We start from the raw sequence: 109,145 nt of genomic DNA, 5'->3' as shown, positions 1-109,145 counted from the left end.
ACGCGGCCCTGACCGAACGCACCGCCGTCGTCTTCAAGGCCGCCTTCGGCAAGGACGCGGTCGCCGTGCCGTCGCCCGGCTCGGCCAGCGAGGACTATTCGGAGTTCATCATCGCCGGCGTGCCCTCGGTCTACTTCTCGATCGGCGGCTTCGATCCCAAGGCGATGGCGGAAGCCAAGGCGAACGGCAAGCCGCTGCCCGTCAACCACTCGCCCTTCTTCGCCCCGGTTCCCGAGCCGAGCATCCGCACGGGGGTGGAGGCGATGACGCTGGCGGTGATGAACGTGATGAGCCGCTAGGCCCCCTCATTCGCTCCGCGACAGCTCCCCCAGAGGGGGAGCATCTTTCTTGGCGGGGTGTCGGCCAAGATCCTCCCCCTCTGGGGGGGGGGGCCCGGAGGGCCGGAGGGGGGACGTTTTCAGCTGCCTCGGAGGCGGCGTTTCTCCCCCCACCGATCGCTGCGCGATCACCTCCCCCACGGGGGGAGGTTCCTTCACCTCACGCCTTCCGCAGATACCCCTCCAGCACGTCCAGCGCATGCTGGAGCCGCGCCCGGCGCCACTCGGGCGTGGTCATGTCGGTGTCCAGCGTGGCCGACAGCGACCAGCCGTTGGCCAGGTGGAAGCGGCTCATGGCGGCGATGGTGACGTAGATCTGGATCGGGTCGAGGTTGTCGCGGAACAGGCCCTGGGCCTGGCCGCTCTCGATCAGCCGCTCGATGGTGCGGCGCAGGGGGAAGGCGGTCTCTGTGACCTTACGCGATTGCGCCACGAACCGCCCTTGCAGCAGGTTCTCGTTGCGCAGTAGGCCCTCGAACTTCGGATTCTTCTCGAAGTATTCGAAGGTGAAGCGCTGCAATTCGAGGAAGCCCGCCATCGGCTTGTCGAAGTCGATCTTCAGCTCGGCTTCGCGGTTGCGCAGGTCCTCGTAGGCGCTTTCCAGCACGGCGACATAGAGGCCCTTCTTGTCGCCGAAGTAGTGGTAGAGCATGCGGATGTTGCACTTGGCGGCCTTGACGATCCGCTCGATGCGCGCGCCCGCGAACCCGGCCTGAGAAAACTCCTTCAGCGCCGCCGACATGATCGCCTTGCGGGTCCGCTCGGCGTTGCGCTTGCGCGGGGCCGGGGCGTCGGGGGCGACCTCGTGATCGGCGTCGGACAAGGGGGCGGTCTCCAGCGTCGCCAGGGGGGAGGGCGTCAGGGCAGTTTGGCCCCGGATTCGATCCAGGCGCCAAGCTTGGCGCGCTCCTCATCGGTCATATGGGTCTCGTTGCCAAGCGGCATGCTCGTGCTGAGCACAGCGCGTTCCTTGATCTTCGGCGCATAGCGGACGATGTGCTCGGCGCTGTCGAAGGTCGCGCCGTTGGGCGGGGCCGAGAAGCCGCGATGGGTGGGCGCGGCGCTGTGGCAGGTCACGCAGTGCTTCTGCACGATCGCCTGGGCCTCGAAGAAGCTGACCGGCCCCAGCACGGCGGGGGTCTTGGGCTTCTGGCTGACGATCACGCTGACGGCGAACATCAGCATGGCCCCGTAAAACAGGAAGTCGTGCCGGATGATCCCGTGGTGGCGCAGGTTGAAGAAGTGGCGGATCGAGATCCCCGCCACGCCGATCAGCGCCAGCAGCAGCCAGGCCTTCGGGTGGCCGGTGATCGCCGGATAGTGGTTGCTGATCATGATGAACAGGATCGGCAGGGTCATGTAGTTGTTGTGCACCGAGCGCTGCTTGCCGGCCGCGCCCAGGCGCGGATCGACTTCGCGTCCCGCCAGCATGTCGGCGACGATCTTCCGCTGGTTGGGGATGATCGTGAGAAAGACGTTGGCCGCCATGGCCGTGCCGATGATGGCGCCGACATGGATAAAGGCCCCGCGATCGGTGAAGAGGTGCTGCAAGGCGTAGGCCGCGCCGATCAGGGCTGCGAACCAGATGATGCCGAACAGGCGAGGGCGCTCCACCAGCGGCGAGCGGCACAGGCCCTCATAGACGGCCAGGCCGCCGAAGATGAAGGCCAGGCCCACGCCCACGGCCTGCCAGTGGGTGAAGGCGTGCTTGGTCGGGTCGATCAGATAGACCGGCGCGCCCCAGTAGTAGAGCACGAACAGCAAAGCAAAGCCCGACAGCCAGGTGGTGTAGGCCTCCCACTTGAACCAGTGCAGGTGGCCCGGCATGTGCGCCGGGGCGACCATGTACTTCTGCGAATGGTAGAAGCCGCCGCCATGCACGGCCCACAGCTCGCCCTTCACCCCGTCTTTCGGCGGCTCGGGCGCGCGCAGATTGTTGTCGAGCCAGACGAAGTAGAACGAGGCCCCGATCCAGGCGACGCCCGCGATCACGTGCAGCCAGCGGAGCGCCAGGTTCAGCCAGGCGGCGAGATCGTAGTCCATCTATTGCGTCACGGCGTCTTGGATGCGGAGCTTGGAGATGAGGCCGATCTGCTGGATCGCCTCGGCGATCTCGGCCTCGCGGTCGTTGGACAGGCGCGCCTGCATGGCCCGCAGGATCGAGCTCTTGTCGTTCAGCCGCACGCAGATGATGAACGGAAAGCCGAAGGCCTTGCCGTAGGCGGCGTTGAGGTCGTGGAAGCGGGCGAACTCCTCGGGCGTCAACCGGTCCAGGCCCGCGCCGGCCTGTTCAGCCGTGCTCTCCGCGGTCAGCGCCTTGGCGATCGCCGCCTTGCCGGCCAGTTCGGGGTGGGCGCGGATCAGGGCCAGCTTGTCGTCGACGGAGGCGGCGTTCAGCACGTTCATCATCGCGCCGTGCAGGGCCTCGATGCTGGCGAACGGGCGGGCGTCCCAGGCGCGTTCGACGACCCAGGGCGACAGCTCGAAAGCGAAGCCCAGGGCGGTGACGAAGCCCGTCTGGTTCATGCTGTTGAGGCGAGCCAGGGTGAGGGGCGGGGCGCTCATGCCTTGGCTCCATACGGATGCGTTGCGATCCAGTGGCGGGCGATGTCGATGCGCCTGGCCACCCAGACCTTGTCGTGGCGGGTCACGTGCTCGAGGAACCGCCGCAGGGCCATGATCCGCGCCGGCCTGCCGACGATGCGGCAGTGCAGGCCGATGCTCATCATCTTCGGCGCCGTCTCGCCCTCCAGCCAGAGGGCGTCGAAGGCGTCGCGCAGATAGGCGAAGAACTGGTCGCCGCTGTTGAAGCCCTGGGGGGCGGCGAAGCGCATGTCGTTGGTGTCGAGCGTATAGGGCACGATCAGCTGGGCGCGGCCGTGCTGGTCGTCCCAATAGGGCAGGTCGTCGCTGTAGCTGTCGGCGTCGTAGACGAAGCCGCCTTCTTCAGCGACCAGCCGTGCGGTGTTTGGGCTGGTGCGGCCCTGGTACCAGCCCAGCGGGCGCTCGCCGGTCAGCCGCTTGTGCACCTCGATGGCCTTGCCGATGTGCTCGCGTTCGAGGTCTTCGGGGAAGTGCTGGTAGTCGATCCAGCGATAGCCGTGGCTGGCGATCTCCCAGCCCGACTTCATCATCGCCTCGACCACGTCCGGATGGCGCTCCATGGCCTGGGCGACGCCGTAGACGGTCAGCGGCAGGCCGAACTCCTCGAAGAGGCGCCGGATGCGCCAGAAGCCGGCGCGCGAGCCGTATTCATAGAGGCTCTCCATCGACATGTGCCGCGCGCCCTCGATGGGCCGGGCGCCGACCATCTCCGACAGGAAGTATTCGCTGACGGGGTCGCCATGCAGCACGCTGCGCTCGGCGCCTTCCTCGTAGTTCAGCACGAACTGCACGGCCACGCGGGCGCCATTGGGCCATTGGGCGTGCGGCGGGTGTTCGCCGTAGCCGACGAGGTCTCTTGGGTAAGCCGTCATGCGCCGCAGACCCCCTCAGTCGCTCCGCGACAGCTCCCCCAGAGGGGGAGCATCTTGAAGGACGCCGCGCCGGCCGAGATCCTCCCCCTCTGGGGGAGGTGGCCCGGAGGGCCGGAGGGGGTCTTCACCACCATCATCCAAACACCCCCGCCGCCGCATCCACGCCCGCTCCCGCCGGCGCGCCGAAACCCTCCCAGCGCAGCACCGCCTCCAGCGCCGCCAGGGTCTGAAGCACCGCATGCTTGCGGGCGTTCACGCCCATGGTCCCGATCCGCCAGATCTTGCCCGCAAGAGGCCCGAAGGCCGCGCCGATCTCGATCTCGAACTCGGTGCGCATGCGGGCTTTCACCCGGTCGTAGTCGACGCCCGCCGGCGCGATCACGCCGGTGACGTTGGCCATCTTGTGGGCCTGGTCGCCGTAGACGGTCAGGCCCAAGGCCTCGATCCCGGCGGTCATGGCGGCGCCGGCCTGGGCGTGGCGGGCGAAGCGGGCCTCGAGCCCTTCCTCCAGCACGATCCGCGCGCATTCGCGGGCGGCGAACAGCATGCTGGCGGCTTCGGTGTGGTGGTTCAGGCGCTTGTCGGACCAGTAGTCCATGATCATCGCCAGATCGAAATAGTTGGAGGCGATGCGGCGGCCGCTGCCGATATTGCCTGGGCCCGCGAGACCCTTCTCCACATGGCGGCGGGAAAAGATGTGGTCGGCGGCCTTGTCGCTGATGGTGATCGGGGCCGAGCCGGAGGGGCCGCCCAGGCACTTCTGCAGGCCGGCGGTGACGATGTCGGCCTTCCAGGCGTCGACCGGCACGCTCATGCCGCCCAGGGTGGCGGTGGCGTCGACATACAGAAGCGCGTCGTGCCGGGCGCAGATCTCGCCGATGGCCTCGATCGGCTGGGCGATGGTGGTCGAGGTGTCGCCGTGTACGCAGGCGACCAGGCGGGGCTTCACCCGCGCGACCGCGTCCTCGACGGCCTGGGGGTCGACGACCTTGCCCCACTCGCCCTCGACGAAGGTGACATGTGCGTCGCAGCGCTCGGCGATCTCGGCCAGCAGCAGGCCGAAGCGTCCGGCGTTGACCACCACGATGTCGTCGCCCGGAACCAGGGTCGAGACCAGGGCCGCCTCGATCCCAGCCCGCGAAGTGCCGTCGACCAGGAAGGTCCACTGGTTCTGGGTCTGGAAGACGCCGCGATAGAGCGCCATCGTCTCGTTCATGTAGCCGGTGAACTCGGGATCGAACTGGCCCAGCAGCTGCACCGACATGGCCCGCAGCACGCGCGGGTGCACGTTGATCGGGCCGGGCCCCATCAGCAGGCGGGCGGGGTGGTCGAGGTCTTTGAAGGTATCCATACGCCTATCCATCAAGTCGTCATCCCGGACGCCCCGCAGGGGCGATCCGGGACCCAGGGGCGGTGCGCACGGCCCCTGGGTCCCGGCTCTCCGCGCTGGCGCGCTCCGGCCGGGATGACGATGTAAATTCAGTGGAAAGCCGCTCCACGAACCCCACCATCGCCCGCGCGGCCAGGGCGCAGTCGGCGTCGGTGACGGCTTCGGCGGGGTTGTGGCTGATCCCGCCCTCGCAGCGGATGAACAGCATGGCGGTGGGGCAGAGGTCGGCGATGACCATGGCGTCGTGGCCGGCGCCGCTGGGCAGGCGGCGCGCCGGTCCGCCGAGGTCGGCCACGGCGGCCGACAGCAGGTCGGTCAGGCCCGCGTCGCAGGGGCTCTCGGCCAGGGCCTGCATCAGGGTGACCGACACCGTCAGGCCGCGCCGGGCTGCGATGGCCTCGATCTCGGCGCTCACGGCCTCAACGGCGGCGTCGCGGGTGGCCGAGGTCTCGGCGCGGATGTCCATCGAGAACTCGACGGCCCCGGGAATGACGTTGAAGGCGCCGGGCAGGGCGGTCAGCCGGCCGACCGTGCCGACCAGGCCGTCGGTCCCGGCCAGCGGGCCGTCGCGGCAGATGCGCTCCAGGGCCAGCACCGCCTCGGCGGCGGCCGGGCCGGGATCCTTGCGCAGGCCCATCGGCGTGGTGCCGGCGTGACCCGCCTGACCCTTGAACCGCACCATCAGCCGCTTCTGGGCGGCGATGGCGCTGACGACGCCCAGGGACAGGCCCTCGGCCTCCAGCACCGGGCCCTGCTCGATATGGGCTTCGAGGAAGGCGAAGATCTCGCCCGGCTTGCGGGCCGCTTCGGTCAGGCGCGTAGGATCCAGGCCGAAGGCGGCGAAGGCCTCGGCCAGGCTCGTCCCTTCCGCGTCGGTCATCTCCATGACCTTGGGATCGACCGTGCCGGCCACGGCGCGGCTGCAGGCCATGGAGGCGGGAAAGCGCGAGCCTTCCTCGTCGCCGAACGCGACAGCCTCGATGGCGAAGGGCAGGCGGCGGCCCTGGCGGTGGAAGGCCTCGATCACGTCGATCGCCAGCATCACCCCCAGCGCGCCGTCATAACGTCCGCCGTTGCGCACGCTGTCGATGTGCGAGCCGATCAGCAGGGCCGGGGCGCCCGGCGTCGCGCCCTCGTAGCGGCCCACCAGATTGCCGGCGGCGTCGAGGCGGGCGGCCATGCCGGCCTCTTCCATCCAGAACTTCAGGGTGTCGAGGGCGGCCTTGTGGGCGCTGGTCAGGAACCGCCGCACCAGCATGTCGTCGGCCTCGCTGAAAGGCGCCGCGCCCATCAGGTCGCAGCGGGCCTTGGCCCTGACGCCGATCTCGAATTCCCGCGTCACCACGCTCCCCGCATTTCGTCGCCCCCATGGGTAGCAGGCTGCGCCCGCCCGTCCCCCTGGGCAAGCGGCTCGACGGCCAAGTTGCCGTCCGTTTGCCCGCGCAAGCGCCAGCCGACGAGGCGGGCGCCTGTTCGTAAGTCATAAATCACTTACTTGATGGGGTGGCTAGGGGAGGGCGTGCGTCCTTCGAGGCCCGCTTCGCGGGCGCCTCAGGATGAGGAGTTCAGAGCAACCAGCGTCCTCATCCTGAGGTGTGAGCCGAAGGCGAGCCTCGAAGGACGCACGGCCTGTCAATTCTCCGCCGCCAGCGTCAGCCGGCGCTTCGGGAACGCCTCGGGCAGTTCGTCGCGCAGGAAGGCCATCATCTTCTCGCGGACCTCGCAGCGCAGGTCGAAGGTCACGGGGGCGTTGCGGGCGCTGACCAGGCAGCGGACTTCCATGACCTCGGGCGTGATGTCGGTGACCTGCAGGTTCACCACCTTGCCGTCCCACAGTTTCGAGGCCCGGGCGATCTCCTCCAGCTTGGCGCGCAGGCGGTCCACCGGGGCGGCGGGATCGACATAGAGCATGGCCGTGCCGATCAGGGCGGCGTTCTCGCGGGTCCAGTTCTGGAACGGGGTCTGGATGAAGTAGCTGAGCGGCAGCACCATCCGCCGCCAGTCCCACAGGCGCACCACCACGTAGGTGGCGTTGATCTCTTCGATATTGCCCCACTCCTTCTCGACGATGACGGCGTCGTCGATGCGGATCGGCTGGGTGACGGCGATCTGGATGCCGGCGATCAGGTTGGTCAGCAGCGGCTGCAAGGCGAGACCCACGATCACCGAGGCCGCGCCGCCGGCGGCCAGCAGGCTCACCCCCCATTGGCGCACGCCGGGGATGGTCATCAAGGCCAGGGCCAGGGTGAAGATGCCGACCAGTATGGCCATCGCCCGCCGCAGGATGCGGATCTGGGTGATGTGCTTGCGGGCCAGCAGGTTGTCTTCGACGTCGACCTTGAAGCCCCGCAGGTAGAGGGCCGAGCCGATGTCGAGGGCGGTCATCGCCATCCAGCCCAGCAGCAGGATGAACAGCACCAGCAGCACGTGCTTGGCGGTCTGCGCTTGGGCGGCGTCGAGCGGCGCGACCGAGGCCGCCGCGCCCAGGGCGGCGACCACGAAGGCCATGCGGGTGGGCCGACGGGTGCGGGCGATCAGCGCCTGCCAGAAGGCGTCGCGCTTCGACAGCGAGTGGCGCACGACCCCCACGGCCACGGCGTGGACCGTCCAGGCCAGCACGACGGCGAGGGCGATCACCACGAGGCTGATGATCCAGGGGGGCGCCCAGGCGATCAGCCAGACGGAGTCGTTCAGCCAGTCAGGCAGCCGGTCTGCGATGGTGCTCATGACCGGGGCGAACGCGTGCGGCCGGGGAAGGCTCCCGGTTTACCCTCTCAGGAACTTGCCCGCCGCGCGAACCGAGCCCGTGGCGACGCCCGTCGGCGAGCCGCCGATCGGCTCGTCGGTGACGGCCAGCAGGGCGGTGTAGGTTCCCGCGCCGCGCAGGCCTTCGGGCATCGGGATGCGCTTGGGCGCGTCGGTCGGAATCACGCCCAGCGAGATCGCCTTCTGGCCCTCGGGGATGATCCACAGCTCGGCGTCGCGACCTTCGGGCATCTTCATGCCCATCGGCGTCAGCATCACCTGGTCGGTGGCGTGGTCGAGGGTGGCGACCACCATCGGCTTGTTGCTGGTCGGATCGGCGATCAGCGCCACCTCGGCCGCCTGCGGCTTGGCCGGAGCCGGCGCGACGATCGGCGGCGCGGCCGGGCGCGGCAGCACGGCGATGACGACGCTGGCGGCCGCCAGGGCCAGGGCGCCGGCGGCCACGCCGCGCCACAGGCCCACGCTGTTCCAGGCCGAGGGCTTCAGCGGCTCGACGATCAGGTTCTGGATGCGCGGCCACAGGCCCTCGGAGGGCGTCGCCGAGGGAATGTCGGCGGCCAGCAGCGTCAGGCGCTCCTCCCACCAGGCCACGGAGCGGGCGAAGGCCGGTTCGGCGACGATGCGGCGCTCGGCCTCTACGCGTTCGTCCGCGTCCAGCACGCCCAGCACGTACTCCCCGGCCAGGGGACGCTCTTCGCCATCGGGCGGGATGTCGGTCGCGTCGGTCATGCTTCGAGACAGGCCCGCAGGCTGATCAGGCTGCGCCGGATCCAGCTTTTCATCGTGCCCAGCGGCACGCCCACCGCCTGGGCCAGGGCGTCATAGGTCAGGCCCTCGAAGAACGCCTTGCGCACGGCGCCCGAATGCTTGGGGTCGAGCTGGTCCAGGCAGCCGTCGAGGCGGCGGCGGTCCTCGTCGGCCTCGACCCGGACCGAGGCCAGCGGCGCGGCGTCGGGCAGGGCCTCGGCTTCCTCGACGCCGGTCATCACCCGGGTCCCCCGCGCGCGCAGCTTGTCGATGGCGCGGTTGCGGGCCAGGCTGACCAGCCAGGTGATGGGGCTGGCTTTCTCCGGATCGAACCGGTCGGCCTTGTTCCACACCGTCAGATACACGTCCTGCAACACGTCCTCGGACTCCTCGCGATCGTTCAAGATACGGAGGACGACGCCCAGCAGTTTCGCCGAGGTGTGCCGATAGACGTATTTAAGGGCGTCATGGTCGCGATTGGCGACACGCGCGAGGGCCCGCGAAAGCAAGGCGCGGCTTGTGTCTGCGTCCAACCGAGGGTCCCCTGGCGCCTGAATCTGCGACGGACGGTCGCACGGGTCCGCGAGACTGGCAACGGCTAGCGTCCGCCAAGCCGACTGGCGACGAAATAGCCCGCGCAGGCCGCCGCGGTGGTCACGAACGCCCCCCAGGCCATGTCGGCCAAGGTGACGACCGTCGACCAGGTCTTCAGCGTCGCCTGGTTGGTCAGGTCGTAGGTGGCGTAGGCGGCGAAACCGAACAGGGCCGCGCTTGTCAGCAGCCGCGTCCAGCCGCCGCCTGGCCGCAGGGCCGGGATGATCGCCAGGCCCAGCACGGCGGCTATGTAGATCAGGTAGAAGGCGACGGCCGGTGCGAGGCTGGGCTTGTCGGCCATCAGGGCGCCGATGTGCGGGCGGTAGAGGCGCTCGGCCATCTGGGTCAGCCAGATGGCGTCGAGGGCCAGAAAGACGACGGCGGTCGCCAGGTATCCGGCGGCGTAGCGAAGCATGGTGTTTCCTCGGATTGGGGATCGGGCCAAGCAGTCAGGCGACAGGTCGCAGGCGATAGTGGCTGACGCCCCAGTCGCGGCCGCCGCGGTGGCCGAACAGGCCGGCCGTGGCCAGGAAGAACAGCCGCCAGCGCCGCCGCCAGACGGCGGCCCGGTCGCCATAGACCTCGACCAGGATCGGATCGATCGTCGCGCGGGCGGCGTCGAACCGTTCCAGCCATTGCCGGGCGGTGCGGGCGTAGTGCTCGCCGCTCCAGCGCCAGTCCATGGCCACCTCGAACAGGTCGGGGAACTGCCTCGCCAGGTCGTGGCTGGGCATGATCCCGCCGCTGAAGAAGTAGCGGGCGATCCAGTCGTCCGGGTCGTCGGTCTCGAACCGGTAGGGCGTCGCGACGTGGGTGAAGACGTGCAGGAACAGCAGGCCGTCGGGCGCGAGCCAGGTCCGCACCCGGGTCAGCAGCGCCCGCCAGTTGCTCATGTGCTCGAACATCTCGACCGAGACGACGCGGTCGAACCGCCGCCCGGCCTCGAAGGCGTTCATGTCGGCGGTGACGACGGTCAGGTTCGAGAGGCCTCGGGCGGCGGCGCGGCGGTCGATGAAGGCCTTCTGCGAAGCCGAGTTCGACACCGCCGTGATCGTCGAGTTGGGAAAGCGCTCGGCCATCCACAGCGACAGCGAGCCCCAGCCGCAGCCCAGCTCCAGCACCGACTGGCCGTCGCGCAGGTCGGCGTGGATCTCGGTTTCGCGCAGGGCGGCGACCTCGCCCTCGGCCAGCTCGCGGGCGCCGGGCGGGTAGAAGCCGCTGGAGTATTTCAGGTGCGGGCCTAGCACCGCCTCGAAGAAGGCGGCGGGCAGTTCGTAGTGCTGGGCGTTGGCGTCTTCCACGTGGGTGGCGATCGGGCGGTCGGCCATGGTCTCGGCGAAGCGCCGGCCGGCGTCGGGTTCGGCGCCCTCCAGCGAGCGCCGGGCGCCGGCCACCAGCCGCTCGATCGCCAGCCGCGCCACGAAATCGGGAACCGGCGCATCCTGGGCCAGGCGCACCAGGGCCGAGACCAGGCCGCCGCCGGCCCGCCCGCGCTCTGCTTCGGCGTCAGGCGCGGCCAGGGCGGGGTCGCTCGTCGTGGCGTCGGTCATGGGATCTCCGTCCGATCGGCCGCCGCCGGCGACCTTCGGTCGGAGCTACGGCGGCGATCGATGTTCGGATGCATGCGTCCGGGATCGTCCTTGCTCCGTAGCTGCAAGCAGAGCCTTGCCAGGAGCACCCCAGGAGCACCGATGTCCAGTTCGTCCTCTCGCCAGCACATCGCCGTCGTCGGCTCCGGGATTTCGGGCCTCTCGGCGGCCTGGCTGCTGTCGAAGCGCCACGAGGTGACGCTGTACGAGGCCGACGAGCGGCTGGGCGGCCACGCCAACACCGTGCGGGTTGGCGAGGCGGCGGTCGACACCGGCTTCATCGTCTACAACGAGCCGAACTATCCCAACCTGACGGCCCTGTTCGCGCACCTGGGCGTCGAGACGGTCGATAGCGACATGTCGTTCGGCGTCTCGCTCGACGACGGGGCGCTGGAATATTCCTCCAGCAACCTGCTGGCCCAGAAACGCAACCTGGTGAACCCGCGCTTCCTGCGCATGCTGCTCGACGTCATGCGCTTCTACCGGGCCGGGGCGCGCGACGCCCGGGCCCTGCGCGACGACGGCTTCTGCCGGCTGGTGGACTATCTCGACGCGCAGGGGTTCGGGCGGGCGTTCCAGGAGGACCACCTGCTGCCGCAGGCCGCCGCGATCTGGTCGACCTCGCTGGCCGACATCCGCGAGTTCCCCGCCGGTGCCTTCCTGCGGTTCTTCGACAATCACGGCCTGATGCTGCCGATCGACAAGCGGCCGATCTGGCGCACCGTGGCCGGCGGCAGCGCCCGCTACGTCGCAGCCATCGCGGCCGACACCGACGGCGAGATCCTGCTGTCGCGGCCGGTGCGGCGGATCGACCGCCAGCCCGACCACGTGACCATCGAGGACGCCGCCGGCGAGACCCGGCGCTTCGACCAGGTGGTGATCGCCGCCCATGCCGACCAGGCCCTGGCCATGCTGGCCAAACCGACCTCGGAGGAGGCGGCCCTGCTGGGCGCCTTCCGCTACAGCCGCAACCGCGCGGTGCTGCACCGCGACCGGGCCCTGATGCCGCGCCGAGCGAAGGCTTGGGCCAGTTGGAACCACGTTGGGCGTCGCAGAGCAGAGGGGAGGGACGGCGAGGGCGTGGGCGGCGTCACCTACTGGATGAACCGCCTCCAGCCGCTGCCGGGCCAGGATCCCTTCTTCCTGTCGCTCAATCCCGACCGCGCGCCGGGCCAGGTGCTGCACGACCAGGTCTACGAGCATCCGCTGTTCGACGGCCCGGCGATGGCGGCGCAGGCGAGCCTGTGGTCGCTGCAGGGCGCGCGGCGGACCTGGTTCGCCGGGGCCTATTTCGGTTCGGGCTTCCACGAGGACGGGCTCCAAGCCGGTTTGGCCGTGGCCGAGCAGCTGGGCGGCGTGCGCCGGCCCTGGACCGTCGCCGACCCGTCCGGGCGCATCGTCCTGGGCGCGACGACGCCAGCGCAGCCGGAGCTGGCCGCATGACCCTGCGCTCGGCCCTCTATTCCGGCCTCGTCGTCCACGACCGCGCCCGACCGCGCCGGCATCGGCTGAGCTATCGGATCTTCATGCTGCTGCTCGATCTCGACGAGCTCGACGCGGCCGGGGCGCGCCTGCGCCTCTTCTCGCACAACGCCCTCAATCTGCTCAGCTATCACGATCGCGACCACGCCGAGCGGCGGCGCGCGCCGGTCAAGCCGCAGATCGAGGCGCTGCTGGCCCGGCACGGCCTGCATCATCCCGGCGGCCGCATCGCGGCCCTATGCATGCCCCGCGTGCTGGGCCACGGCTTCAACCCGCTGACGGTCTATTTCCACCACGACGCCGACGAGCGGCTGGCGGCGGTGGTCTATGCGGTCAGCAACACCTTCGGCGAGCGCAGCGACTACGTGCTGCCGGCCACCGCCCGCGAGGACGGGGTGGTGGTGCAGGGCTGCGACAAGACCTTCTACGTCTCGCCCTTCATGCCGATGGACCTGCGCTACGCCTTCACCCTGGCCCCGCCGCGCGAGGCGGTGCGGGTGGGAATCGACGTCCATGACGACCAGGGCCGGGTGCTGGCGGCCAGCTTCACCGGCCGGCGCGAGCCGCTGACCGACCGGGCGCTGCTGGGCGCCATGCTGGGCCATCCCTGGCAGGTGGTCGGCGTGCTGGCGGCGATCCACTGGGAGGCGCTGCGGATCCTGCTCAAGGGCTTCCGCTTCTTTCCCAATCCCCGCCTCCAAAAGAAAAAGGCGGCGCGGGAAAATCCCGCGCCGCCCAGGGTCGCACTTTCGGGGAAGAAGAGCGCTTAGAAGACGTACCGGAAGCCCATGAAGAACTGGCGGCCCGGCGCGGAGTACTGCGTGACCACCGGATCGTCGGCGTAGCCGAAGCGGTTGCTGGTCTCGTTGGTCAGGTTCAGGGCTTCCAGGCTCAGCGACATGTTCTTGCTGAACTTGTAGCTGAACGAGGCGTCGACGTTGGTGGTCGCCTCGCTGCCCAGGAAGTCGTTGACCAGCGGGGAGTCGCAGTAGCCGGGGTTACAGCTGCCCGAGGCGATCGGGTACTGGGTGTAGTACTTGGCGCGATAGGCCGTGGAGACGCGCGCCGACCACTTGTCGGTCTCGTAATAGACGGTGACGTTGAACGAGTCCGGCGAGGCCCCGGTGAACGGACCCGGCGCCACCACCTGCGGACGGCCGGCGGTGGTCACCACGCCCGAGGCGTTGCGGATCTCCAGCGCGCCCGGATCGATGATGTATTCCAGCTCCGATTCCAGGTGGGTGTAGTTGGCCTGGACGCCCAGCTTGTCGAGGAACCACGGCAGGAAGGTCAGGTTCTGCTGGTAGCCGATCTCGAAGCCGCGGATGTAGCCGCCCGGGGCGTCGCGATACTGGCGCACGTCGAAGGTCTGGGTGTTGATGTAGGCGATCTGGGCGTCCTTCTGCACCTGGGTGCCGGTGCCCGCGTTGACGCCGGCGATCAGGTCGGCGATCGCCTGGGCCGGCAGCACGTCGGCCAGGGTCGAGGAGCTGACGACGGTCTGCGGGAAGCTGCGGACGTCCTTGTCGAAGACCGCGATCGAGATCAGCGAGCCCTGGCCGAAGTACCATTCGAAGCTCAGGTCGAGATTGATGGCGCGGAACGGCGCCAGCTCGGGATTGCCGACCGTCATCGTGCCGCCGGTCGTGGCGCCCGAGCTGTTCGGGGCGCTGAAGGCGGTGATGCTGGGCGCCAGGTTGGCCAGCAGCGGGCGGGCCATGACCTTGGCCGCGCCGAAGCGCAGCAGCATGTTGTCGGCGACCTCGTAGGCGGCGTTCAGCGACGGCAGGACGTCGGAGTACTTGTTCTCGCCGTAGATCGGACGATTGAGGTTGGTGAAGCCGTAGGAGTCCACCTCGGTCAGGGCGTAGCGGGTGCCCACGTTGCCGCGAAGTTCGCGGTCGAAGACCAGGGTGCGGTAGTCGAACTGCACGTAGGCGCCGGTGTCGGTCTCGTCGACGCCGTAGGTGTTGGCCGGGTTCGACAGGGTCGAGGTCCGCCAGTCGCCCCACTTGTTGATGCACTCGCAGTTGAAGTCGAACAGCTGCGTGAACTTGTCGAGGTCGGGCGCGAGGAAGGCGGTGGTGGTGCCGGCCGGCACGTCCAGGCCGTGGCCCCAGTTGATCAGGCGGCTGGTGGCGGCCACCGAGCTGCCGGCTTCCTTGAACGACGGGTTCAGGGTCTCGCCCGCCGAGCCGCCGGCGCGGCCGGTGCGCGAGGTGAAGAACCCGTACTTGCGGCGGGTGGCGCCGAACTTGACGGTCAGGTTGTCGTCGGCGTCGTAGGTGAAGTCGAAGCGCGTGCCGTCATAGCGGTTGTCGGTCAGCGAGCGGTAGATCCGCAGCGACGAATAGCCCTTCACGAAGTCCCAGTTGGCGGGGTTCGTGGCGTCGAAGCCGAAGTTGACCAGCGGCATCGAGCCGCCGACCCGCTCGTCATAGACGAAGTAGTCGTTGCCGGCCGTGCCGTTGCCCGAGTCGAGCTTGAGGTAGTCGGCCAGCAGGCCGGTGCCCTTGTTGTACGAGCGCGACTTGCCCCACAGCGCGGTCATCCGGAGCTTGTCGGTGAACTCGTGCTCCAGGGTCAGCGAGCCCTGCTGGAAGAAGGTCGTGTAGTACTGCTGGTCGGCGGCCGAGCGCATGTCGACGCTGCCCAGCTTCAGGTAGCTGGCGTTGGCGCCGGTCTCGCTGAGGGCGGCGTCGATCAGCTTGACGCTGGGGCGGCCGATGAACAGGTCGCGCATGGCCAGGCCGTCGGCGCTGGCGATGTAACCCGGCGACAGCGGGTTGTTGTAGTACTCGTACGGGTCGCGGTTGTTGGGGTTGTAGCTGTAGCTGTAGCCCGTCAGCGGCGTCGCGCCGTTCAGCGACTGGCCGCAGTCCAGCGGCTGCGACACCAGGGTGCCGTTGCTGCCGTCGCTGCCGGCGTTGAAGTTGCAGCCGTTGTAGAGGCCGCGCTTGGTGGCGACCGCGGTGGACGCGCCGGCCGCGTTGTAGTTGGCCGTGGTGTTGTTGCGGTTCAGGCCGACGGCGCTGATCTGGTAGTTGGTCGAGCTGTTGTAGAACCGCGAATAGACACCGTCGAAGGTGATCTTGGTGCGGTCGGTCGGCTGCCATTGCAGGGCGCCGGTGATGCCCAGGCGCTCCTGCTCCAGCTCCTGCTGGTTGATGGTCGGCAGGGCCGGGATGCGGACCAGCGAGCCCGGGGCGGTCGTGGTGGTGACGCCGCCGGCGCGGGTCAGCTGGGCGCCGATCGGGCTGTTGATCAGGGCGTAGGCCGTCGGGTCCGAACCGCGCAGGGCGTTGCACAGCGCGGCGTTGGTGACGTTGACGCCGGGCACGACGCCGTTGTTGCAGGCCGTGCCGGTCGGGGCCGCGAAGCCCTGGCGCTGCAGGATCGAGGTGCCGTTGGTGGTCAGGGCGGTGCCGGCGAAGGTGGCGCCGCGATAGGTGTAGTCCGACTGGCCGGCCTGGCGGCCGTAGCTGTCGATGGTGCTGTTGCGCTCGTTGTAGGCCAGCGAGAACAGGGCGCCGAACTGGCCCCAGTTGGTGTCCCAGCGGTCGGAGACCAGGCCCGCGATGCGCGGATTGTGGTGCTTGCCGGCTTCGTAATAGGCGTCCTGCAGCGACAGGGCCAGGCGGCGGCCCTTGAAGTCGAGCGGACGGCCGGTCTGCAGGTCGACCGTGGCGCCCAGCGAGCCTTCGTCGGTCTCGGCCGAGGCGGTCTTCTGGACCTTCAGCGAGTTGAACAGTTCCGAGGCGAAGACGCTGAAGTCGAAGCCGCGGGTGCGGTTGCCGCTGGTGCCCGAGTCGTTCGAGCCGGCGGTCGACAGGGCTTCCAGGCCGTTCAGGCGGACGCGGGTGAAGTCGGGGCCCAGGCCGCGCACGGTGATGGTGCGGCCTTCGCCGTTGTCGCGGTCGATCGACACGCCCGGCAGGCGTTGCAGCGACTCGGCGAGGTTGGCGTCGGGGAAGTCGGCGATGTCCTCGGCGTTGATCGCGTCGACCATCACGTTGGAGTTGCGCTTGACGCTGAGGGCGCTCTGCAGGGCGGCGCGGTAGCCGGTGACGACCACTTCCTCGACGGCGGTCTCTTCGCCCTGGGGCGCGGCCGGTGCGTTTTGGGCGAAGGCGGCGCCGGTGATCAGCAGGCTGCCGGCGATGGTCAGAGCGCCGAGCGACGCGCGGTCGCACAGCACGCGGGCGCGGCTCCGCCGCGAGGTGACTTGCAACATATTCCCTCCCAGTTCTTCCCGACGGGCAGGCTCATTGAGCGGCCTGGCCCGTGACACGTTTCTTGTTGGTAACGCTAACCGCTACCGGTGTCATTAAAATAGCTACCGGTGTCATTAAGGCGAAACATGGCGTCGGGATCAAATCGAAATCGACCTGCCGATGTCGATCCTGGCAAATATGCGGCGAGGCGTAGCTTCCGGGCAACAAAACCGTCGATATCCGAACCGGCGCGAAGCGCCGCGCCCGGGCGGAAAGAGGCTCTGTTTTCCGGTGTTCGGGCGCGCGATCGGCGCCAGGCGGGGAGGTCGCCCGGCGCCTTGGTCCCGGCTCCGCGACGAGGTCAGCGGCCGATGCGGCCCGGCAGGCTGAGGTCGCCCGACGCCACGTCGAAGATGTCGGAGATGCACAGCAGCGGCGCGTGCAGGTTGGCGTTGACCTTCAGGGCCGAGGTCACGCCGTCGAACTTCACGCCCTCGACCGCGCCGATGACGCCGGCCGGGACCTTCACCTCGACCGTGTCGGTGGCCAGGGTGGTCGGATAGCTCGGGCTGTCGATCAGCAGCGGCACGCCGGGCCAGGTGGCCGGCACCTTGGGCTTGGCGCCCTCGGGAATGTCGCGGACCTTCAGCGCGCCCTTGCCGCAGGCGTCGTCGGGAACCAGCACCACCCAGTGCGGATGCCAGACGTGGCGGTTCACGCCGCCATAGGCCGCGTCGTCGAAGTCGGGATGGAAGGTCACCGCCAGGGCCAGGATCCCCTGGCCGCCGTCGAAGCCGACGCCGCCGCTGTCCAGCGAGGTCGGCCAGACGTAGCTCCAGACGGCGCTGCCGGCGAACTGGCCGGTGGCCTTGGGCTTCAGCTCGCCGGCCTTGCCCCGCACCTGCACGCGGAAGACCACGTCCGGGCCGACGCTTTCGACATGGGTGCGCACGATGTCGAAGGGCGCGAGGATCGTCTCCTTGGCCGGTGAGACGACGTCCTGTGCCAAAGCTGGGGCCAGGGCGGGGGCGGTGAGGAGAGCCGTGGTCGCGACGGCGGCGATGAGCGTGCGGTGCATGGGGCGGTCTCGCGGAGAGGCGCCGCGACGAGGCGCGGCCGGGAACGCCAAGGTCACACGGCCGCGCGCGTCCGCCTTGGACGGGGCGGACGCCGTTTTATTCAAGTCGGGGGCGGCGCTAGCCCGCCGTCAGCCAGGCCTCCAGGTCCTTCAGCGCCCGCAGGCTCATCAGCCGCTTCTTGGCGCGGCCGCGTTCCTTCAGCGGGATCTTCTTGCCGTCCTCGTCGACCTTGGGCGTGTCGAGCGGCGGCAGCAGGCCGTAGTTGATGTTCATCGGCTGGAACGAGCCGCCGCGGGAGCCTTCCTGGCCGCCTTCCAGGTGGCCGCCGGTGATGTGCTCGACCAGGGCGCCCAGCGCCGTCGTCGACGGCGGGGCCTCGAGGGTCCGGCCCTGGCGCTCGGCGGCGGCGAAGCGGCCGGCCAGCAGGCCGATGGCGGCGCTCTCGACATAGCCCTCGACGCCGGTGACCTGGCCGGCGAAGCGCAGGCGCGGCTGCACCTTCAGGCGCAGGCCCTTGTCCAGCAGCTTGGGCGAATTGATGAAGGTGTTGCGGTGCAGGCCGCCCAGGCGGGCGAACTGGGCGTTCTCCAGGCCCGGGATCATGCGGAAGGTCTCGGCCTGGACGCCGTGCTTCAGCTTGGTCTGGAAGCCGACCATGTTCCACAGCGTGCCAAGGGCGTTGTCCTGGCGCAGCTGGACGATGGCGTAGGACTTCACGGTCGGGTCGCGCGGGTTGGTCAGGCCGACCGGCTTCATCGGGCCGTGGCGCAGGGTCTCGCGGCCGCGCTCGGCCATCACCTCGATCGGCAGGCAGCCGTCGAAATAGGGGACGTGCTCCCACTCCTTGAACTCGGCCTTGGGGCCTTCGAGCAGGGCGTCGATGAAGGCTTCGTACTGCTCCTTGTTCATGGGGCAGTTGATGTAGGCGGCCGCGTCGCCGCCGGGGCCTTCCTTGTCGTAGCGCGACTGGCGCCAGGCCTTGTCCATGTCGATGGATTCGAGGTGGATGATCGGCGCGATGGCGTCGAAGAACGACAGTTGGCCTTCGCCCGACAGGTCGAGCACCGCCTGGGCCAGGGCCGGCGAGGTCAGCGGGCCGGTGGCGACGATGACGCTGTCCCAGGCTTCCGGCGGCAGGCCGGCGATCTCCTCGCGGACGATGGTGACCAGCGGATGGGCTTCCAGGCGGCGGGTGACTTCTTCCGAGAAGCCGTCGCGATCGACCGCCAGGGCGCCGCCGGCCGGCACCTGGTGCTGGTCGGCCGCCGACATGATGATGGAATCGCAGCGCCGCATCTCGGCGTGCAGCAGGCCCACGGCATTGAACTGCCAGTCGTCCGAGCGGAACGAGTTGGAGCACACCATCTCGGCCAGACCGTCTGTCTGGTGGGCGTCGGTGGTGACTTTGCCGGTGGAGTCGTCACGGCGCATCTCGTGCAGGACGACAGGAACGCCGGCCTGGGCGATCTGCCAGGCGGCCTCGGAACCGGCGAGGCCGCCGCCGATCACGTGAATGGGGGAGGTGGTCATGGCCGCCCTCATACCTCCGCCCTCGCCAAGACGGAACCGCCGTGTAAGCTCCACCTCCGAGCGTGTCTTTCGATTTGGGGGATTTGGGGTGGCGAAGAGGTTTTCCGCGACGACGGCGGCCATATCCGGCTGGAACCTGCTGGGGCGCGAACCCGCGTCGGTGGCGGTATGGGGCGTGGCGCTGCTGGTGCTGATGATCGCGCCGCTGATCGGGCTCTATATCCCGCTGATCGGCGACATCGTGAACATGAGCAAGCTGAACGAGAACGTCGCCGCCCAGGACCCCGACGCCTTCGCGCAGGTCATGGCCGTGCAGGCGCGCATGATGCTGGCCAACTTCGGCACCTTCATCCTGCAGGTCCTCGCCCAGACCCTGGTGGCGGCCGCCATCTTCCGGGCGGTGCTGGAGCCGCAGGCCCGGCGCTGCTTCTACCTGCGGGTCGGGGCCGGCGAGGGCTGGATGCTGCTGCTGACGGTGATCGCCCTCATCGGCTGGTACATCGCCTACTTCGTCGCGGTGATCGTGGGCGTGCTCGTCGGCTTCCTGACCTATTTCGCGGCCGGCAAGGTCGCCGGCGTCGCGCTCGGAATCCTGACGGTGATCGGCGGGCTGGTCGTCATCCTCTGGGCGCTGCTGCGCCTGTCCATGGCCTGGCCGATGACCTTCGCCGGCCGGCGCCTGGTGCTGTTCGAGTCCTGGTCCCTGACCAAGGGCTCGTCGTTGCGCCTGCTGGGCATGGGGCTGCTGGCCACGCTGCTGGTCATGGCCCTGGAGATCGTCGTGGGCCTGGTCGTGTTCATCGGCCTCGCCCTGGCCCTCGCCGGGTCCTGGGGCGAGTTGGCCAAGATCGCCGGACCGGATGAGTTCCTGCACCGGTTCTGGCCGTTGCTGGTCGTGGCCGCGCCGATCCTGGCGCTCGCCCAGTCGGTGGTGCTGACCATCTATATCGCGCCGTGGGCCAGCGCCTATCAGCAGCTGACCGCGACGGCCGCCGCACAGGCCGCGCCGCCCGCTCCCCCAGAGCCGCCGGTCGACAGCGACCCCCAGGCCACGCCGGCGTAAAATCCGCGCCACGTCCGCGCCGACTCGTCGTCTGATGAGGCGGCGCGGGCTAGACTGCCCGCGGCTGAAGGGCTTGGGAGCGAAATGGGCGAGGCATCGATCGCGATCGGCGCGACGGCGCGGGCCGGGGTCACCGGCGTGACCCGCCTGACGCCGCGCACCTGGGCCGCCCTGGCCCTGGCCTGCCTGATCGGGCTGGCCGGCCGCTATGCCGGCGGGGGCTGGGTGCTGCTGGCCGACTTCCTCGCCGCCGCCCTGGCCTATGGCGCGCTCTATCGCGCCGCCTTCGACCGTCCCGCGGGCCTGGCCGGTCTGCGCTGGGGTCGCGAAGAGGCGCTGATGGCCGGCGTGCAGCTGCTGCTCGCCCTGTTCTTCCTGGTGGTGACCGCCGTGCTGCTGGTGGTGGTCGGGGCCGTGGCCCTGGGCGTCGCCCGCGCCGCCGCGCCGGGCTTCGACGCCACCTCGTCCGAGGCCTGGCGCGCGGCCCTGTCCGGACCCCTGGCCGCCTTCGCCGCCAGCCTGGCGCCGCTGGCCAGCCTGGCGGTCCTGGCCTGGCTGGCCGCGCGGCTGTCGCTGGCCCCGGCCGCCAGCATCGCCGCCGGACGCCTGCAGGTGCTCAGCGCCTTCGACCTGACCAAGGGCCGCGCCGGCCTGCTGGTGGCGCTCGGCCTCGTCTTCTACCTGCCCAGCGTGCTGATCGCCGTCGGCGGGCGCACCACCCTCGACGGTCCCGCGGCCCTGGCGTTGCAGGCCGCGGCCGTGGGTCTCTACTATTTCTGCGTCGCGCCGGCCTGGACGGCGGCGTGCGTCCACGTCTACAGACACGGCCCGAACTTGGCCGTCGCCGAGCGGCCGGAAGCCTGACCATGATCGCCCTGTCGCCCATCGCCGCTGCTCTCGAAGGGCCGCGCACCATGCGCCGCCACCCCGCCTCGCTGCTGGCCTGGGGCGGTTTCTACTGGGCCGCCCTGATCCTGCTGTGGGTGCTGCTGGCCGTCGCCTTCGGCGAGGAGGTGCGGCGCGACCTGGCCCAGACCCACTTCACCGCCGACCCCAAGGAAGTGCTCGACCTGATCGCGCACCTGGGCGGGGCCATGGCCCTGCTGATCCTGCTGGCGGCCGCCATCTGCGCGGTGCTGGCCAGCGCCATCCTGCGCTCGGTGCTGCATCCCGAGCAGCACCGCGGCGCCTATCTGCGCCTGGGCGCCGACGAGGTCCGGCTGTTCGTGGTGGCCCTGATCACCTGGGCCGCGGCCCTGTTCGTCACTGCCATTCCCAGCGGCCTGGTGACCCTGCTGACCGCCACCGTGGCCGGGGCCGGCGCGCGGAGCATCGCCGCCTGGATCGCCTTCCTCGGCGGCCTGGGCGTCATCGGCCTGTCGATGTGGGTGGGCGTGCGCCTGTCGCTGCTGTCGCCCCAGACCTTCGCCGAGGGCAGGATCAACCTGCGCGAGGCCTGGGTGCTGACCCACGGCCACTTCTGGGGCCTGCTGGGCATGTTCGTGCTGAACCTGTTCATGGCCTTCGTGCTGACGCCGATCGTCTTCTCGCTGGTCGGCGGGCTGCTGACCGGCGTCATCGCCCTGGTCGGCGGCGGGTCCAAGCTGTTCGTGCTGCTGGGCCTGCTGACCAACGTGCTGATCGCGCCGCTGATGTTCACTGTCCAGACAGTGATCCTGACCGCCGGCCCGGCCCGCGCCTATCGCCAGCTGCACCCGGATATTTGAAGCCCGGGCTCTGTCCCTGGCCGACGAAGCTTGTTACGCGTTCCTGCCTGCGACACATCGCACAGGACGAGCAAGACCAAGATGAAGACCTTTTCGGCGACGGACGCGGCTATCTCGGGCTTCGTCCTGGTGCGGGAGCACCTCAAGACCGTCGGGGTCTGGGTCCTGATCGCGACCGTCGTCTCGGCGATCGTGTCGGTGACCATCATCGGCCTGTTCGGTCCCCAGCTCGAAGCGTTCACCACGCTCAGCCAGAACAATTCCACCGACCCGACCGAAGCCCTGCAGGCCATGGCCAAGCTGGGTCCGTTCGCTCTGTTCTCGCTGGTCTACAGCATCGCCTTCTATTCCGTGCTGCTGGCGGCGATCTATCGCGCGGTGCTGCGCCCGGCCGACGCCCAGCGCGCCTATCTGCGGTTCGGCGCCGACGAGCTGCGCCAGGCCGGCGTCTCCATCCTGCTGGGCCTGGTGCTGTTCGCGGCCTATCTGGTCCTGCTGGTGGCGGTGACGATCATCCTGGTCATCCTGGGCGCGCTCGCGCCGCCGGTGGCCGCGCTGGTCGGCCTGCTGATCGTGCCGGCCTCGATCGCCCTGCTGATCTTCCTCGGCGTGCGCCTGTCGCTGGCCAACGTGCTGACCTTCACCCAGGGCAAGATCAACGTCTTCGGCTCGTTCGCCCTGACCAAGGGACGCTTCTGGCCGATGTTCGGGGCCTATTTCGTGGCCACCATCCTGGCGGTCGTCGTCTATCTGCTGCTGTTCCTGATCATCACCCTGCTGGGCGGGGCGCTCAGCGGTTTCAACCTCGAAACCCTCAACGACCTGATGCAGTCGCAGAAGCTGACGCTCGAGACCCTGCTCACCCCGACCGGCGTGCTCAGCCTGGCCGTCGGCGGCCTGATCACGGTGCTGACCAGCGTGACGATCTACGCCCCGTCGGCGTTCATCTACCGCGAGATCGCCGAACCGGCGGCCAGGCCGGCGCCGACCGCGCCCACCGGGCCGTTCGACGTCTGATCCCGCCAGGGACACCGGCATGAAAAAGGGCGGCGGGGAAACCCGCCGCCCTTTCTTGTTGCAAGCGATCGCCCCGATCAGGCGCGCTTGGTCTTCTTCAGCTCGCCCACCCGCGCCAGGCGGCGCTCCTCGTGGCGGTCGAGCAGCTCCTTGAGGTACTTGCCGGTCCAGCTGGCCTCGACCTTGGCCACGTCCTGGGGCGAGCCCACGGCGACGATCTGGCCGCCGCCGTCGCCGCCTTCGGGACCAAAGTCCAGCAGCCAGTCGGCGGTCTTCACCACGTCGAGGTTATGCTCGATGACGACCACCGTGTTGCCCTGGTCGACCAGCTCGTGCAGCACCTCGAGCAGCTTCTTGGTGTCCTCGAAGTGCAGGCCGGTGGTCGGCTCGTCGAGGATGTAGAGCGTGCGGCCGGTGGCGCGCTTGGACAGCTCCTTGGACAGCTTCACGCGTTGCGCCTCGCCGCCCGACAGGGTCGTCGCCTGCTGGCCCACCTTGATGTAGCTGAGGCCCACCCGTTTGAGGGTCTCCATCTTGTCGCGGATCGGCGGCACGGCCTTGAAGAAGTCGGCGGCCTCCTCGACCGTCATGTCCAGCACGTCGGCGATGGTCTTGCCCTTGAACAGCACGTCCAGGGTCTCGCGGTTGTAGCGCTTGCCCTTGCAGATATCGCAGGTGACGTAGACGTCGGGCAGGAAGTGCATCTCGATCTTGATGACGCCGTCGCCCTGGCAGGCCTCGCAGCGGCCGCCCTTGACGTTGAAGCTGAAGCGCCCCGGGCCATAGCCGCGCGCCTTGCTCTCCGGCAGCTGGGCGAACCAGTCGCGGATCGGGCCGAAGGCGCCGGTATAGGTCGCCGGGTTCGAGCGCGGGGTGCGGCCGATGGGCGATTGATCGATGTCGATGACCTTGTCGAAGTTCTCCAGGCCCTCGATCCGCTCGTGCGTCGCCGGGGCGTCGCTGGCGTTGTTCAGCCGGCGCGCGGCGGCCTTGTAGAGGGTCTCGATCGTGAAGGTCGACTTGCCGCCGCCCGAAACGCCGGTGATGCAGGTGAAGGTGCCGACCGGGATTTCGCCCGTGACGTCCTTCAGATTGTTGCCCTTGGCGCCGATGACCTTGAGCATCTTCTTCTTGTTGATCGGGCGACGCTCTTCCGGCACGGCGATCTCGCGGGCGCCGGTCAGGTACTGGCCGGTGACGCTGGCCGGGTTGGCCATGATCTCGGCCGGCTTGCCCTCGGCGACGATCTCGCCGCCGTGGACGCCGGCGGCCGGACCCATGTCGATCACGTAGTCGGCGGTGAGGATGGCCTCCTCGTCGTGCTCGACGACCAGCACCGAGTTGCCCAGGTCGCGCAGGCCCTGCAGCGATTGCAGCAGGCGGGTGTTGTCGCGCTGGTGCAGGCCGATCGACGGCTCGTCGAGCACGTAGAGCACGCCCGTCAGGCCGCTGCCGATCTGGCTGGCCAGGCGGATGCGCTGGCTCTCGCCGCCCGACAGCGTGCCCGAGCCGCGCGACAGGTTGAGATAGTCGAGGCCGACGTCGACCAGGAACCGCAGGCGATCGTTGATCTCCTTCAGGATCCGGCGGGCGATCTCCAGCTGCTTGTCGGAGAGGTGGCCTTCCAGGGCCGTGAACCAGTCGCGGGCCGGACGGATGGCCAGGTTCGAGACGGCGGCGATGTCGAGGCCGTGCACCTTGACGGCCAGGGCCTCGGGCTTCAGGCGCTTGCCGCCGCAGGCCTCGCAGGGGGTGTCGGACTGGTAGCGGCCCAGTTCCTCACGCACCCAGCTGCTGTCGGTCTCGCGCCAGCGGCGCTCCAGGTTCGGCAGCACGCCCTCGAAGGGCTTGTCGACCTCGTACTTGCGGGCGTTGTCGTCGTAGGTGAACTTGATCTTCTCGCCCTTGGAGCCGTTCAGCACCACGGTCCGGGCCTTTTCCGGCAGCTTGTACCAGGGCTCGTCCATCGAGAAGCCGTAGTGGCGCGCCAGGGCCTGCAGGGTCTGGGTATAGAGCGGCGAGGGACCCTTGGCCCAGGGCGCGACCGCGCCCTTGTGCAGGGTCTTGTCCTTGTCCGGGATGATCAGGTCGGCGTCGAAGGCCAGCTTCGCGCCCAGGCCGTCGCAGGTGGGGCAGGCGCCGGCCGGGTTGTTGAACGAGAACAGCCGCGGCTCGATCTCGGCGATGGTGAAGCCGCTGACCGGGCAGGCGAAGCGCTCGGAGAACAGGATGCGCTTGGGCTCCTTCTCGCCTTCGTCGATCGTCGCCCATTCGGCCACGGCCAGGCCGTCGGCCAGGCGCAGGGCCTGTTCGAGGGAGTCGGCCAGGCGCTGCTCCATGCCGGCCTTGGTCACCACGCGGTCCACGACCACGTCGATGTCGTGCTTGAACTTCTTGTCGAGGACCGGGGCGTCCTCGATCGGATAGTACTCGCCGTCGATCTTCAGCCGCTGGAAGCCGGCCTTCTGCCACTCGGCGATTTCCTTGCGGTACTCGCCCTTGCGGTCGCGCACGACGGGGGCCAGCAGATAGAGGCGCGTGCCTTCGGGCAGGACGGTGATCTTGTCGACCATCTGGCTGATGGTCTGGCTCTCGATCGGCAGGCCGGTGGCCGGCGAATAGGGCACCCCGACCCGCGCCCACAGCAGGCGCATGTAGTCGTGGATCTCGGTCACCGTGCCGACGGTCGAGCGCGGGTTCCTGGACGTCGTCTTCTGCTCGATCGAGATGGCCGGGGACAGGCCCTCGATCAGGTCGACGTCCGGCTTGCTCATCAGCTCCAGGAACTGGCGGGCATAGGCCGACAACGACTCCACATACCGCCGCTGACCCTCGGCGTAGATGGTGTCGAAGGCCAGCGAGCTCTTGCCCGAGCCCGACAGGCCGGTCAGCACGACCAGCTCGCCGCGCGGAATGTCGACGCTGACGTCCTTGAGATTGTGCTCGCGGGCGCCGCGGACGCGGATGAAGTTCAGTTGCTCGGCCATGGTGTCCGGAACGCTCGAGGTCGGATTGGGAGCCACGCGCGAGGCGCGGCGCAGCGGCTATATGTAGGGCGCTGGCGCGGCATTAACACAAGAACAACATGCGAACAAACGCCGCAGCCATCCTGCTGCCAGTCCTGCTGACATCAGATGTCAGCAGGAGGCGTGTCGGAGGGCGCAAAGCGGGCGCCGCGCGGTCGAATTTCGGACGCCATCGAAGCGCGAGCATTCGCCGTCAGAGCAATCTTCGGTGGCGGGCGATGGGGCGGGGGCGACGCGCGGTCGGACGATGGGCGGTCGCGGCCCCGGCGGGCCTGGCGGCCAACCTGCTGCTGATCGGCCTGCTGTCGCTGGTCGAGCGCACGCCGACGCCGGTGGAGCCGCCGGCCATGCTAGTCGAGCTCGACCGCACGGAAGAGGAAGAGCCGCCGCCGGCGCCGAAGCGGGCGGCCAGGGCCTCGTCCTCTTCAGCCGCCAGGGCTTCCGAACCTCGGGCCAATCCAGACGGTGTCGCGTCCACCGCCCCGGAAGGAGAGGGCGCGCCGTCGGCCGGTCCACCCGGACCCGCCGCGCCCGCGATCGATCCCGCCTGGCGCCTCGACCGCAAGGACATCGATCGCTGGAAGCTGACGGAAGGCAATCCGGATTTCCGCTGGGGCCGCTACCACCGGGCCTGCAAGGGCCTGAGCAGCGAGCACCTGACCGACGAGGAGAAGGACCGCTGCTGGGGTAGCCTGGCCGCCAAGGCGCCGTCGCCGCGGATGGGACCCGTGGGCCGTCCCGCCCTGCCGCCAGCCAGGTTCGTGCCCCGCGGCCTGCCGCCGCCCCCGCCGCCCTTCGCCGAGGAGGCCCGCAGGCAAGCCCGTTGCGGCGCCTATCGCGCCGGCCGCGCCGCGCAGCCGCGCCTGCGCGACGGGATCTGCTGACGGGAAGCTCCCATTCGGGGCCCTGCTTGCCGAACCCGGTTGGCGGGCGTAGAAGCCCGGCTCCACCCCTGATGGAGGCCGCCATGATCAGCCCGACGGAAGACCGCTTCGTCCTTCCCGTTTCCCTGTTCGTGGTTTCCCATGCCCGCCTTCATCACACTGGACTCCGTTTCCGCCGCCACGCCTGACGGCCGCGTTCTCTTCGAAAACCTGAACCTGTCGGTCGGCGCCGAGCGCGTCGGCCTGGTCGGTCGCAACGGCGCGGGCAAGTCGAGCCTGCTGGCGCTGGTCGCCGGCGCGCGTGCGCCCCTGGCCGGGACCATCGCCCGCGCCGGAACCCTCGGCGTGCTCGACCAGACGCCGGACCTTGCGCCGGACGCGATCCTGGCTGACCGCCTGGGCGTCGGCGAGGCCTGGCGGCGGCTGTCGCGCATCGAGGCCGGCCAGGGCGACGACGCCGACTTCGCCGAGGCCAACTGGACCCTGCCGGCGCGGCTGGACGAGGCCCTGGCGGAGGTGGGGCTGATCGGCCTCGACCCCGACCGGCCCGCCGGCGCGCTCAGCGGCGGCCAGCAGACCCGCGCGGGCCTTGCCGCCCTGTTGCTGGCCGCGCCCGACCTGATCCTGCTGGACGAGCCGACCAACCATCTCGACGTCGAGGCCCGGGAGCTTGTGGCGCAGGTGCTCGACCGCTGGAAGGGCGGGGCGATCGTCGCCAGCCACGACCGCGCCTTGCTGCGCGGCATGGACCGCATCGTCGAGATCTCCAGCCTGGGCGCTGCCAGCTACGGCGGCGGCTACGACCTCTATGCCGAGCGCAAGGCGGCCGAGGTGGAGGCCGCCGGCCGGGCGCTGGACAGCGCCGAGCGCGACGAGCGCCGCGCCGCCCGCGAAGCCCAGGCCGCGCTGGAGCGCAAGGCCCGCCGCGACGCCGCCGGCAAGCGCTTCGCCGCCAAGGGCAGCGAGCCCAAGATCCTGCTCGGCGCCCGGGCCGAGCGGGCGGAGAACACCGGCGGCAAGGAACGCCGCTTGGCCGAGCGGTTGCAGTCCGGCGCCCGCGCGGCTGTGGAGACGGCCGAAAAGCGGGTCGAGCGCGCGCGGACGCTCGGCTTTGATTTGCCGCCGACCGGCCTGCCGGCGGGACGGCTGGTGCTGTCGATGGAGGACGTCGCCTTCGCCTGGCCCGGCCGGCCGCCGGTGCTGGAAGGGGTGAACCTGCGACTGGCCGGTCCCGAGCGTGTGGCGGTGCGCGGCCCCAATGGCGCGGGCAAGTCGACCCTGCTGAACCTGGCGGCCGGGGTGCTGGCGCCGACGGCCGGGACGGTGACGCGCGGCGTCCCGGCGGTGATGCTCGACCAGTCGCTGGCCATCCTGCGTCCGGACGAGACCCTGCGCGAAGCCTTCCAGCGCCTGCACCCGTCCGCCGACCGCAACGCCGCCCAGGCCGCGCTCGCCCGCTTCCTGTTCCGCAACAGCGCCGCCGACCGTCTGGCCGGATCTTTAAGCGGCGGCGAGCGCCTGCGCGCGGCGCTGGCGTGCGTGCTGGCGGGGCCGACGCCGCCGCAACTGCTGATCCTCGACGAGCCGACCAACCACCTGGACCTCGACTCGGTGGCTGCCGTCGAGGCGGCGCTGGCGGGCTATGACGGGGCGCTGCTGGTGGTGAGCCACGACCCGGATTTTCTCGACGGGATCGGGGTGGAGCGGGCGATATGCCTCTGATCCCTCTCCCCTTGCGGGAGAGGGTGGCCTCCGAAGGAGGTCGGGTGAGGGGTCTCTCAGAACTTTCGGATAGGGCTTTCGACCCCTCATCCGTCGGCTTCGCCGCCACCTTCTCCCGCAAGGGGAGAAGGGTTTATTTGCCCACCCGCGCCTTCACCTCGGCGATCAGGGCCTCCAGGCTCTCCATGGATCGCCGGATATGGGGAAGTTGAGGAAATGATCAATTTTAAGTTGCGTCGCAAATTGCGGCGCCCCAACATTTCGCCATGGCTTGGGGGGAGCTGTGATGAAGACGTGGTCTTTGGGCCTGCGGGATGCGGACGCGAATGAGGTCCTTGGCGTCGGGTTTTTGTTCAACAGGATCGTGGCCGTTCTCGTTTCGGCTTGCCTCGTCCTAAGCCTGTCGGCGCCGCCGGCGCTGGCCAGGCAGGGCTGCATGGGATGCAATGTCGTCGATGACGGATTGCTGACGCCGGCCCTGATCGGCCGCCAGCTCCACTATCGAGCCGACGGCAAGAAGATCCTGGTGACTGTCATCAACGTGGACACCAACGCCAGGCAGCTGGAATGGAGAACCTCCGACTATCGGACCGGATGGTCGTATGCGTCGAATTTCTATACGCTTTCCCGATCGCAGGAGCGTGACACCGCCATCGTCGGCGGGACCGCGGTGGGGGCGCTCTTGTTTGCCTGCATGCTAGGCCTGTGCTCGGACAACAAGGGGGCGACCCAATCGTCTCCGAGCCGCTACGAGCAGCGGGAAGACTGCAGGCGGCAGTGCCGGCGCAACACCGACTACAACGACAACCGCAGTCTCGCGGCCGGAGAGGACTGTCTGAAGCGCTGCGACCGCTAGCGGCGCGGCCTGCCTGCGGGGGCTTGGATTTTCACCGTGCATCCCCGCGAAGGCGGGTTTGACAGCCCTGGACTATGCGAAACCCGAACGATCGCCGTCCAGCCGGGCGCGCGGTCGTCTTGCTTTGGGCGTTTCAGGAGAAAGTAGTGGCGGTGAGAGAGTCCGCCAAATCAGTATTCCCATACCGCATCACAGCATCCCATAGAGACCCACTATTGCGTTGATTCTAATAGATTAATTTTCGCTCCCGTGTCACTCTGTCCGTCAGCTACCCACCCGATCCTGAGTACAAAATGGGACCGAAAGTGGGACCCGAAGTGGGGCCGAAAATGAGAGTCGGCGAATTTCGCCGGAAGGACAGGCCGGGGTCGCCGGAAGTGGGACCGAGCGGCTTTTGAAAAGTGGGCCAAACTAAGCTGGAGGCTTGGCATGGGACGTTCACTTCACAAACTGACCGCGATTCAAGCCGCAAAGCTCAGCAAGCCAGGCCGCCACTCCGACGGCGGCGGCCTCTATTTGTCGATCGATGAAAGCGGTCGTCGGCGGTGGGTCTTCATGTACACGCGAGCCGGTAAGCGCGTGGAACTAGGCCTTGGAGGCCGCCGCGATCTTTCCCTGGCAGACGCTCGCACTGAAGCGGCAACTTTACGCGCGATGCTGGCGGCAGGCGCCGATCCCAAGGCCGAGCGCGCCAGGGATGACAAGGTCCAGACCTTTGGCGCCTGCGCCGACGCGTATGTGGAAGCCATGCAGCCTTCGTGGCGCAACGCCAAACACGCCGCACAATGGAAGATGACGCTCACCAAGTACGCTGCGCCGATCCGCGAGCGCCCGGTCAACGACATCACCACCCAGGACGTCCTGGACGTTCTTCAACCGCTGTGGACACGCACGCCCGAGACGGCCGAGCGCCTACGGGGGCGGATAGAAAATGTCTTGGATGCGGCGAAGGCCAAAGGATTGCGCACTGGTGAGAACCCGGCGCGGTGGCGGGGCCATTTGAACCAGCTCCTACCCAAACGGCAGCGCTTGAGGCGCGGGCACCATGCGGCATTGCCCTACGACCTCATGCCCGAGTTTATGGCCAATCTCCGCACGCGCAGTGCGGTAGCAGCCCGTGCCTTGGAGTTCTTGATTCTAACTGGCGCGAGATCGGGTGAAGTGCTGGGCGCGACTTGGGATGAGATCGATCTCCAAAAGGAGATCTGGACGGTACCAGCCGATCGCATGAAGGCCGGCCGCGAACATCGCGTTCCACTCTCAGGCCGCGCGATGGAAATCATCGCTGAGCGACTTGAGGCTGGGGCGGTCGGTCATGTTTTCCCAGGCGCGACGTCGGCGTCAGCGTTGTCCTCCATGGCCATGGCGATGCTGCTGCGGAGAATGAAAAGCGACATCACCGTGCATGGCTTCCGGTCCACGTTCCGCGATTGGGCGTCGGAAACGACGGGCTTTTCGCACGAGGTTTGCGAGATGGCCCTAGCTCACACAATCGCCAACAAGGCGGAGGCCGCCTACCGGCGCGGCGACCTGTTCGAAAAGCGCCGTAAGCTGATGGAAGCGTGGGCTGGTTACTGCTCTACTCCAAAGAGCGGGAAGGTCGTGGCCTTGCGCCAGGGCTAGCCGATGTCGGGCCGGTAATTCGCCGGATCGGCGATCCAGCGATTGATCGCGGACTCGTGCCATCCCGCACCGTGAACACTGATCGGGACCTGGCGAGGAAAGGTGCCCTCGCCGATCTTCCGATAAAGTGTCGATCGGCTAAGCCCCGTGCGCGCCAGCACGGTCTTCAGACGGACGATGCGGTCGAGGTCGGCCATCGTTAAAGCTCCACAGACTGGGATCTGAAGGCATTCGATGGGCCAGAATTGGATTGCTCGCCGCTGGCGGCAAGGCCTCGCGGGGCCAGATCGTACTCTGGGAAAGAAAGACAGGCTCTAGGCGCCTCTAGCGAAGGTGAGACCGTACCTCCATGACGCTGGCTGCGCTTGGGCGCCGCCATTTTCGTTCTGAACCCCGGACTAGCTGGGCTATTTTTTCAGGCGAACGCCCGGACCCGCACCGTCGTCCTCCGGAATGAATATAACTCCGGCCTCGTCCAAAGCCTTTCTCACCGCTTCCACATTGCCAGCCGATCGCTGGCCGGGGCCGGATGGCCCCTCCATACGGCGGATGCTCATCATCGACAGCCCAGCAGCTTCAGCTAGTTGAGGCTGGGACCATTCCAGAAGGGCTCGGGCGGCCCTGACCTGCGAAGCGGTGATCAGCATATTTGAACACTTTTAGTTCCGAAGAGAACATTTTATGTTGCTTCGGCGTTTCGATGCGTGGTACGACAGTGTTCTTACGTGAACACAAAGGTTCAGGCCATGGACTCGCGCCACAAGGCGGAGAGTGCGGACGTGCGCGCGCGCCAGCTATCAAGGCGCAGCGTCCTCTCCGGTGGCTCCGCAGCCCCCTTCATCAATCAGGGTCCTGTTCCTGGCAACGCCGACCCGGCAGTGACCCTCTGCACTCGCTGGCTCGCGATAGACGCCGAACAGCGCTGCCTTCAACTCGAATGGGGCGCGCTCGAAGGCTGGCTGATGACCAACCGCAGTTGGTACAAGCTCTCGCCAGCCGAACGGGCCAAAATCCCCGAAGGCGCCAGGCTCGCTGAGATTGATGCTCGGCTTGATGTGCTGGAAGTCGAGGGACACGCCCTCCTCAAGGCGATGCGGCCGAAGCCAGCGAAGAGCGTCGAGGCCGTCATCGCCAACCTGTCGGTGGCGGCGCGCCTGATCTTCGTGGAAGACCACCCCGAAGCGCACGGCTTGATCACCCGCGCCGTCCGCGACCTCGCCGCCTTCTCCGGTGGAAAGTGACCCGCCGCGTCTCGCGACGACGGGACGGCGCCGACCGCACTCTTGCGGCGCCGTTTCGCCGTAACGCCGCTGGCTTCCACCAAGGCGCCGAGGCGATGCTGACGCGACACCACGAAGGCGCCCGCTACTTCCTGGCCATCGCTATCGAACTGGCGCTGAAGGCGTACCTGCTCGACCGAGGGATCAGCGACGACTGGAACCGCGTCTATCTCAGGCACGATCTGGTCAAGGCGCTCCGGTTCGCGAGGCGCGCCGGCTTCACCGCCGCTCCCGCCAAGCTCCCCGAATTGGCCGCGCTTCTGAGCCCTTACTACAAGGTCCACGCCATCTCGGAGATGTCGCCGGAGGCCATTGTGTCGGTCTGTTGGGTGGAGGCCTGCACGACTGTCCGCGCGCTCATTGACGCCGTCGTTGAGGCCGCCAGGGCGGATGCTTGTCGAGAGTGCATAGCGTGATGGCCCGTCTCCACCTGCCTTGGCCGCTTGTCGCCAGCCAATGGTGGCGCTGGCGACATCTTGGACTCTGGCGCGGTCGAATCTTCGATCCGCATAACACTCAGCAGGTCATGTCCTACGCGGTCTTGCGCCTTCGCCGAGAAGCGCGAGACGTCTTCCTCCTCAATCATATCAAAGCGCTCGACTACGCGCTGATCGCGCGCCACCTCGGCCTCTCCATCGCCGACGTCCAGGCCCACTTGGCCGACGCGCTCTATGAGATCTCGCGCACGGTCGATCTGATCGAGCGCGTCCGCCCGCTCTCCAAACCCTCTGAAGCGGAGCATCCCGATGTCTGACGACAAGGGGCCATTCGCCGTATCGCGGCGTGTCGTGATCGGCGCCGCCAGCGCCGCGCCTGTCGTCGCGAGCGCGAGCGGCGGCGCAGTACCAGACCCGGCCGTAGCGCGCTGCGCCGAGTGGATGGCGCTTGACGCTGAAATCGACCGTCTCGGTCTGCGCTGGTCAGACCTGGAGACCATCTTGGTCCGGCAGAAGCGGTGGGAGCGCATGACGCCCGAGGAGCGCGGGGAGTTGCTGCCCTCCGAAGAGATGGACGCCATCGACAAGCAGCTTGAGCCGCTGTTCGGGCAGCGTGAGACATGGCTGGAGGCTCTTCCCGCTGTCCGCGCCAACGACATGCACGGCGTCGCCGCCAAGCTGGAAGTAGCGCTGCGCGTCATGGTTCACCAGCAGGGCGACGGCTATGACCTCTTCAAGGCGACGATGGAGGAACTGCGCAACGCGCGCTGTCCGAACTGCGGGGCGCCCGTTTGCAAACGTTAGCCGCGCCTCTTTCGGCAACCGCCTTGCCCACCCCATCCTGCGGGAGCCAGGACCGGAACGGTCGGTGCTCGCCCTGGAGCGCTTGGAGAGCCTCTGCCGGACGGGATGGTGCGGGTCAAGGGCGGCTTCGCCGTCGCTCCGCGAGACGCCCGCAGGGCGTCCCCTTGACGCGCGCCAGCCCGTCCAGCCCTTGTTCCACCAAGCGATCCAGGGCGTCTTGTCTCCAAGCGAAGGTGGTCGGTGGCCGCGCGCTCGGTAGTCGACCGGATAGCCCCAGGCGGCCCCATCAGCGCACGCGCCTGAAGCGGACACGGTCCTTGCCAGCGATGAGAAAGGCGTCATAGCCGGCGTCACCCCAGGCCTTACGTTGCACTTGGCTCGTGTAGGGATCGGTGGTGTTGGCCCACCACTGTTGCCGGGCGGCGCTCTTGGGAAGCATGGCGCCGAGGATGCGCTCGATCTCGGCGAAGGTCAGTTCGAGTTCGTCTTGACGCTGGCGACGCAGATGACCCGATAGGGGATCGTATTTGGACATCCCTCAGCATCGCCGATTGGTCCGGACACGTCGAATCTACACGCGACTAGCGCGAGTGGAGAACGACCTTGAAAAGCCACGCTTGCGAGCGTCTCTGCGCTCACAAGCACATTCCTGGATCAGCGGCCTGCCGCCTATCCGCCGCATGGAGACTTTCGTGACCGATACGACTGAAGCCCGCACACCCAATCTCGTTGATCTCCACGTCGGCGGTCGCGTTCGCATGCGCCGCAAGATGCTGAACATGAGCCAGGAGCACCTTGCTGACGCGTTGGGCCTGACCTTCCAGCAGGTGCAGAAGTACGAGCGTGGCGCCAATCGCGTCAGCGCCAGCAAGCTCTATGAGATCGCCAAGACGCTCCAGGTCCCGGTGTCGTTCTTTTTCGACGGCCTGGCGGACCCGGTGACCAACGAAAGCGATGACGTCGGCGCCGCCGCTGATCGGATCGTCACCGACTTCCTCAACACTCCCGAAGGCATGGAACTGGCCGAGATGTTTCCGAAGATCGGCCGGGGCCGCGTCCGTCGCCAGGTTCTCGACCTCGTTCGGGCGATGGCCGACGAGTCCGCTTCGTAGGCGCTCTGCTAGGCCGTGGGAGACGAGCGTATGTCGGAGGCTTCGGCCTCGAACGCCCGCTTTCCGCCACGCTGCCAGAGCGCCAGGGTGTGCTCAGCGTCGTCGGCTTTGAGCATGGCCGCCAGGGTTAGAAACGAACCGTAGAGCGCGGCGCGGTCGTCGCGGGTCAGCTCGACGAGGCCGGCCTTTTGCACCAGGCCGCCCAGCTCGATCAGATGGCGGGTGCGCTCACGCCGCTTCACCACCCAAGCCCGCGTGTCCATGCGGGCTCGCCGCGCTTCCAGGCGATGGCGCGCGGCCTTGGCCCGGCGCTCGGCGTCATTGGTCGCCGCCAGCGCTAGGCGCAGGGGTGCTCGACCCGCCGCGAAAGAACGCAGCGCCGCGCTTTCTCCAGCCTTCCTTGCGAGCGGCGTTCCCGGCGTCGGCCAAATCGAGAAGCCCGCCCGTCAGGGTCTCGATGTCGAGGGCGTCGGCGCCCGTGGCGATCACCAGCTCGCCAAGCTGCCGAACCTTACGATCCTTCAGGGTCTTGGCCTTGTCTTCGAGACTCTTCAGTTCGGCGTTGAAGTCTCGTGGTTTGCGCATCCCAAGTCTCCGGGTTTGGGTGATGCGGCAAGCGTAAAACAAGACGTTCGGGAATGCTGTAAGGTCGCCGGAACACACTGGGACGGGCCGGTCCCTCCCGAGATTCTTTCTTGGGAGGGCGCGCTTATACGTCGTGCCGACGTGCGCTCAGGATAGTAAGTGGTCTGTCGCCATGGCGATCTACCACTTCAGCGTCAAAGTCATCAGCCGCGCCACCGGAGCCAGCGCGGTGGCCTCGGCCGCCTATCGCTCCGCCGGCCGGCTGCACGACGAGCGGCTCGATCGAGACCACGACTTCACCAACAAGAGCGGTGTCGTCCATTCCGAGATCTTGCTGCCGGACGGCGCGCCCGAGCAGCTTTCCGACCGGGCCACGCTGTGGAACGCCGTCGAAGCCGGCGAAAAGCGCAAGGACGCCCAGCTCTCGCGTGAGGTTGAGTTCGCCATTCCCCGCGAGATGGACCAGGCGCAGGGCGTCGCGTTGGCTCGCGACTTCGTCCAGCGCGAGATGGTCGATCGCGGCATGGTCGCCGATCTCAATGTGCATTGGGACATCGGCCCCGATGGCCTGCCCAAGCCCCACGCCCACGTCATGTTGTCGATGCGCGAAGTTGGCGAGGAGGGCTTCGGTGCCAAGGTCCGCGACTGGAACCGCACCGAGTTGGTCGAGCACTGGCGGGAGGCCTGGGCCGATCACGTCAACGAGCGGCTGGCTCAGCTCGACATTGACGCGCGGATCGATCACCGCAGCCTGGAAGACCAAGGCATCGACCTGGAGCCGCAGCACAAGATCGGCCCGGCAGCCGGACGCATGGCCGGTGAAGGCGTCGAGACCGAGCGACTTGAAGATCATCACCGCATCGCCCGCGAGAACGGCGAGAAGATCATCGCCGATCCGCGCATCGCGTTGGATGCCATCACCCACCAACAGGCGACATTCACGCGCTACGACCTGGCGAAGTTCATCCACCGACATTCGGACGGCAAGGAGCAGTTCGACCGGGCGATGAGCGCAGTGCAGGCCTCACCCGAGATCGTGGCGCTGGGCCAGGACGGGCGCGGTCAGGACCGCTTCACCAGCCGCGAGATGATCGCGGTGGAGGACCGACTGCATCGCGCCAGCGAAGTGATGGCGGAGCGCCGGGCGCATGGCGTCAATGAACTTGGGCAGCGCCGCGCACTGGGGCGCGCCGCGCAGCGCGGTCTGGTTCTTTCCGGGGAGCAGAAGGCGGCGTTCGAGCACGTCACGGATAGTCGCGATCTTGGCGTCGTCGTCGGCTATGCGGGTACGGGCAAGTCGGCGCTACTGGGCGTCGCCCGCGAGGCGTGGGAGGACGCCGGCTATCGCGTCCAGGGCCTGGCGCTATCTGGCATCGCCGCCGAGAACCTGGAGGGCGGGTCCGGCATCGCCTCGCGCACCATCGCCAGCCTTGAACATCAATGGGCGAAAGACCGCGAGTTGATCGACGCCCGCGATGTGCTGGTGATCGACGAGGCCGGTATGGTCGGCTCGCGGCAGATGGAGCGATTGCTGTCGGCCGCCGAGAAGGCCGGGGCGAAGGTGGTGCTAGTCGGCGATCCCGAGCAGCTCCAGGCCATCGAAGCCGGCGCGGCATTCCGGTCGATCGCTGAGCGCCATTCCCATGTTGAGATCACTCAGGTTCGGCGGCAGCATGAGGACTGGCAGCGCGACGCCACGCGGCATCTGGCCACCGGCCGGACCAGCGAGGCCCTAGCGGCTTATGAGGCGCGCGGCATGGTCCACGCCGCCGAGACCCGCGACCAGGCGCGCGAGGATCTGGTCGAGCGCTGGGGCCGTGAGCGCGTGGCCGAGCCGGACAAGAGCCGGATCATCCTCACCCGCACCAATGACGAGGTGCGCGAGCTGAACCTGACGGCCCGCGAACGCCTGCGCCAGGCCGGCGCCTTGGGCGAGGACGTGATGGTGAAGGCCGAGCGCGGCGAGCGTGAATTCGCGACGGGCGATCGGCTGATGTTCCTGAAGAACGATCGCGGGCTGGGCGTGAAGAACGGCATGCTCGGCGAGATCGAGCAGGTCTCGTCCACCCAGATGACCGTGCGGCTCGATGCGGGCCGATCGGTCGTCTTCGACCTGAAGGACTACGCCCAGGTCGATCACGGCTACGCGGCCACCATTCACAAGAGCCAGGGCGTCACGGTCGATCGCGCCCATGTGCTGGCGACGCCGGGAATGGATCGCCACGGCGCCTATGTCGCCCTCTCGCGCCATCGCGACAGCGTGCAGATCCACTATGGCCGCGACGAGTTCGAGGATCTCGCCAAGCTGACCCGCGTCCTCTCGCGCGAGCGGGCCAAGGACATGGCCAGCGACTTCGCCGAGCGGCGCGACATCCGTGTGCCGGCGTCGATACAGGCGAAGGAACCGCCGCAACGCGGGCGCGGGATGTTCGATGGTTTCAGGCCGGCGAGCCCTGCGCGTCAGCCGGCGGCGCCGGCACGGGAAGTCGGCCAGTTCAACCAGAACCGCGCGATCGAGCGTCACGCCCGCGCCGCGGCCGACGTCATGCGCATGAACGACCGCGGCTTGCCGGTGCTGCCTCACCAGCGGCGGGCGCTGGAAGAGGCGCGCGACGCCATGGGAAAGATCGGCCCGCACGCGGCCAAGGATCTGGAGCGGGCCTATGTCCGTGAGCCCGGTCTAGCTGGCGAGGCGGCGTCGGGACGGACGCAGCGGGCGATCCGCGTCCTCCAGCTTGAGGCGGAGGTTCGGTCCGATCCGAGCCTGCGGGCCGATCGGTTCGTCCAGCGCTGGCAGGGCCTGGAGCGGCAGCGCACCGCCTTGCACCGCGATGGCGACATGGCCGGCGCCCGCCAGATCAAGGAGCGCATGGGCACGATGGCCAAGAGCCTGGAACGCGATCCGCAGGTGGAGTCGCTACTACGCGGGCGACGGGCGGAGCTTGGTCTGCCTTCCGACCTGGGGCGAAGCGTCGGGCAGGGCTTGTCGCAATACCTCGGTCTGGGTCGAGGACGCGGGCTTGGCATCTAGGAGGAAAGGCGATGGAGCAGGATGTTGGGCCGGCCGAGTCGGCCGATGCAGCGGCGGCGTTCGAGGCGCTGCGGCGAGAGGTGGCGTTGCTGAATGTTGCCATGGCCGGACTGGCCGCCGAGCGCGCGTCGGCGCCCGACTACAGCGAGACGCTGGGCGAGATCGCCAAGGGTGTGTCGGTGGCGGTGGGACGGCTCGGCAAGGTGATGACCAGTCCTGCCTTTGCCCAGAGCCCGGCAGATCTCGCGCGGCAGATCGCGGCGGCGGGCGACGAGGCCAGGCGGCAGGACCGCGCTGCGGTTCATCAGGCTCAGGAGGCGCTTCAGCGCTCCACTCGCGATCTCGATGGATGGATTGATCGCGCACGGCTGGCCAGCTTGCAGAACTTGCGCTTGGTTCAGGCGGCGGCTGTCGGCGTCGTCGCTGGCGTGATCCTATGTGCGAGTCTACAGGTCGTGATCATCAATGCCGCGCCGGCCGATTGGGCATGGCCGGAAAAGACGGCAGCGCATGTGCTGCGGCGGGATCTCTGGGCGGCTGGCGAACGACTGTTGCAAACTGCTGATGCTCAGAGGTGGCAGGACGGTCGCGATGGGGCGCTGATCGTGGCTCAGAACCGCGACAAGCTAGCCACGTGCTTGCGAGAGGCCACGCCTGCGAAGCGGCCACGCCGGTGCCTTATACAGCTAGGGATGTAGAAGATCATCCTGATGCTCTCCCATACGGTCCCTCCAACACCCTGGCTCCCTCTGAAGCCATGGGGCACTCCCGAAGTCATGCAGTTCGCGCGATGGCCGTGGCTCCGACGAGGCCCGCGCCAGGGTTGATCCATCGCTTATTGCCATGCTTCAATTCGGGTTCGCGGATAGGGACGCCATGTTTTCTAACTTCAAGTATGAGCGGCTTAGGCTGAGCGCCATCACGCTTGATGATCGCAACCCACGTATCGTCACGCAGGTGCCGCTGACCTCTCAGGACGCTATCGTCAAGTATCTGTTCGACCATGAAGGCCTAGGCGATTTCATTAAAAAGATCGCGACTGAGGGCAAGAACATCGGTGCCGAACGTCCTTATGTTGTCCAATCTGGGCGTGGATATGTAGTTGTTGAGGGTAACACTCGTATCGCCGCGTATAAGGTTTTGTCTGGCCTCATCCCAGCGCCGCAAGAGTACAAGTCCCGCGTCCCTAAAGTGTCGGCGGAGCTAAAATCATCGCTGAGATTTGTTGATTGTAGCGTTGCACCTGACCGAGACGCGTTGTTGTCCATCATGGCCAGCGCGCATTTCGGCAATGGGGACAAGTCTAAGTGGGGGTACCTCGGAAGCCGTAAAGCGGTTTATGACGAGAAGGCGCATGGAAAAAGTCTCGACGATATCGCCCTCGCTTTTGATAAAAATAGAAGCGAAATAATAGATCTAATCATTGAGTACGAGGTTTACCTCCAAGCTCTCGGATTAAAGTGGAGCGAGGAGGAAAAAGCTGCATTGCTGAGCCCCTCTGTTCAATTTAACCCTCCTATACGCTTTCTACAATCCAAGGGTCACAAAGCAAAAATCGGCATTTCTTACGACAAGGTTCGCCTGAAGGTAATTTTCACAGATGCCGCAGCCAAGAAGAAGTTCCAGCACCTGATCCGTAAGCTTGTGGTCAGCCCGCAGGCCGGGCTTGGAGCGACCGCCTCTTACGAGAAAGTCTTCGCTGATTTCGACGCCACTACCGCCCCACTTTATGACGATCAGGATGCAAACGGCGATGGCGAGCCGACCAGCGGCGACTCGGGTAGCAGCTCCGGTGGTGGCGGTAGCTCTGCTGGCGGGGGCGCCGATGAAGCGTCCACCCCTGGAGGTGAAGGAGCTTCTGGCGGCGGAGAAGGCAATAGCGCTGACTCCTCGGGTAGCGGTGCCAATTCCGGACCGACCGCCAAGCCCGCAAACGGATCACTATTCACTTACGAGCCCAAGATTTCCAACGCCCTCGTCCAGCAATTGATGACAGAGGCCAAAACTCTTAACTGCAAAAAGTACCCTGCCGCCGGCACGTTCTTACTCCGAAATATCGTTGAAGCTGTGCTGAAGCACATAATTCACGAAAACGACGCCAACGCCGACGGAAACTCGCTGGATTTGGAAGGTGCCCTGAACCTTTCGATGAGCCAAAAGGTAAAGCTATCGATCGACGACAAGAAAATACTTAAAGAATTTAAGAAATCACATCTATCTTACCTTAATCTTGGGGCTCATGGCACTGTGATACCGAACTATGACAGCGCAAAGTCTGCAAGGGACTGTATAGATCAGTTCATTAAAAGGAACGTCTGATTGGTCGGTTTGCACGGAAAGGCTATTTGAAACGTAGAGGGGGAGCGGTTGGCTCGCGAAATCTCGTCGCGATTGCTCTATATGGTCTCGATATTGGATGTGCTGCGAATGTCAGGAGGCAGCCTACCGTCGGGACGTATTGCTGAGTTGCTGATCAGCTTAAACTTGGCGCGCCCCTCAGACGTGACTGCGGTCCAACCTTCCGGAGAAACTCGTTTCGCCAAGGAAATTCGCTTTGCTCGGTTGGAACTTGTGGCCGGGGGGCTCTTGAACCCCGAACACGGCACCTGGGCGCTATCGGAGGCGGGATGGAGTGAGTTACTGACAGTTGACGGTGCCCGCGCGCTCATAACTGCGCGAAGGCATGGTGCGCGGAATCACGGGGCGGCGGCGGGACCGCCCATGGAAGGGCCCACGACCGGCCCGCCTCCTAGCAGCTACACCGCCGTTATCAGCTACGACGCCGAGGCCCCAGCTGCCATGTACGTCCTTCGATTTGGGAGCAGCGACGTCTGGAAGATTGGGCGCGCTAAGAACGTCTCGCTCAGGCTTCGACAGATAAACAAGCATATACCCTTCGAAATTCTAAATCAGAGATGGCATGTCTTCGCAAAAAGGAACTGCCATAGCTTTCACGATGCGCACGTACTTGAGCAGCATTTACTTACAATTCTGAAGCCGGCTCGAACCATGGGCGAGCGGATCCGATGTTCGCGAGAGGATTTATCCGAGGCCTGGCGGCTTTGCTTAGCTCACGCAGCGGCTATTGATCTTGGTCGTGGCAGCGTAGCGTGAAATGAAAGCACGGAACCAAGCGACGGCCGACGGCGTGAGGTTAAGCAACCAAGCCAAAAGGCCTGGCCTGCCCCGCCTTCCGGCCTTAGGATTGACTCGGAATCTTCCTAAGTCCAAAGGACCCAGCGACTTGCGGGGAGGCTGGCTAAGCCAAAACTCTGCGTCAACCATGTATGAGGGCTTCAGATGGCCGATGGTAACCACCCGTTTCCACCTATCGGTCAGGCGGAGAAGGTATCGGTTGAACTCCTCGATTTTGACGTGAACAACCCCCGCTTCACACCTGACAAACAACCTGCTGGGTCGGGCGACAGCGCCGTGATCTCCATGCTTGCAGCCTCAGCGGATTTGTCTGAGCTCATTCAGTCCATATCGACCAGCGGCTATATCAACATCGAGCCGATCATCGTCATCGAACGAAATGGGCGTCTTGCGGTCCTCGAAGGCAATCGGCGCCTCGCCGCCGTGAAGGCGCTACGCGATCCAGAGTTGGCGAAACTTGCCCGCATTTCGACACCTCCGATGGAGGCGGCACAACGCGCAACACTCGATGCGATCCTTGCGTATCGCGTGGCCAGCGAGGACGATGCTCGGGACCTCATCGGCTTCAAGCACATAAACGGACCTCAATCGTGGGACGCATTCGCGAAGGCGCGGTTCGCAGCCCGATGGTTGGACGACGAGCACGCGAAGAGGGATGCAGGCCAGCCTCATCTTTCGCTTCAACAGATCGCGTCCAGGATGGGGGATCAGCACATGACCATGCACCGCATGGTCGCCGCGCTGTACGTCCTCGACCAGGCTGAACGCAACGACCTCTACGACATCGCCGATCGGAAGAAGAAATCATTTAGTTTCTCGCATCTTTACACCGGGCTCGGATACGAAGAGTTCACAAGCTATCTGGGAATGGAGCGACCCGACCGGCTCAACGATCCTGATCGCGAGCCCGTACCGCAGGCAAAGTTCGCCGAATTGCGTAACCTCCTCCTGTGGCTTTACGGATCAAAAGGGCGCGATCTCGAGCCTGCGGTTAAGAGTCAAAATCCCGATTTGCGGCGTTTGCAGGAGGTTCTGGGCTCTCCGGCGGCCATCAGCATTCTCGCCGAACGCAACAGTTTGGACGAAGCGGTGATCGAGGCGACGCCTGTAGATGTCCGCTTCCAGAAACACCTAATCAACGCCAACGCCGAGTTGGCTCACGCGGTCAAGAACCTCGAAGGTTTCGATCCGTCATCCCAGCCGGAACTGCAAAAGATCGCAGAGTCGGCAGTTAAGCGCGCCAATATCGTGAAATTGAATATCGATGCCGCTATGGCCGGCCTGGCGCCGTCCTGATCAATGGCCAGTCCAGTTGATCCGCCGACATTGGCGTTGGACGTCGACGATCTTGTCGATTGGCTTGAGCTTTCAGCGCTTTTTGACGAGTACGGAGTTGCTCGGATTGATGCTTTGCTAGGTTCGCTCCTAGAATTGCAGGAGACCGCCGAGGACAATATCGCCGAGCGCGATCGCCAGCGTGAGCAATTGATCGAGCGGCTAGAGAACGAGGTCGTTCTTCGGCAACGCAGCCTGGGCGCGGTTTACCCGTTCGAACTCTCGCAAGGCGGCGAAGAGCTCAACATAAACGTTGACTGGGATCGACCGCAGTTCGCGTTTTACCTGATTTGCCTGATTACCTCCCATGTTACGGGATCGGCGATACTACGGACCCCGCCAACGGAGGAGCTGTTGGTCCGTCTGCGCAATGATATTTTCCAGATCGTCGCCACGCTTGGCCTCGCGGGCTATTCGACCGGGCCTGCCTTCAGCGTCGGCTGGCCGCGACAAAGCCGGGAGACTATCGTCGAGTTGCTATCGAGAGCTGTTGCCGCAGGTGGGGGCTTTACTGTTCGAAACCCGCCGGGCCAGTACGTTTCCCCTCAGGAGAAAGACGGCGGCGTTGACGTTATCGCATGGACAGCCGAGGCTTTGCCGCCGCCTTCCGCCTTTTTCTTCGGGCAGACGGCGAGCGGTAAGAATTGGCCTTCAAAGCCCGTAAGAGATCACGCTAATACGTTTCATCAAGCATATATGCAGGACCACATGACGGGAAACCGTCTATACTTCACTCTTATCCCCTATAGGGTGCTAGACGACGCCTTCTGGCATTCTCAAAATCAATTTCACATGGGTATTCTGGATCGCTTACGGCTCCCAGCCCGAGCCTGGCAGGGAGCGCTACTCGCTGCGCAGGGAACGTCAATTGACAATAGTGATCGTCTTGACGATCTAACCAAGTGGTTGGGCGACTTTATAGTCTACGCGCAAGCAGCTTGATCGTTGATTAATACTTCTTGTTCTTTTCGTTTTTTCTGTAGACTGTAAGTTACAGAAAGATCCGCGATAGGCCGGTCGCTGTATAGCTCGCGTATCAACGGATGATCGTCGTACGTCAGTACCCAATGCGGAAGCGTTCCGTCTTGCAGAAGGTCGCTCAGCGCGATGTGCTTTGCCTCGTTCATTGCATTAAGATACAGCCGGCCGCCCGCAGTTACATAGGGTGGATCCACGAAGAATAGCGTTTTTTCAATATCCAAACGCTTCGTGGATTTAGACAGAAATGTAAGAGCGTCTTCTTGGGTGAGCTTGATGCGGTCCTTGACGGAGCCAAGCCAGAGTACGCGCTCCACCAATGCCTCCCGGTTGAAGCGTGCGTCGATTTTCCAGTTGCCTTTTTGGTCGTAGCCTCCGATCGGGCCTGCGCCGATCACGATGCCAGAACGACTGGTTCGGTTCAAAAAGAAGGTCGCGAATCCAAGCTCAAAGCTGGGCTCGTTGCTTCCCTCGACGACCTTTCTAAAAGCATGCCAAGTATCGAGATCGACAGGTGTGTCGCGGATTGCCTGGGCGAACCTTTCGGTATTCTCAAGAATGGCTTGCCACGCCGAAAACACCTTGGGATCGGCATCGTTGAGATGGATCTCGTCGACAGCATCGAGCTTCAGGAGAATGACTGCTGATCCCGCGCCCCCGCAGAATGGTTCAGCATAATATTTGGCCCCTTCGGGTAGGGCGCCAACACGTCCGTGGAGGTATTTGTAGAGAAACGCCTTTCCGCCCGGATAACGGAAGGGCGAGATCGAGCGCATGTAGGGCAATTTGTCCGTCGCTGCGCTCACTAGCCTTGACCTCTCAACCCACCTCGATGCGCTTGATTCGCTCTGGAAGCGTGGACAGCTAGTTAACATCGCCGGCCGGGCCGCGTCGACAACCGCTTATGCGGGGTCGCAAAATGCCCGCACATTTCGATCAAGCTGTCGAAAACATTGTCAATTTTCACCGCGCCGCCAGATCGATGGCTGGAAGGCTTGGTTTATGCGGTGACTTTCCGGGCCGGTATCGTTGATGGAACCGAGGGAGCACCGACTTTCTGTGGAACTGTTTCAGGCCGAGATCGTCGAAATCGCGCCTAGAGAAAATTTCGGAGATGAGGTGGCCTAGGGCCTCTACAAAGTGGGGCCTCAAATGGGGCCCAACATAAGAGGCGCCATATTTCTCATAAGATACAACACGTTAATTGGAGCGGTGGCGGTGAGAGAGGGATTCGAACCCTCGATAGAGTTTCCCCTATACACGCGTTCCAGGCGTGCGCCTTCAACCACTCGGCCACCTCACCAGCGCACTTCGAGTCGGGGGTGGTTGAGACCCCCGGCGCGGGAAGGGGCGCAATATACTCAGGCAGCGACTCGTAGCAAGCGCCGTTACGGGGTGAAAACGGGCCTGCGACGACTTATATCGGGCCTCAAGAAACTCCCGCCTCCGAAAGGCCCCGTCCCATGCTGTTCAAGAAGCTCCTCGAGATGCCGACCGTCGACACCGCCCTGCCGGGTCGCGAGGCCGCCATCCCGACCGCCGACGTCCACTTCATCAACGGCCACCCGCTGAAGGGCCCCTATCCGGACGGCCTGGAGACGGCGGTGTTCGCCATGGGCTGCTTCTGGGGCGTCGAGCGGGTGTTCTGGCAGGTCCCGGGCGTCTATGTGACCGCCGCCGGCTACGCCGCGGGCATCACCCCGAACCCGACCTACGAGGAAGTGTGCAGCGGCCGCACCGGTCACACCGAGGTGGTGCTGGTGGTGTTCGACCCCAAGGCCGTCACCTACGAGACCCTGCTGAAGACCTTCTGGGAAAACCACGACCCGACCCAGGGCATGCGCCAGGGCGGCGATATCGGCACCCAGTACCGCTCGGGCATCTATCCGACCAACGACGCCCAGGCCGCCGCGGCCGTGGCCTCCGAGGAAGCCTACCAGCAGGCCCTGTCGGCCAAGGGCCTGGGCGCGATCACCACCGAGATCGCCGCCGCCGGTCCGTTCTACTTCGCCGAGGACTACCACCAGCAGTACCTGGCCAAGAACCCGGGCGGCTATTGCGGCATCGGCGGCACCGGCGTGACCTGCCCGATCGGCGTGGGCGTCGAGGCCTGATGAGCCCCGAGGCCTTCCACAAGGCGGCCATGGCGCTGCCTGCGGCGACCATGACCGTCCAGTGGGGCGACGACCAGGTCTACAAGGTCGGCGGCAAGATGTTCGCCGTCATCGGGACCGGCGTCACCCACGGCGGCGGCGCGTCGTTCAAGGTCTCGGACGTCGCCTACGAGGTGCTGACCGAGACGGGGCGGGCGATCGCCGCGCCGTATCTGGCTCGCGCCAAGTGGGTGAAGCTGGAGGACCTGGGCTCGTTCGACGACGCCGAGGTCGCCGACTGGCTGAAGACGGCCCACGCGCTGATCGCGGCCAAGCTGACGAAGAAGTCCCGGGCGGAACTGGGGCTGTAAGAAAGACCCCCTCAGTCGGCTTCGCCGACAGCTCCCCCAGAGGGGGAGCATCTTTCTCCTCCCCCGTGAAACGGGGGAGGAGGACCACGAAGTGGTGGAGGGGGCGAGACTGGGCTCAGTGCCGGCGGTCGCCCCCTCCGTCACGGCGCGTATCCGCACCGCGCCACCTCCCCCGTTTTACGGGGGAGGAGTAGGGAGGTTCCCCAGCCTTAGATCCGATCCTCCGGCGGATCGCCCGCCAGGCCCCGCATGTGCGGGCCGTGCACCACCGGCTGGCGCTCGAGGATCTGGCGGACCTTGCGCACCGCCACCGAGGCGCGGCTGCGGCGCTGGCGCCAGACCAGCAGCACCAGGGCTCCCAGGCTGGCCGCCAGGAAGGCGTAGGGGCCCAAGAGCCAGGCCGCCGCCGCCAGGGCGAAGTAGTAGCCGCGCACCCCGGCGTTGAAGGCCGACAGGGCCGGGTTGAGGATGCCGCCGGCGGCCTCGGCGTATTCGGCCAGCACGCTGGGCGGCGCCCACATCGGCGTCGCGCCGATCGCGGCCAGGCAGTAGTTCATCTGGCGCAGCGCCCAGATGAAGTCGAGCAAGCCCCTCGCCAGGGTGAACAGCACCAGGCCGAGCTTGACCTGGAACATCCAGGGCGCGGTCTTTTCCAGCACCTGCAGGCCCTCGACGCTTTTGAGCGCCGCGTCGCCGCCGAACAGCACCCCGGCCGCCGCCGCGATCAGGATCAGGTTCGACGAGGCGAAGAAGCTGGCCGAGTTGATGGCGTGGCCCAGGAGCTGGCCGTCCAGCAGGGCGACCTCGCGCACCGCCATCTCGGTCATCCACCGGCGGCGGATCACCGTCATGTCGGTGTTGATCAGGTTCTTGCCCTGTCCCAGTCGCCGCAGCAGCGGCTCGTAGAACAGCCAGGCGAAGACGAAGAGGCTGAGGGCCAGGATGTCGAGAATCGGCATGGGCAACGCTGTTGGGGAAACGGGAGTCGACGACAGGGGATATCGGGGCGAGCGCCGGGGTCAATCCTCGGCGATGAGACTATGTCTTGCGGTGTCACGCAGCAGGATCGAGACCACCAGGCCCACGGTCATGATCGCGGCCACATAGAGGTAGAAGCCGCTCTCGATGCGGGCGTGCTTGAAGGCCAGGGCGACCATCTCCGCCGTGCCGCCGAACAGCACGTTGGCGACGGCGTAGGGCAGGGCCACGCCCAGGGCGCGGACATGGGCGGGGAACAGCTCGGCCTTCACCACGGCGCTGATGGCGGTGTAGGCCGACTGGAAGGTCATGCCGGCGACGATCAGCGACAGGGCCACGGGCACGGAGTCGGTGGCGGCGATGCCGCTCATGATCGGCCAGATGGTCAGGGCTCCGCCGGCGAAGGCGGCGATCAGCATCGGCTTGCGGCCCAGCCGGTCCGACAGCCAGCCGGCCAGCGGCTGCAGCAGCATGAAGACGATCATGCTGATGGCGCTGATCTCCGAGGCCTGGGCCTTGTCGAACCCGGCCGTGTTGACCAGGAACTTCTGCATGTAGGTGGTGTAGACGTAGAAGGTCAGCGAGCCGCCGGCGGTCAGGCCCATGATCATCAGGGTCTCGCGCGGGTGGCGGCGCATCAGCGGCGCGATCAGGGTGGCGAAGAAGCCGACCAGGAACACGCCCGCCAGCACCTGCGGCACGAGGCCGGGCCTGGCCAGGATCCAGCCGCCGGCCGCCAGGGTGAGGCCAAAGAACAGCAGGGCGAGATTGCGCTGGGCCGCGCCGATGCGTTCGGCCGGCTTGTCGGCGGTCTTGAACGAGACGCTCTCGTCCAGGCCGCGCCGGATCCAGAACACCACCACGGCCAGGGCCGCGCCGATCACGAACGGGATGCGCCAGCCCCAGTCGGCCAGGTCTTCCTTGGCCAGGGTCCGTTGCAGCACGATCAGCACCGCCAGCGCGATCAGCTGGCCGGCGATCAGGGTCACGTAGTGGAAGCTGGACCAGAAGCCGCGATGCCGCTTGCCGGCCATCTCGCTCATATAGGTTGCGCTGGCCCCGTACTCGCCGCCGACCGACAGGCCCTGCAGCACGCGGGCGACCAGCAGCACGGCCGGCGCGAACAGGCCGATGGTCTTGAAGTCCGGCGTCAGGGCGATGATCAGGGCGCCGGCGCACATCAGCGAGACGGAAACCGACAGAGCCGCGCGCCGTCCGGCCCGGTCGGCGTAGTGGCCCATCAGCCAGGCGCCGACAGGGCGCGCCACGAATCCTAAGAAGAACACCGCCGCCGCCTGCAAGAGCTGCACGGTCTGGTCGCCCTTGGGGAAGAAGTGCGGCGCGAAATAGAGGGTGAAGGCGGCGTAGGCGAACCAGTCGTACCATTCGACCAGATTGCCGGCCGAGCCGCCGAGGATGGCCCGCGCGCGGGCGCCTGCTGAAAGCGATGGGGCCGAAGGGGAGGCAGGCTGGTCCTGCGGCGCGACGGCGTCGGTCATCCCTGGTTCCCCCTGTCGGCCCAGAGTTTGGGCCGTTGCAGGAGACCTTAGGTCAAGACGCCGTCGCGCTCCAAGATTGCTTTAGGCCGGCGTCGTCAGATCCTGCCGATGAGCACAAGGATGATGATGATCACCAGCACGAGGCCCAGGCCGCCGCTGGGGAAGTAGCCCCACGAACGGCTGTGGCCCCAGGTGGGCAGGGCGCCGATCAGCGCCAGGATCAGAATGATGATGAGGATCGTGCCGAGCATTCGAATCTCCCAGATGGCAGGGCCGGCCGCGTTCGGCGCCCTGGCTTCGGGGGATGGAATGCAACCTGCGCCGCTACGGTTCCGCGACGCGTCTCAGGCTTAGCCGCCGGGGGCGTCGTGCGCCTTGCGCAGGCCGTTGGCCCACAGGGCGCCGATCACCGCGCCCTTGACCCGGGGCAGCAGCATCAGCGTCAGGCCGGCCAGGGGCAGGATGGTCAGCGGCACGACCAGCCACGGCGAGGCCTGCCAGATGAACGGGAACAGCAGCAGCGGCGCGACGAACAGGTGGCCGATGATCAGGATCGTGAAATAGGCCGGGCCGTCGTCGGCGGGATAGGAGGCCAGGTGGTGGCCGCAGACCTCGCAGTCGAACTCGACCTTCAGATAGCGCGCATAGAGACGGCCCTCGCCGCAGTTGGGGCAACGGTGGCGGACGCCTCGCTTCATGCCGGTCAGGACGCTGGGTACGGGTCGGTCGGTCATGGCGTCCATATGGCTCCGGCGCCGCTTTGTGCAAATAGCACTTTCGGTCGCATGTGCGCTTTGGAAGCAGATATTGCGCCCCTGAATGGGCGACTATCGAAAGAATTCATCCTCCGCGTTCATCGCGTGCGAATGAACTGTTCGGCAGGGTTAATGAAACGTCGCTTCCGGTTAAGCTTGATATGATGAACGATGTCGCCGGAGTTTACTTGCCGCGACGATGGCGAAACTGGCGCGTCATTACGGCCGGTATGTGGCGCGCGTCGCTCGAAGCGGCGCGCGCCTTGTCTCGCTCCAGGAGGCGAGCCTAGTGCTTGGCGTCGCTGGCGGCGCCGGAGACCGCGCGGCCGGCGGCCGAGACGTCGCGGCCGACGCCTTCGACGGTGTTGCAGGCCGAGACCAGCAGGGCGGCCGCGGCGGCGGCCAGGACGACGAACTTGCGCATGGGAAATCTCATTGAGGGGAGGGCGCGCGGAGCTTAACCGTCCCGCGCGCGGCTTCAAGGTCGAGTTGTCGACGCAAGGCTCAGCGGATGCGGCGGATCGAGCTCACCCGGTCGTTCATGTCGCCAGAGAACAGGCCGATGTCAGACGACACCCGCCAGCAGCGGCCGCCGTAGTTGATGTCGTCGCACAGCTCCCATTCGCCGCGACGGATCTGGATCGACGAGGCGCGGTCGCTGAGGCCGACGGCCCGCAGGTCGTTCATGTCGCCGCTGACCTCGTAGGCGCGACCCTGGTAGCCGGCGTGCTCGAAGAGGACGGCGTCGGCGCGACCGCCGCCGCCGGGGCCGCCCGGGCCGCCGGACCCGCCGAAGCAGACCAGCCGGCCGTTCTGGTTGGTCATGTCGCCGCGGCAGTCGGCGCTGGCGCTGCTCCAGGTCCAGCGGCCGCGGCCGTCGCGGCACTGGGCGGTCAGCTCGCGGCCGCGCACGGTCGCGTCGCGGCAGCTCTCCAGGTACGAGCCGCGCGGCAGGCTGCCGGGGCGTCCGCCGCCGGACAGGCAGACCAGGCGGCCGTTCTGGTTGCTCATCTCGCCGCGGCAGTCGGCGCTGGCGGTGGTCCAGGTCCAGTTGCCGCGGCTGTCGCGGCATTGGGCGCTGATCTCGCCGCGGCGGACGGTCACGTCGCGGCAGCTGTCCTGGTAGGAGCCGCGCGGGGCGCCCTGATAGCCGTACCCGCCGCGATCCTGGGCGGAGGCGGGGACGGTGATTGCGGCGAAGGCGCCGGCGGCGGCGATCAGGGCGAGGGCGGCGCGCATGGCGAGGTCTCCCGAGTTCTGGCGGCCTCTCGCCGCCGGTGTTTGTTGAGGCCAAGCTAGTCGCAACCGGCGTGAACGCCACCTGAATGGCGCCCGTACTGGGTTTTCCTGTCTGAAAATTCACGTTCAGGAGGAGGGGCGAGGCGCCTTGAGAAGGTCGCGCTTGATCGCCATTGTCGAGGTCATGCGCGCGCCCCTCTTCGCCCTTTCGTTTCTGGCCGTCGTCGCCCTCACGGGGACGGCCCTGGCCCAGCCGGCAACTCAGCGGCCCGAGCCGACGCCGGTCTCGCCGGTGACGGTGATGCCGCCGACCCTGCCGCCGAAGGTGACCTCGACCTTCCCGGCCGCCGGCGAGGCCGTGGCCCCGGGCGTCCTGGTGCTGAAGGTCGCCTTCGACCAGAAGATGACGCCCCTGGCCTGGAACTACGCCGACGCGGCGGGCGGCGAGCGGCCCGAATGCGTGCGCGCCCCGCGCCTGCTTAACGACGGCAAGACCTTCGTCCTGCTGTGCCGCACCCGGCCCGGCAAGAGCTACGCCGTCAGCTTCAACGCCGTGCGCGACGGCGGTTTCGCCAACGAGGCCGAGAACCCGGCCCTGACCGCGCAGCTGGCCTTCACCACCAGCACCGCGACCTCGGTCTACACCCTGAAGGCGGCGATGAAGGCGGCCGGGCTGAAGGACGACGAGGGCCCGATCCAGGAAGCGCCGCCGACGGGACCCGCCGCGCCTTGAGGCGCGGCCAAGGTTTCCCCTTGGGGCGCCTTGAGGTCCGGCTAGGTTTTCCCTAGGCGCCGATCACGCGCTGTTTCGGAACCGTTACAAACGAGCTTGCGTTGGTTGAGCGGGCAGGGGCCCTCCGACGGAGCGCAAATATGAAGACCAAGTTCGCCTATCTCGCCGCCGCCGCGACCCTTTCGATGGCCGGCGCCGCCTATGCGCAGAGCACCGCGCAGGACACCAACACCACGGCTCCGGCCGATCCGGCCGCGGCCGCGCAGCCGCCGGCCGCTCAGCAGCCGTCGTCGACGACCAGCACTACCTCCACCACCACCACGACCACGCCTCCGGCTGACACCTCGGCCGCCGCCGGCGCCGACGCGGCCGGCACGCCGTCCTCGGCCACCGTCTCGGGCGACTTCAAGGTCGGCTCCGAGATCAAGGATCCGTCGGGCGCCGTGGTCGGCACGATCAGCGACACCGCGACCGGCGCCGACGGCTCGGCCAACGTCGTGGTCAGCAGCGGCGAGAAGAAGTTCGCCCTGCCCAAGGCCAGCCTGAGCGCCGGCGCCGACGGCAGCATCAGCACCACGGCCACCAAGGCCCAGATCGATGCGGCCCTGGCCGGCGCGGCCGCCCCCAAGTAACGGGGCGCAAGTAACAGCGTCCCTTCTTCCGAACACGCACGAGGCCCGCCCGGCATTGCCGAGCGGGCCTCACGCTGCTAGCGATGCAGCGTAAACTTAGGCGGTCTCCGCCAGTCCGCTGATATGAGGTGCGTCGGATGGCTCCGGCCAGGAAATCCAAGGGGCGCGGTTCGAGCGCGCTGTTCTGGGATCTGTTGACCTTCGACCGACTGGTGACGGGGCCGGTCATCCACCTGATCTACTGGGCTGGCCTGGGCGTCGTGGCCCTGTTCGCCTTTTCCGTTGTCGGCGCGGCCGTGGGCCTGGCGCTGAAGGAACGCGGCGTGGCCTCGCTGCTGCTGGCCTTCCCGGTGCTGATCGCCGGCCTGCTGGTCGCCGCCGGCATGGTGCTGCTGTGGCGCGCCTTCTGCGAATTCTACGTCGCCGTCTTCCGCATCAGCGAGGACCTGCGCGCCCTGCGCCAGGCCAACGACGCCGACCACGCGGTGGCCACCAGCGTGCGTGGCCCGGGCGCCTGAGGCGCTGTGGCGATGGGTTCGCGGTTTGCGCCGCATCCCTAAAGTCGCCTCCCTCGCCCTCGTGGCGAGGGTCCATGTCGGCGACCGCTCAGACCTCAACCGTCCTGCGAAGGTCTGAGCAGCTGAACCATGGATCCTGGGCACGAGGCTCAGGAAAGCGATCGTGAAGGGCTTGCTGTGGAAGCCTAGGGCCGGCCTTAGTCCCGCCTGAACGCCTCGACCAGCGCCGCGGCGCCGGCCTTCGCCCGGCCGGCGTCGTCGAACGGCGCGGGGGCGTCGGAGGCGTTCTCCTTTTTCAGCCACGAGTCGCCGTCGCGCAGCCCCCACAGGGTGAAGGCGAAGCGCTGGCGCGCGGGCAGGGCCATGAAGGCCTCGGCGGCCTCGCCATAGGTGCGGGCCTGGCGGCGCTCCAGCTCGGCGCGCGGCAGGAACTTGTTCTCGGCCCGGACCAGCGACACGTCGAGTTCGGAGAGGTGGATCGGCAGGCCCAGGCTGGCCAGGTCCTTCATCATCGTGGTGATCTCGCCGGGGCGGATGTCGGCGGCGACGTGCATCTGGGTGCCGATGCCGGTCAGCGGCGCGCCGGAGGCCAGCAGGCGCTCGGCCAGCTTCAGGAACGTCGCCCGCTTCCGGGGCATGTATTCGAGATTGTAGTCGTTGAGCAGCAGGACCGCGCCGGGATCGGCTTCACGCGCCGTGCGGAAGGCCAGGGCGATATGCTCGAAGTCGCCCAGGCGTTTCGACCACAGGCTGGTGCGCCAGCCGTCGCCGTCTTCGGCCACGGCCTCGTTGACCACGTCCCAGCCGACCACCTTGCCGCGATAGCGTCCGGCAACGGCCAGGATGTAGTTGCGATAGGCCTGCTCGAAGCCGATGCGGCTCTCGTCCAGCCGCTCGAAGGCCTCGGGCGCCTGGGCGTACCAGACCAGCACGTGGCCCAAGAGGGCCATGCCGTTGGCGGCGGCGAAGGCGGCGATCCTGTCGGGCGCGTCGAAGCGGAACGAGCCGTCCGGCTGGACGATGTATTCCATCTTCATCTGCCACTCGGGCGTCAGCTGGTTGACCTGACGGCGCAGCAGGCCGGCCAGCGCCGGGTCGTCCAGGTGCAGGGCCTGCACCGAGGACCCGATCCGGAACGGCGCGACGCTTTTCAGCGGCGGCAGGTTGGCCGGAACCGGCTGGCCCTGCGCCGTCTGCCCGCAGGCGGCCAACGCCAGGCTGGAGCCGAGCACGGCGCGGCGTGAGACGTCGGACATGAAACCCTCGCGGCGATCTGTCGCGAGAGAAGCACGGGGAGTTTGCGGAAGGGTGAAGGCCGCCTACGGCGGCCCCCTCAGTCGGCTTCGCCGACAGCTCCCCCAGAGGGGGAGCATCTTGTGGCGCGACGCCTTTAGATCCTCCCCCTCTGGGGGAGGTGGCCCGGAGGGCCGGAGGGGGTCAGCGCCCGCCCATCGCCGCGCGGCGCAGGCCCAGCTCGTCGAGCGCGGCCATTTCCATCTTGCCGACCTTCTTGGCCAGGGCTGCCTTGGCGGCGTCGGCGACGTGTTCGTATTTCTTGAGGTTTTCGAAGGCCACCGACAGCGCGTCGCGGGCGCCGGTTTCCTCGATCCTGATCTGGTCGATTTCCAGCATCGCCTCGGCGCGTCGCACCTGCACGCCCTTGCGGTAGCCGATCATGTACCAGCCGGCCGACGCGTCGCCCTCGGCGCGCTTGATCTCGGCTTCGGCCTCGGCGTCCATCATCACCACCCGCATCTCGGCGGCTTCGCGACGGTCGACCACTTCCGACAAGCGCTTCTGCAGCGTCTCGACCTCGTGGTTCGAGATGCGGATCAGGGAGGCGGCCCACTTGGTCATGTCGGGTTACTCGGTACGAAAGCGCCTAGGCGGCGCTTTGGAGAATCTGGCCGAGGAAGTTGAACGAATCGTCAAGACTCGTGGCTTCGTCGGGGTTCTGGCTGAGAAAGGCCTCGACCGCGGGATTGAGCTGGATGGCGCGGTCCACGGTGGGGTCGGCGCCGGCGCGGTAGGCCCCGATCTTGATCAGCTCTTCCATGTTGGAATAGGCCGACAGCACCTGGCGGGCGGATTTGACGATGTCGCGCTCGTGCGGCAGCTGGCAGCCCGGCATGGTCCGGCTGATCGACTTCAGCACGTTGATGGCCGGGAAGCGGCCGCGCTCGGCGATCGAGCGCTCCATGACGATGTGGCCGTCGAGAATACCGCGGGCGGCGTCGGCGATCGGTTCGTTGTGGTCGTCGCCGTCCACCAGCACGGTGAACAGGGCGGTGATCGGGGCGGCCGTGGTGCCGTCGGCGCGGATCGGGCCGGGGCCGGCGCGCTCGAGCAGCTTGGGCAGTTCGGTGAAGACGGTCGGCGTATAGCCCTTGGTGGTCGGCGGCTCGCCGGCGGCCAGGCCGATCTCGCGCTGGGCCATGGCGAAGCGGGTGACCGAGTCCATCAGGCAGAGGACTTCCAGGTCCTGGTCGCGCAGGAACTCGGCGATCGCCAGGGTCATGTAGGCGGCCTGGCGGCGGGTCAGGGCCGGCTCGTCCGAGGTGGCGACCACGACGATGGCGCGGCGCAGGCCTTCCTCGCCCAGGGTCTCCTCGATGAACTCGCGCACCTCGCGGCCCCGTTCGCCGATCAGGCCGACGACGACGGCGTCGCAGGTCGCCTCTTTCGCCAGCATCGACAGCAGCACCGACTTGCCGACGCCCGAGCCGGCGAAGATGCCCAGGCGCTGGCCGCGGCAGGTGGTGGTGAAGACGTTCATCGAGCGCACGCCCAGGTCCAGGCGCTCGCCCACCCGGCCGCGGGCGTGGGCCGGCGGCGGCGGGGTCTTCAGGGGATAGGGCACTTCGCCTTGCGGGAGGGGGCCGAGACCGTCGATCGGCTCGCCGAAGGCGTTGATGATGCGGCCCAGCCACGCCTTGGTCGGGCGCACCACGGCGCCTTCCGGCATGATCTTGATCTCGGCGCCGGGGGCCACGCCCTCGACGGGACCGAAGGGCATCAGGAGGGCGCGGGTTTCGCGGAAGCCGACGACCTCGGCCGGCAGGGTCGGCAGGTTCAGGCGCTCGATCTCGACGCGGGCGCCGACGGCCAGACGGGTCAGCCCGCCCCGCGCCTCGATCAGCAGACCGTTCACGGCGGCGACGCGACCATAGATGGTCAGCGGATCAAGACGTTCGACGGCGGCGATGAGACTGCGCAAGACGGCTCCTGGAAGCGACCCGCGCAGACTCGGCCATCATGGTTAATCGCGCATGAAATTCAGCGTTCTGCGACGCCCAGTTGGGTGGCGAAGAATGTCGCAACCCGGGCGTTGAAATCGGCGTGGAAAGCGGCCCGATCGAAGCCCGGAGCGCTTGCGCACAAGGGGCCGGGCAGGCGTTGGGCGGCCTGCGGACCGCAGGGGACCAGGAAGTCGAAATGTCGCGCCCCCGGAACAACGCGGTAATCGTGGGCGCGGGGCAGGGCGCGGTGCACGGCCTCGGCGTAGTCCGGATCGGGCAGGATCTCGTCGTCGCCCGCCTTCCACAGCTGAACCGGCTGGGTCACGCCCTTGAGGCCCTGGCGGCCGAAGGTGAAGCCCAGCGCCGGCGCGGCCGAGACCACGGCCCGGATCCGGGAGTCGTGGGTCCAGGTCGGCGACAGCGTGCTGGCCGGCAGCGGCTTTCCGGCGCTCAGGCGGCAGTCGTAGTTGGTCGGGTGCTTGATGCAATGTCCGGGGAAGGTCGCCGCCAGGCGCGGCTCGCCGCCGGCCGCCGCCAGCACCGTGAAGCCGCCGGACGAGAAGCCGAAGGCGCCGACCTTCGCGGCGTCGATCCGCGCATGCATCGGCGAGGCGTCCAGCATGTAGCCGATCAGGACGGACAGCTGGCGCGGGCGCTCGGTCATCTCCAGGGCGCGGCTCTGGTCGCGGTAGTTGTCGCCGGTGTGGGTCAGGGCGGCGACGACGAAGCCCTTCTTCACCAGGGCGGCGGCGGTGTCGTAGTGGCCGCCGAACCAGCCGCCGTTGCCATGCGACATGACCACCAGCGGCAGATGCTCGCCGGCCGCCGGCGCGCCCTTGGCGACGGGCAGGCTCTCCATGCCGCCGATCGGGCCGGTCTCGGCTACGTCGGTCGGATACCAGATGCCGACCTCGATCGGCGCGCCCTGCGGATCGGGCGCCTCGACGCGCATGAAGCCGACATGAGGCTCGGCGGCGTGAGCGGCGCCGGCGATGGCTAGGGCTGCGAACAGGGCGGAAAAGCGAAGGGGCGACATGGAAGGCTCCGGTTGGCGATGCCCTCCGATGCGGTCGGAGCCCTTGCGCCGCCACGCTTCATGCGTGAACGGGCGAACGGGTTCGCGAAGCGGCGAACGGCGCTATAGATCGCAGATGATCGGCAAGGGGCCACTGCTCGGAACCGCCCGCGAATGGGCGATCGACCTTTCCGTCGCCACGGCGATGGGGGCGTTCCTGGGCATGGTCGGGCCCTTCGGCAGCTACTTCAACGGCCCCTTCCTCGTGCGCGCGATCTATTGGGTCGGCTGTTTCTGGGCCGGGACCCTGATCTTCGGCCTGCTGATCCGGCTGGCGGCCGCGGCCGCCCAGCGGGCCAGGATCCCGGCCCCGATCCTGGTGGCCGCGGCAATCCTGCTCGGCAGCGCCCTGCAGGCGGCGGTGGTCGCGCCGGCGGCAACCGGGCTGTGGCCGTTCCTGAACAAGCTGTCGCCGCTGGACTGGTACGGCCAGTGCCTGGCCTTTTCGGGACCGCTGGCCGTGGGCTTCACGATCCTGCGGGGCAGGCTGGCGGCCCAGCGCGCCGCCGCCGCGCCGCTGGTGGTCGGCGGGCCGGTTCCGACGCCGCCTCCCGCGCCCCTCGCCGCCGCCACGGTGCTCTATCTGAAGATGGAGGATCACTATGTCCGGGTGCGCACCGAGACGGGTTCGCGACTCGAGGCCGGGCCGATGGCGCGGGTGCTGGCGAATCTCTCCGGGCTCGACGGCCTGCAGGTGCACCGCTCGTGGTGGGTGGCCCGGCGGGCGGTGGTCGGGGTCGAGCGCGACGGTCGAAATCTGCGTTTGAGGCTGGCCGACGGCGAGGCCGCGCCCATCTCGCGGGCCTCCGTGGCCCGTCTGCGCGCCGCCGGCTGGCTGGCCGAGGAAGACGCCGCCGCGACCGGGTGACGCGGATTGCCCGCGGCCACGCTTGGCGGCTCACGCCAGGAGCGAAAAAACATCCCCGGAATTCTCGCGACAGAACGCCGCAATCTCGCCGCAAGTAAGAACGTGAGCTTGCACCATGTTAACGCGGCCGTAGTGCGCGAGGCCCTGTTAACCCTTGGGTTTGCTGCGATTTTAAGAGCTTGCGGCAGCGCTTGAAACGGCCCTGCGACCAATGTGCGCAAAGGATTTCCGACCGCTTGCACCCGATTCGCAAATCGTATTAACCATTTCGCCAGACGACGCGTTCACCATTAACCAGTCTTAAATTAACTGTCCGCCAGACTGGGGGACGGGTTTCATCGGCGGCTTGCCCGCCACTGTCGAATTAAGCGCCGCCGTTTGGCGGGGAGGGTTCCATGCGGGTACTGCTGATTGAGGATGACAGCGCCACCGCGCAGACGATCGAACTGATGCTGAAGTCGGAAGGCTTCAACGTCTATACGACCGACCTGGGCGAAGAAGGCGTCGATCTGGGCAAGATCTACGACTACGACCTGATCCTGCTCGACCTGAACCTGCCGGACATGAGCGGCATCGACGTGCTGCGCACCCTGCGCGTGGCCAAGGTCAACACGCCGATCATGATCCTGTCGGGCACGGCCGAGATCGACACCAAGGTGAAGACCTTCGCCGGCGGAGCCGACGACTACATGACCAAGCCTTTCCACAAGGACGAGATGATCGCCCGCATCCATGCGGTGGTCCGTCGTTCGAAGGGTCACGCCCAGTCGGTCATCAAGACCGGTGACATCATCGTCAACCTGGACGCCAAGACGGTGGAAGTGAACGGCAACCGCGTTCACCTGACCGGCAAGGAATACCAGATGCTGGAGCTGCTCTCCCTGCGCAAGGGCACGACCCTGACCAAGGAGATGTTCCTGAACCACCTGTACGGCGGCATGGACGAGCCGGAACTGAAGATCATCGACGTCTTCATCTGCAAGCTGCGCAAGAAGCTGGCGGCCTCCGCTCAAGGCAAGCACCACATCGAGACCGTCTGGGGCCGCGGCTACGTGCTGCGCGACCCGAACGAGCAGGTCAACGCCGCCTGATTTTTCGCCCGCGCGAAACCCGAGATTCGACAGAAGACGCCCGCTGCTCGCAGCGGGCGTTTTTCTTTGCACGCAACGCGGTCGCTCGGGTTGTTGTTGTGTGATCGCTCTCCTTATGGTTAAGTTCATGCGTCTGCTAACGCCGGGGGGTGATCATGGCCGACGAGAACAAGCCTGTTGACGAGACGGCCAACAACGGAGCCGGCGACCAGCCGCCGCCCGGTGGCGATGCTCCGCCTCCGCCTCCGCCTCCGCCTCCGCCTCCGCCTCCGCCTCCACCTCCACCGCCTCCACCGCCGCCGCCGCCGCCGCCGCCTCCGAAGCCACTGACGCCCGAGGAAAGCCGTGCGGCTTTCTGGTCAGGCGTGTGCGGCGGGGTGGCGCTGCTGATCGGGGTAATCCTGCTGACGGTCGCCGCGCCCAGCTACGACTACGTCCAGGGCATGGGCCTGAAAGGCTATGCCAGCGCCGGTTCTCTCGCGGAGAAAGAGGATGTGGTGGAGACGATCCGCGACAACCTCAAGGTCTGGGCCGCCAAGCGGATCTGCTACTACAACCAGATCGTCGATATCCAGGCCAAGAGCGGTGATCGCGAGGCGAACCTCTATCTGAGCAAGTCCGAAGCCCGCTGGTTCTTCCGTAAGAACATCAACAACCTCGGGAAGCTGAAGCCGGTCGGCGATGAAAAGAAGGCGCCCATCATCTTCAGCGAGCTGCAGCTCGAGTTCAACAACCTCGACCAGGCCTTCGCGCGCTACTGCGGACCCCGGACCGATGGCGAGTCGTCGCTGTGCGACGGCGCCGCCGAGCCTTTCGAGTTCTGGAACAAGCTGGTCGTCGCTCAGCGGGAAAGCGAGATCGCGCCCAAGCAGATCGAGGGTTACCGCCAGGCGCTCCGGTCGCTGACCGAAGCCGAGGCCGAGGTCGTGCCGGTGCTGCTGGGGTCGGGCGACGTCGAAGGCGCCAAGCTCGTCGTCGAGGCCTACAATCAGTACAAGGAAAACCGCTTCCAGCTGTTGTTCGGCATGCCGCTGATCATCCAGTACGTGCTGATGGCCTTCGCTTTCGGCGTGGTCGGGGCCTATCTGCGCTACGCCGCCGAGATCTTCACGCCGACCGAAACGCGCCTGCGTCGGGTCGCCGCCGTGGCGATCAACGGCGGAGGCGCGGCCCTGCTGGTGGTCCTGCTGTCGCTGGCGGGGGTGCAGGTCATCACGCTCGGCGCCGAAGCCACGACGGCGACGCCCAATCCGATGTTCGTCACCGGGGTCAGCCTGATCGCCGGGGTCTCCAGCGACGCCATCCTGGGAGCCGTGCGGGTGATCGCCGAGCGCCTGTTCGCAAGCCGCGCGCCGTCCGGCGACGGACAGTGACGGACGTGACAAAACGCCCGAAGCACCGAATATTCCTTGCCTGATAGCGGAGTCATCCGCCATTGCCTGGTGCGACGATTGCTGGGGGGCTTCCCGGCCGTGTCGTTTTCGTACAAACGCGGCATCTGTACCGAACGGGGGACCGATGCAGGAATTTGATCCGCGACGCCCGACCATGCGTCTCGCGCCGCGGCTTTTCACCGCCGTCGCCGGCCTGGCCGCCCTGGCCTTGGGCTGGAAGCTGACGGCGGGGGACCAGCCTTCGACCGTGGTCGCCGCCCATGCGCCGCTCGACGCGGCCGCCATGGTTGCGTTGCAGCACGTCGCCTTCGCCCAGGCCGAGGCCCAGCCCGGCTTCGACCGTCCCGAGACGGTTCCCGTCAAGGTCAAGCCCGGCGAGACCCTGCAGGGCGCGGTCGAGCGCGCCGGCGTCGGCGCCGACGAGGCCCAGCAGGTGGTCAGCACGCTGCAAAGCGCCATGGACACCGTCAACATCAAGGCCGGCATGGCCTTCGAGGCGGCCATCGCCCGCCGCCGCGACAACGACCGCGGCCCGGCCCGCCTGGTCGGCCTGTCGATGCGCACCAGCCCGTCCTCGACCGTCACCGTGTCGCGCACCTTCGACGGCGCCCTGAAGCTGCGCGAGATCGAGGAAGAGGTCCGCGACGAGACCAAGGTCTCGTGCGGAGCCATGAACGGCTCGTTCTACGAGAGCGTCGCGGCCGTCGGCGGCAGCCCGGCCGTGGTCAGCCAGGCCGCCAAGCTGTTCTCGCACAAGATCGACTTCTCGCGCGACATCAAGGACGGCGACCCGTTCTGCCTGGTCTTCGACCGCAAGGTCACCGAGAGCGGCCGCACCATCGAGGCCGGCGATCTTGAGTACGCCGAGGTCAAGGGCCAGCGCTTCTACGCCTTCGAGCGCGAGGGCAAGACCCAGTTCTTCGACGAGACCGGCAAGAACATCAAAGGCTTCCTGCTGCGCACCCCGGTCGACGGGGCTCGCATCACCTCGACCTTCGGCATGCGCCGCCACCCGGTGCTGGGCTACAACCGCGGCCACAAGGGCATCGACTTCGGCGCCGGCACCGGCACGCCGATCCTGGCGGCCGGCGACGGCGTGGTGCTGGAGGCCCGCCGCTGGTCGGGCTACGGCAACTGGCTTCGCATCCGCCATTCGGGCCAGTGGGACACCGGCTACGGCCACATCTCGCGCTACGCCAAGGGCATCCGCCCGGGCGTGCGGGTGCAGCAGGGCCAGGTGGTGGCCTATGTCGGCTCCACGGGCCTGGCGACCGGTCCGCACCTTCACTACGAAGTCTGGCTGAACGGCCAGCGCATCAACCCGATCGGCGCCAAGGTGCCCCAGGGCACGGTGCTGTCGGGCAGCGAACTGGCCGCCTTCAAGGCCAAGCGCGCGCGCCTCGACACCCTGCTGGCCCAGGCCGGCCGCGCCGACGGAAACTACGCCCAGGCCGTGATCCCGGCCGCCGGCAAGGGCGACACGCGCCTGGCCCTGGCCGAGCTGAAGTCGGGCGGCGACGGCCGGCTGCGGTAGTTTTCAGGGCCGTTCCCGAAGGCTACGGCTCTTCCCCAATATCCCGTCATTCCCGCCCTTGTGGCGGGAACCCCTCTGTCAGCCGCAAGGGCGGATGGAGCGGACTGCTGAGCAGTCCGCTTGCGCCTCACGCGGAAGCGGAACCAGGGTTTCCCGCCACAAGGGCGGGAATGACGGGAGGTTAGGGCAGGGTCACCGTCCCAGCCGCGCCGCACGGCCCATCAACGGATCGCTGACCGAGTCCCGGCCGGTCTCCACCCGCCCGGCCACGCGCCGGAGCCACGACGGCGCCGCGTCGCAGCGGGCCGACAGGTCGTACCAGTCGGAATCCGTTCGCCAGTCGCGCGTCTGGGTCTCGCCCGCCGCCAGCGTGGCGCGCCAGGGTCTGGTCGGGGCGAGGCTGGCCGCCTCGACGGTGACGGTGCGGGGTTCGGGGCCGGTGTTGGTCAGGCTCGCCAGCACCGAGCGGCCGTGGGCCGCAGGCGTGATCCGCAGCTCCAGCCCGTCGGCCGGATCGCCGGCGAAGGCGCGATGGAAGCCGTTCGGACCCAGCAGCCACAGGTCGTAGGCCCCCGCCGGCCAGGCGTCCTCCAGCCGTCCGCCCGCGCCCAGGGTGTAGCGGCGCGGGGGCTGGTCCAGGCGCAGGCGGTCATAGACGTGCAGCACGACCCCGGCCGCGCCGGGATTGCTCAGCACCAGGCCGGCGGCGCCGTCGCGGATGCTGATTTCGACCTCCAGGCGGTAGGGCAAGGCGCGTGAGGGGCGAAAGCCCGTCTCCTGGATCGGCGCCGCTGGCGTCGCCGGGGTGGGCGGGATGGTCGTCTTCTTCAGGGTGGCGGCAAGCCGGGCCGTCCGCGCCGTCTCCGGCAGCGGCGCCTGCGGCCGCGTGTTGGGGGTCTTGAAGTCGAAGCACGAGGTCAGGTCGCCGCACACCGCCCGCCGCCAGGGCGAGATGTTGGGCTCGGCCACGCCGAACCGCGCCTCCAGGAAGCGGATCACCGAGCCATGGTCGAAGACCTGGCTGTTGACGAAGCCGCCCCGGCTCCAGGGCGAGATCACGTACATCGGCACGCGCGGCCCCAGGCCGTAGGGCCGTCCCATCAGGTGGTCGCGCTCGGCCTTGGCCTCGGTCGGGTTGCGCACCAGGTGGTATTCCCCGGCCGTATCGACGGTCGAGCCGCCCAGCATTGCGCCGGCCGAGTCGCGCGACGGCGGGGCCGGCGGCGGGACGTGGTCGAAGAAGCCGTCGTTCTCGTCGAACATCACCAGCAGCACCGTCCTGGCCCAGGTCTGCGGATCGAGGGTCAGGGCGTCGATCACCTGGGCTATATAGTGCGCGCCCTGGGCGGGGCTGGACGGCCCGGGGTGCTCGGAATCGGCCGCCGGGGCGATGATCCACGACACCGAGGGCAGCTGGCGGGCCAGGACGTCCTTGCGCAGGCCGTCGAGATGCCAGGTGGTCAGGGCCAGGTCCTTCAGCCTCGCGTCCGAGCCCGGAACGCCGGCGCGGGCGTCGCGATAGGCCTTGAACCCCGCCAGCGGGTTGTCGGTGAAGTTGTCGGCCATGTCCTGGTAGATGCGCCAGCTCACCCCCGCCTCGAGCAGGCGCTCGGGATAGGTGGTCCAGCCGTAGGATTGCGCCGCCCCGCCCTTGTCGGCGAAGTCGTCGTGCGAGTTGGAGATCGACGGGCCGCCGGCCTGGCCCAGGCCGTCGTTGGTTCCGGTCCACAGGAACAGCCGGTTGGTGTTGGTGCCGGTCTGGGTCGAGCAGTGATAGGCGTCGCAGAGGGTGAAGGCGCTCGCCAGCGCATGCTGGAAGGGGATGTCGGCCCGCGTGTAGAAGCCCATGGAATGGGGATGCTTGGCGACCGGCCAGCGGTCCATGCGGCCCTCGTCCCAGGCGTCCTGAGCGTCGGCCCAGCTGTGCGGCGTGCCCTCGACGCGCATGTGGGCGAAGGTCTGGGTGGTGTTGAGCGGGAAGGGCGCGACGACGTCGGGGCCGCCGTCCTGGCCATAGGCCTGCAGGAAGACCGACGCGTCCTTGCGGCCCTTGGCGTCGCGCACCGGGACGGGGAAGCGGTCGCCAAAGCCGCGCACCCCGCCCATCGTCCCGAAGTAGTGGTCGAAGCTGCGGTTCTCCTGCATCAGGATCACCACGTGCTGCACGTCGTCGATCGCGCCCTTGCGGACGTCGGCGTCGATGGCGGCGGCGCGGGCCAGGGACGAGGCCAGCGACGGGGCGAGGGCGGCGGGCAGGACGCCGGCGGCCCCCATCAGCAGGCCGCGACGATCGATGGTGGACAAGGCGGGCCTCCCCAGGACGGAACACCGCCGATAGCACGCGCCGCTTGGCGGTCTCGTGACAACCAGCGAGCGGTTGAAGCCGCCGGGCGAGAAGCCTAGAAGCGCGCCACAGCATCCGATCGCCGTCCCGCTCGCCGTGGGGCGGCGATGCTTTTTTCGACAAGGCCCCGCCCGTGACGTCCCCCCGCGCAGACCTCGACCGCACCAGCCTTTATCGGGACAAGCGCTTCGTCATCGGCATGGCGGTGCTGTGCTGCCTGCTGTGGGGCAGCGCTTTTCCGGCGGTGAAGGCCGGCTACGCCCTGCTGCACGTGGCCAAGACCGACACGGCGACCCAGATGCTGTTCGCCGGCTGGCGGTTCGTGGCGGCGGGGACGATCCTGCTGGTGCTGGCGGCCCTGTCGCGCAAGACGCTGGTCCCGCCGCGCGACCAGATCGCCAAGGTCGCCCTGCTGGGCGTCGGCCAGACCACCCTGCAGTACGTGTTCTTCTATATCGGCCTGGCCCACGCGACCGGGGTGAAGTCGTCGATCATGAACTCGACCGGCGCCTTCTTCGGCGTGATCCTGGCCCACTTCCTGTTCCGCAACGACCGCCTGACCCCGCGCAAGGCGCTGGGCTGCCTGCTGGGCTTCATGGGCGTGCTGGCGGTGAACCTGGGCGGAAAGGGCTTCGACTTCGAGTTCACCCTGCTGGGCGAGGGCTTCGTGGTCATCGCGGCCTTCGTGCTGGCCGCCGCCTCGATCTGGGGCAAGTCGATCTCGCAGAAGATGGACGCCATGGTCATGACCGGCTGGCAGTTGGGCGTGGGCGGTGTGGTGCTGCTGGCCATCGGTTTCGTGTTCGGCGGCCGGCTGGAAGGCTTCGACATCCGCTCCCTGGCCCTGCTGGCCTACATGGCCGGCCTGTCGGCGGCGGCCTTCGCCCTGTGGAGCCTGCTGCTCAAGCACAACCCGGTGGGCATGCTGGCGGTGTTCAACTTCCTGATCCCGGTGTTCGGGGTGCTGCTGTCGGCTCTGTTCCTGCACGAGCCGGTGCTGGCCTGGAAGAACGCCGCCGCCCTGGCCCTGGTCTGCGCCGGCATCTGGCTGGTGACGCGGGCCAGGCGCCGTCAGTCGTAGATCCAGACCTGGTCGGCCAGGGTCACGTCGGTCACCGCCTCGACGTCGAAGTCGCCGGTCTGGCGATGGCGGGCGCGCAGGTTGACGATCCAGGTCGCCCGCAGGCCCTCGACGCCCCCACGCTGGAAAGTGGCCGACAGGCACAGGTTCTCGGCCGTCGCTTTATCGGCGCCTGGCGGACACGGCGTGATCTCGATCAGGTTCAGCCGGGCCAGGTCGAGCCCGGCCAGGGTCTTGGCGGCGGCGGCGCAGCCCTGGCGGCCCTCGGCCTCCATCCGGCCGTAGAAGGTTTCGGCCGGCGGTGTCGGCCGTGTCTCGGGCCGACGTTCGCAGCCGACGTCCAGCGCGCCGCGCCGGGCGCTCTCCTGGGCCTTTTCCAGCGCCCGGACGGCCAGCCAGGTTCTGTCGTTGGCCAAGGCGCCGCGCACGACGAAGAAGGCGACGCCGTCCGTGTCGTCGTCCTTCGGCGCGATCACCGGGCCGGCGGCGGCGCACTTGCGCTCCAGCGACGCTCCATAGGCGTCGTTCCAGACGCCCGGCAGCGGCGCAAGCGGCCCGACCACCTTGTAGGCCTTCTGCGAAATGATCGGCGAGGCCTGGTCGTCGAAGTCGATCCAGACGGTGTCGGCCTCGCACAGGCCAGGCGAGCCGGCCGATCGCGGCGCGGTGGCCATCTTCAGGCCGCGAACCGTCTTCCCCGGCGCGACCAGGCCGCCGGACGCCGGGCGCGAAACCTCGACGAAGCGCGACGAGACGGCGCTCAGGGCTTCCTTGGCCAGGTCCTTGATCGGCGCCGTCTGGGCGCGCTGCCGAGGCAAGGGCTCGGCGCTCGCGCCGGCGGCCAGGCACGCGATGGACAGGAGGGCGGCGAGCGCGACGGAAGGCTGGTGCGACATGCGCCGAACCTGCCAGTGAAGCTTGGCGGTCTGCAACCTCGGATCGGTCCAGATCCGTTTCGGGGCTTCCGACGACGCGCTGTAATATAATTTGTTTTGCTTAATCGAGGATGCGGGCGCGACCTGTCAATCGCCTTTAAGGCGAGAGGTGCAACCCATGCCCGACCTGGTCCCGGCGACGGACGCCGAGATGATCGAGCGCTTGAGAGGCAAGGCCCTGATGCTGGCCGACCGCGCCGAGGCGGCCGGAGAGCGTCAGGCGGATCTTTATCGCTGGATGGCCTCGTCCTGCCTGATCCAGGCCGACGTGCTCGAGGCCGTCGCCGGCTGCCGCGTCGAGGCGGGCTCGGACGCGGACCCCGACGACGATCCCGCCCCCGCGCCCCGCGCCACCAAGGCGGCCTGACGCCGCCTGCAGACGCCTCAGTCGAACACGATCACCGATCGCGCCAGCTCGCCGCGCTTGAGCTCCTTGAAGGCGTCGTTGACGTCTTCCAGCCTGATCCGGCGGGCGATCAGCTCGTCCAGCTTCAGCCTGCCGTTCATGTAGAAGTCGACGAAGCGCGGCATGTCGACCGGGAAGCGGTTGGAGCCCATGTAGCTGCCCTGGATCTTCTTCTCGCCCAGGAAGTCGGGGCCGTGCAGCTCCAGCATGGTGCCGACCGGGATCATGCCGATGATGTTGGCCGTGCCGCCCCGGCGCAGCATCCTGAACGACTGCTCGGCGGTGATCTTCAGGCCGATGGCCTCGAAGCTGTGGTGCACGCCGCCGCTGGTCAGTTCCTGCACCTGCTTGACCACGTCGCCGTCATTGGCGTCGATCACGTCGGTCGCGCCGAAGGTCTTGGCCAGGGCCAGCTTCGAGGGCTGGCGGTCAATGGCGATGATGCGGCCGGCGCCGGCGATGGCCGCGCCGTTGATCGTCGCCAGCCCCACCCCGCCGCAGCCGATCACGGCCACGGTCTCGCCCGGCTGCACCTTCGACGTATGGATCACCGCCCCGATGCCGGTGGTCACCGAGCAGCCGATCAGGGCGGCGCGGTCGAAGGGCATGTCCTTGCGGATCGCCACGCACGCATGCTCGTGCACCAGCATCAGCTCGGCGAAGGACGACAGGTTCAGGAACTGGGCCATCGGCCCGCGCCCGCCATTCAGGTCTTCCTTGAAGAGGCGCGGCTCGCCGCCCTTCGGCCGCTTGGTCTCCGAGCTGGTGCACAGGCTCATGTGGCCGGTGAGGCAGACCTCGCAGTGGCCGCAATAGACCGACAGGCAGGTGATGACGTGGTCGCCCACCTTGACCGTGCGCACCTCGTCGCCGACCGCCTCGACGATCCCGGCGCTCTCGTGGCCCAGCACGGCGGGCAGGGGATGGGGGTAGGAGCCTTCGACGAAGTGCAGGTCGGAGTGGCAGACGCCCGCGGCCTTGGTGCGGATCAGGACCTCGCGCGGGCCCGGCTTGCCGATGGCCACGTCCTCGATGGAGAGGGGCTTGCCCACCTCGCGCAGCACCGCCGCCTTCATCCGCTCGTCTCCCGCTTTATGGTTGTGCGGAGACCCTAGCCCCGGCGGAGGGGCGAGCGGAAGAGGCTATCGAAACATTTGTTTGAAGTTGGTTCTGAAATCCTTCTCCCCTTGCGGGAGAAGGTGTCGACGAAGTCGACGGATGAGGGGTTTCTCAAATCCTACCGCTTCGCCCAGCCGATCCGCTGTCGCGGCGTTGCAGGCCGTGCGACCCCTCACCCGACCTCCCTTCGGGAGGCCACCCTCTCCCGCAAGGGGAGAGGGATTGGGAAGAAACCCTAAGCCGCGATGGCGATCGGGCGCTCGGGCAGGATGGCGTCGACGGTCAGCAGCACCACCATGGTGGTGTCGGTGGTGATCACGGCCGAGACCAGGGCCGAGGCCTCGTCGCCGACCGACGGCGGGGGGCTGATCTGGCTGGCTTCGACGATGAAGCTGTCGCACACCGCGTCGACCAGCAGGCCGGCGACGTCGCGGCCGTTCTCGACGACGATGATCACCTGGCGCGGGCCGTCCTGGGCCGGACCCTTGCCGAGGCGGGCCGACAGGTCGATGACCGGCATCACCTGGCCGCGCAGGTTGATGACGCCGCGCACGTGCGGCGGGGCGTCGGGCAGCGGGGTGGGGGGCGTGACGCCGCGGATCTCGCGAACCGTGCCGACCGGCACGCAGTAGGTCTGGGCGCCCACTTCGAACGACAGAACCTGCAGGGCTTCGCCGGGGGTGTAGGCCGTGTTGTTGTTCGACATCGCTTTCGTCCGCCTTCGTCGCGTCGACGGCCTTCTGGCCGCGTTCGGAAGCCATGATCGCGCGGAAAGGTGAACAAAAAAGGCGTTCCGGCGCCGCTGGCCGCGTGGCGGGCCTGCGACGAAATGGCCCACCTCGTGCGGCTCCGTCTGCCTGACAGCCGCGTTCAGGTGAGGTTCAGGCGCGCGGGCCCAGGCTTGGGACAAGCTTTTTCGAAGGAGGCCGACATGGCTTTCAAGCCGCTCAAGACCGTCGGAGGCGTGGCCGCGGGCCTCGCCGCCCTGACCATGATCGCCGCCACCACCCAGGCCTCGGCCCAGGACTGGCGCCGCCACCGCAACCACGGCCGCGACAGCGGCGACGTGGCCGCCGCCGCCATCGTCGGCGGCATCGTGGGCCTGGCGATCGGCTCGTCGATCAACAACGACCGCCCGCGCTATCGCCGCCCGGCCTACGGCTATGGCTACGATTATCCGCCGCCCCCGCCGCCGCGCTACTACGGCTACGGCTATGACGACGGCCCGCGCTATCGTCGCGGCGACTGCTGGACCACGCGCGAATACGACCGTCGCAGCGGCTCGGTCTACGAACGCACCGTCTGCCGCTAAGGCCAGATGCACAGCCCCGGCGCCGTCCCCTCGGCGTCGGGGCTTGTCATCGAGAACAAAAAATGAACATTGTGGCCGTCCCCGCTGTCCAGGAGGCCTCCGCCATGTCCGCCGCCGTCACCATTCCCGACCGTCAGGAAGTGGCCTTGAGCGTGCTGCTCGGCGCCTGGCGCACCCTGCGCGCCGCCGGCTTCGAGGAGGCCGAGGTCCAGGCCCTGTTCGACCAGATCGCCGACCGGCCCCAGGACGTCGCCCGCCGCCTGCGCGCGATGGTCAACGGGCTCGGCTAGATCTTAAAACTGTCGCGCATCCGGCCCGCGATCCCCTTCGTAACTACGCGCATGGCGACGGTCTGTCCTCCGGACCGTCCAGCCGCGCGCCCGCCGGATCCGTCCCCCACCAGGAGGCGGGCGAGCCGGGGTTCCTTCCGCCTCTTCCCCCCGTTGGAGGCGGAAGGGCCTTGGGGGCGAAACCTCGCCCTTCGACAGGCTCAGGGTGAGGTTTTTGGTCGTGCTTGGCCTGCCTTGGTCCTCATCCTGAGCTTGTCGAAGGGCGAGGACCACGCTCGGGCGAACCAGCCGCCCGGCTTGACCGTTCAGCCCCCATGGACGCCGTCTCCCTGCAATACATCCTGCCCGTGCTGGGCGCCTTGGCGGCCGGCGGCGCGGTCGGGTTCGAGCGCGAGTACCGCTCGCGCCCGGCGGGCCTGCGCACCCACATGCTGGTCTCGCTGGCCTCGGCCCTGTTGATGCTGGCGGCCGTGCACCAGCTGAAATGGATGGGCGATACGCCGTTGGAGACGGTGCGCATCGACCCCGTCCGCATGGCCCACGGCGTGCTGACCGGCGTCGGCTTCCTGTGCGGCGGGGTGATCTTCCAGCAGGGAGTGTCAGTGCACGGCCTGACCACGGCCGCCTCGCTGTGGATCACGGCTGCGCTCGGCATGCTGTTCGGCATGGCGCTGTACGACCTGGCGATCGCCGGGACCGTGCTCAGCGTCATGGTGCTCAGCGCCGCCCGCTGGCTCGACCGCCGCATGCCGCAGAAGAACTACGCCGAGATCGCCGTGCGCTTCCGCCGCGACGCCCTGGTCGACGAGGGCGAGCTGCGCGGCCTGCTGGCGACCTACGAGCTGGAAGGCGGCCGCCTCAACCAGCGCCTGATCGAGGGCGGGACGCTGTTCGAGCTGTCCGGCCCGTTCTCGGGCAAGGGAACCCTGCGGCTCGGCGAGCTGGCCCGCCACCTGGAGGGCGACCAGCGCGTCGTCGAGTTCGATATCCTGCCCAGAAAGGACTGAACCACGCTCGCCGACGACTTCCCGCGTCACGTGTATGAGCTATGATCGGGCCATGGCGCTTCGTCTGCACATCGACACCGACTGCGGCGTGGACGACGCTCTCGCCCTGGCGCTGCTGGCGCGAGCCCGCGACATCGTCGAGGTGGGCACCGTCTCGGCCGTCTTCGGCAACACCTATGTCGACCAGGCCGCCGCCAATGCGCGCGGGGTGCTGCGCCTCGCGGGCTGTCCGGCCGAGGTCTATATCGGCGCCGGCGCGGGCCTGGCCCGGCGGCGGGTCGAGCGGATGCGGCCGGCCCACGGCATCGACGGCCTGAACGGCGCGGGCTTCTCCCAGCGCTGGAAGCTGCCGGAGCTGGATCGTGGCCATGGGGTCAGCCTGCTGGCCTTCCTGGCGCGCCGGCGGGTGAAGGGGCTGTTCCTGGGGCCGCTGACAAACATGGCCCTGGGCCTGCTGGACGATCCGGCCGCCTTCCGCGGCTGGTCGCCGACCATCATGGCCGGGGCCTTTTCCGTGCAGGGCAAGGCCGCCGGCGGCGCCGACTTCAACAGCTGGAGCGATCCCGAGGCCCTGGCCCGGGTGCTGGAGGCCGGGGTCAAGCCGCGTCTCGTGCCGCTGGACGTCACCAGCCTGGTGACGATCACCGCCGCCGAGCTCGACAGCGGCGCGCGCTGCTGCGGCAGCCCGCTGTCAGCCCGCCTGACCCGCGCGGCCGGTCCCTACATCGCCTTCCACCAGAAGGCCTGGGGCGCGGAAGGCTGCCACCCTCACGACGCCGTCGCCGCCGCCAGCCTCGTTTCCCCCGAAGCCTTCACCTTCGAGCCGGCCCGCCTGCGCGTGGTGCTGGACGGCGAGCGCCAGGGCCGCATCGAACGCATCGAGGGCGAGCCCAACGCCGAGGTCTGCGTCTCGGTGGACGCGCCGGCGGTGCGGGCGCTGATCCTCAAGGCCCTGTTCGGCTGGGTGGAGATGGCGGGGGCGTAAAGCCCGCTCCGTAAAATCCCCATTGCTCGTCATCCCGGCCGCAGCGAAGCGGAGAGCCGGGACCCAGGGGCGGGTGCAGTGCGGTGGCCCCTGGGTCCCGGGTCTGCGGCGCGCTTCGCGCGCCTTCGCCCGGGATGACGATCTTAGGTGAGAACCGCTACTTCCCGCCCGCGTAGTCCTTGACCAGCGCGTAGAGGAAGTCCCGCCCGTCATAGAGCGACTTCACGCGCATGCGCTCGTTGAGGCCGTGCACGCCGTCGCCATCGGAGTTTCCGAACAGGCCGCTGACGCCGTAGGTCGGGATGCCGGCGGCGTTGGTGTGCACGCCGTCGGTGGCGCCGGTCAGCAGGATCGGCACGATCGGCACGCCGGGCCACAGCTTGGCGGCTTCCTTCTGGATCGGACCCATGATGGCCGGCGTCAGGGCCGGGGGCGGCGAGGCGGGCTTGGCTTCGTGGGCCAGGGTGACGGCGACGGCCGGATCGGCGGCCAGTTCGGTCAGCTTGGCCTTCACCTCGTCGACCGGCGTGCCCGGCAGGATGCGGCAGTTGACGTTGGCCGTGGCGCGCTGGGGCAGGGCGTTGGGCGCGTGGCCGGCGCTGACCATGGTGGCGACGCACGTGGTGCGCAGCATCGAGTTCCAGCCGGCGTCCCTGGTGATCACCGCCAGGGCCTCGGGATCGGCGACGTTCGCCACCAGGGCCTTCATCGCCGCGGCCTGATCGGCCGGCACGCGCCCCTGCATCTGGGTGAAGTAGCCGCGCGTGGCGTCGTTGAAGCGGGTCGGGAACTGATAGGCGCCGATGCGGTCGAGCGCCGCCGACAGCTGGTAGATGGCGTTGGCCGGGCCGGGGCGGCTGGAGTGGCCGCCGGGGTTGGTCACGGTCAGGGTGAAGTCCTGATAGACCTTCTCGCCGGCCTGCACCTCGAGCACCACGGCCTTGCCGGTCTCGTCCAGCATGCCGTCGGCGCCTTCGTTCAACGCGAACTCGGCGTCGATGAGGGGACGGTGGTTCTTCACCAGGTCCTCGATGCCGTTGTAGCCCTCGCTCTCCTCGCCGCAGGTCAGGGCCATCTTGATGTCGCGCCTGGGCTTGAAGCCGCTTTGCTTGAGGCGGACCAGGGTGTCGGCCCAGATGGCGGCCTGGGCCTTGTCGTCCGACGTGCCGCGTCCGTAAAAGTAGCCGTTCTCCTCGACCAGGGTGAACGGGTCGCGCGTCCAGTCCTCGCGCTTGGCCTCGACCACGTCGATATGGGCCAGCAGCAGGATCGGCTTGGACTTCGGATCGCTCCCGCGCAGCACGGCGACCAGGCTGCCTTCGCGCGGATGCTTGGGCTCGACCACCACCTGCACGTCGGCGTCGGCATAGCCGGCCGCTTTCAGGCGCGCGCCCATGGCCTCGGCGGCGGCGGTGCAGCTGCCTTTGGAGAGCGTCGTGTCGATCTCGACCAGCTCCTTGTAGAGCGCCCGGAAGGCCGTCTGGTCGGGGCGCGGCGTGACCTGCGGGCCGGGCGTGGGCTGGGCGTGCGCGATAACGGGCAGGGCGGCGAGGGCCGCGGTGGTGGCGAAAAGGGCCTTCAGGCGCATGGTCCGACCTTCAAGTGTCGCAAAACGTGGCCGGAACAGGAGCGGGCTTCGCGTCCGCGCGCAAGCCACATGCGCGAAAACCGGGGCCTGGCGTTAACCCGTGCTTAAGGATGACGCGGCTTTTCCTGGCGACAGGAACCGGCGACACTGCGAGAACACATGATGAACGCGAATCGCCCCTTGCGCATCCTCGGCCTCGATCCTGGCCTCCGCCGCACCGGCTGGGGCGTGATCGGCGTGGCCGGCTCGCGCATCACCCACATCGCCCACGGCGTCATCGTTCCCGACGAGAAGGCGGCCTTCTCCGACCGGCTGCTGACCCTGTTCGAAGGCGTCTGCGCGGTGATCGATCAGCACGCCCCCGACGAGGCGGCGGTGGAAGAGACCTTCGTCAACACCAACGCCCAGTCGACGCTGAAGCTGGGCCACGCTCGCGCCGCCTCGATGATCGCCCCGGCCCGCGCCGGGCTGCTGGTGGCCGAATATTCCGCTCCCGTGGTCAAAAAGGCGGTGGTGGGCACCGGCGCGGCCGACAAGGCCCAGGTCGCCTTCATGATCGCCCGCCTGCTGCCGACCGCCGGTTCGCCGACGGCCGACGCCGCCGACGCGCTCGCCGTCGCCATCGCCCACGCCCACGCCCGCACGGCGAGGAGAGTCGCATGATTGGTCGCCTGCGCGGCGCCGTCGCCGAGGTCGGCGAGGAAGAGGCCCTGATCGACGTCATGGGCGTCGGCTATCTCGTCCGCTGCGGCCAGCGCGCCCTCCAGCGCCTGCCGGCCCTGGGTGAGGAGACGCTGCTCCACATCGAGAGCCAGTGGAGTGAAAGCCAGGGCCTGCGGCTCTACGGCTTCCTCACCCGCGACGACCGCCGGGCCTTCGTGCTGCTGCAGGCGATCCAGGGCGTCGGCCCCAAGGCCGCCATGGCCGTGCTCGACGTGCTGTCGCCCGCCGAACTGGCCTCGGCCGTGGCCCGCGAGGACAAGGCCGCCGTCGGCCGCGCCAACGGCGTGGGTCCCAAGCTGGCCCTGCGCATCGTCACCGAGCTGAAGGGCAAGCCGATCACCGACGGCCCGGTGCTGACCGCCGCGCCCTCGGCCGCCGCAGCGCCGTCCGCTCCCGCCAAGCCCGCCGCCACCGGCGACGCCGTCGCCGCCCTGATGGGCCTGGGCGTCGCCGAGGTGAACGCTCGCCGCGTGGTCGAGGCCGCCGCGGCGAAGCTGGGCGAGGAGGCGTCCGTCCAGGCGCTGATCAAGGCGGGTCTGCAGGAGTTGGGGCGATGAGGGCCTGCGTCACCCCCTCCGGCCCTCCGGGCCACCTCCCCCAAGGGAGGAGGATCTCGTTTGGCGCCGCCGCCAAGATGCTCCCCCTCTGGGGGAGCTGTCGCGGAGCGACTGAGGGGGCCTGCGCCCAATGACCCGCATCATCTCCGGCGAAGCCCAGCACGGCGAGCAGATCCCCGGCGCGACCGACCGCGCCATGCGGCCCCAGACCCTGGCCGAGTTCGTCGGCCAGGAGCAGGCCAAGGCCAATTTGCGGATCTTCATCGAGGCGGCCAAGGGCCGGGGCGAGTCCCTCGACCACGTACTGCTGTTCGGCCCGCCGGGCCTGGGCAAGACCACCCTGGCCCAGATCGTCGCCCGCGAGCTGGGCGTGAACTTCCGCGCCACCTCCGGCCCGGTGCTGAACAAGCCCGGCGACCTGGCGGCGATCCTGACCAATCTCGAACCGAACGACGTCCTGTTCATCGACGAGATCCACCGGCTGTCGTCCAATGTCGAGGAGATCCTCTATCCGGCGATGGAGGACCACGTGCTCGACCTGGTGATCGGGGAGGGGCCGTCGGCCCGCTCGATCCGCATCGATCTGGCCCCCTTCACCCTGGTGGCGGCGACCACCCGGGCCGGCATGCTGGCGACGCCGCTGCGCGACCGCTTCGGCATTCCGGTGCGGCTGGAGTTCTACACCCCGCGCGAGCTGCGCCACGTGCTGCTGCACGCCGCCCGCAAGATGAACGCGCCGCTGTCCGAAGACGGCGCCGACGAGATCGCCAAGCGCGCCCGCGGCACGCCGCGCGTCGCCGGCCGCCTGCTGCGCCGGGTGCGCGACTTCGCCACCGCCGACGGCGCCGAGGTCATCGACCGCAAGGCCGCGGCCATGGCCCTGGCGAGGCTCGAGGTCGACGAGAGCGGCCTCGACAGCCTCGACCGCCGCTACCTGCGGGCCATGATCGAGCACTATGGCGGCGGTCCGGTGGGGGTGGAGACCATCGCCTACGCCATCGCCGAGGCCCGCGACGCCGTGGAAGACGTGATCGAGCCCTACCTGATGCAGCAGGGCTTCATCCAGCGCACCCCGCGCGGCCGCATGGCCTGCGGCAAGGCCTATCTGCACCTGGGCCTCAACCCGCCCGCCGCTCCGTCGCCGAGCCAGGGCGGGCTGTTCGGGGATGATTAGGGCCAAGGCGACCGACAGCGTCGCCTGGCGTTTCCGCGCGCCGTTCCCGCCGCAGGTCGCGCGGGAGCGTCTGGCGGCCAGCGTCGGCGGTCCGGAAGAGACCCGGATCGGAACGGTGCTTGGTCAGGTCGGCCTGGATTGGGCCAGGATCTATCGCTGCGAGCGTCAGGGATACGCGCCGATTCCGCTGCGGATCGATTGGGTCGCCGACGGTGATGGAACGCTGCTTATCTGCCGGATGCGGTCGCCAAGTAAGCGTTTCCCTCAGTTGCTGAGCATCGGCCTCGCGCTCATGGCCGCCCTGTCGGCCTGGTTGGTGTTTGGCCCGATGGCGGCGGCGGCCGGCGGCCTGACAGCCGTCCATGTGATCCTGTTCGTGCTGTGGTGCCTGTTCCTGGGCGGCTGGGGTCTCTATGCGGCGGTCTTCTCCAACTACGCCTACCGCGACGAGCGCCTGCTCCTGATCGCCCACGCCCAGCAGGCGCTGAAGGGCGGTCCGGTGGAGGAGCGGCGCGAATAATGCGAAACCTGCCTCGCGCCGCCGACCGAAACGGCTGAAAAGAGACCCTGATGAGCCAGGAACCGATCCCCACAGCCGGCGTCTTCGTCGGGACCGAGCACCAGCTGCCCGTCCGGATCTACTACGAGGACACCGACTTCTCGGGGATCGTCTATCACGCCAACTACCTGCGCTATTTCGAGCGCGGGCGCAGCGATTTCTTCCGGATGATCGGGGTGTCGCACACCGAGCTGGCGGCGATCGACACGGCCTTCGCCATCACCCGCATGGAGATCGACTTCAAACGCGCTGCAAGGGTCGACGACGCCCTGGTGGTGCACACGGTGTGGAACCGGATCAAGGGCGTGCGCCTTCTGGCTCGGCAATGGATCACGCGGGGGGAGGAGCTGGTCTGCGCCGCCAATGTCGAGGCCGTCTGCATCACGCTGGACGGCCGTCCCCGCAAGCCCTCGGCCGAGATGACCGCCAAGGTGGCGCCCTGGCTGGCGCCGGCCGATGGCGAGGGCGAAGGCTGACGGCGCCCGCCGGACAATGCAGATCGCGGGGAAGATCGCCGGTTGGTGAAAAATGGGCCGCCTGCAACCAATGTCATAGTTTCAACATTGCGCCGCTTCATGCAGTAAGGCGCTGACCAATCACTTATGAGCCTGGGGCGCATCCAGGCGGGCGACCGCACACACTTCGCCTGACGCGCCCTAGACTGACGCCCCAACGGAACAGGATCCCGCATGGACGCCGCCGCCAGCCCCGAAAGCTTCTCCTTCATCACGCTGTTCCTGAACGCCGACTGGGTGGTCAAGCTGGTGATGATCGGGCTGATCCTCGCTTCGCTGGGCTCCTGGGCCGTGATCCTCGACAAGCTGTTCCGCTTTTCCGCCCTCAACCGCGCCGCCGACCGCTTCGAGGAGCAGGTCGGTTCGGGCCGCTCGCTGGAGGACGTCGCCGGCGAGGCCGGGTCGAACCCGCGCCACGCCCTGCCGCGCATGCTGCAGGCGGCGCTGAAGGAATGGCGCGAAGCCAAGGCCAAGGGCGTGCAGAGCGAGGGCCAGGTGGCCCTGCTGAGCCAGCGCATCGACCGCGTGCTCGACACCCAGATCGCCCGCGAAAGCGCCAAGGCCGAAGAGGGCCTGGGGAGCCTCGCCATCGTCGCCACCGCCTCGCCGTTCATCGGCCTGTTCGGCACGGTGTGGGGCATCATGCACGCCTTCCAGAGCATCGCCGCGGCCAAGAACACCTCGCTGACCGTCGTCGCCCCGTCGATCGCCGAAGCCCTGTTCGCCACGGCCATCGGCCTGATCGCCGCCATCCCGGCCTACATCGCCTACAACAAGTTCTCGACCGACGCGGGCAAGTACGCCGGCCGCCTGGAGAACTTCGCCGACGACCTGTCCACCGCCATCCAGCGTCGCCTGAGCGAGCGGGTCTGATCCGATGGCGATGTCTTCGAACGACGCCTTCGCCACCTCGGGCGGCGGCCGGGGCCGCCGTCGCCGCCGGCGCGGCAAGGGCGCCCTGTCCGAGATCAACGTCACGCCGCTGGTCGACGTGATGCTGGTGCTGCTGATCATCTTCATGATCAGCGCCCCGCTGCTGACCTCGGGCGTCGAGCTCGAACTGCCCAAGACCGAGGCCGGCGCCCTGAAGAACGAGCAGGAGCCGATCACCGTGTCGGTCCGCCACGACGGCGCGGTGTTCATCGGCGAGGACCAGGCCCCGTTCGCCGATTTCGCCGCCGTGGTCACGGCCAAGGCCGGCGATACGACCGACAAGCCGATCTATGTGCGTGCCGACGGCAAGGCTCCCTACGAGGTGGTCGCCCAGGTGATGGCCGCCCTGTCGAAGGCCGGCTTCACCAAGATCAACCTGCTGACCGACACCGGCGGCCCCGACTCGGGCGCCGCGCCGCAGGACGCCCAGCCGGTCGGCGCGGGCGACCTGCGTCCGGCGCAATAGGGAACCCCGACGGCTGATGCGCGAGGAACGCAACAACCTGTCGCCGGCGCTGGTCGGCTCCGTCGTCCTCCACGGCCTGGTCGTGGCGGCGGTGATGATCGGCTGGCCGTGGAAGACCTCCAAGCCGATCGTCATCGGCGAGAGCGTGCCGGTGACCATCGTCACCGAGGGCCCCACCAACGTGCGCCCGGCCATCGAGGACCCGGTCGAGCAGCCGGCCGAGGCGATCGAGCCCGTGCCCGACGCCACGCCGCAGCCGCCGGCCCCGACGCCCGCGCCTATCCCACAGCCCGCGCCGCCCAAGCCGCAGCCGACGCCCAAGCCCGCGCCCGCTCCGGTTCCGCCCAAGCCGTCGCCGACCCCGACGCCCAAGCCGGCGCAGCCGCAGAAGCCCACGCCGCAGAAGCCGACGCCCGCCAAGCCGGAGGCCGACTTCTTCTCGTCGATGGAAAAGACCCTGTCGAAGACGGCCAAGCCGGCCGGCAAGCCGAACTCGTCGGCGCCGCAGGGCCAGACCAACCGCGCCGAGACCGCCGCCCAGGCCCGCCCCGGCGCCGGCCAGATGACGGCCCTGCAGGCGGCCGCCATCAGCGGCATGAAGGACGAGATCCAGCGGCGCTGGAACCCCAACTGCGAGGTCGTGGGCGGTGGTTCGATGCAGATCAAGCTCAGCTTCAAGCTGGCCCCGAACGGCCGCGTGGCCGGCCAGGTCACCGCCGGCGGCGCCGAGAACGCCGGCGACACCATCGTGCGCACCGAGGCCGAGCGGGCGATCCGCGCGGTCTATCAGTCGGCGCCGTTCGAAGGCCTGCCGCCCGACTACTACAACCAGCAGCTCACCCTGAACTTCAAGGCGCGCGACGCCTGCGCCGCGCGTTAGGGGTCTGAGATGAAAACCTCGTCCTTCGACAGGCTCAGGATGAGGTTTTTCCGCCGCCGAGCCTGAAATTGGTCCTCATCCTGAGCTTGTCGAAGGACAAGGGCCACGCACCGAGCCTGATTGTCGATCGGACCTGAGCCGCGAACGACAACGAACACCAACTTGGAAGGAAGCCCGACGATGACCGCCAGCGCCCCCGCCCAGAGCGTCAAGCGCCGCCTCGCCATGCCGCTCCTGGCCATGAGCCTGGCCCTGGCCGGCTTCGCCGCGACCGCCGCCCTGCCGGGCGTGGCCGCCGCCCAGATCGAGATCGACATCGACAAGGGCGCGGTCAAGCCGATGCCGGTGGCCATCCCGGCCTTCGCCGGCGCCCAGCGCGGCGCCGACATCGCCCAGGTCATCAGCGGCAATCTCGAGCGTTCGGGCCTGTTCCAGCCGCTGAACGTCGGCGGCGTCACCGACAAGCTGGCCGACGTCAACGTCCAGCCGCGCTTCCCCGACTGGCAGGCCACCGGCGCCCAGGCCCTGATCAACGGCCAGGTGACGGTCGGCGCCGACGGCTCGCTGCGCGTCGACTTCCGCCTGTGGGACACCTTCAGCCAGCAGCAGCTGCTGGGCCTGCAGTTCACCTCGACGGCCGAGAACTGGCGCCGGGTGGCCCACAAGATCAGCGACGCGGTCTATGAGCGCCTGACCGGCGAGAAGGGCTATTTCGACACCCGCGTGGCCTTCGTCGCCGAAAGCGGCCCGAAGCTGGCCCGCGTCAAGCGCCTGGGCATCATGGACCAGGACGGCGCCAACCCGCAGTACATCACCGACGGCTCGTCGATCGTGATGACCCCGCGCTTCTCGGCCACCAGCCAGGAGCTGACCTACATGGCCCTGCGGCCGACGGGGTCGAGCATCTACCTGCTGAACCTGCAGACCAACCGCCAGGAGACGGTGGGCCGCTTCCCCGGCATGGTGTTCGCCCCGCGCTTCTCGCCCGACGGCAAGAAGGTGGCCTTCTCGGTCGAGAAGGGCGGCAACAGCGACATCTACGTGCTGGACCTGCGCACCCGCCAGTCGACCCGCATCACCACCGACCCGGCCATCGACACCTCGCCGTCGTTCTCGCCGGACGGCAGCAAGATCGTCTTCAACTCCGACCGCGGCGGCCAGGCCCAGCTCTATGTGATGAACGCCGACGGCTCGGGCGTGCGCCGCATCTCCTATGGCGGCGGCCGCTACACGACGCCTGTCTGGAGCCCGCGCGGCGACTACATCGCCTTCACCAAGCAGACCGGCGGCCAGTTCCACATCGGCGTCATGGCCGTGGACGGCGGCGGCGAGCGCCTGCTGACCACCAGCTATCTGGACGAAGGCCCGACCTGGGCGCCGAACGGGCGGGTGCTGATGTTCTTCCGCGAGGGCAGCGCCGGCAATCCGCGTCTTTGGACCGTCGACATCACCGGCCGCATCCTGCGTCCGGCCGCCTATCCGGGCGCGGCGTCCGACCCCGCCTGGTCGCCGCTTCTGGACTGATTTTACCCCTTCGGAGCTGAGAAACGCGAAGGTTTCGCAACTTTCCACAGACCCGGCGCGTTGGAGCGTGGCTGTTCATCCGCCATTCACCCGCTAGGTGAAACGAGGTGGAACAGCGTCCAACTGACGCCATTGTGAGGTCCAGGGAACGTTTTTGCGGGGCGGAGCAAGAGCAGCGCCGGTAAGAGTTTTGAACCCAGGCCGTACCTAGACTTGAGGAGATACTGGATGAGCTTCGACACCAAGGGCGCCGCCCGACTGGCGCTGATCGGCCTGGCGGTCGCTTCGCTGGCCGCCTGTACGTCGCGCCCGAAGCCCGCTGGTCCGGCTGAACCCGTGGCTCCGCCGACCCAGCCGGCCCAGCCGCAGCAGCCCGCGCCGCTGCCGCCGCAGGACCCGGTTCCGCAAGGCCCGCTGCCGGGCACCATCCAGGACTTCGTCGTCAATGTCGGCGACCGCGTCTATTTCGACACCGACGAATACTCGGTCCGCGCCGACGCCCAGCCCGTGCTGGCCGGCCAGGCCCAGTGGCTGAACCGCTACCAGTCGGTCCGCGTCCGCATCGAAGGCAACGCCGACGAACGCGGCACCCGCGAATACAACCTGGCCCTGGGCGCCCGTCGCGCCAACGCCGTCCGCGAGTTCCTGATCGGCCAGGGCGTCGCCGCCTCGCGCATCGAGACGATCTCGTTCGGCAAGGAGCGTCCGCTGGATCCGGGCACCGACGAGACCGCCTGGGCCAAGAACCGTAACGCCCGCACCGCCATCACCGACGGCGCGCGCTAAGCCTCTCGGCTGACCGATCGAAGGCCCTTCTCCGCACGCCGGGGGAGGGCCTTCTTTCCGTCTGCTCCTAACTTTCCGGCCGCACTTTTGTCCGCAACCAGGGCATAATCGTCGACATGAAGCTGAAATCCGCGCTCCTCGCCTCCGCCTTGATGATCGCCGCCGCCGCGCCGGCCCTGGCCCAGACGCCGATGCCCGATCCGCTGGACGACCGTTCGGCCAAGCGCATCGAGAAGATGGAGAAGGTCGTTCGCGAGCTGCGGGCGATCGTCTTCCAGGGGCGCGACACCGGCAAGCCGGTGGTCGTGCAGACCGCCGAGACCGACGCCCAGATCGCCGCGCTCAACGACCGCATCACCGACCTGGAGCAGACCATCCAGCGGATGAACGGCCAGAACGAGACCCTGACCCACGACATCGACGTGGCCCGTCGCGCCTCGGACGGCCAGAAGACCCGCGCCGACCAGCTGGAGCAGCGTCTGGCCGCGCTGGAAGGCAAGATCACGACGCTGGAGACCGCCGCCGCCGCGGCCGCCGCGGCCCAGATCCCGCCGCCGCCTCCGCCGCCCCCCGCCGATCCGGCGACCGCCTTCAAGCAGGCCCGGCAGTTGCTCCTCGATGGCGACTACGCCGGCGCGGAAGGCGCCTTCAACAGCTTCGTCGGCACCTATCCCGACGACGCCAAGGCGCCCGAGGCCCGCTACTGGCTGGGCGAGACCCAGTTCGTGCGCGAGGCCTATGGCGACGCGGCCGGTTCCTATCTGGGCGCGGTGCGCGGCTGGCCGCAGACCAGCTGGGCGCCCAACGCCGTGCTGAAGCTGTCGCGCGCGCTGATCGCCCTGAAGAAGCCGGCCGACGCCTGCCGCACCCTGGACGAGCTGACCAAGCGCTATCCGAAGGCACCGGCCGACGTGGTCAGCAAGGCCAAGAGCACCCGCGTCCAGGCCAAGTGCGCGGCCTGATCGGCGAGCGCGACCTTTCCAGAGCCTTCGCCGCCGTCCTGGAGCGGCGTCTGCGGCCGGGGGCGACAACGCCCCTGGCCGTCGGCTTTTCCGGCGGCAGCGACAGCCTGGCCCTGCTGCGGTTGACGCTCGACTGGGCGGCCTCGCGCGGACGGCCGGTCCTGGCCCTGAGCGTCGACCACGGCCTCAACCCCGCCAGCAAGGCCTGGACCGCCGACGCCGTGGCCAAGGCCCGGGCCTTGGGGGCGGACGCCCGCGCCCTGCACTGGGGCGGCGACAAGCCTTCGACCGGCCTGCCCGCCGCCGCCCGCGCCGCCCGCCACGCCCTGCTGGCGCAGGCCGCCCGCGAGGCCGGGGCGAGCGTCCTGCTGCTGGGCCATACCGCCGACGACCGGGCCGAGGCCGCGCGCATGCGGGCCGAGGGCTCGACCACCCCCGATCCCCGCGCCTGGGCGCCGTCGCCCGTCTGGCCGGAAGGGCGGGGCGTCTTCCTGCTGCGGCCGCTGCTCGACGTCCGGCGCGAGGCCCTGCGCGCCTTCCTGGCCGAGCGGGGCGAGGCCTGGCTGGAGGATCCCGCCAACGCCGACCCGCGCTACGCCCGGGCGCGCGCCCGCGCCGCCCTGGCCGGCGAAGACGCCGCGCCGCCGCCGGCGGCCGTCGACGACCTCGCCGCAGCCATCGCCGTCGAGGGCGAGCACGCCCTGCGCCTGCCGCGCGGCGCCTCGGCCGCCCAGGTCGCCGCAGCCTGCCTGTGCGCGGCCGGCTCCACGACGCCGCCGCGCAGCGATCGCCTGGCGCGGCTGGTCGAGCGGCTGGCGCGCGGCGAGACCTTCGTCGCCACCCTGGCCGGGGCCCGCATCGTCGCCGACGAGGGCGGCGTCCTCTTCGTCCGCGAGGCGGGCGAGGCGAGGAGAGGGGGGCTGCCGGCCCTCGACCTGGCCGCCGGCGAGACCGCCGTCTGGGACGGCCGCTATCTCGTCACCGCGCGCGAGCCGGTCGCGATCCGCGCGCTCGGGGGGCTAGCGAACCGCCTTCCGGTCGAGGAACGCCGGGTCCTGAAGAATTTTCCCGCGACCGTCCGGCCGGTGCTTCCGGTCGCGATCTCGCCCGGCGGCGCCGCTTCTAGCCCGGTCCTTGCAAGGGATAGCGCGGTCGGCGTGCGTGTGCTGATCCGGGAAAGGTTCGAGGCCGCGACCGGCTTCATCGATCAAGAACCTGCGACCTGATATCGCGCGCGTGGCGAAACGCCCTCAGTCGTCCTATCTTGGGTCGACGAGCGCTAGCTTTGGGAAGACGACGCGTATGAATCTGAGGAATGTGGCCATCTGGCTGGGGATCGTGTTCGTTCTGATCATGGCCTACAGCGTGATGCGGCAGAGCAGCCCGGTGCATCGCGATGGCGGCGCCACCTATTCGCAGCTGCTGAAGAACATCGACAACGGCCAGGTCAAGAAGGCCGAGATCAATGGTCAGCAGGTCAAGGTCACGGCCGCCGACGGCAAGACGACCTATGTCGTCAACGCGCCGGCCAACAACGACGACCTGATCAAGCGGCTGGAGGCGCGCAACGCCGACATCCAGATCCAGGACCCCAACAAGTTCAACGTGCTGGGCCTGTTCCTGAACATGCTGCCGATCCTGCTGCTGATCGGCGTGTGGATCTTCTTCATGCGCCAGATGCAGGGCGGCACCAAGGGCGCCATGGGCTTCGGCAAGTCCAAGGCCCGCCTGCTGACCGAGAACAAGAACCGCGTGCTGTTCGACGACGTCGCCGGCGTGGACGAGGCCAAGGAAGAACTGCAGGAGGTCGTCGACTTCCTGAAGGACCCGGCCAAGTTCCAGCGCCTGGGCGGCAAGATCCCCAAGGGCGCCCTGCTGGTCGGCCCTCCCGGCACCGGCAAGACCCTGATCGCCCGCGCCGTGGCGGGTGAAGCCGGCGTGCCGTTCTTCACCATCTCCGGTTCGGACTTCGTCGAGATGTTCGTCGGCGTCGGCGCCAGCCGCGTGCGCGACATGTTCGAGCAGGCCAAGAAGAACGCCCCCTGCATCATCTTCATCGATGAAATCGACGCCGTCGGTCGCCATCGCGGCGCCGGCCTGGGCGGCGGCAACGACGAGCGCGAGCAGACCCTCAACCAGCTGCTGGTCGAGATGGACGGCTTCGAGGCCAACGAAGGCATCATCCTGATCGCCGCCACCAACCGTCCCGACGTTCTGGACCCGGCCCTGCTGCGTCCGGGCCGCTTCGACCGCCAGGTCGTGGTGCCCAACCCCGACGTCGCCGGTCGCGAGAAGATCCTGCGCGTGCACATGAAGAACGTGCCGCTGGCCGCCGACGTCGACGTCAAGACCCTGGCCCGCGGCACCCCCGGCTTCTCGGGCGCGGACCTGGCCAACCTGGTCAACGAAGGCGCCCTGACCGCCGCGCGCAAGAACCGCCGCATGGTCACCATGCACGACTTCGAGTACGCCAAGGACAAGGTCATGATGGGCGCCGAGCGCCGCTCGATGGCCATGAGCGAGGACGAGAAGAAGCTGACGGCCTATCACGAGGGCGGCCACGCCCTGGTGGCCCTGAACGTCCCGGTCGCCGACCCGGTCCACAAGGCCACCATCGTGCCGCGCGGCCGCGCCCTGGGCATGGTCATGCAGCTGCCGGAAGGCGACCGCTACTCGATGAGCTACGACATGATGACCTCGCGTCTGGCCATCATGATGGCCGGCCGCGTGGCCGAGGAACTGATCTTCGGCAAGGAGAAGATCACCTCGGGCGCGTCGAGCGACATCAGCGCGGCCACCAACCTGGCCCGCAACATGGTCACCCGCTGGGGCTTCTCCGACGAACTGGGCACCGTGGCCTACGGCGACAACCAGGAAGAGGTTTTCCTGGGCCACTCGGTCGCGCGCACCCAGAACGTCTCGCCCGACACCATGGTCAAGATCGACGCCGAGGTCCGTCGCCTGGTGAAGGGCGGCGAGGACGACGCCCGCCGGATCCTGACCGAGAAGCTGGAAGACCTGCACTCGGTCGCCAAGGCCCTGCTGGAGTTCGAGACCCTGAGCGGCGACGAGATCATCGGCGTCACCAAGGGCGTCGCGCCCATCCGCGAGGAGACCGAGGAAAAGAAGCCGACGGGTCCCGTCGCTTCGGTGCCGGTCTCGCCCACGGGCGTCACCGCCTAAGGGTCCTGACCGACCTTCGAAACCGCGAAAGCCGGATCCGCTCGTCGGGTCCGGCTTTTGTTTTGCGCCATGCGCCTCTGTCCTGATCGTCCACGGCTTCCTTGCGGCCCCGTTCTGGTCTTCCCCGGCGAGGGGGTGGTACAGCTTCCCTTCGGAGTTGAAACGCAAGGGAACGTGCATGAAGACGTCGATGCTGGGCCTGATGGCCGGAGCCCTGGTCGCGACCACCCCTCTCTTCATCCCTGGGGCTGCTTTCGCGGCGCCCGGCGACATCCACGCCGACGGCATGACCGGTCCCGAGGTCGCCAAGTGGCTGCAGGACGCCGGCTACAAGGCCGAGCTGACCAAGGACGACACCGGCGACCCGATGATCAAGAGCGCCGCCGGCGGCGTGAACTTCACCGTCTATTTCTACGACTGCACCGCCAAGCCGCGCTGCAAGGCCCTGCAGTTCGCCGCCAGCTTCGACCTGAAGCAGCCGATGTCGGCGGCCAAGATCAACGAGTGGAACCGCCAGAACCGCTATCTGAAGGCCTATATCGACGACGAAGGCGACCCCTACGTCCAGTACGACGTCAACATCAACGCCGGCCGCACCACGGCCGTGCTCGAGGATGACTTCGGCGTCTGGACCTCGATGATCGACGACTTCACCACCTTCATCGGTTGGTAGGGGCGTCGGCCGGCAGGCGCATCGGCTGGTGACGGGACGGGCCCGGGGGGCTAAACCCCGCCCATGATCCATGCCGTCCCGCGCGTCATGGGCGTGGTCAACGTCACGCCCGACAGCTTCTCGGACGGCGGCCGGTTCTTCGATCCCGCCGCCGCCCTGTCCCACGCCCGCCGGCTGATCGACGACGGCGCGACCATCCTCGACATCGGCGGCGAGAGCACCCGTCCCGGCGCGGCCCCGGTGTCCGAGGCGCAGGAGATCGCCCGCGTCGTTCCGCTGATCCGCGCCATCCGCGCCGAAAGCGACGCGGCGATCTCGATCGACACCATGAAGCCCGGCGTGGCCCGCGCCGCCGTCGCCGCCGGGGCCGACATCTGGAACGACGTGGCGGCCCTGCGCTTCGCCCCCGACGCCCCCGAGGTCGCCGCCGAGCTGGGCTGCGACGTCATCCTGATGCACATGCGCGGCGAGCCGGGAACCATGCAGGACGAGCCGCGCTACGACGACGTCGTCGCCGAGGTCGAGGCCTTCCTGCTGGCCCGCGCCCTGACCGCCATGGCCGCCGGCGTCGAGCGCGAGAAGATCTGGCTCGATCCCGGCATCGGCTTCGGCAAGACGCCGGCTCACAACCTGGCCCTGCTGTCGGCCCTGCCGCGCTTCGTGGCCCTGGGCTACCGCGTGCTGCTGGGCGCCAGCCGCAAGCGCTTCATCGCCGCCATTGACCCCCGCGCCCAGGACGCCCGCGACCGCCTGGGCGGCTCGCTCGCCGTCCACCTGCACGGCGCCGACTGCGGCGTCGAGGCCGTCCGCGTCCACGACGTGCGCGAGATGAGCCAGGCCCTGGCGGTCTGGAAGGCCATCGTCACGGCGGGGCGCTGACCCCCTCCGGCCCTCCGGGCCACCTCCCCCAGAGGGGGAGGATCTGCGGCCCAGATGCTCCCCCTCTGGGGGAGCTGTCGCGAAGCGACTGAGGGGGTCAAGCCCGCGCCAGTTCCGGCCTTTCCGGCAGGGTTTCCGGCGTCCGCACGTTCCAGGCCAGGCCCAGCCGCTCCAGCAGGCGGATCAGCGCGAAGCCCCAGTCGGCCTGGCCGGGATAGAGGCCGATGCGGGCCGAGCCGGGCCAGGCGTGGTGGTTGTTGTGCCAGGCCTCGCCCATGGTCGGGATCGCCGCCCAGGGCACGTCGTGGGCCTGGACGCCCGAGGTCTCGACCAGCCAGCTCTGCGGCCCGGTGCGATGGGCCAGTCGCCCGACGTACCAGTGGCCGGTCACCGACACGCAGACCCGCGCCGCCACGCCCCACAGCAGCCACGGCCAGCCGCCCAGGGCGAACAGAACCAGCGCGAGGGGAACCTGCTGCAGCATCCAGGTTCGCTCCAGGAAGCGATAGAACCGCTCACCCGCGATACGGGGCGGGATCTCCTGGCGCGGCGGGGCGTCCAGCACCAGCCGGCCGTGCAGGTTCCAGGCGTAGTCGGTCCAGAAGCCGGCGCGGTTGGAGAGGTAGGGATGGCAGGTCGCCTGCCGCTGGCCCCAGTCGCGCAGGTCGTGGGCGGCGATCATGCCCAGCGGCCCGCTCATGCCCACCAGCGTGCCCAGCCACATCATCAGATAGTCCAGCCAGCGCGGGCTCTGGAAGCTGCCGTGGATCAGCCGTCGGTGGAAGCCGACGGAGTGGCCGACCAGCAGGGTGGCGCCGGTCGTCAGCACGAAGACCGCCAGGGCGCTCCAGTTGAAGAAGAAGGGGGCGGCCAGGGTCCCGGCCAGCATCAGGCCCTGCCAGAGCGAGGTCGCCGGGGCCCAGACCACCCGGCCGCCGGCGGCGTCGCCGCCCGCGTCCGGCGCGATGGAGTGGACGGCGTAGGGGTCGTCGTGATGGTCGCTCATCGCGGGGCGTCCCTTTCATAGGCCGTGCGCGCCACCGTCCGGCCGGCTATCGCGCCGATGATCGTCAGGCTGGCCGTGAAGGGCCAGAGCCCGGGGGATGCTTCGAACGACCCTAGGGAGAGCAGCGCGCTGGTCGAGATGGCGAAGACCAGGACCGCGCCGAGGATCGTTCCGGCCAGCGGCGAGCGGATCTTCAGAACGTGCAGCAGGGCCCAGAACGGCGCGCCGATCAGCACCATCCCCGCCATCCAGACGATCAGGCTGAACGGGGCCGACATCAGCCCCACGCCCAGGGCGGCGGCGGCGGCGACCAACTGGCCGGAGATCAGGAAGGGGACCGCGGCCAGCGCCATCAATGCCGCGCTGGTCAGCGCCGCGCCGACGAAGCCGCCGATGAACAGGGCGCTGATGATCTGGGCCGGATCGGGTTCGGAAAGCCGCACGGGGTGTTCCTTTCGTGTAAGCTATTCCTTAAATACCTCATCGCTAATTTGCAAGCGATTAGCGAAGCGCTTAAATATCCCTTCATGCAGCGTGTTTTCGAAGCCCTGTCGTCGACGGTCCGGCGCAAGATCCTGGCCTATCTGGCCCATGCCGACCTGACGGCGGGCGAGATCGCCTCGCGTTTCGAAATCTCCAAGCCGGCGGTGTCGCAGCACCTGTCTATCCTGGAGGCGGCGGGCCTGGTGACCAGCGAGAAGCGTGGCCAGTTCGTGCACTACAGCCTGGTGCGCGACAGCCTGGTCAACACGCTGAACGACTTCGTCCAGGAGGTCTGCCCGGTGTCCAAGCCGCTGAAGACCGAAAGCGCGCGCTTGAAGGCCGATCGCGACGGCGAGTGATCGGCAACGAAGGTCGGCCAGCCGACGTTATAGCCTCGTCGAACCTTCGCTTTCGGGGAGCTTGCCGATGATCCGCCCGCTGTTCGTCGCCGGCCTGGCCGTGCTGGCCCTGGCCGCCTGCGAGAAGAAGACCGAGGCTCCCAAGCCCGCGCCGACGCCCGACGGCCTGGCCCAGAGCCCGGCTCCCGCGACCCCCGCGGCCCCGGCCGTCAAGGAGATCGTCTACGCCTGCGCCGACGGCCAGGCGCTGAAGGCCCGCTATCCCGACGACAAGACCGCCGTCGTCGAGTACGGCGGCAAGACCCGCACCCTCACCGTCGCCATGTCGGCCAGCGGCGCCCGCTATGTGGGCGAGGGCCTGCAATGGTGGACGAAAGGCATGACCGACGGCCTGGTCTCCGACCTCAAGCCCGGCGAGGACGTCGCCAGCGGCAAGCCGGTCGAATGCCTGGCGCCGTCCGAGGCGGGGTAGAATTGGAACCCTCTCTCTCAGAGAGAGAGTCTTTAGAGCAGCTTCCCTTGTTTGGGTTCGGCCGGCGCGACCTCCACCGCATCCCCCCGGCGGCGCAGTTCCGTCTCGGCGCTGAAGCGCAGGTTGACGTCGCGGTCCTTGGCCAGGGTCAGCAGGGCGTCGCCGTCGAGCTGGTCCCAGGCCTTGCCGCGATGGGGGCCGGTGGGCACGCGGGGCAGCAGGCCCGGCTCGTCGCTCCAGGCCAGCAACTGCTCCAGCGAGGCCGCGCCCAGCATGTCGCGCAGGTGGTGGGCGGTGACATAGGCGTCGGGCAGGGCGCGGTGGGCCGGCAGGCCCAGCTCGTGGACCAGACCTTGCGGCATGCGCTGGTAGCGCAGCATCTGGTTGGAGAAGCTCGTCAGGTGCGGCCACAGGCGCAGGGCGCATTTCCAGGTGCAGATCCACGGCGCGCCGCCGGCCAGCTTCGGGGTGCAGTAGCGCTGCTCGAAGCTGGCCCGGTGCGCGGCCAGGGCCGCGACGCCGCCTTCGGGCCGCAGCACGTCCGGCGCGGCGTCCTTCCAGAACGGCGCACCGGCGACGTCGGCGTCGAGGATGTGGTGCACGGCCATGGTCTCGGGCGAGATCGGACGGCCCGGATTGACCAGCCGGGACCCGCGCTGGTCGTCGACGCGCCACTGGCCGCCGACGTCTTGCACCACGTCCTGCCAGCCGATCTCGCAGACGTCGTGCGGGCCGTTCCCGGCGGTCTCCAGGTCGATGACGCGGACGCGCTGCATGGAGCCAATATGGCCCCCGCTTGGTCTCACGCCAAACGGCGCGGTCCCAAATCTGTCAGCTGACGCGCAGGAAGGCCCGGCCGGCGGCGAAGTCGCCGACTTCCACATAGGCCCGGCGCACGGTCTCGCCGCCGTCGCGGCCCTGGATCACGAACTCGATGGTGATCGCCTCGCGCGGGTCGAGCCGGGCGATGACGTCGCCGGCCTCGCGCGGGAAGCGGAAGGCCATGCCGGTCTTGGCGCTGGTCGGCAGCAGGGTCGGGGCGGGGACGGGATCGCGGGTCTCGGCCCCGAACACCCGGCTGGCGGCGCGCGGGGCGGCGTTGTCGGCCAGGCCCCCGCCGTTGCGGGCCTTCAGATACGGCCCCTGGGTGCGGGTCGGGTCGCGCATCACCAGCCGCGCGGCGTAGGGGCGGGCGCCATCGGCGAAGGTCGCCACGGCCAGCAGTTCGATGTTGCGGCCGGCCAGGCCGAACACCAGCCGGTCGCCGCCGAAGGTCGAGGGCTGCGACAGCCGCCAGAACGGAATGGTCGCCGAGCTGGCGCGGTCGGCCTGCCAGGTGGCGCGGTCGCCCGGATAGTTCATCCGCTGCAGCAGGGCGTAGCCTTCGAAGGCCTTGCGCACCCGGCCGGCGGCCGTGCCCAGGTCCTTGGAATTGCAGGGCACGGCGGCGGCCTTGGCGTGGGCGCGCTGCTGCACGCCGTCCAGCTGCTCGCTGCTGGCGCCGGCGCGCAGGGCCGCGCCCCGGGCCTGGGCCTTGCCCGCATCCAGCGCGCCCGACAGCGACGGGCTGAACAGGCCGCAGCGCGCGCCGGCGGCGCTCATCAGGCTGCGTTCGTAGAAAAGGTCGGAGGGCGTGGCGGCCGCCGTCTGGGCGACGCACAGGGACGCGAGGGCGAACACGGTCGCCATCGAGCGCCGCTTTCGCGCGCCGGCAGTCTTCTTGGTGGCCATTTTCTCGTATTCTGCGAGAGAGGATGTTCGGGCGGACCTTAGCCGCCCCTGGTTGCGGTTCGGTTAGCGATGCTTCTTTCGACGGATCTCTGGGTGGGCGCTTTGATCCGCCGCGCCGAACTGGGCGGCGCCTTCGCCATGGTCGCTCGAAAGGGCGACGTCCGGGCCGGCGCGGTGCTGGTCAAGGTTGTCGATCGCCGGGCCGGAACCGTGCGGCTCTACAGCGAGGCCACCCGCGGCGACGGCGAGCGGGTGTGGATGCAGCCGATCCGCTCGGAGTTCGAACCCGACCTCGACGCCTATGCCGAACGCGCGGCCCGCATCGACCCGGACGTCTGGGTGGTGGAGATCGAGGACCGCGAGGGTCGCCACTTCCTCACCGAGTCGGTCGAGGGCTGAGCGGCGGTCTCCGGCCGTCGGATCCAAGGATCGAAGTTCTCTACAACGATCCACAGCATTAACCTTGCCGCTAAACCAGACCGAAAGTCCGGCGCGGCAGGATGTCACAGGTCTCATAGCAGCCCCCGCAAGCCACCCATGCTCTTTTTGATGAACGACGTCGTGCTCAGCCTGGACGCCGCCGAACTGTCGCCGCCGATGACGCGCGACCGTTTCGCGTCGCTGTCGCTGAACTTCGTCGCCGAACTGGGCAAGGAGCTCTACGCCCAGGAGCCGCTGCTGCATCATAAGCAGGTCGAGAAGGCCAAGCGCCTGGCCGCCCTGGTCATCGCCAAGGCGCCGGAGATCAACGCGGCTCTGTTCATCGCCCCGGCCCGGGGCTGCCTGATCGAGCAGGTGCAGGTGCGCTACGCCCAGATCGGCATCGAGGTCATGGGCGCGCTGCACCAGCGTCAGAAGGCCGGCCAACTGACCAATCTGGAAGCCGACCGCCAGGTCTGGCGTCGGCTGGCCGCCTGACGCGCGGCTGGTCCTGCTAGATCAGCAGGCCGGCCAGCAGGTTCAGGGCGAGGGCGAGAACCACCAGTCCCGCCAGGACCGTGCCCAGGCAGAGCGTGCTTTGCCCCAAGGAGCGCCCAAGGGGGGAACGGTGGCGGATGTGGCGGCGAGGGTCTTCGGCCAGGGCCATGTCGGTTTCCTCCGTCGCCCCGACGGCTCTCGGGGGCCGAACGTCGGCGACAGAGTCAGAATGCCCCCAAACCCCTAAAGTTCACAGGGTCTTTTTGCTCGCGGGGCGCGCGTTCGTGAGCCCGCTCTTGTCAAGCTTCAGCGGGCGCGTTCAACTCGATGCGGGGTTGTGTCGGGGGATTATCGTGGCTTTTCGCAAGTACCTGGCGGCCGGCGCGTTGGCGCTGGGCGTCTTCGCTGGCGCGTCGTCGGCCTTGGCCCAGGCGCCCGCCGCCCCGGTCGCCGACCCGCCGGGGCGCTGGATCCGCGCCGAAAGCGAGCATTTCGTCGTCTATTCCGATCGCGGCGAGCGGCTGCTGCGCGACTACGTGGTCATGCTGGAAGACTTCGACGGCGTGCTGCGGATGCTGCAGGGACGCGTGGGTGCCGAGACCCCGCGCAAGCTGCCGGTCTATCTGGTCTCGAACGGCTACCAGCTGAAGCGGGTCTATCCCGGGGCCGGGGACACCCTGCGCGGGGTCTATATTCCCGCGCTCGAGGACGTCTTCGCCGTGGCCATGCGCGAGGATGTCGACACCCGCACCCGCGGCGACGACGTGGTGCTGCACGAATACGTGCACCACTTCATGATGCAGTACTTCCCCAACGGCTATCCCGGCTGGCTGGTCGAGGGGCTGGCCGAGTACTACATGACCGCCGACCTGCAGCCCAGGAAGGTCACGATCGGCAATTTCAACACCGGCCGCGCCTATACGCTGATGACCGACCGCTGGGCGCCGATGAAGGACCTGCTGTCCAAGCGGCAGAGCGAGATCGATCGCGACGACGTCCACGCCTACTACGCCCAGGCTTGGCTGCTGACCCACTATCTGTGGAACGACAAGGGCCACGCCGGAAAGCTCGCCGGCTATGTCGCCGCCCTTCGCGCCGGCGGCGATCCGATGGAGAGCTGGACCACGGTGTTCGGCGAGGACGCCGCGACCCTGGAGCGCAATCTGAGGTCCTACATGCGCAAGCCGGTGGCGGGTCAGGCCATCACGCGCGCCGAGCCGACGCCGCCGCGGATCGTCTTCACCCGCCTGCCCGCCGGGGCCGACGACCTGATCCTCGAGCTCCAGCAGCTGAAGGCCGGGGTGGACGAGGACGAAGCCAAGGCGCTGCTGGCCAAGGTGCGCGGGATCGCCGCCAAGCGTCCCGGCGAATATTACAGCCGTCTGGCGCTGGCCCGCACCGAGTGCGAGATCGGCGACCGCGCGGCCGGCGAAAAGATCCTGAAGGTCCTGCTCGAGGAACGCCCGGACGACCTGGAGACGCTGCAGGTCATGGCCTACAGCCGGCTGGCGCTCGCCCGCGAGGCCGATCCCGACCAGGCCAAGGCCCTCTATGCCGACGCCGGCAAGTACCTGGCGCGGGCCCACAAGGCCGACGGCGACAACTACCTGACCCTGTACGGCTATGCCGAGACCCGGGCGTTCGAGGCCGAGCCCAGCGAGAACACGCTGAACGTGATCTATCGCGCGGTCGAGATCGTGCCGCAGAACCCCGCCATCCGCATGCGCGCCGCGCAGCTTTTCGTCCAGGCCGGCCAATACCGGGAAGCCCGGCAACTGCTGGGCCCGGTGGCAGGCAATCCCCACGGCGGGGCGGCGGCCCGGCAGGCTGCCGAGACCCTCAAGGCGCTGGAGGGCAAGGCCGACCGTCGGCCCGCCGGCTGAGGCGGGGCGCCCCCGCAAAAGTGGGCTGTGTTTCCCAGGTTTCGGGCCGGCGAGCGCTTGCCCGCGCCTGGGCTTTCGGCCTAGTTCAACGTTGGATTGCGTGGGGGTGTTCGTGTCTGTTCGTCGAGTAAGCCTGGGTGTCGTGCTGGCCGCCGCATTGAGTGCGTGGAGCGCCGCGCAGGCGCAGGATACGGCGGTCGCGAGGCCCGCCGCCGCCATCGCGCCCGAGGCGACCGGTCGCTGGCAGCGGGCCGAGAGCGCGCACTTCATCGTCTATTCCGACCGTAGCGAGGCCCTGGTCCGGCGCTACGTGGCCATGCTGGAAAGCTTCGACGGGGTGCTGCGCCAGCTGCACGGCAAGACCGACGTCGAGACGCCCCGCAAGCTGCCGCTCTACCTGCTGTCCAACAATCGCCAGCTGCGGCGCGTGATGCCCGACGCCAACGAGCTGCTGCGCGGCGTCTACCTGACCGCCGTGGACGACATCTTCGTCGTCGCGATCCGCGCCGACGACGAGTACGACCGCAACAACGGCGACGACACGGTGCTGCACGAATACACGCACCATTTCATGATGCAGTACCTGCCCAACGCCTATCCGGGCTGGCTGGTCGAGGGCCTGGCGGAATATTACAAGACCGCCGACCTGCAGCCGAAGCTCGTCAAGATCGGCGACTTCAGTCGCGGCCGGGCCTATTCGCTGCTGAACGCGCGCTGGGTGCCGATGGACGTGCTGCTGTCCAAGCGCCCCGCGCAGCTGGACAAGGACGACGTCCTGGCCTTCTACGCCCAGTCCTGGCTGCTGACCCACTATGTCTGGAGCGACCGCGAGCGCCGGGGCAAGCTGGACGACTACCTGAAGCTGGTCCGCGACCGCGGCGACCCGATGGCCTCCTGGACCAAGGTCTACGGCCAGGACGCCGCCGGGCTCGAAAAGGCGCTGCGGGCCTATATGAACGGCAAGCTCAGCCTGTGGGCCGTGGTCCCGCGCGCCGCCGCCGCCCCCGAGATCACCTTCACCCGCCTGCCGGCCGGGGCCGACGACCTGATCCTCGACGCCCAGCGCCTGAAGCTGTCGATCAGCAAGGCCGAGGCGCCGGAGCTGCTGGCCAGGGTGCGCGACCTGGCCGCCAAGCGCCCGGACGAATATTACAGCCGCCTGGTGCTGGCCCGCGCCGAGTGCGAGATCGGCGACCGCGACAAGGGCGAGGCGCTGCTCAAGAGCCTGCTCGAGGAGCGGCCGCAGGACGTCGAGACGCTGCAGGTCATGGCCTACAGCCGGCTCGCCGTGGCGCGGCGCCTGGCGCGCGATCCGGCCGGCCGCGACAAGGCCAAGGCCGTCTACGCCGAGGCGGCGAGCTATCTGGGCCGAGCCCACAAGGTCGATCCCGACAACTACCTGACGCTCTACGGCTATGCCGAGAGCCGGTCGCTGGATCGCGAGCCGACCGAGAACACCCTGAACGTCGCCCTCCGCGCCGCGATGATCGCGCCGCAGAACGCGACCATCCGCACGAACGCCGCGCGATTGTTCATCCGCGCCAAGCAGTACCAGGTCGCGCGCGACCTGCTGGGGCCGGTGGCGGGCAATCCGCACGGCGGCGCCACGGCCCGACGGGCCGCCCAGATGCTTGTCCGGATGGAGGGTAAGGCCGACGGCGAGCCCCTGGGCGCGGCCGCCAGGGACGCCGCGACGCCGGATGCGGCTCCGGGGGAAGGTGACAAGGGCGCGTCAGCCGGGTAGTTCGGCCGGATGAGCACCTCTCCCGCCGCTGAAGCCGCCCGTCGGCGCACCTTCGCCATCATCAGCCACCCCGACGCCGGCAAGACGACGCTGACGGAAAACCTGCTGCTGGCCGGCGGGGCGATCCGCGCGGCCGGCGCGGTGCGGGCGCGCGGCCAGGCGCGGCGCACCCAGTCGGACTGGATGAAGATCGAGCGCGAGCGCGGCATCTCGGTCTCGGCGTCGGTGATGACGTTCGACCACGACGGCCTGATGTTCAACCTGCTGGACACCCCGGGCCACGAGGACTTCTCGGAAGACACCTACCGCACCCTCACCGCCGCCGACGCGGCCGTCATGGTGCTGGACGCCGCCAAGGGCATCGAGCCCCAGACCCTGAAGCTGTTCGAGGTGTGCCGCCTGCGCGACATCCCGATCATCACCTTCATCAACAAGATGGACCGCGAGGCCCAGGACCCGTTCGAGCTGCTCGACGAGGTCTCGTCGAAGCTGGCCCTCGATCCCGCGCCGCTGTTCTGGCCGGCCGGTTCGGGCGGGCGCTTCAAGGGCATGCTCGACCTGCGCAGCCAGCAGTTCCTGCCCTACGCCAAGAAGAGCTCGACCGACGAGGAGGGCCACCCCGACGCCGTGGCCTTCAACGGCAACGCCATCGTCCAGTATCTCGAGCCCGACGAGCGCGCCGAGCTGGAGGAAAACGCCATGCTGGTCACCGAGGCCGGCAAGCCGTTCGACGTGCAGTCGTTCCTCGAAGGCCACATGACGCCGGTGTTCTTCGGCTCGGCCCTGCGCCACTTCGGCGTCGACCAGCTGCTGGCCGGCATCGGCGCCTATGCGCCCGCGCCCAAGCCGGCCAAGGCCAGCAAGGCCGGGGCCGAAACCCATGTCGCGCCCGGCGACGGCGAGGTCTCGGGCTTCGTCTTCAAGGTCCAGGCCAACATGGACCCCAATCACCGCGACCGGATCGCCTTCCTGCGCCTGACCAGCGGCCGCTTCACGCGCGGCATGAAGCTGAAGGCCCAGAACACCGGCAAGGCCATGAGCGTCAACGCGCCGATCATGTTCTTCGCGTCCGACCGCGAACTGGCCGAAGACGCCTTCGCCGGCGACGTGATCGGCATTCCCAACCACGGCGTGCTGCGGGTGGGCGACAGCCTGTCGGAGAGCGGCGCCCTGCGCTTCGCCGGCCTGCCCAACTTCGCCCCGGAAATCCTGCGCCGCGTGCGGGTCAAGGATCCGCTGAAGGCCAAGCACCTGAAGAAGGCCCTCGAAGGCCTGGCCGAGGAAGGCGTCACCCAGCTGTTCCGGCCGATGATCGGCAGCGACTTCATCGTCGGCGCCGTCGGCCAGCTGCAGTTCGAGGTCATGGCCGACCGCCTGGCCAACGAATACCAGCTGGACGTGATCTTCGAGGCCAGCCCCTACGCCGAGGCCCGCTGGCTGGTTGGCGAGCGCGCCGACGTCGAGGACTTCGAGAACAAGCACAAGACCGCCATGGGTCGCGACATCGACGAGCAGCCGGTGTTCCTGGGCAAGAGCGCCTGGGAGATCAACTACGTCGCCGAACGCTATCCGAAGGTGCGCTTCGAACGCACGAGGGAGCGGGGCTAGGGTTTCGGCGAGGCCAAGGGCCTTTCGGCTACAGCCCGGCGAGATCCCGGTCCATCGCCGCGCCGTCGAACGGCACGACGATGATTTTGCTGCCATGGCCGTTGCCGCCTGTCTGCGCGTCCTTGGCGACGTCGATGACGGCGAAGGTCATGGCGACGACGTGGCCGTTTTCCATGACCACGCCGGGGCGCTCGAGCTTGTTCCAGTGATTCACGGCGCCGTTGGCGTATCGGATGAAGTCGGCTCCAGGCTCATAGGCCAATCCCTGGACCTTCCACTGCGTGATCCCATCGCGCGAGATCAGGTGATAGGCGCGGCGCTCGCGCCAGTGATTGACCACGATGTGATACCAACCGCCGCTGAACCATAGGACGGGATCTTCGAAAGCGCGCAGATCCGCCTGGGGCATTCCCGCCAGGCCCCGATAGACGCTGTCGCCCATGACCACGTAGGGACCCAGTATCCCCTTGGTGCTGATCAGAACCTGCCCCGACCGAGGAATGATCTGATAGGCGCCGTCGGGCCTCAGCATGATGCTGAAATTGGCCGCGCGGGCGGGCGTCGCCGTCGGATCGCCCCTGGCCGCGACATCGCCTGGCGTCTTGACCAGCTGGAAGCGGCTCTGATCGTAACCGATGACGCCGAGCTGGCGCCAAGGGCCGTCGATCGAGCTTGAGACGAAGACGTCGCCGCTGCGCGTCTCGCTCACGACGACGCCGTAACGCCCGTCATGCAGTCGCAGGGCGGTGACGTTGTGGCCTCTGCCGCCCTGATTGTCGGGCCAGGTCAGACCCTGGTCGCGATAGGGGCCGAACAAGGTGTCGCTGACCGCGACCATGGCCAGGGAGTCTCCCCAGCCCTTGTGACCAAGCGCCTGGTCCCATCGGCTGGCGAACATGCGATACCGGCCGTCGGTTCCCTTGAGGATCTGGCCGTCCCAATAGTTCCAGCGGGCCATCGCCGTATCTTCGAGGCCGTTGCGTTGATCGCGCGCGCTGACCTCGGTTGCGCCCCAAGCGGTCTTGGACAGCGTCGCGGACGGCATCGGCTTGAAGTAGTCGATGAACGCCTTCGGCCCGAGCATCGGCGCCTTTTCGACGGTGGCCTCGGCCTGGGGGCTCGCCTGGGCGGACGCCGCTCGCAGGGGCGCTTGGCCCAGAAGAAGGCAAGTCAGCGCCGCGGCGGCAGCGAGCGGTCGTAGACCCGCGGGCACGGCTTTACGCTCTCCAGAAACCTTCCAACGCCCCTTCCTCATCCCTTCAGCACTCCATAGTCCCGCGCCATCTGGCGATAGAGCTCCATGAAGGCGTTGGCGTCGTAGCGGCCGCCGTGCTCGGTCTTTTCGGGATGGGGCGGCGGGGCGCCGGCGATCTGCGCGCCGGGGGCTTCGGCGGCGTTGATGCCCTGCGACAGCAGGTTGGGGCGCGGGCCTTCGCCGGCGTTGCGGCCGTCCTGGTCGAAGATCGCCTCCTGGTGCCGGGTCGGCTCCCAGATGAACGTGCCCCAGCCGCGCTGGCCCGGGGCGTCGAAGACGAGGTCGTTCACGTAGCGCTTCCGGCTAGAATATTCGGCCACGTAGAAGCCGTGGTCGCGGTAGCGCTCGCCGAACCGGGCGAAGGTGTTGGCCCAGTCGCCCTCGGCCGCCTGCTGGTAGCAGGAGAAGCCGACGGCGTCGAAACGCACGCCGCGCGCCAGAAGGCTGTCGGTCCAGTGGCTGACGATGGTCCAGTGGCGGCCCAGGTGGTTGTGCAGGCTGGTCTTGACGCCTGGAACCGTCTCGCGCGAGGCGTCCAGGCCCGCGCTGAGCAGCCTGGCCAGCTTGTCGAAGCCGCCGGCGTCGGGAACCTGCAGGTGCACCGCATCGGTGGCCGGGTTGCCGGTGGGAACGGGCAGGGGCACGCGGCCGTCCGGCCACAGCATGCCGAAGGTGATCTCGTTGCCGATCACCACCATGTCGGGCTTGGCGCCGGCCTTCACCAGGGCGCTCAGCACCGTGCGGGTGTGGTCGCCGACCGCCTTGACCAGCGCGTCGAACGGCAGGTCGGTCCAGGCGGCGGGTTTCACCTGCTTCTGCGGATCGGCCCAGTTGTCGCTGTAGTGGAAGCTGATCGTCAGGTGCATGCCGGCGGCCTTGATCCGCTTGGCCATCGCCACGGTCTGGCCGAGGCCCGCCCACGGATCGGTCTTGCGCTGCTGAGAGTAGCCGTTCTCGGGATTGACGAAGATGCGGATCTTGACGGCGTTGAAGCCGGCGTCGCCCAGGATCGCCAGGATGTCGCGCTTCTGGCCATCGGCGTAGAAGGTCGCGCCGTCGGCCTCGTCCTGCGGGATCCAGGTGATGTCGGCGCCCAGCAGGAACGGGCCGGGGCGCGCGCCGGGTCCCTTTGCCTCGGATTGGGCGGCGAAGGCGGGCGCGGCCGACAGCAGGGGCAGGGCGGTCAGGCCCATGGCGAAGGCGCGGCGGTCCAGGGTCATCGGCGTCTTCCTCCAGGATCGCCGTGACTGGCGATCTCATTATTTGAGATATAGTTTCAATATGTATCCTAGCGGCATTGCGCGTGAAAAGGGAAGCGGCCTTCAGGCTGGCGGCGGCCTCGACAGCCGCTATAGGAGGGGCGCGTTCGCAAACCGGAGCCGTCCCGCATGACCCGCCAGTTCGCCATCGGCCTCGTGGCCCACGACGACAAGAAGGCCGAGCTGGTCGACTGGGCCCTGGCCCACGCGGCGTTCCTGGAAAAGCACGTGCTCTACGGCACCGGCACCACCGGCGGCCGCATCCTGCAGGCCCTGCCGCAGCTGCAGCTGACCCGCCTCAAGAGTGGTCCCCTGGGCGGCGACCAGCAGCTGGGCGCGATGATCGCCGAGGGCCGGCTCGATATCCTGATCTTCTTCGTCGACCCGCTGTCGCCCCAGCCGCACGACGTCGACGTCAAGGCCCTGATCCGCCTGGCCACCTTGGCCGACATCCCCTTCGCCTGCAACGCGGCGACCGCGACGCTGGTAGTGAAGGGGCTTCAGTAGGAAACCTCCCCCTCTGGGGGAGGCGGCCGAAGGCCGGTGGGGGGAAGTTGTCAGCTCCCCCAGTCTTGGCCGATTTCATAGAAACGCCCCCCACCGATCGCTGCGCGATCGCCTCCCCCACAGGGGGAGATTTCTCCAACGCCCCAACTCCTCCCCCGTGAAACGGGGGAGGGGGACCGCGAAGCGGTGGAGGGGGCGGCGGCGCGCTCGGCGCTCTGTCCCTCGCCCCCTCCGTCACGCTGCGTATCCGCAGCGCGCCACCTCCCCCGTTTCTCGGGGGAGGAGCTAGGAGCGCGGGTTCGACGATAAACGAAGCGACGTACGGGGCCGCCGCAGGCGGCTAGCCCGGAAACTTCAGCAGGTTCGGCTTCGGAATGGCGGCCTTGAAGCTGCCGCGGCTCTTGGACGTGTCCAGTCCGAACTCGGCCCAGGCCGCGAGGAAACCACTCGCCGGCGCGCCAGCCGCCAGCGGCACGAGGTTCAGCACCGGCCGGGCGGCGACCAGGGCGCGGGCGGCGGCCCAGGCTTCGGGTTCGGCCAGGGCGTAGGCGCCGTCGCTGGCGACCAGTTCGCCGGCCAGGGCGGGATCGGCGAAATGCAGGGTCACGGCCGCGCCGGCCGGCAGGTCCGACAGGCTGGTCAGCGCCTCGACCAGCGCCGTCAGGCTCATCTTCGCCAGGCTGGTGCGGCGCTCGCCGCCGGCCGCGCCCCTGATCGCCGCCGCGCCCGACTCGCCGTCCTGCCGACGGACGAACGCCCAGCCGCCATAGCCGGGATCCTGCTTGCAGAGGGCGGCGGTCCAGAGGGTCACGGAAGGGCTGGTCATGGCGGTTTCCTAGCGCCTTGCGTCGGAATTCGCCACTCCGCGCGGTAACGACCCTGAACAAAGTGTAAACAAGGTCCTAAATCTTAGGGTTAACGTCATTTTCACTTTGGTGAACGAAGTTATAATTGGTGCGATCGCACCGCCCGCCGGCTGTGGATCGATCAAGCAAAAAGCGTGCCAAAATGGGTCAAAAGCCCAGATTTCCGGGCCGATCGGGCGATCAAAGTTAATGTGATCTGAATATTCGTGGTTAACGACGGATTCACACCTGTTAACCCCTTGTTAAGAGCGTTGGCTCCGGTTTTGCTGATATCGCGTTAAATCCATTTCGGGCGTGCCGAGGTGGGACGATCCGGCTGCGGAGTGCGCGAGCGATGTTCGAATTCGTTGGACGGGACCTGAAGCGGTTGCTGGGCGTCGACGGCCAGGGCCGCGTGTCCCATGCCGCCGCCCATCGCGAAGGGCTGACCGGCGGCGACACCGCGCTGCTGGAACTGATGGACCTGCGCCTGCTGACCAACGAGGCCCGCGCCGCCGACGTCGCGGCCGGCCGCATCGGCTGCAAGGACCGCGCGGTGCGCCTGCTGGAAGCCGCCGTGGTCTGGCGCGAAGTGGCCCGCCGCACCGGCGACGCGGCTGCTTTACGTAAAGGCGCAGCCCAGGCCGAGGCCGCCGCCCGGCTGGGCGAGACCGAGCGCAAGCCCGAGCTGACCGCCGCCGCCCGCTGCGAGCAGGCGGTGCTGGCCATGCTGGGCGCCGAACTGTTCGGCGACGAGGGCCTGCACGCGGCCGCCGGCGCCACGCTTTCCCTGGCCAAGTCGGCCCACGGCCCGCACGCGCCGTTGGCCGCGGCCCTGATGGCCGCCGTCGACGGCCGCATGGCGCTGTCCGACAACGATATCGACCGCGCCCTGGCGTCGGCCCAGGCCTTCGAGGCCCCGCTGGAAGTGCTGGCGAGCGATCGCGGCGCCAAGGCCGGCGGCGGCCGCCTGCAGCTGGCCGACCAGCGCGCCGCCCGCATCGACCTGCTGCTGGCCTGCGCCGTCCGCCTGAAGGACCGCTCGCTGGTCGAGGTCGCCCTGGCCGAGGCCCGCGTCGCCGTCGCCGCCCTCGATCCCGATTTCGAACCCCTGACCTGGTCGCGCCTGGAGCTGCTGCGCGCCGAGGCCCTGACGCGCCTGGGCGACTTCGACGGCGAGCTTTCCCTGATCGCCGACGGCGTCGAGGCCGCCACCCAGGCGCTGGAGCCGCTGGACCCCGGCCACAGCCCGCTGGACTGGGCCCGCGCCCAGGCGGGCCTGGGCGAGGCTTTGCAGATGATGGGCGAGGCCACCACCTCCGACCGCTGCTTCGAGCAGGCCGTCACCTGCTTCGACCGCGCCACCCACATCGTGAAGGTGCAGCCGGCCCTGTCCCTGCGCGCCGCCGTCGCCAACAACCGCGCCCTGAGTCTGGCCCGCTGCGCCGAGCTGACGGCGGACCTGGCGGTGCTCGACGCCGCCGAGATGGCTTTCAAGGCCGAGCTTTCGGCCCATCCGGGCGCGCGCGACCCGGCCGGCTGGGCCGTGGCCCAGATGAACCTGGCCCGTCTCTATGAAGCACGGGTCGAGATCACCGGCCGCGACGACGGGCGCCTGGACCGGGCGGCCACCGCTCTTGCGGTCGCGTTCGACGTCTTCGCCGAGCTTGGCCTGCGGTCGCTGACCGACCTGGCGGCCCAGGGGTTGCAACGGCTCAAGCAGGCGAACGCCGCCTGACCCAAAATGACACCGGAGGCTCCCGGGAAACCCCAGGGCCCTCCGCAAGACAATAGGGATGATACAGTGATCGCTTCGTTCGTTCTCGCCGCCGCCGTGACCGCCGCCGCTCCGTCCGCCTCGGCCGAGCCGCAGGCCCGTGTCGTCCAGGTGGCGCAACCGCGCGAAGCGGTGGCCCTGCTCAGCTGCATGGTCAAGAACAACGGCGGCCTGACGGCTTGCAGCGTCCAGGCCGAGAGCCCCAACGACCTGGGCGTCGGCGACGCCGCCCTGCAGATGGCCTCGCAGATCCAGGTCGACCTGCTGGGTCCGGACGGCAAGAGCCGCGCCGGTTCGTTCATCGACGTGCCGATCCGCATCCGCATCCGCTGAATTCAAGCGCGAGTCCGCTTTGAGACTCGCGTGGCTACCCGGCCGGGCCTAAAGCTCGGCCATGGCCTTCAAGCGCGCCTTTCCCTGGATCGTCACGGTCGCCGTCATGGCGGCTACCTTCGCCGTCGCCGGCGGGCTGGCGATCCGCCGCGACCGCGCCGAAGCCGCCCGTTCCGCCGCCGCCTTGCCGAATGTCACGGTGTCTCAAGCCGAAGACGATCGCGCCTACGCCCGGCTGCTGCGCGAGAATCTCGACCAGGGGCGGGACGAAGAGGCCAAGCTGATCGCGGCTCATTCCGCTTTCGCCCGGCGCGAGGGCGACGTCCTGTTTCTCCGCATCGGCGGCCGCGACGTGGCCGCCTTCACCGACGCGAACTATTGCGACGGCTTCGACAGCTGTAGCCGCTGGCGGTTCTCGGGCGTGCTCGACCTGGGCGGCCGGCGCTATCCCTATCTCGGCTTCACGCATGGCGAGGGCGACGAGACGGCCCTGCTGGTCGATGCGGCGGGCGAGCTGGTCGGCCTGGGCGAGGGGCTGCCCGTCGCCTCGCCCGACGGCCGCTGGCTGGTGGTCGGCAATTATGGCGATTTCGGCGGCGGCCTGTCGGTGTTCGCAGCCGGGGAGGGCAGGCTGACCTTCGTCGCCGACAGCGACGCCCGCTGCCGTCCGGACCGCTGGCTGGCGCCCGATCGGGTCGCGCTGACCTGCGAGGCCGAAGACGGCCTGGGTGAGCGGCCGGCGGTTCTCGTCGTCGGCGCGCCGGGACGGATCGAGGCGAAGGGGCGCGCGGCCCAGCCTCTTTTCCGCATCACGTCCGAGGGGCGGCGCGAAGGCGAACCGGCGCCCGAGGCCGAAGAGGACTATTTCCCGACCAAGGGCTACCGCCGTCTGGCACCTTGAGTCGTCGCTACTTCGCCATCCCGGACTTCTGCAGGGTCTTGTAGGCCTTGATCACTCGCTGGAGCTTGTGCTCGGCGCTGCGGTCGCCGCCGTTCATGTCGGGGTGGCAGCGCTTGAGCAGGTCCTTGTAGCGGGCGCGGATGGCCGCGGCGTCGGCGTCGACGTCGAGATCCATGTCGGCCAGGGCCTGGCGTTCCAGCTTGCCGACGGCGCGGCCGGCGGCGGCCGATTCGGCCTTGCGCTGCTGGGCGCGGAACAGGCCGAACGGGTCGGCCATGTTGCGGGCGTCGCGGGCGGCGGCGGCGGCGGCCTCGCGCGAACCGGCGTCGGCCTTCATGCTCCAGGTCGGTCGGCCGCCGGTGACCTTCTCGCGCTCCTGCTCGGCGCGGATCTGGCCCTCGTTCATGCCGGCGTAGAAGTTCCAGTTCTTGTTGTACTCGGCCGCGTGCGGCTGACAGAAGTGGTAGTACTGGCCCGGCAGGTCGCGGCTCTTGGGCGCCTTGGCCTCGGCCGCGCGCAGGCAGTCGGCATGCTCGCACCGACGCTGACCGGGCTTCAGCCGGTTGACGTCGTCGGCGCGCGGACCCTCCTCCTCGCCCGGCTTGGGCGGGCGGACGCGGATGTCGAAAAACTTGGGGCGGTATTCGAACGCACGGCTCATGGCGCTTAGAGTAAGCCCAGGCTATTTCCGTTCAAGGATTGACATGCCGGAGATCACCATGGGCGCCGTCTCTGACGCCATCGAAGCCAAGTTGACCACCGCTTTTTCGCCCACCCGGCTGGAGGTCGTGGACGACAGCGCCCGCCACCAGGGCCATGCCGGCCACCGCGAGGGCGGAGAGAGCCACTTCAACCTGACGATCGAGGCGCAAGCCTTCGCCGGCAAGGGCCGCGTGGCCCGCCAGCGGCTGATTTTCCAGGCCCTGGCCGAGGAAATGGCGGGGCCCGTGCACGCCCTGTCGATCGTCGCCCTGGCGCCCGGCGAAACCTGATCGCGGCCCGCCGCTTTGCGCTTGCATAAGCGGGCCGCGACTGATTGCCTCGGTTCCCGGCGCGATCCTGCCGGGATCCGAGGGATGGCATGAGCGCCGCAATATTTTCTTCCGATATCCAGGCTTCCGACGAAGCGGCCATCGCCGCCGCGCTGCCGGCCTATCTGGCGCGGTCCTACGCCCGCTATTCGAACTTCACCGTCGCCAGCGCCGTCGTCGACGACCTGGGCGGGGTGCATTTCGGCGTCAATGTCGAGAACGCCGCCTATCCGTCGGGCACCTGCGCCGAGCAGACGGCGATCGGGGCCATGGTCACGGCCGGCGGCCGCCGCATCGAGCGCGTCTACATCGCCGCCGGCTCCGACGCCGTCGTCCAGCCCTGCGGCGCCTGCCGCCAGCGCATCGGCGAGTTCGCTGTGAAGACCTGCGAGATCGTGTCGGTGCAGGGCGGGGCGGCCACGAAGCGCACGCCGTTCTGGAGCCTGCTGCCCGAGGCGTTCGGGCCGGGGGATCTGGAGTAGGGTCGGGGGAGACCCCCCTCCGGCCCTCCGGGCCACCTCCCCCAAAGGGGGAGGATCTACGGCCTCAGATGCTCCCCCTCTGGGGGAGCTGTCGCGGAGCGACTGAGGGGGCGCGCGCAGCGCTTAGGCGATGATATCCGGCGTCACCTGGTCTTCCAGGCGCACGATCTCGTCCTTCAGGGCCAGCTTGCGGCGCTTGAGGCGGGCGATCTGCAGCATGTCGGGCTGGGGGCGTTCTTCCAGGGCCGCGACGGCGTCCGACAGGTCCTGGTGCTCCTCGCGCAGGATCGCCAGGCGGCGCTCGATGGCGATGGAGGTTTCTTCCGAAGGATCGTCATCGTTCATGGACGTTCCCCCACTCTGAGCACTGGTCCGAAGCCGGTGATAGATAGCAAAGCCTGACGGGCGGTAAAGGTCTCAAGCCAAAGCGCGCTAGGCGAAAGTGTTTGCGGTTTCGCCGCCCGGTGCGCGCCCTCAAGCCAAAGCATCGGCCAGCCGCGCCAAAGCCGCGTCCTGCGGCGGCTCGCCGGAGGCCCGGGCGGCCGCCAGAAGAGCGCCGTAGACGTCGGCCGTGGCGCCCACCGGGCCGCAGATCGCCTCCAGGCTCTCCATCAGCAGCTTCTCGCCGGCCAGTTCGGCCGCCTTGACCTGGTCGCGGAAGGTTTCCCGCGCCGGATCGGCCACGTCGGGACGCGCGGGCTTCAGAGCCCGGCGCACGCCGCGCAGGGGCGCGCCGATCTCGGCGTCCCAGGCGCGGACCAGGGCCGCGGCGCGCGCCAGATCGGCGGGCCGTCCCTCCAGCGCCGTCCAGGCCGCCCACAGCAGGAACGGCGCGTTCTGGCCGTGCGCGTCCTGCAGGTCCAGGCACGCGGCTGCGACAGGCTGTCGCGCATAGACGGAAAGAGCCCAGTCCCAGAACCGCATGGCCGTTAATTTTCGTCCGTTTCGTTGACGGTAGCACCAATGGGGGGGAGGTCCTCGCCCCAGCGCTTCACCGGCCCCCAGGTCAGGCCGAAGAGGTCGAGCGCCCGGCCCACCGACTGGTCGACCATCTCCTCGATCGAGACGGGTTTCGCATAGAAGGCCGGCACCGGCGGGGCGATCACCGCGCCCATTTCCGAGAGGCGCGTCAGGGTGCGCAGATGGCCCAGGTGCAGCGGGCTTTCGCGCACCATCAGCACCAGCGGCCGGCGCTCCTTCAGGGTCACGTCGGCGGCGCGGGTCAGCAGCGAAGAGGTTACGCCGGTGGCGATCTCGCTCATCGTCCGCACCGAGCAGGGCGCTACGATCATGCCCAGCGTGCGGTAGGAGCCCGAGGCGATCGAGGCCCCGACATCGCCGATCCGGTGCACCACGTCGGCCGTCTCGGCGGCCTGGGCGACCGAAAGCCCGGTCTCCTGGGTCAAGGTCAGGGCCGCCGACTTGCTCATCACGAGGTGGCTCTCGACGCCCAGGTCGCGGCAGGCGGCCAGGGCCCGCAGGCCGTAAAGCGCCCCCGAGGCGCCGGAGATTCCGATCACCAGTCGCGGTTTGAAACCACTGGTGGAAGCGGGTGCGGCGGCGTCCGTCATGGTGAATTTTCGTCCGTCACGGGAGGAAGCGTCGCCACGTCAAGCGCCGCCGATTGCAATCATATGTGATCTGACAGCCCGGACCAGCGGGTGTTCACTCCCTCCGTCAACAGCCCAAAAGGAGGCCGAGCCCATGGCCATCGAATCCCGTATCCGCGAGCTGGGGTCCCGTCACGAGAACCTCGACCGCACGATCCAGGAGGAGACCAGTCGACCGGGTAGCGACGCCACCAGGCTTCGAGAGCTGAAGCGGCAGAAGCTGAGGCTCAAGGAGGAGATAGAGGGACTTCGAGCGAGGCTCCACTAAAGCCCCAAAGGCATAGAAAAGGCCCATCCGAGCGTCGGATGGGCCTTTTTGCTGTCCGGGTTTCCCCGTCCTCGCGAACGGGGAGAGGGGATCAGTCCTCGTCGTCTTCGTCGTCGTCGACATTGCCCTTGAACGAGCCGAACACGTCCTCGGCCTTCGGTTCGGCGCGGGCGGCGCGGATGTCGCGCTCTTCCTGCTCTTCCTCGGAGATGTAGGCCGTCTCGGCCGCCGGACGCAGGGTCGGGTCCTCGGCGACGATGCCCTTCTTGGCGTCGTCCTTGGCCTTCTTCTCGGCCGCCTTCTTGACGAGGGCGTCGAGTTCCAGCTGGCCGACCAGGCCCAGGGTCACCGGATCGACCGGCTTGATGTTGGCCGCGTTCCAGTGGGTGCGGTTGCGCACCTGCTCGATGGTGGCCTTGGTCGTGCCGAGGATCTTGGAGATCTGGGCGTCGGTCACTTCCGGGTGGTGACGGATGAACCAGGCGATGGCGTCCGGACGGTCCTGACGGCGCGACACCGGGGTGTAGCGCGGGGCCTTCTTCTGCGGCTTCAGCAGCTCGGCGTGACGGCTCACCTGGGCCTTCATGCGGTACTGCGGGGCGCGTTGGGCCTTGTCGAGCTCTTCGCGGGTCAGCTGGCCGTTGCCGATCGGATCGGCGCCGCGGATGTCGCGCGCCACTTCGCCATCGGCGATGCCGCGGACTTCCAGCGGGTGCAGGCCGCAGAAGTCGGCGATCTGCTCGAAGCTCAGCGAGGTGTTGTCCACGAGCCAGACGGCGGTCGCCTTGGGCATCAGAATGTCGGACATGCGGTCCTCCAGAAATGACGGCGCCCGACCTTTCGGCCGGGCGGGGTTGTTCAACGATGAGCTATAATGCGGTTCTGAGCGAAAGGGAACGGGGGAGGCGCGTGTCGGCGCGTCATGGCGGCAAGATGCGCGAGGAAGCGCCAATAATCCTCTATAGGTTGTGATATTCTGGTCCCCTGACAATTTTGGGGAGGCCGGGATGTCGGTTCGAAAAATTCTTTGGGTCGTCAACTACGACAAGCTGAGCGATTTCGTGACGCAGGCGGTGGACGCCAGGGTCACGGGCGTGGCCATACGCACCGACAATGACGTCGCGGCGGCCATCACGGCGTTCAAGGCCAAGGGCATAGACGTCTTCGGCTGGCGCTGGCCGTCGGCGAAGGAGGACGCGGCCATGAAGGAGGCGGCCAAGGTCGTCGATCTCCTGGGCAAGGGGCTGGCCGGCTATTACGTCGATCCCGAAGGCGCGCCTGGAAAACCCTACGATTGGGACCAGAAGGGCCTGAGCGCCCTGGCCGACAAGTTCTGCTCGACCATCGTGGCGGCCTCCGGCGGTCGTCCGTTCGGCACGACGTCGCATTACCGCGCCAAGGCCATGCACCCGAACCTGCCCTGGGCGGCGTTCTTCAAGCACTCCACGGTGCTGCTGCCCCAGGCCTACTGGCGCACCGACGACGGCGTCGTCGGCCACGGCGATCCCGCCGACAACTACGTTCAGTCGATCAAGTTCTGGACGGCCGCCGGCGGCAAGCCCGGCCTGATCACGCCCATGGCCGGCGAGATCGCGCACGCCAAGGCCGCCGAGATCCAGAAGTACGCCGCGGCGGCCGGCAAATCCGAACTCCACTTCTACACGGCCACGGACGACGTGCCGGCGACGGTGTGGAACGCGATCGCCGCGCTCTGACGTCCCGCGCGGGCGGCTTCAGAGTCTTGTTTGGTCACGCACCGCCAACAGTTCGCCTCCCTCGCCCTTGTGGCGAGGGTCCATGCCGGCGACCGCTCAGACCTCTAGCCTCTTGCAAAGATCTGAGCGGCTGAACGATGGATCCTGGGCGCAAGGCCAGCAAGGCGAACCAAAAAGATCCTCCCCCTCTGGGGGAGGTGGCCCGGAGGGCCGGAGG

Annotated in this window: 115 protein-coding genes, 1 tRNA gene and 2 pseudogenes (1 of these 118 running past the window's edge); 68 read left to right on the top strand and 50 right to left on the bottom strand. The window is 68.3% G+C overall.

Annotated features, from left to right (window positions below):
* Positions 1-299: the end of an amidohydrolase gene (locus tag AC07N1_RS06205; protein ID WP_494671009.1), read on the top strand. It extends 1,018 nt beyond the left edge of the window; the window shows 299 of its 1,317 coding nt (coding positions 1,019-1,317); its start codon lies off the left edge, out of view; the stop codon is at positions 297-299.
* A 199-nt stretch (positions 300-498) separates the two neighbouring features.
* On the opposite strand, the gene AC07N1_RS06200 is transcribed toward AC07N1_RS06205, so the two are convergent.
* From AC07N1_RS06200 to AC07N1_RS06145, 12 genes and pseudogenes are all read right to left on the bottom strand, one after another.
* Positions 499-1,161, bottom strand: a complete 663-nt coding sequence (locus AC07N1_RS06200; RefSeq protein WP_492856584.1) for a TetR/AcrR family transcriptional regulator — start codon at positions 1,159-1,161, stop codon at positions 499-501.
* A gap of 35 nt (positions 1,162-1,196) precedes the next feature.
* On the bottom strand, positions 1,197-2,381 hold the full coding sequence (locus AC07N1_RS06195; protein WP_494671008.1) for a urate hydroxylase PuuD: 1,185 nt from the start codon (positions 2,379-2,381) through the stop codon (positions 1,197-1,199).
* On the bottom strand, positions 2,382-2,903 hold the full coding sequence (gene uraD, locus AC07N1_RS06190; protein WP_494671007.1) for a 2-oxo-4-hydroxy-4-carboxy-5-ureidoimidazoline decarboxylase: 522 nt from the start codon (positions 2,901-2,903) through the stop codon (positions 2,382-2,384).
* Entirely contained in the window at positions 2,900-3,814 is a 915-nt protein-coding gene (puuE, locus tag AC07N1_RS06185; protein ID WP_494671006.1) for an allantoinase PuuE, read from the bottom strand. Before puuE ends, uraD begins: the two co-directional genes overlap by 4 nt.
* A 133-nt stretch (positions 3,815-3,947) precedes the next feature.
* A complete protein-coding gene (locus AC07N1_RS06180; RefSeq protein ID WP_494671005.1) occupies positions 3,948-5,177 on the bottom strand; it encodes a pyridoxal-phosphate-dependent aminotransferase family protein in 1,230 nt (409 codons plus the stop codon).
* 79 nt (positions 5,178-5,256) lie between these two features.
* A pseudogene (locus AC07N1_RS06175) lies at positions 5,257-6,495 on the bottom strand (allantoate amidohydrolase); the annotation flags it as partial.
* 196 nt (positions 6,496-6,691) lie between these two features.
* Positions 6,692-6,840 (bottom strand): annotated as a pseudogene (locus AC07N1_RS06170) (hypothetical protein).
* Positions 6,837-7,931, bottom strand: a complete 1,095-nt coding sequence (locus AC07N1_RS06165) for a mechanosensitive ion channel family protein (protein ID WP_494671004.1) — start codon at positions 7,929-7,931, stop codon at positions 6,837-6,839. Before AC07N1_RS06165 ends, AC07N1_RS06170 begins: the two are co-directional and overlap by 4 nt.
* A 39-nt stretch (positions 7,932-7,970) precedes the next feature.
* The gene (locus tag AC07N1_RS06160; protein ID WP_494671003.1) at positions 7,971-8,699 is read right to left on the bottom strand and encodes an anti-sigma factor; all 729 of its coding nucleotides are present in this window, start codon (positions 8,697-8,699) and stop codon (positions 7,971-7,973) included.
* The gene (locus AC07N1_RS06155; protein ID WP_494671002.1) at positions 8,696-9,226 is read right to left on the bottom strand and encodes a sigma-70 family RNA polymerase sigma factor; all 531 of its coding nucleotides are present in this window, start codon (positions 9,224-9,226) and stop codon (positions 8,696-8,698) included. Before AC07N1_RS06155 ends, AC07N1_RS06160 begins: the two co-directional genes overlap by 4 nt.
* Positions 9,227-9,315: 89 nt before the next feature.
* Positions 9,316-9,726: a DUF2177 family protein gene (locus tag AC07N1_RS06150; protein WP_494671001.1), complete on the bottom strand. Its 411-nt coding sequence runs from the start codon at positions 9,724-9,726 to the stop codon at positions 9,316-9,318.
* A 34-nt stretch (positions 9,727-9,760) separates the two neighbouring features.
* Positions 9,761-10,861 (bottom strand): SAM-dependent methyltransferase, encoded by a 1,101-nt coding sequence (locus AC07N1_RS06145; RefSeq protein WP_494671000.1) that lies wholly within the window; start codon positions 10,859-10,861, stop codon positions 9,761-9,763.
* 141 nt (positions 10,862-11,002) lie between these two features.
* Between AC07N1_RS06145 and AC07N1_RS06140 the strand changes: the two genes are divergently transcribed.
* Both AC07N1_RS06140 and AC07N1_RS06135 read left to right on the top strand, forming a co-directional pair.
* Positions 11,003-12,343, top strand: coding sequence for an NAD(P)/FAD-dependent oxidoreductase (locus AC07N1_RS06140; RefSeq protein ID WP_494670999.1), 1,341 nt, complete (start codon positions 11,003-11,005; stop codon positions 12,341-12,343).
* The gene (locus AC07N1_RS06135) at positions 12,340-13,152 is read left to right on the top strand and encodes a DUF1365 domain-containing protein (RefSeq protein WP_494670998.1); all 813 of its coding nucleotides are present in this window, start codon (positions 12,340-12,342) and stop codon (positions 13,150-13,152) included. The genes AC07N1_RS06140 and AC07N1_RS06135 overlap by 4 nt, the downstream gene beginning before the upstream one ends.
* Here AC07N1_RS06135 and AC07N1_RS06130 read toward each other — a convergent pair.
* The 3 genes from AC07N1_RS06130 to trmFO form a co-directional block, all read right to left on the bottom strand.
* Entirely contained in the window at positions 13,149-16,616 is a 3,468-nt protein-coding gene (locus AC07N1_RS06130) for a TonB-dependent receptor (protein ID WP_494670997.1), read from the bottom strand. The two genes, AC07N1_RS06135 and AC07N1_RS06130, sit on opposite strands and share 4 nt — an antisense overlap.
* Positions 16,617-16,957: 341 nt before the next feature.
* Entirely contained in the window at positions 16,958-17,674 is a 717-nt protein-coding gene (locus tag AC07N1_RS06125; protein WP_494670996.1) for a hypothetical protein, read from the bottom strand.
* 118 nt (positions 17,675-17,792) lie between these two features.
* Positions 17,793-19,205: a methylenetetrahydrofolate--tRNA-(uracil(54)-C(5))-methyltransferase (FADH(2)-oxidizing) TrmFO gene (gene trmFO / locus AC07N1_RS06120; protein WP_494670995.1), complete on the bottom strand. Its 1,413-nt coding sequence runs from the start codon at positions 19,203-19,205 to the stop codon at positions 17,793-17,795.
* An 88-nt stretch (positions 19,206-19,293) separates the two neighbouring features.
* Here trmFO and AC07N1_RS06115 point away from each other — a divergent pair, with 88 nt between their 5' ends.
* The 4 genes from AC07N1_RS06115 (at position 19,294) to AC07N1_RS06100 (ending at position 23,012) form a co-directional block, all read left to right on the top strand.
* Positions 19,294-20,268 carry a hypothetical protein gene (locus AC07N1_RS06115; RefSeq protein WP_494670994.1) on the top strand — a complete coding sequence of 325 codons (975 nt, stop codon included), beginning with the start codon at positions 19,294-19,296 and terminating at the stop codon, positions 20,266-20,268.
* An 84-nt stretch (positions 20,269-20,352) separates the two neighbouring features.
* The gene (locus AC07N1_RS06110) at positions 20,353-21,132 is read left to right on the top strand and encodes a hypothetical protein (protein ID WP_494670993.1); all 780 of its coding nucleotides are present in this window, start codon (positions 20,353-20,355) and stop codon (positions 21,130-21,132) included.
* Positions 21,133-21,134: 2 nt separating this feature from the next.
* A complete protein-coding gene (locus tag AC07N1_RS06105) occupies positions 21,135-21,995 on the top strand; it encodes a hypothetical protein (RefSeq protein ID WP_494670992.1) in 861 nt (286 codons plus the stop codon).
* Positions 21,996-22,076: 81 nt separating this feature from the next.
* Entirely contained in the window at positions 22,077-23,012 is a 936-nt protein-coding gene (locus AC07N1_RS06100; RefSeq protein WP_494670991.1) for a hypothetical protein, read from the top strand.
* Between the two features lie 77 nt (positions 23,013-23,089).
* Here the strand turns inward: AC07N1_RS06100 and uvrA are convergent, their stop codons facing one another.
* Entirely contained in the window at positions 23,090-25,999 is a 2,910-nt protein-coding gene (gene uvrA, locus AC07N1_RS06095) for an excinuclease ABC subunit UvrA (RefSeq protein ID WP_494670990.1), read from the bottom strand.
* A 257-nt stretch (positions 26,000-26,256) separates the two neighbouring features.
* On the opposite strand from uvrA, the gene AC07N1_RS06090 reads away from it, so the two are divergent.
* The 4 genes from AC07N1_RS06090 (at position 26,257) to AC07N1_RS06075 (ending at position 31,123) form a co-directional block, all read left to right on the top strand.
* The gene (locus tag AC07N1_RS06090) at positions 26,257-26,922 is read left to right on the top strand and encodes a hypothetical protein (RefSeq protein ID WP_494670989.1); all 666 of its coding nucleotides are present in this window, start codon (positions 26,257-26,259) and stop codon (positions 26,920-26,922) included.
* A 141-nt stretch (positions 26,923-27,063) separates the two neighbouring features.
* A complete protein-coding gene (locus AC07N1_RS06085) occupies positions 27,064-28,644 on the top strand; it encodes an ABC-F family ATP-binding cassette domain-containing protein (RefSeq protein WP_494670988.1) in 1,581 nt (526 codons plus the stop codon).
* Between the two features lie 286 nt (positions 28,645-28,930).
* Entirely contained in the window at positions 28,931-29,500 is a 570-nt protein-coding gene (locus tag AC07N1_RS06080) for a hypothetical protein (protein ID WP_494670987.1), read from the top strand.
* Positions 29,501-29,929: 429 nt separating this feature from the next.
* On the top strand, positions 29,930-31,123 hold the full coding sequence (locus tag AC07N1_RS06075) for a tyrosine-type recombinase/integrase (RefSeq protein WP_494670986.1): 1,194 nt from the start codon (positions 29,930-29,932) through the stop codon (positions 31,121-31,123).
* On the opposite strand, the gene AC07N1_RS06070 is transcribed toward AC07N1_RS06075, so the two are convergent.
* A complete protein-coding gene (locus AC07N1_RS06070; RefSeq protein ID WP_494670985.1) occupies positions 31,120-31,320 on the bottom strand; it encodes a helix-turn-helix transcriptional regulator in 201 nt (66 codons plus the stop codon). The two genes, AC07N1_RS06075 and AC07N1_RS06070, sit on opposite strands and share 4 nt — an antisense overlap.
* 210 nt (positions 31,321-31,530) lie before the next feature.
* Positions 31,531-31,770, bottom strand: a complete 240-nt coding sequence (locus AC07N1_RS06065; RefSeq protein WP_494670984.1) for a helix-turn-helix domain-containing protein — start codon at positions 31,768-31,770, stop codon at positions 31,531-31,533.
* A 99-nt stretch (positions 31,771-31,869) separates the two neighbouring features.
* On the opposite strand from AC07N1_RS06065, the gene AC07N1_RS06060 reads away from it, so the two are divergent.
* Genes AC07N1_RS06060 through AC07N1_RS06045 form a run of 4 tightly spaced genes read left to right on the top strand, consistent with a single transcriptional unit; the run spans position 31,870 to position 33,644 of the window.
* Positions 31,870-32,364: a hypothetical protein gene (locus AC07N1_RS06060; protein WP_494670983.1), complete on the top strand. Its 495-nt coding sequence runs from the start codon at positions 31,870-31,872 to the stop codon at positions 32,362-32,364.
* On the top strand, positions 32,361-32,819 hold the full coding sequence (locus tag AC07N1_RS06055; RefSeq protein ID WP_494670982.1) for a hypothetical protein: 459 nt from the start codon (positions 32,361-32,363) through the stop codon (positions 32,817-32,819). The genes AC07N1_RS06060 and AC07N1_RS06055 overlap by 4 nt, the downstream gene beginning before the upstream one ends.
* Positions 32,819-33,157 (top strand): sigma factor-like helix-turn-helix DNA-binding protein, encoded by a 339-nt coding sequence (locus AC07N1_RS06050; protein ID WP_494670981.1) that lies wholly within the window; start codon positions 32,819-32,821, stop codon positions 33,155-33,157. The genes AC07N1_RS06055 and AC07N1_RS06050 overlap by 1 nt, the downstream gene beginning before the upstream one ends.
* Complete coding sequence (locus AC07N1_RS06045; protein ID WP_494670980.1) at positions 33,150-33,644, top strand: hypothetical protein; 495 nt, start codon at positions 33,150-33,152, stop codon at positions 33,642-33,644. The genes AC07N1_RS06050 and AC07N1_RS06045 overlap by 8 nt, the downstream gene beginning before the upstream one ends.
* Positions 33,645-33,930: 286 nt before the next feature.
* Here the strand turns inward: AC07N1_RS06045 and AC07N1_RS06040 are convergent, their stop codons facing one another.
* Positions 33,931-34,179, bottom strand: a complete 249-nt coding sequence (locus AC07N1_RS06040; RefSeq protein ID WP_494670979.1) for a DUF7662 domain-containing protein — start codon at positions 34,177-34,179, stop codon at positions 33,931-33,933.
* A gap of 157 nt (positions 34,180-34,336) precedes the next feature.
* On the opposite strand from AC07N1_RS06040, the gene AC07N1_RS06035 reads away from it, so the two are divergent.
* Entirely contained in the window at positions 34,337-34,756 is a 420-nt protein-coding gene (locus tag AC07N1_RS06035; RefSeq protein WP_494670978.1) for a helix-turn-helix domain-containing protein, read from the top strand.
* Positions 34,757-34,764: 8 nt separating this feature from the next.
* Here the strand turns inward: AC07N1_RS06035 and AC07N1_RS06030 are convergent, their stop codons facing one another.
* On the bottom strand, positions 34,765-35,019 hold the full coding sequence (locus tag AC07N1_RS06030; protein ID WP_494670977.1) for a conjugal transfer protein TraD: 255 nt from the start codon (positions 35,017-35,019) through the stop codon (positions 34,765-34,767).
* A 55-nt stretch (positions 35,020-35,074) separates the two neighbouring features.
* Positions 35,075-35,341: a conjugal transfer protein TraD gene (locus AC07N1_RS06025; RefSeq protein WP_494670976.1), complete on the bottom strand. Its 267-nt coding sequence runs from the start codon at positions 35,339-35,341 to the stop codon at positions 35,075-35,077.
* A 172-nt stretch (positions 35,342-35,513) separates the two neighbouring features.
* On the opposite strand from AC07N1_RS06025, the gene traA reads away from it, so the two are divergent.
* The 6 genes from traA (at position 35,514) to AC07N1_RS05995 (ending at position 43,805) form a co-directional block, all read left to right on the top strand.
* Positions 35,514-38,372 (top strand): Ti-type conjugative transfer relaxase TraA, encoded by a 2,859-nt coding sequence (gene traA / locus AC07N1_RS06020; protein WP_494670975.1) that lies wholly within the window; start codon positions 35,514-35,516, stop codon positions 38,370-38,372.
* An 11-nt stretch (positions 38,373-38,383) separates the two neighbouring features.
* Positions 38,384-39,070: a DUF6118 family protein gene (locus tag AC07N1_RS06015; RefSeq protein WP_494670974.1), complete on the top strand. Its 687-nt coding sequence runs from the start codon at positions 38,384-38,386 to the stop codon at positions 39,068-39,070.
* 178 nt (positions 39,071-39,248) lie between these two features.
* Entirely contained in the window at positions 39,249-40,691 is a 1,443-nt protein-coding gene (locus tag AC07N1_RS06010; RefSeq protein WP_494670973.1) for a hypothetical protein, read from the top strand.
* Positions 40,692-40,772: 81 nt separating this feature from the next.
* Complete coding sequence (locus tag AC07N1_RS06005) at positions 40,773-41,486, top strand: GIY-YIG nuclease family protein (protein ID WP_494671073.1); 714 nt, start codon at positions 40,773-40,775, stop codon at positions 41,484-41,486.
* Positions 41,487-41,672: 186 nt separating this feature from the next.
* Entirely contained in the window at positions 41,673-42,824 is a 1,152-nt protein-coding gene (locus AC07N1_RS06000; RefSeq protein WP_494670972.1) for a hypothetical protein, read from the top strand.
* A 3-nt stretch (positions 42,825-42,827) separates the two neighbouring features.
* Positions 42,828-43,805 carry a hypothetical protein gene (locus tag AC07N1_RS05995; protein WP_494670971.1) on the top strand — a complete coding sequence of 326 codons (978 nt, stop codon included), beginning with the start codon at positions 42,828-42,830 and terminating at the stop codon, positions 43,803-43,805.
* On the opposite strand, the gene AC07N1_RS05990 is transcribed toward AC07N1_RS05995, so the two are convergent.
* Positions 43,787-44,647 (bottom strand): DNA adenine methylase, encoded by an 861-nt coding sequence (locus AC07N1_RS05990; protein ID WP_494670970.1) that lies wholly within the window; start codon positions 44,645-44,647, stop codon positions 43,787-43,789. The two genes, AC07N1_RS05995 and AC07N1_RS05990, sit on opposite strands and share 19 nt — an antisense overlap.
* Before the next feature lie 407 nt (positions 44,648-45,054).
* A tRNA-Ser gene (locus AC07N1_RS05985) sits at positions 45,055-45,144 on the bottom strand.
* 160 nt (positions 45,145-45,304) lie between these two features.
* On the opposite strand from AC07N1_RS05985, the gene msrA reads away from it, so the two are divergent.
* Both msrA and AC07N1_RS05975 read left to right on the top strand, forming a co-directional pair.
* Positions 45,305-45,955 (top strand): peptide-methionine (S)-S-oxide reductase MsrA, encoded by a 651-nt coding sequence (msrA, locus tag AC07N1_RS05980; protein WP_494670969.1) that lies wholly within the window; start codon positions 45,305-45,307, stop codon positions 45,953-45,955.
* Positions 45,955-46,305 (top strand): MmcQ/YjbR family DNA-binding protein, encoded by a 351-nt coding sequence (locus AC07N1_RS05975; RefSeq protein ID WP_494670968.1) that lies wholly within the window; start codon positions 45,955-45,957, stop codon positions 46,303-46,305. The genes msrA and AC07N1_RS05975 overlap by 1 nt, the downstream gene beginning before the upstream one ends.
* A 209-nt stretch (positions 46,306-46,514) precedes the next feature.
* Here AC07N1_RS05975 and AC07N1_RS05970 read toward each other — a convergent pair whose 3' ends face one another.
* The 6 genes from AC07N1_RS05970 to AC07N1_RS05945 form a co-directional block, all read right to left on the bottom strand.
* A complete protein-coding gene (locus tag AC07N1_RS05970; protein WP_494670967.1) occupies positions 46,515-47,264 on the bottom strand; it encodes a DUF599 domain-containing protein in 750 nt (249 codons plus the stop codon).
* Between the two features lie 60 nt (positions 47,265-47,324).
* Positions 47,325-48,782 (bottom strand): MFS transporter, encoded by a 1,458-nt coding sequence (locus tag AC07N1_RS05965; protein ID WP_494670966.1) that lies wholly within the window; start codon positions 48,780-48,782, stop codon positions 47,325-47,327.
* 95 nt (positions 48,783-48,877) lie between these two features.
* A complete protein-coding gene (locus AC07N1_RS05960; RefSeq protein ID WP_058347217.1) occupies positions 48,878-49,033 on the bottom strand; it encodes a DUF3309 family protein in 156 nt (51 codons plus the stop codon).
* Positions 49,034-49,132: 99 nt separating this feature from the next.
* A complete protein-coding gene (locus tag AC07N1_RS05955; protein WP_494670965.1) occupies positions 49,133-49,525 on the bottom strand; it encodes a DUF983 domain-containing protein in 393 nt (130 codons plus the stop codon).
* A gap of 298 nt (positions 49,526-49,823) precedes the next feature.
* Positions 49,824-49,961 carry an entericidin A/B family lipoprotein gene (locus AC07N1_RS05950; protein ID WP_494592349.1) on the bottom strand — a complete coding sequence of 46 codons (138 nt, stop codon included), beginning with the start codon at positions 49,959-49,961 and terminating at the stop codon, positions 49,824-49,826.
* 80 nt (positions 49,962-50,041) lie between these two features.
* Complete coding sequence (locus tag AC07N1_RS05945; RefSeq protein WP_494670964.1) at positions 50,042-50,776, bottom strand: beta/gamma crystallin-related protein; 735 nt, start codon at positions 50,774-50,776, stop codon at positions 50,042-50,044.
* 163 nt (positions 50,777-50,939) lie between these two features.
* Here AC07N1_RS05945 and AC07N1_RS05940 point away from each other — a divergent pair, with 163 nt between their 5' ends.
* From AC07N1_RS05940 to AC07N1_RS05930, 3 genes are all read left to right on the top strand, one after another.
* Positions 50,940-51,509 carry a hypothetical protein gene (locus tag AC07N1_RS05940; RefSeq protein WP_494670963.1) on the top strand — a complete coding sequence of 190 codons (570 nt, stop codon included), beginning with the start codon at positions 50,940-50,942 and terminating at the stop codon, positions 51,507-51,509.
* A 140-nt stretch (positions 51,510-51,649) separates the two neighbouring features.
* The gene (locus AC07N1_RS05935; RefSeq protein WP_494670962.1) at positions 51,650-52,141 is read left to right on the top strand and encodes a hypothetical protein; all 492 of its coding nucleotides are present in this window, start codon (positions 51,650-51,652) and stop codon (positions 52,139-52,141) included.
* Between the two features lie 137 nt (positions 52,142-52,278).
* On the top strand, positions 52,279-52,659 hold the full coding sequence (locus tag AC07N1_RS05930; protein WP_110118484.1) for a DUF4282 domain-containing protein: 381 nt from the start codon (positions 52,279-52,281) through the stop codon (positions 52,657-52,659).
* Positions 52,660-52,856: 197 nt separating this feature from the next.
* Here the strand turns inward: AC07N1_RS05930 and AC07N1_RS05925 are convergent, their stop codons facing one another.
* The 4 genes from AC07N1_RS05925 to AC07N1_RS05910 form a co-directional block, all read right to left on the bottom strand.
* Positions 52,857-53,915: an endo-1,4-beta-xylanase gene (locus AC07N1_RS05925; RefSeq protein ID WP_494670961.1), complete on the bottom strand. Its 1,059-nt coding sequence runs from the start codon at positions 53,913-53,915 to the stop codon at positions 52,857-52,859.
* A 181-nt stretch (positions 53,916-54,096) separates the two neighbouring features.
* Positions 54,097-54,516: a flagellar export protein FliJ gene (locus AC07N1_RS05920; RefSeq protein ID WP_110118482.1), complete on the bottom strand. Its 420-nt coding sequence runs from the start codon at positions 54,514-54,516 to the stop codon at positions 54,097-54,099.
* Positions 54,517-54,541: 25 nt separating this feature from the next.
* Positions 54,542-55,876, bottom strand: a complete 1,335-nt coding sequence (gene fliI, locus AC07N1_RS05915; RefSeq protein ID WP_494670960.1) for a flagellar protein export ATPase FliI — start codon at positions 55,874-55,876, stop codon at positions 54,542-54,544.
* Between the two features lie 59 nt (positions 55,877-55,935).
* Positions 55,936-56,934 carry an alpha/beta hydrolase family protein gene (locus tag AC07N1_RS05910; RefSeq protein WP_494670959.1) on the bottom strand — a complete coding sequence of 333 codons (999 nt, stop codon included), beginning with the start codon at positions 56,932-56,934 and terminating at the stop codon, positions 55,936-55,938.
* A gap of 115 nt (positions 56,935-57,049) precedes the next feature.
* Here AC07N1_RS05910 and AC07N1_RS05905 point away from each other — a divergent pair, with 115 nt between their 5' ends.
* The 4 genes from AC07N1_RS05905 (at position 57,050) to AC07N1_RS05890 (ending at position 61,860) form a co-directional block, all read left to right on the top strand.
* A complete protein-coding gene (locus AC07N1_RS05905; protein WP_494670958.1) occupies positions 57,050-57,841 on the top strand; it encodes a LytTR family DNA-binding domain-containing protein in 792 nt (263 codons plus the stop codon).
* A 395-nt stretch (positions 57,842-58,236) separates the two neighbouring features.
* On the top strand, positions 58,237-58,932 hold the full coding sequence (gene ctrA / locus AC07N1_RS05900) for a response regulator transcription factor CtrA (protein ID WP_109100859.1): 696 nt from the start codon (positions 58,237-58,239) through the stop codon (positions 58,930-58,932).
* A gap of 377 nt (positions 58,933-59,309) precedes the next feature.
* On the top strand, positions 59,310-60,305 hold the full coding sequence (locus AC07N1_RS05895; protein ID WP_494670957.1) for a hypothetical protein: 996 nt from the start codon (positions 59,310-59,312) through the stop codon (positions 60,303-60,305).
* A 145-nt stretch (positions 60,306-60,450) separates the two neighbouring features.
* Positions 60,451-61,860 carry a M23 family metallopeptidase gene (locus AC07N1_RS05890; protein WP_494670956.1) on the top strand — a complete coding sequence of 470 codons (1,410 nt, stop codon included), beginning with the start codon at positions 60,451-60,453 and terminating at the stop codon, positions 61,858-61,860.
* Between the two features lie 192 nt (positions 61,861-62,052).
* Here AC07N1_RS05890 and AC07N1_RS05885 read toward each other — a convergent pair whose 3' ends face one another.
* Positions 62,053-64,164 (bottom strand): phosphocholine-specific phospholipase C, encoded by a 2,112-nt coding sequence (locus AC07N1_RS05885; protein ID WP_494670955.1) that lies wholly within the window; start codon positions 64,162-64,164, stop codon positions 62,053-62,055.
* Between the two features lie 239 nt (positions 64,165-64,403).
* On the opposite strand from AC07N1_RS05885, the gene AC07N1_RS05880 reads away from it, so the two are divergent.
* Positions 64,404-65,285 (top strand): DMT family transporter, encoded by an 882-nt coding sequence (locus AC07N1_RS05880; RefSeq protein WP_494671072.1) that lies wholly within the window; start codon positions 64,404-64,406, stop codon positions 65,283-65,285.
* Here the strand turns inward: AC07N1_RS05880 and AC07N1_RS05875 are convergent.
* Positions 65,276-66,181: a hypothetical protein gene (locus tag AC07N1_RS05875; protein ID WP_494670954.1), complete on the bottom strand. Its 906-nt coding sequence runs from the start codon at positions 66,179-66,181 to the stop codon at positions 65,276-65,278. The genes AC07N1_RS05880 and AC07N1_RS05875 overlap by 10 nt on opposite strands.
* A gap of 157 nt (positions 66,182-66,338) precedes the next feature.
* On the opposite strand from AC07N1_RS05875, the gene AC07N1_RS05870 reads away from it, so the two are divergent.
* Positions 66,339-66,587: a hypothetical protein gene (locus AC07N1_RS05870; RefSeq protein ID WP_494670953.1), complete on the top strand. Its 249-nt coding sequence runs from the start codon at positions 66,339-66,341 to the stop codon at positions 66,585-66,587.
* 17 nt (positions 66,588-66,604) lie between these two features.
* Here the strand turns inward: AC07N1_RS05870 and AC07N1_RS05865 are convergent, their stop codons facing one another.
* Together AC07N1_RS05865 and AC07N1_RS05860 are read right to left on the bottom strand one after the other, a co-directional pair.
* Complete coding sequence (locus tag AC07N1_RS05865) at positions 66,605-67,702, bottom strand: Zn-dependent alcohol dehydrogenase (RefSeq protein ID WP_494670952.1); 1,098 nt, start codon at positions 67,700-67,702, stop codon at positions 66,605-66,607.
* 278 nt (positions 67,703-67,980) lie between these two features.
* The gene (locus AC07N1_RS05860) at positions 67,981-68,451 is read right to left on the bottom strand and encodes a chemotaxis protein CheW (RefSeq protein WP_110118471.1); all 471 of its coding nucleotides are present in this window, start codon (positions 68,449-68,451) and stop codon (positions 67,981-67,983) included.
* 225 nt (positions 68,452-68,676) lie between these two features.
* Between AC07N1_RS05860 and AC07N1_RS05855 the strand changes: the two genes are divergently transcribed.
* The 5 genes from AC07N1_RS05855 to AC07N1_RS05835 all read left to right on the top strand — a co-directional run bounded on the left by AC07N1_RS05855 (position 68,677) and on the right by AC07N1_RS05835 (position 71,477).
* Positions 68,677-69,057, top strand: coding sequence for a hypothetical protein (locus AC07N1_RS05855; RefSeq protein ID WP_494670951.1), 381 nt, complete (start codon positions 68,677-68,679; stop codon positions 69,055-69,057).
* A gap of 104 nt (positions 69,058-69,161) precedes the next feature.
* Positions 69,162-69,347 carry a hypothetical protein gene (locus AC07N1_RS05850; protein ID WP_146218110.1) on the top strand — a complete coding sequence of 62 codons (186 nt, stop codon included), beginning with the start codon at positions 69,162-69,164 and terminating at the stop codon, positions 69,345-69,347.
* 314 nt (positions 69,348-69,661) lie between these two features.
* Positions 69,662-70,354, top strand: a complete 693-nt coding sequence (locus tag AC07N1_RS05845) for an MgtC/SapB family protein (protein ID WP_494670950.1) — start codon at positions 69,662-69,664, stop codon at positions 70,352-70,354.
* Positions 70,355-70,406: 52 nt separating this feature from the next.
* Positions 70,407-71,339 (top strand): nucleoside hydrolase, encoded by a 933-nt coding sequence (locus tag AC07N1_RS05840; RefSeq protein ID WP_494670949.1) that lies wholly within the window; start codon positions 70,407-70,409, stop codon positions 71,337-71,339.
* A 15-nt stretch (positions 71,340-71,354) separates the two neighbouring features.
* Positions 71,355-71,477, top strand: coding sequence for a hypothetical protein (locus tag AC07N1_RS05835; RefSeq protein ID WP_494671071.1), 123 nt, complete (start codon positions 71,355-71,357; stop codon positions 71,475-71,477).
* Positions 71,478-71,496: 19 nt separating this feature from the next.
* Here the strand turns inward: AC07N1_RS05835 and AC07N1_RS05830 are convergent, their stop codons facing one another.
* On the bottom strand, positions 71,497-72,927 hold the full coding sequence (locus AC07N1_RS05830; RefSeq protein WP_494670948.1) for a M20/M25/M40 family metallo-hydrolase: 1,431 nt from the start codon (positions 72,925-72,927) through the stop codon (positions 71,497-71,499).
* Between the two features lie 147 nt (positions 72,928-73,074).
* On the opposite strand from AC07N1_RS05830, the gene ruvC reads away from it, so the two are divergent.
* The 15 genes from ruvC to folP all read left to right on the top strand — a co-directional run bounded on the left by ruvC (position 73,075) and on the right by folP (position 86,741).
* Positions 73,075-73,590, top strand: coding sequence for a crossover junction endodeoxyribonuclease RuvC (ruvC, locus tag AC07N1_RS05825; RefSeq protein ID WP_199228340.1), 516 nt, complete (start codon positions 73,075-73,077; stop codon positions 73,588-73,590).
* A complete protein-coding gene (ruvA, locus tag AC07N1_RS05820) occupies positions 73,587-74,207 on the top strand; it encodes a Holliday junction branch migration protein RuvA (protein ID WP_494670947.1) in 621 nt (206 codons plus the stop codon). Before ruvC ends, ruvA begins: the two co-directional genes overlap by 4 nt.
* Before the next feature lie 130 nt (positions 74,208-74,337).
* Positions 74,338-75,381: a Holliday junction branch migration DNA helicase RuvB gene (gene ruvB / locus AC07N1_RS05815; RefSeq protein ID WP_494670946.1), complete on the top strand. Its 1,044-nt coding sequence runs from the start codon at positions 74,338-74,340 to the stop codon at positions 75,379-75,381.
* Positions 75,374-75,901: a hypothetical protein gene (locus AC07N1_RS05810; RefSeq protein ID WP_494670945.1), complete on the top strand. Its 528-nt coding sequence runs from the start codon at positions 75,374-75,376 to the stop codon at positions 75,899-75,901. Before ruvB ends, AC07N1_RS05810 begins: the two co-directional genes overlap by 8 nt.
* 50 nt (positions 75,902-75,951) lie before the next feature.
* Positions 75,952-76,416: a YbgC/FadM family acyl-CoA thioesterase gene (locus AC07N1_RS05805; protein WP_494670944.1), complete on the top strand. Its 465-nt coding sequence runs from the start codon at positions 75,952-75,954 to the stop codon at positions 76,414-76,416.
* Positions 76,417-76,629: 213 nt separating this feature from the next.
* Positions 76,630-77,328 (top strand): protein TolQ, encoded by a 699-nt coding sequence (tolQ, locus tag AC07N1_RS05800; protein ID WP_058347191.1) that lies wholly within the window; start codon positions 76,630-76,632, stop codon positions 77,326-77,328.
* Between the two features lie 4 nt (positions 77,329-77,332).
* Positions 77,333-77,854 (top strand): ExbD/TolR family protein, encoded by a 522-nt coding sequence (locus AC07N1_RS05795; protein WP_494670943.1) that lies wholly within the window; start codon positions 77,333-77,335, stop codon positions 77,852-77,854.
* 16 nt (positions 77,855-77,870) lie between these two features.
* Entirely contained in the window at positions 77,871-78,734 is an 864-nt protein-coding gene (tolA, locus tag AC07N1_RS05790; RefSeq protein ID WP_494670942.1) for a cell envelope integrity protein TolA, read from the top strand.
* 225 nt (positions 78,735-78,959) lie between these two features.
* A complete protein-coding gene (gene tolB, locus AC07N1_RS05785; RefSeq protein WP_494671070.1) occupies positions 78,960-80,258 on the top strand; it encodes a Tol-Pal system beta propeller repeat protein TolB in 1,299 nt (432 codons plus the stop codon).
* Positions 80,259-80,471: 213 nt separating this feature from the next.
* Positions 80,472-81,044: a peptidoglycan-associated lipoprotein Pal gene (pal, locus tag AC07N1_RS05780; RefSeq protein ID WP_494670941.1), complete on the top strand. Its 573-nt coding sequence runs from the start codon at positions 80,472-80,474 to the stop codon at positions 81,042-81,044.
* A 116-nt stretch (positions 81,045-81,160) separates the two neighbouring features.
* Positions 81,161-82,006: a tol-pal system protein YbgF gene (gene ybgF / locus AC07N1_RS05775; RefSeq protein WP_494670940.1), complete on the top strand. Its 846-nt coding sequence runs from the start codon at positions 81,161-81,163 to the stop codon at positions 82,004-82,006.
* Entirely contained in the window at positions 82,003-83,232 is a 1,230-nt protein-coding gene (gene tilS, locus AC07N1_RS05770; RefSeq protein ID WP_494671069.1) for a tRNA lysidine(34) synthetase TilS, read from the top strand. Before ybgF ends, tilS begins: the two co-directional genes overlap by 4 nt.
* A 76-nt stretch (positions 83,233-83,308) precedes the next feature.
* On the top strand, positions 83,309-85,189 hold the full coding sequence (ftsH, locus tag AC07N1_RS05765) for an ATP-dependent zinc metalloprotease FtsH (protein WP_494670939.1): 1,881 nt from the start codon (positions 83,309-83,311) through the stop codon (positions 85,187-85,189).
* Between the two features lie 178 nt (positions 85,190-85,367).
* The gene (locus AC07N1_RS05760; protein ID WP_494670938.1) at positions 85,368-85,862 is read left to right on the top strand and encodes a YbjN domain-containing protein; all 495 of its coding nucleotides are present in this window, start codon (positions 85,368-85,370) and stop codon (positions 85,860-85,862) included.
* 63 nt (positions 85,863-85,925) lie between these two features.
* The gene (gene folP, locus AC07N1_RS05755) at positions 85,926-86,741 is read left to right on the top strand and encodes a dihydropteroate synthase (RefSeq protein ID WP_494670937.1); all 816 of its coding nucleotides are present in this window, start codon (positions 85,926-85,928) and stop codon (positions 86,739-86,741) included.
* A 97-nt stretch (positions 86,742-86,838) separates the two neighbouring features.
* Here folP and AC07N1_RS05750 read toward each other — a convergent pair whose 3' ends face one another.
* Both AC07N1_RS05750 and AC07N1_RS05745 read right to left on the bottom strand, forming a co-directional pair.
* Positions 86,839-87,747, bottom strand: a complete 909-nt coding sequence (locus tag AC07N1_RS05750) for an acyl-CoA desaturase (RefSeq protein ID WP_494670936.1) — start codon at positions 87,745-87,747, stop codon at positions 86,839-86,841.
* Complete coding sequence (locus AC07N1_RS05745) at positions 87,744-88,190, bottom strand: hypothetical protein (RefSeq protein ID WP_494670935.1); 447 nt, start codon at positions 88,188-88,190, stop codon at positions 87,744-87,746. The genes AC07N1_RS05750 and AC07N1_RS05745 overlap by 4 nt, the downstream gene beginning before the upstream one ends.
* Positions 88,191-88,274: 84 nt before the next feature.
* Here AC07N1_RS05745 and AC07N1_RS05740 point away from each other — a divergent pair, with 84 nt between their 5' ends.
* Together AC07N1_RS05740 and AC07N1_RS05735 are read left to right on the top strand one after the other, a co-directional pair.
* Positions 88,275-88,589 (top strand): metalloregulator ArsR/SmtB family transcription factor, encoded by a 315-nt coding sequence (locus AC07N1_RS05740; RefSeq protein WP_494670934.1) that lies wholly within the window; start codon positions 88,275-88,277, stop codon positions 88,587-88,589.
* A gap of 67 nt (positions 88,590-88,656) precedes the next feature.
* Entirely contained in the window at positions 88,657-89,061 is a 405-nt protein-coding gene (locus tag AC07N1_RS05735) for an MliC family protein (protein ID WP_494670933.1), read from the top strand.
* A 32-nt stretch (positions 89,062-89,093) separates the two neighbouring features.
* Here the strand turns inward: AC07N1_RS05735 and AC07N1_RS05730 are convergent, their stop codons facing one another.
* Both AC07N1_RS05730 and AC07N1_RS05725 read right to left on the bottom strand, forming a co-directional pair.
* Positions 89,094-89,837, bottom strand: a complete 744-nt coding sequence (locus tag AC07N1_RS05730) for an exonuclease domain-containing protein (protein ID WP_494670932.1) — start codon at positions 89,835-89,837, stop codon at positions 89,094-89,096.
* Positions 89,838-89,892: 55 nt separating this feature from the next.
* The gene (locus AC07N1_RS05725) at positions 89,893-90,792 is read right to left on the bottom strand and encodes a hypothetical protein (protein WP_494670931.1); all 900 of its coding nucleotides are present in this window, start codon (positions 90,790-90,792) and stop codon (positions 89,893-89,895) included.
* 69 nt (positions 90,793-90,861) lie between these two features.
* Here AC07N1_RS05725 and AC07N1_RS05720 point away from each other — a divergent pair, with 69 nt between their 5' ends.
* The 5 genes from AC07N1_RS05720 (at position 90,862) to AC07N1_RS05700 (ending at position 96,945) form a co-directional block, all read left to right on the top strand.
* On the top strand, positions 90,862-91,191 hold the full coding sequence (locus tag AC07N1_RS05720) for a DUF1491 family protein (protein ID WP_494670930.1): 330 nt from the start codon (positions 90,862-90,864) through the stop codon (positions 91,189-91,191).
* A gap of 138 nt (positions 91,192-91,329) precedes the next feature.
* Entirely contained in the window at positions 91,330-91,710 is a 381-nt protein-coding gene (locus AC07N1_RS05715; RefSeq protein WP_494670929.1) for a hypothetical protein, read from the top strand.
* 353 nt (positions 91,711-92,063) lie between these two features.
* A complete protein-coding gene (locus AC07N1_RS05710) occupies positions 92,064-93,593 on the top strand; it encodes a tetratricopeptide repeat protein (RefSeq protein WP_494670928.1) in 1,530 nt (509 codons plus the stop codon).
* 112 nt (positions 93,594-93,705) lie between these two features.
* Complete coding sequence (locus AC07N1_RS05705) at positions 93,706-95,337, top strand: peptidase MA family metallohydrolase (RefSeq protein ID WP_494670927.1); 1,632 nt, start codon at positions 93,706-93,708, stop codon at positions 95,335-95,337.
* 9 nt (positions 95,338-95,346) lie between these two features.
* The gene (locus tag AC07N1_RS05700) at positions 95,347-96,945 is read left to right on the top strand and encodes a peptide chain release factor 3 (protein ID WP_494670926.1); all 1,599 of its coding nucleotides are present in this window, start codon (positions 95,347-95,349) and stop codon (positions 96,943-96,945) included.
* Positions 96,946-96,973: 28 nt separating this feature from the next.
* Here the strand turns inward: AC07N1_RS05700 and AC07N1_RS05695 are convergent, their stop codons facing one another.
* The gene (locus AC07N1_RS05695; protein WP_494670925.1) at positions 96,974-98,158 is read right to left on the bottom strand and encodes a glycoside hydrolase family protein; all 1,185 of its coding nucleotides are present in this window, start codon (positions 98,156-98,158) and stop codon (positions 96,974-96,976) included.
* 38 nt (positions 98,159-98,196) lie between these two features.
* The gene (locus AC07N1_RS05690) at positions 98,197-99,420 is read right to left on the bottom strand and encodes a glycosyl hydrolase 53 family protein (RefSeq protein WP_494670924.1); all 1,224 of its coding nucleotides are present in this window, start codon (positions 99,418-99,420) and stop codon (positions 98,197-98,199) included.
* Between the two features lie 168 nt (positions 99,421-99,588).
* Here AC07N1_RS05690 and AC07N1_RS05685 point away from each other — a divergent pair, with 168 nt between their 5' ends.
* Entirely contained in the window at positions 99,589-99,966 is a 378-nt protein-coding gene (locus AC07N1_RS05685; RefSeq protein WP_494670923.1) for a methylglyoxal synthase, read from the top strand.
* A gap of 340 nt (positions 99,967-100,306) precedes the next feature.
* Here AC07N1_RS05685 and AC07N1_RS05680 read toward each other — a convergent pair whose 3' ends face one another.
* Positions 100,307-100,792 carry a ribonuclease H family protein gene (locus tag AC07N1_RS05680; RefSeq protein ID WP_494670922.1) on the bottom strand — a complete coding sequence of 162 codons (486 nt, stop codon included), beginning with the start codon at positions 100,790-100,792 and terminating at the stop codon, positions 100,307-100,309.
* Positions 100,793-101,166: 374 nt separating this feature from the next.
* Here AC07N1_RS05680 and AC07N1_RS05675 point away from each other — a divergent pair, with 374 nt between their 5' ends.
* The 3 genes from AC07N1_RS05675 (at position 101,167) to AC07N1_RS05665 (ending at position 103,822) form a co-directional block, all read left to right on the top strand.
* A complete protein-coding gene (locus tag AC07N1_RS05675) occupies positions 101,167-102,549 on the top strand; it encodes a hypothetical protein (RefSeq protein WP_494670921.1) in 1,383 nt (460 codons plus the stop codon).
* A 66-nt stretch (positions 102,550-102,615) separates the two neighbouring features.
* Entirely contained in the window at positions 102,616-102,921 is a 306-nt protein-coding gene (locus AC07N1_RS05670) for a hypothetical protein (protein ID WP_110121324.1), read from the top strand.
* Positions 102,922-102,982: 61 nt separating this feature from the next.
* Positions 102,983-103,822 carry a hypothetical protein gene (locus AC07N1_RS05665; protein ID WP_494670920.1) on the top strand — a complete coding sequence of 280 codons (840 nt, stop codon included), beginning with the start codon at positions 102,983-102,985 and terminating at the stop codon, positions 103,820-103,822.
* Positions 103,823-103,829: 7 nt separating this feature from the next.
* On the opposite strand, the gene AC07N1_RS05660 is transcribed toward AC07N1_RS05665, so the two are convergent.
* Positions 103,830-104,483, bottom strand: coding sequence for a J domain-containing protein (locus tag AC07N1_RS05660; protein ID WP_110121326.1), 654 nt, complete (start codon positions 104,481-104,483; stop codon positions 103,830-103,832).
* A gap of 58 nt (positions 104,484-104,541) precedes the next feature.
* Between AC07N1_RS05660 and AC07N1_RS05655 the strand changes: the two genes are divergently transcribed.
* Together AC07N1_RS05655 and cdd are read left to right on the top strand one after the other, a co-directional pair.
* Positions 104,542-104,814, top strand: coding sequence for a BolA family protein (locus tag AC07N1_RS05655; protein WP_494670919.1), 273 nt, complete (start codon positions 104,542-104,544; stop codon positions 104,812-104,814).
* Between the two features lie 89 nt (positions 104,815-104,903).
* Complete coding sequence (cdd, locus tag AC07N1_RS05650) at positions 104,904-105,335, top strand: cytidine deaminase (protein WP_494670918.1); 432 nt, start codon at positions 104,904-104,906, stop codon at positions 105,333-105,335.
* A 123-nt stretch (positions 105,336-105,458) separates the two neighbouring features.
* Here cdd and AC07N1_RS05645 read toward each other — a convergent pair whose 3' ends face one another.
* From AC07N1_RS05645 to AC07N1_RS05635, 3 genes are all read right to left on the bottom strand, one after another.
* Complete coding sequence (locus tag AC07N1_RS05645) at positions 105,459-105,680, bottom strand: YdcH family protein (RefSeq protein WP_110133432.1); 222 nt, start codon at positions 105,678-105,680, stop codon at positions 105,459-105,461.
* Between the two features lie 129 nt (positions 105,681-105,809).
* On the bottom strand, positions 105,810-106,259 hold the full coding sequence (locus tag AC07N1_RS05640) for a TIGR02444 family protein (protein WP_494670917.1): 450 nt from the start codon (positions 106,257-106,259) through the stop codon (positions 105,810-105,812).
* Between the two features lie 5 nt (positions 106,260-106,264).
* Complete coding sequence (locus AC07N1_RS05635; RefSeq protein WP_494670916.1) at positions 106,265-106,906, bottom strand: UbiX family flavin prenyltransferase; 642 nt, start codon at positions 106,904-106,906, stop codon at positions 106,265-106,267.
* Positions 106,907-107,039: 133 nt separating this feature from the next.
* Here AC07N1_RS05635 and AC07N1_RS05630 point away from each other — a divergent pair, with 133 nt between their 5' ends.
* Positions 107,040-107,213, top strand: a complete 174-nt coding sequence (locus tag AC07N1_RS05630) for a YdcH family protein (protein WP_110117944.1) — start codon at positions 107,040-107,042, stop codon at positions 107,211-107,213.
* 91 nt (positions 107,214-107,304) lie between these two features.
* Here the strand turns inward: AC07N1_RS05630 and AC07N1_RS05625 are convergent, their stop codons facing one another.
* Positions 107,305-108,021, bottom strand: a complete 717-nt coding sequence (locus tag AC07N1_RS05625; protein ID WP_494670915.1) for a DUF1013 domain-containing protein — start codon at positions 108,019-108,021, stop codon at positions 107,305-107,307.
* Between the two features lie 199 nt (positions 108,022-108,220).
* On the opposite strand from AC07N1_RS05625, the gene AC07N1_RS05620 reads away from it, so the two are divergent.
* Positions 108,221-108,928: a hypothetical protein gene (locus AC07N1_RS05620; RefSeq protein WP_494670914.1), complete on the top strand. Its 708-nt coding sequence runs from the start codon at positions 108,221-108,223 to the stop codon at positions 108,926-108,928.
* The last annotated feature ends 217 nt before the right edge of the window (positions 108,929-109,145 follow it).

The sequence above is a fragment of the Caulobacter sp. GW821-FHT09B11 genome (assembly GCF_059418205.1).
This window is presented reverse-complemented; position numbering and strand designations above follow the sequence as displayed.

Coding starts and splice junctions, on each gene's coding strand:
- AC07N1_RS06150 (WP_494671001.1), bottom strand. CDS start 9,726: ATGCTTCGCTACGCCGCCGGATACCTGGCGACCGCCGTCGTCTTTCTG.
- AC07N1_RS06165 (WP_494671004.1), bottom strand. CDS start 7,931: ATGAGCACCATCGCAGACCGGCTGCCTGACTGGCTGAACGACTCCGTC.
- AC07N1_RS05700 (WP_494670926.1), top strand. CDS start 95,347: ATGAGCACCTCTCCCGCCGCTGAAGCCGCCCGTCGGCGCACCTTCGCC.
- puuE (WP_494671006.1), bottom strand. CDS start 3,814: ATGACGGCTTACCCAAGAGACCTCGTCGGCTACGGCGAACACCCGCCG.
- AC07N1_RS05740 (WP_494670934.1), top strand. CDS start 88,275: ATGCAGCGTGTTTTCGAAGCCCTGTCGTCGACGGTCCGGCGCAAGATC.
- traA (WP_494670975.1), top strand. CDS start 35,514: ATGGCGATCTACCACTTCAGCGTCAAAGTCATCAGCCGCGCCACCGGA.
- AC07N1_RS05655 (WP_494670919.1), top strand. CDS start 104,542: ATGGGCGCCGTCTCTGACGCCATCGAAGCCAAGTTGACCACCGCTTTT.
- AC07N1_RS05720 (WP_494670930.1), top strand. CDS start 90,862: ATGCTTCTTTCGACGGATCTCTGGGTGGGCGCTTTGATCCGCCGCGCC.
- AC07N1_RS06160 (WP_494671003.1), bottom strand. CDS start 8,699: ATGACCGACGCGACCGACATCCCGCCCGATGGCGAAGAGCGTCCCCTG.
- AC07N1_RS06130 (WP_494670997.1), bottom strand. CDS start 16,616: ATGTTGCAAGTCACCTCGCGGCGGAGCCGCGCCCGCGTGCTGTGCGAC.
- AC07N1_RS06015 (WP_494670974.1), top strand. CDS start 38,384: ATGGAGCAGGATGTTGGGCCGGCCGAGTCGGCCGATGCAGCGGCGGCG.
- AC07N1_RS05855 (WP_494670951.1), top strand. CDS start 68,677: ATGGCTTTCAAGCCGCTCAAGACCGTCGGAGGCGTGGCCGCGGGCCTC.
- AC07N1_RS05715 (WP_494670929.1), top strand. CDS start 91,330: ATGCTCTTTTTGATGAACGACGTCGTGCTCAGCCTGGACGCCGCCGAA.
- AC07N1_RS05735 (WP_494670933.1), top strand. CDS start 88,657: ATGATCCGCCCGCTGTTCGTCGCCGGCCTGGCCGTGCTGGCCCTGGCC.
- AC07N1_RS06145 (WP_494671000.1), bottom strand. CDS start 10,861: ATGACCGACGCCACGACGAGCGACCCCGCCCTGGCCGCGCCTGACGCC.
- AC07N1_RS06090 (WP_494670989.1), top strand. CDS start 26,257: ATGGGGCGGGGGCGACGCGCGGTCGGACGATGGGCGGTCGCGGCCCCG.
- AC07N1_RS05910 (WP_494670959.1), bottom strand. CDS start 56,934: ATGTCGCCCCTTCGCTTTTCCGCCCTGTTCGCAGCCCTAGCCATCGCC.
- AC07N1_RS05640 (WP_494670917.1), bottom strand. CDS start 106,259: ATGCGGTTCTGGGACTGGGCTCTTTCCGTCTATGCGCGACAGCCTGTC.
- AC07N1_RS05960 (WP_058347217.1), bottom strand. CDS start 49,033: ATGCTCGGCACGATCCTCATCATCATTCTGATCCTGGCGCTGATCGGC.
- AC07N1_RS05925 (WP_494670961.1), bottom strand. CDS start 53,915: ATGTCCGACGTCTCACGCCGCGCCGTGCTCGGCTCCAGCCTGGCGTTG.
- AC07N1_RS06005 (WP_494671073.1), top strand. CDS start 40,773: ATGGTCTCGATATTGGATGTGCTGCGAATGTCAGGAGGCAGCCTACCG.
- AC07N1_RS06195 (WP_494671008.1), bottom strand. CDS start 2,381: ATGGACTACGATCTCGCCGCCTGGCTGAACCTGGCGCTCCGCTGGCTG.
- ruvB (WP_494670946.1), top strand. CDS start 74,338: ATGACCCGCATCATCTCCGGCGAAGCCCAGCACGGCGAGCAGATCCCC.
- AC07N1_RS06110 (WP_494670993.1), top strand. CDS start 20,353: ATGGGCGAGGCATCGATCGCGATCGGCGCGACGGCGCGGGCCGGGGTC.
- tolA (WP_494670942.1), top strand. CDS start 77,871: ATGCGCGAGGAACGCAACAACCTGTCGCCGGCGCTGGTCGGCTCCGTC.
- AC07N1_RS06025 (WP_494670976.1), bottom strand. CDS start 35,341: ATGCGCAAACCACGAGACTTCAACGCCGAACTGAAGAGTCTCGAAGAC.
- AC07N1_RS05905 (WP_494670958.1), top strand. CDS start 57,050: ATGATCGGCAAGGGGCCACTGCTCGGAACCGCCCGCGAATGGGCGATC.
- AC07N1_RS05760 (WP_494670938.1), top strand. CDS start 85,368: ATGAAGACGTCGATGCTGGGCCTGATGGCCGGAGCCCTGGTCGCGACC.
- tolB (WP_494671070.1), top strand. CDS start 78,960: ATGCCGCTCCTGGCCATGAGCCTGGCCCTGGCCGGCTTCGCCGCGACC.
- AC07N1_RS05950 (WP_494592349.1), bottom strand. CDS start 49,961: ATGCGCAAGTTCGTCGTCCTGGCCGCCGCCGCGGCCGCCCTGCTGGTC.
- ftsH (WP_494670939.1), top strand. CDS start 83,309: ATGAATCTGAGGAATGTGGCCATCTGGCTGGGGATCGTGTTCGTTCTG.
- AC07N1_RS05725 (WP_494670931.1), bottom strand. CDS start 90,792: ATGGCCACCAAGAAGACTGCCGGCGCGCGAAAGCGGCGCTCGATGGCG.
- AC07N1_RS05865 (WP_494670952.1), bottom strand. CDS start 67,702: ATGAAGGCGGCGGTGCTGCGCGAGGTGGGCAAGCCCCTCTCCATCGAG.
- AC07N1_RS05635 (WP_494670916.1), bottom strand. CDS start 106,906: ATGACGGACGCCGCCGCACCCGCTTCCACCAGTGGTTTCAAACCGCGA.
- AC07N1_RS06070 (WP_494670985.1), bottom strand. CDS start 31,320: ATGGCCGACCTCGACCGCATCGTCCGTCTGAAGACCGTGCTGGCGCGC.
- ctrA (WP_109100859.1), top strand. CDS start 58,237: ATGCGGGTACTGCTGATTGAGGATGACAGCGCCACCGCGCAGACGATC.
- AC07N1_RS05810 (WP_494670945.1), top strand. CDS start 75,374: ATGATTAGGGCCAAGGCGACCGACAGCGTCGCCTGGCGTTTCCGCGCG.
- AC07N1_RS06100 (WP_494670991.1), top strand. CDS start 22,077: ATGAAGACCTTTTCGGCGACGGACGCGGCTATCTCGGGCTTCGTCCTG.
- AC07N1_RS05880 (WP_494671072.1), top strand. CDS start 64,404: ATGGCGGTGCTGTGCTGCCTGCTGTGGGGCAGCGCTTTTCCGGCGGTG.
- tolQ (WP_058347191.1), top strand. CDS start 76,630: ATGGACGCCGCCGCCAGCCCCGAAAGCTTCTCCTTCATCACGCTGTTC.
- AC07N1_RS05840 (WP_494670949.1), top strand. CDS start 70,407: ATGGCGCTTCGTCTGCACATCGACACCGACTGCGGCGTGGACGACGCT.
- AC07N1_RS05795 (WP_494670943.1), top strand. CDS start 77,333: ATGGCGATGTCTTCGAACGACGCCTTCGCCACCTCGGGCGGCGGCCGG.
- AC07N1_RS06180 (WP_494671005.1), bottom strand. CDS start 5,177: ATGGATAGGCGTATGGATACCTTCAAAGACCTCGACCACCCCGCCCGC.
- AC07N1_RS05805 (WP_494670944.1), top strand. CDS start 75,952: ATGAGCCAGGAACCGATCCCCACAGCCGGCGTCTTCGTCGGGACCGAG.
- AC07N1_RS05690 (WP_494670924.1), bottom strand. CDS start 99,420: ATGACCCTGGACCGCCGCGCCTTCGCCATGGGCCTGACCGCCCTGCCC.
- AC07N1_RS06060 (WP_494670983.1), top strand. CDS start 31,870: ATGGACTCGCGCCACAAGGCGGAGAGTGCGGACGTGCGCGCGCGCCAG.
- AC07N1_RS05860 (WP_110118471.1), bottom strand. CDS start 68,451: ATGTCGAACAACAACACGGCCTACACCCCCGGCGAAGCCCTGCAGGTT.
- trmFO (WP_494670995.1), bottom strand. CDS start 19,205: ATGACCACCTCCCCCATTCACGTGATCGGCGGCGGCCTCGCCGGTTCC.
- uvrA (WP_494670990.1), bottom strand. CDS start 25,999: ATGGCCGAGCAACTGAACTTCATCCGCGTCCGCGGCGCCCGCGAGCAC.
- AC07N1_RS05675 (WP_494670921.1), top strand. CDS start 101,167: ATGTTCGAATTCGTTGGACGGGACCTGAAGCGGTTGCTGGGCGTCGAC.
- AC07N1_RS06085 (WP_494670988.1), top strand. CDS start 27,064: ATGCCCGCCTTCATCACACTGGACTCCGTTTCCGCCGCCACGCCTGAC.
- AC07N1_RS06000 (WP_494670972.1), top strand. CDS start 41,673: ATGGCCGATGGTAACCACCCGTTTCCACCTATCGGTCAGGCGGAGAAG.
- AC07N1_RS06140 (WP_494670999.1), top strand. CDS start 11,003: ATGTCCAGTTCGTCCTCTCGCCAGCACATCGCCGTCGTCGGCTCCGGG.
- AC07N1_RS05730 (WP_494670932.1), bottom strand. CDS start 89,837: ATGCAGCGCGTCCGCGTCATCGACCTGGAGACCGCCGGGAACGGCCCG.
- AC07N1_RS06045 (WP_494670980.1), top strand. CDS start 33,150: ATGTCTGACGACAAGGGGCCATTCGCCGTATCGCGGCGTGTCGTGATC.
- AC07N1_RS05875 (WP_494670954.1), bottom strand. CDS start 66,181: ATGTCGCACCAGCCTTCCGTCGCGCTCGCCGCCCTCCTGTCCATCGCG.
- AC07N1_RS06050 (WP_494670981.1), top strand. CDS start 32,819: ATGGCCCGTCTCCACCTGCCTTGGCCGCTTGTCGCCAGCCAATGGTGG.
- AC07N1_RS05625 (WP_494670915.1), bottom strand. CDS start 108,021: ATGTCCGACATTCTGATGCCCAAGGCGACCGCCGTCTGGCTCGTGGAC.
- AC07N1_RS05620 (WP_494670914.1), top strand. CDS start 108,221: ATGTCGGTTCGAAAAATTCTTTGGGTCGTCAACTACGACAAGCTGAGC.
- AC07N1_RS05660 (WP_110121326.1), bottom strand. CDS start 104,483: ATGAGCCGTGCGTTCGAATACCGCCCCAAGTTTTTCGACATCCGCGTC.
- ybgF (WP_494670940.1), top strand. CDS start 81,161: ATGAAGCTGAAATCCGCGCTCCTCGCCTCCGCCTTGATGATCGCCGCC.
- AC07N1_RS06105 (WP_494670992.1), top strand. CDS start 21,135: ATGATCGCCCTGTCGCCCATCGCCGCTGCTCTCGAAGGGCCGCGCACC.
- AC07N1_RS05920 (WP_110118482.1), bottom strand. CDS start 54,516: ATGACCAAGTGGGCCGCCTCCCTGATCCGCATCTCGAACCACGAGGTC.
- AC07N1_RS06010 (WP_494670973.1), top strand. CDS start 39,249: ATGTTTTCTAACTTCAAGTATGAGCGGCTTAGGCTGAGCGCCATCACG.
- AC07N1_RS06125 (WP_494670996.1), bottom strand. CDS start 17,674: ATGCACCGCACGCTCATCGCCGCCGTCGCGACCACGGCTCTCCTCACC.
- AC07N1_RS06135 (WP_494670998.1), top strand. CDS start 12,340: ATGACCCTGCGCTCGGCCCTCTATTCCGGCCTCGTCGTCCACGACCGC.
- cdd (WP_494670918.1), top strand. CDS start 104,904: ATGAGCGCCGCAATATTTTCTTCCGATATCCAGGCTTCCGACGAAGCG.
- AC07N1_RS05645 (WP_110133432.1), bottom strand. CDS start 105,680: ATGAACGATGACGATCCTTCGGAAGAAACCTCCATCGCCATCGAGCGC.
- AC07N1_RS06065 (WP_494670984.1), bottom strand. CDS start 31,770: ATGCTGATCACCGCTTCGCAGGTCAGGGCCGCCCGAGCCCTTCTGGAA.
- AC07N1_RS05975 (WP_494670968.1), top strand. CDS start 45,955: ATGAGCCCCGAGGCCTTCCACAAGGCGGCCATGGCGCTGCCTGCGGCG.
- AC07N1_RS05955 (WP_494670965.1), bottom strand. CDS start 49,525: ATGGACGCCATGACCGACCGACCCGTACCCAGCGTCCTGACCGGCATG.
- AC07N1_RS05830 (WP_494670948.1), bottom strand. CDS start 72,927: ATGCGCCTGAAGGCCCTTTTCGCCACCACCGCGGCCCTCGCCGCCCTG.
- folP (WP_494670937.1), top strand. CDS start 85,926: ATGATCCATGCCGTCCCGCGCGTCATGGGCGTGGTCAACGTCACGCCC.
- AC07N1_RS05995 (WP_494670971.1), top strand. CDS start 42,828: ATGGCCAGTCCAGTTGATCCGCCGACATTGGCGTTGGACGTCGACGAT.
- ruvA (WP_494670947.1), top strand. CDS start 73,587: ATGATTGGTCGCCTGCGCGGCGCCGTCGCCGAGGTCGGCGAGGAAGAG.
- AC07N1_RS05930 (WP_110118484.1), top strand. CDS start 52,279: ATGGCTCCGGCCAGGAAATCCAAGGGGCGCGGTTCGAGCGCGCTGTTC.
- AC07N1_RS05890 (WP_494670956.1), top strand. CDS start 60,451: ATGCAGGAATTTGATCCGCGACGCCCGACCATGCGTCTCGCGCCGCGG.
- AC07N1_RS05965 (WP_494670966.1), bottom strand. CDS start 48,782: ATGACCGACGCCGTCGCGCCGCAGGACCAGCCTGCCTCCCCTTCGGCC.
- AC07N1_RS05850 (WP_146218110.1), top strand. CDS start 69,162: ATGTCCGCCGCCGTCACCATTCCCGACCGTCAGGAAGTGGCCTTGAGC.
- AC07N1_RS05845 (WP_494670950.1), top strand. CDS start 69,662: ATGGACGCCGTCTCCCTGCAATACATCCTGCCCGTGCTGGGCGCCTTG.
- AC07N1_RS05630 (WP_110117944.1), top strand. CDS start 107,040: ATGGCCATCGAATCCCGTATCCGCGAGCTGGGGTCCCGTCACGAGAAC.
- AC07N1_RS06075 (WP_494670986.1), top strand. CDS start 29,930: ATGGGACGTTCACTTCACAAACTGACCGCGATTCAAGCCGCAAAGCTC.
- AC07N1_RS05870 (WP_494670953.1), top strand. CDS start 66,339: ATGCCCGACCTGGTCCCGGCGACGGACGCCGAGATGATCGAGCGCTTG.
- AC07N1_RS05935 (WP_494670962.1), top strand. CDS start 51,650: ATGAAGACCAAGTTCGCCTATCTCGCCGCCGCCGCGACCCTTTCGATG.
- AC07N1_RS05665 (WP_494670920.1), top strand. CDS start 102,983: ATGGCCTTCAAGCGCGCCTTTCCCTGGATCGTCACGGTCGCCGTCATG.
- AC07N1_RS06030 (WP_494670977.1), bottom strand. CDS start 35,019: ATGGACACGCGGGCTTGGGTGGTGAAGCGGCGTGAGCGCACCCGCCAT.
- AC07N1_RS05685 (WP_494670923.1), top strand. CDS start 99,589: ATGACCCGCCAGTTCGCCATCGGCCTCGTGGCCCACGACGACAAGAAG.
- AC07N1_RS06040 (WP_494670979.1), bottom strand. CDS start 34,179: ATGTCCAAATACGATCCCCTATCGGGTCATCTGCGTCGCCAGCGTCAA.
- AC07N1_RS06080 (WP_494670987.1), top strand. CDS start 28,931: ATGAAGACGTGGTCTTTGGGCCTGCGGGATGCGGACGCGAATGAGGTC.
- AC07N1_RS05750 (WP_494670936.1), bottom strand. CDS start 87,747: ATGAGCGACCATCACGACGACCCCTACGCCGTCCACTCCATCGCGCCG.
- AC07N1_RS05970 (WP_494670967.1), bottom strand. CDS start 47,264: ATGCCGATTCTCGACATCCTGGCCCTCAGCCTCTTCGTCTTCGCCTGG.
- msrA (WP_494670969.1), top strand. CDS start 45,305: ATGCTGTTCAAGAAGCTCCTCGAGATGCCGACCGTCGACACCGCCCTG.
- AC07N1_RS05945 (WP_494670964.1), bottom strand. CDS start 50,776: ATGCGCGCCGCCCTCGCCCTGATCGCCGCCGCCGGCGCCTTCGCCGCA.
- AC07N1_RS05680 (WP_494670922.1), bottom strand. CDS start 100,792: ATGACCAGCCCTTCCGTGACCCTCTGGACCGCCGCCCTCTGCAAGCAG.
- uraD (WP_494671007.1), bottom strand. CDS start 2,903: ATGAGCGCCCCGCCCCTCACCCTGGCTCGCCTCAACAGCATGAACCAG.